This window comes from Xenorhabdus cabanillasii, from assembly GCF_003386665.1.
Lineage (GTDB): Bacteria > Pseudomonadota > Gammaproteobacteria > Enterobacterales > Enterobacteriaceae > Xenorhabdus > Xenorhabdus cabanillasii.
Genome location: NZ_QTUB01000001.1, coordinates 3,342,636 through 3,457,978 on the forward strand (window position 1 = coordinate 3,342,636; position 115,343 = coordinate 3,457,978).

The window sequence follows — 115,343 nt, forward strand, 5'->3', positions numbered from 1 at the left end:
GTGAATATTGTTGGAGCGGAAAATGATTATATCTCAATGCGTGACTATAAGTTGCACATGTTGATGTTTCGGCATTTAAAAACGCTTTTCCCTGATGTTCATTTATCTCTGCATGCGGGGGAACTGGTTAATGGAATGGTTCCACCAGAGGAGCTGGCAAATCATATTCAATATGCTGTAGATATAGCAGGAGCTGATAGGATCGGTCACGGCGTTGCTATCGCCAGGGAGGAGAACGCATTGAAATTACTCAGCATACTGAAAGAAAAGAAAATACCTATCGAAATAAATCTGACAAGTAATGGCTTTATTCTTGGAGTAAAAGAAAACAAGCACCCGATAAAACTTTATCAACGTTATGGCGTTCCTTTCGTGATATCAACTGATGACCCTGGGGTTCTCCGTAGTGACTTAACTCAGGAATTTGTAACTTTTGCCATAAACTACAAGCCATCATATGCAGATATCAAGAAAACTGTGTTTAACAGCATTCAATACTCTTTTCTGACCCCTGAGGAAAAATCGGCAGAGTTGGAAGATCTACGATCCAGATTTTTAGTTTTCGAATCAGAGATCGCAAAGATAGAAGAATCGCTGCACAAAAATACACATAAGTTAGCTGAGCTGGATTAATCTCAAATCGGTGTTTGCGCATATAAGAGGTCTGTTGCACGATTACACAGCTCTGTAAATATAGCAATTTCGCCTTGAGACATATTAGCAGCCACAATATCAGCCATATTGTGGTTGCTGGATTCGGCTCGCTGTAAAAACATTAATCCCTTCTGGCTTAATTTAGTCACCAATTCACGCTTATCGCTCTCCCCTGCTTCCTGTTCAATGAGTTCTTTATCTTTCAGTGATCGCAGGATCTTAGATGTTTTTGAACGGGTAAAACCTAGCTTTTCGCCAATAATACTGGGTTTTATGGGTTGATACTGTCGAAGTAAATATAAGGTATCATATTGTGCCCAGGAGACACCTTCCGGATTTGTAATGGTTCTTCTTGCGACAAGAACGCACTGGAGTCTGCTTAATGCCTCTTCAAAGGGTGTTATTGCCGCATCATGAGTATTCTGATTATCCGTTTCCATATGACCTTCTTACTTTGGATACAACTTGAAATCCACCGGGTATATATACGGCTAAAAAACAGTAAAAATCAAGGAGGAAAATTATTTCACAGCCACTTACTTATATTCCGGTTCGTGTTTTTTATCCATAAAATAAGCAATCAATTTCGTAAAAGTTCTTACAGTGATATCCGGAAAATCAAATCCACAATTTTTAATCATCTGACGTGTAATTTGGTTGTTATAGGTATTGTTACTAATATTCAAAGTCTGTTCTTTAAAAAGATGAATCAATGAACCTAATGCTACCTCATCGCCATTGACGACCATCTTTTCGAGTTTTTCCAACCAGACTGACTGAGAAACAGTTTTGATGTTATACCCTCTGTATTTAAGTGCCAGATACACAGGGGTAAAGTCAGTGCCTTTAGGGTGAAATAAATGGAAGTTATGGTGACCGGATATGCTATCAGAAACTGACAATGTAACAATGACTTGGCTGACAAAATCAACAGGCAATAGATCTGTATTTAATAATTCTGGGCATAGAGCAATTCCCATTTGGATAAAACTTTTAATCTGACGCCACAGAAAGTCATCTTCCTGACATGCACCAGTGACACTGTCACCGGATATTCGCCCTATTCGGTAAACATTGATATCGACACCTTGAGTTCTGGCTTGTTGTATATATTGTTCAGCTACCCATTTACTTTGGGTATAACCAATAGATAGTGAATCCGGGTGATCCGGAAAACAATCCTCTGTAATGGGTTGCTTAGGATAGTCTGATGCAAATACAGCGATAGTAGAAATGTATTCAAGTTTCTTGCGCTGGTGATGACAACAGAAGTTAATGATTTCTACAATACCATCTACATTTGTCCCTTTAACAGAACTGTATGGGAGAACAAAATTAATATGAGCGGCTGCATGATAGATTTTAGATACCTGCTCTGACAATAACTGATATTCTTCCTCATTTAAGCCAAATCTGGTTTCAGCAATATCCCCTGCCACAATTTCAACACGTGAAAAATCGATGTCATGATCGATACCATAACGATGAGCATTTTTTATTATACGGTTTAAGCCTGCACTGTTATCTGTTGCCCTGACTAAACAAAATACTTTACCAGCCAGTCGCTGAAGTAACGAACGAAGAAGATAAATACCTAAAAAGCCCGTTGCTCCGGTGAGTAATACACCATCATTTTCCGATGAGCTTAGTTGCTGAACAGAAGTCCAATCGTGCTGTATGGATGCGTCGTTAATGAATTTGTTATTCACTTCGTTATTGTTTTTTTGGTCACTATTCATATAGATATCAACAGAAGCGGCCATATCACGTAAAGTGGGAGTGCTGAACAGTAACTTAAGTGGAAAATCGACATTAAATTGTTTGCGTAATAAATACACCAATTGTGTTGCTGACAGTGAATGCCCTCCAATATTGAAGAAGTTATCTCCTGCTTTAATTTGTCGATTTGGCAGAATTTTTTGCCATAGTGATTTTACTTTTTGCTCGATTGGAGTCAGATATTCTTCAAAGATACTATTTTCAAGCTTATCTGCTGAAAAATCTGATAATTGGTTTATTTCAATACCATGTAATGCCTTACGGTCAATTTTTCCACTTGGGGTTGTTGGAAGCTCAGACAAAAATACAAACTCATTTGGGATCATATAATCTGGCAGATGAGTACGTAATTCAGTTAATAGCTCAGCGTGTTCTAATGTCGTAGTTGTGGTCATGGTTGTTGTAGCTACGGTTTTCGCTATGAAAGCCACCAGCATTTTGTTACCTGCGGAGACTTCCTTGCCAATAACAGCAGACACTGTCACACCATCTAATGAATTGAGTACCGCTTCTATTTCCGATGGTTCAATCCTGAATCCACGAATTTTTAACTGATTATCCAGACGCCCAAGATACGTAAATGTATCATCAGATTTTAGCCTTACCAGATCACCCGATTTATAAGCATGCTGGCTAAGTATACCTGGCCAGTTTCCGGTTAGAAACCGCGTTTGGGTTTCATGCTCTTTGTTATGATAACCGGGAGAGAGAAAGTCACTGATAATCCAAAGTTCGCCCGCTACACCCGCAGGAACCATGCGTTTGTGTTCATCAAGCGCGAGCATGGTAAATCCGGGTAGTGGATATCCGATTGATGCGCTATCTCCCCATAAAGATACATCTTTGGGCATGCTATAAGCAGAACAGACATGACTTTCTGACGGGCCATAGAGGTTAATCAGTCTTCGGTCAGCATTAAACATATGCTTAATGTCAGAAGTAAGAACCAGTTGTTCACCAGTTGAATAGACCTCTTTAAGTGTCGGTAATTGGGCTTTGTTCATGACTGTTAATTGAGCCAAATGTTGCAGCGCAATATAGGGAAAATATGCGCGGCGAATTCCATTTAACTCAATGACATTTTGAAGATAATGCAGATCTTTACGCTCCTCTTCATCTGCAATATATAACCTGCCTCCGGTGCACAACGTACCAAATATTTCCTGCACGGAAACATCAAAAGACAGAGACATGTAATGCAGAGTGCAATCACCTTCACTACAGTCGGAGATCCCTTTTTGCCATTCCAGCAGATTAGACAGTGTCTTATTCAGTAAACGTACTCCTTTAGGCTGACCTGTTGAGCCAGATGTATAAATGACATATAACTCATCATCCGGTTTACGTTGTACTGATTGCCAATTAACATTCTGGGCGAATACCATTTCATCTAATATAATTTTGGCGATGGATGCAGATGTTACTGCAACAAGTTCCCTTGTGGTGACGATACAATCCACCGCTGCATCCCGAAGCATGTATTCAATACGTTCCGAAGGATAACCGGGATCAATCGGAACATAGGATGCACCGGTTTTTAAAACGGCCAGTAAAGCAACGATAGAATCTTCATTTCGATTTAACAATAATCCGACCCGTGAACCTACACCGATGGTGTAATTTGTACAGATGAATTCAGCCAGCTGATTGGCCCGATGATCTAACCATCCATAAGACCAATGGTTGTAGCGTGTCATTAACGCAATATTATTCGGATGATTTTTCGCATACACTTCAATCTCCCTGATAACACATTGATTACCTGTGTCAGAAAGTGGCGTACTTGAACGATTAGCTATGTAAAATTGTTCATCTTGTGTCAGTATCTCAATTTCACCCAGAGTCTTTTCCCCCCATTCCCCGATAGATAAAGTGATTTGCCTGTATAGTTTCAGCCAATATTGTATCGTGTTGCCTTCAAATAGTTCGGCATTAAATTCCATCACTAACTGATTGGATGTTTCTGTTTTAATAAAGAGGGTTAAATCATATTTAGCTGCCTGAATATATTGTTCGGAGAGTTTTACTGGAAAAGGAAAATCCCGGAGTGCATCATTGGTAGTGTCGATCATGACAAGCAGTGTCTGAAACACAGGGTTAGCTAAACCAAAGTTCTGCCCCGTATCAGCAACCATGTCAGCAAAGGGTAATTGTTTGTTTAAATGAGCCTGAATAAAACGTTTACTAACTGATGCTGCAAATTGATTCACTGTCATATCTGCATCTAAATACGAGCGGAATGGTAGTGTGTTGACCAAATATCCCACCGTCTCCTCAAAATCAGAGTTATCACGCAACGTAAAGGGAATTCCGATAGTGATATCTTTCTGACCAGACAGGTTATACAGCAAAATCTGCCAACACATGGCCATATACATAAAGGGAGTCATTGCAAGGTTTAGTGCCTGCTGAGATATTTTCAGTACGTCATCATGGCTAAGTTGCAGGTTAAGATAACCCGCCTTAGTTCCTTTGCTTTCTTTTCTGGGATAATCAGTCGGAAGATCTATCATAGGAGGATAAGGAGTAAGCACCTCCTTCCAATAGTTTTTCATGATGGAAGTTTCAGGTCTGGCTAATAGTTCTTGTTGCCATTGAGTAAATTCCAGATAGTCGGCACCGATTTTCAGGTAATGGCATTCTCTGTCTCTAATCGGTTTGGTTTGATAACTGTTTTCAGGCAATTTGTTCTCAAACAATTCGCTTTCAAGTAAATGACAATAATATTTGAGAATATTTTTTACAATAATGCGTACTGAAGGTGCATCGACGATAATATGATGGAAGCAACATATCAGCCAACACTGTTTTGACTCATCGGTTATCAAACAGATATCGAATAACTGTCCTTTTGCCAAATCATATTGTTTAGACGCCATCTGTTGAATAACTGTTTCCGGATGAATGACCTCAGTAAGCGTTTTATGGACAATTTGAATATTACCGGGTTGTTCTATGACTTGATAAAGCTGATTTTGGTTAAATGCAAAGCGTGTGCGTAAAACCGGCGTGATTTCAACAAATTTAGTGACGGCCTTTTCCAGCAAATGGTGGTCTAAATACGCTCCTATTTCTACAAGTAGTGGGACATTGTAACATTCAGGCTGGATCAGTACCTGGTCAAGTAACCATAATCCTTTTTGTCCTTGAGTACTGGGTACATATGTCCTGCTACTCAATTCAGGTGCATAATCGATTAAGTTATCAACCAAATTATCTAGTGAGGAAGAAGAAAGGATAATTTGTGTATTCACCGACAGATCCAAGAATTCAGAGAGTAAATCTGCACATCGGCTGGCATCATTAGCAGAAAGAGTACTCAGGTCGTATTCACGACAATGCCATTTGTTTTCACTATTTCGTTGTAAATGCTGTTGTAAATAGTTATCCAATGTATCCTTAACTGCTTTGTATAAAGTTTCATTTTCCATCTTTTCTCTCCAGCCAATTTTTCCTTAATTGAGTTGCTAATTTTTCGACACTACCCGCTGAAAAAACATCAGCAGGCGAAACATGGACCCCAAGTGTTTTGCTGACAAGAGAGGCTAACTTGATTAGATGAAGGGAGTTCACACCTTGTTCCCAAAATAAAGTTGCTGGATCAAGATCTTTGTAACCCGTAATCTCTTCCCAGATTAAGAGAATCTTTGTTTGTACAGAGTCACGTTCAAAGTCATTTTGCTTGTGCATTCCATCAGCGATAAGCTGAGCCATCTTGAGCCGGTCACGTTTACCATTTTTATTCATCGGTAAAGAGTTAACATGGGTAATTCGTTCTGGAACCATATAAGACGGTAATTTTGCATTCATAAACTCGCGCAGCTGAATATCGGGTAGCGGGCCTGATTTACTCAGATAACAGGCATGTAACAGCGGTTCATTAGATGTTTGCTCTATAGTTACAATGACATCTTCTATTTGAGGATGTGAACGTAGTATATGTTCCACGCCCGTAATTTCGGTTCTAAACCCACGAATTTTACATATGTGGTTGCCACGCCCCAGTAGTGTAATATTGCCGAATTTATCTCTTCTGGCCCGATCGTCAGTGCGGTAATAGCGTTCATAACTGCCATTAAGATCTAACCAGACAAAACGCTCTTTGGTTAACACAGGATCTGAATATCCTTCGGCAAGCCCTGCACCGCTAATACAAAGTTCTCCCGGAATATCCGGCCCACAAATTTCTAAGTTATCATCAAGTACGACCATCTTGACAAGAGGAAATGGACAGCCAATAGGAACAGGGGTATCAGGATCGAGTATTTCAGTTGGTAATACCTCATAAATAGCGGAAATAGATGAATTTTCAGTACATCCCATGCCATTGAATATACGTCCTTTGCCTGCTTTGGCTGCAAATGAAAATAGTCTGGGATTAACAAAATCTCCTGAAACAATCACACAATTAGGCTTATGTAAAGTACCAGGGGAAACTTCTACAAATAACCGGAAGAGCCCGCCGGATAGAAAAAGAATGGAGATATTCCGGTGTTCAATAATGTTATTAATTTCTACTAAATCAGGAATATTTGACGGATAAATAACAAGCGTAGCTCCAGTAAGAAGGCTCATCCAAATTTCACTGGTACTCGCTGCGAATGCGGGTTCCGTAAGCTGTAAATAACGGTCGTTATCTGTATTACCTAATTGGCTGGCAGGAATCGCAAGGCGGGCTAAACCACAATGACGGATAATCACACTCTTGGGTTTACCCGTTGAACCTGATGTCAACAATATCATCACTGGATCTGTCGCAATGAGTGTCTCAAACACTACTGGTATATAACCTAAATCACGAGTTTCCAAAAACAGATTTTCTACAGAGATAAACGGGCAATTTATGAGTGAGCTATTTTCTTTTGATTTGAGCATCTCATCAGTATCTGAGATCAGTAAACTAACATCGGCGGTCCTGATGCAATCTGCCTGATATTGTGCAGGATTACTCTGGCTAAGTGGCACGACAACAGCACCAAGCCGGATCAACGCCACCAACACCAAATATAACTCAAGGCAACGAGTTAACTTGACAGCAATTTTATCGCCCTTTCTAACCCCCATTCTCTGCAAAACAGAGGCTATCTGGGTTGATTGATGCCAAAGTTCACGATATGACAGTACCTCAGAATTAAATATCAATGCTGTTTTATTTGGATATTGATTCACTATCTTAAATAGGAGATCCGGTATAGCATATGACTGCTCGATATTTTTTGTATTCATGCAGAAAACCTCCGCATATTTATACCCTTCATCTTTCTTTGTTGGCTGTTCAGCCTGAAATCCATTGGGTATAATGTAAATTAATTCAGATATACTAAATAATGGGCTCAAAGAGAAATAATCCTGTCAGATATATATTCTCAATAAGATATTGATTTTAATTGTCTAAAAATTTTGATAGAACAAAGTCTACAACGCAACTCTGAAATCAGTCAAATGACTTTAAAAATTAACAATGTGTGGATAAATAAAAGACCATTTATATTATTCAGGCAGGGTAAATTAATCTATTAATATAAAATGTTTAACTCCAGTATTATGAGAAATGGAGTTAAACAATCAGGAAGAGTTTAAATACAATATTTAAGATAAGACTATTTTTTATGGCAGTGCTGGCGTAAATATTCGGCTGTCAATGAGTTACCCTGTTCAAACATCTCCTGTGGTGTGCCGCTGAACATCACTTGTCCACCATCAGTTCCCGCACCTTCACCTAAATCAATGATCCAATCTGCTTCCGCGATAATGTCTATGTTGTGTTCAATGATCAGGACAGAGTTTCCCTGCTCTACAAGACGGCGAAATAACTTAATAAGAACCGCCACATCTGAAGGATGAAGCCCGGTTGTTGGTTCATCAAAGACATACATATCACCTTTATTATTAAGGTAAGATGCAAGTTTCAATCTTTGGCATTCGCCACCGGATAAATGATCAAGAGACTCCCCAAGCCGCATATAACCTAATCCAACATCCTGAATATGTACTAATGTTGGTTGGATCTGACTATCGCCCTCAAAAAAGCTTGTTGCCTGAGCAATACTCATATTCATCAGATCAACTATCGTTTTACCTTTATACTTATAATTTAAGGATTTTTTATTGTATTTCTGCCCCTGACAAGCCTCACAAGGCAAAATAACAGAATCCATAAAAGCCAAATCAGTTTCAATTACGCCTAATCCGTTACATTCCAGACATGCACCTCTGGCATTGGGTGAAAACCATGATTTGGTCACATTATTAGCCAGCGCAAAGTGCTCCCGAATGTGATCAAAAATTCCGCTCCATGACGCAATATGAGAGCGCTTAGAGGTATGGAGAGGTTTTTGGTCAATAACAACAGCATTTATACATTCAGGAACAACCTCCCCCATAATCAGGGAACTTTTACCTGAGCCAGCCACACCACTGACGGCAAGCATGACCCCCATCGGTATATCAATAGAAATTTCCTTTAGATTATGCAATGTTGCATTTCTGATGGGGAGATAGCTAACGGGTTCTTTTGGGGTTCGGTTAAGATGGGTTATTTGGGACAAATATTTTCCGGTTAATGTCCCGGAGATACGTAAGCCATTAAGATCACCTTGGTAAGTAACGGCTCCACCGTTGTCCCCTGCGCCGGGACCTAAGTCAATCACATGATCTGCAATTTTAATGACATCGGGATCATGCTCGACCATTAAAATAGTATTACCTTTATCACGTAGTTGCTGAATCAGTACATTAAGCTTTGTAATATCAGCCGGATGCAAACCAGTACTGGGTTCGTCAATGATATAAGTCATTCCGGTGAGACTACTGCCTAAATGACGCACCATCTTTAAACGCTGAGATTCTCCTCCTGATAATGTCGTTGTTGAGCGATTAAGATTTAAATAGCCAAGGCCAACAGAGTACATTGACGCCAAACGTACTTTTAACGCATTGAGCAGTGTATTTACTGAAGGATCATTTAATGTTGCTATAAATTGCCTCAGCTCTACAATCGGCATATTTACACAATCACCGATACTCTTACCCTGAATTAAACATGAACGGATACGTTTATTGAGTCGCTGCCCGTGGCAGACAGGACACTGTTTCATTGAAACAATGTCCTGAAATTCTTCGCTTTTGTGCTCTTTGCTATCCTTAACCAGATAACTGCGCGTAAATCGGGTAATAACGCCTTCAAATCGGGCAGATTTAGGCCAGTCAGGGGAAGGCGCTACCGGTACGACGTTATCTGCATAAAGTAAAAGTCGGCGTTCTTCTGTCGTGTAATCAGCAATTTTCTTGTCATTATCAAACAAACCAGAATGAACATATCGGCGCCACCGCCAAGTACCCGGCGCGAATGTGGGATATTGAATTGCCCCTTCATTTAATGACTTATTTTCATTTACCAGTCTTTCAATATCTATGGTGCTGGCAATACCCAGTCCTTCACAGTTTGGACACATACCTGATGGGTGATTGAACGAGAAGATATTGGAATAACCAACAAAGGGTTTACCGATCCTGGAAAACAAAAGTCGCAGCAAAGTATAAATATCTGACGCTGTACCAACCGTAGAACGTACATTTTCACCAATACGTTTTTGGTTAATGATAATCGCAGTAGTGAGGTTATTTATCTCATCCACATCCGGCTGACCATAGTATGGCAACCGATGCCGGATATAAGGCGGGAAAGTATCATTAAGCTGTCTTTGAGATTCCGCAGCAATTGTACCGAACACAAGGGAGCTTTTACCTGAACCTGAAACACCTGTGAATACAGTGATAACGTTTTTAGGAATGTGCAGATCAATTCCTTTAAGGTTATTTTGTCTCGCACCGCGAATTTCAATTGTGTTTTGTTCATGATTTCTCATTTAATTCACCTTTCACGCGTGACTCATACCAACACCGGGGGAGAAAACACACATTTATTCTGTCAGGTGGCTGACTATAGCACTGCAATACATGATTTCCAAATGGAAATCATATTTTGTGTTTGTTAGAAAATTTACGGGGAATATAAAAATAAACTAATGATTATAGTTTCCATAAGGAAACTATATTTCTAAGATTTTTACAGCAGGAAGTGGACTCATGTCAGGAAAGAGAGAAGAAAAAAACTTTTTCGGTTTATGAGAATAGGCCTTCGTCCTCATCCTCTTCATCACCGAATATTTCCTCTAATATTTCTAATAATTCGTCTTCATCTAACCAACCATTCCCGCTCATACTTCCAGTCATTTCTTTTTCAAAAAGCTTACATATCTTGTCTGCTGCTATTTTGGAATCTTCATTCAGCTCAATCAGGGCTTCGATCTTCTTACGTAATTTCATTTTCGCCTCAGTTAATTTTCCAGGTTTAAAATGGAGAATACATTCAATGAACTACATATACGCACGAAAGATAATAATAGTTAAAATTTATTTTAAGTTTGAGATCTTCATCAGGCTTTATGCAGGGATTCACAAATACAAAAATAGATTACCAACGTTCATTTTTCCATCTCAGGGAAAGATATGGGCGGAATCTGAGCAGTATCTTACTGCTCAGATTGGATGAATACCTGGGAAGGAGAACTGAGCCGCATCACAGCACCCGTTGCAGGATTAAATACCGCTGAAGTTCTGCCACCAGCAATGGTCATTTCACCATTAATGAGATGCGTAATTGTCGACTTCCTTTACTTAATCCGATGTAAAACATCACCCACTGCATTGAACAAGCGGTCAAGGTCATCGGGTTTAGCATTAAACATCGGACCAAATTGCAGAGTATCACCACTAAAGCGGACATAAAAACCTGCTTTCCATAGCGCAATACCCGCTTCAAAAGGACGAACATTGCTATCATCGTCACGTGGCGCGACTTGAATTGCCCCAATCAAACCACAGTTACGAATATCAACAACATTTGGACAATGTTCGAGTCCGTGTAGTGCTTGTTCAAAATGAGGGACTAATGCAGCGGCTTGTTGGATCAGGTTTTCTTTTTCCAATATTTCTAAAGTAGCCAAACCAGCAGCACAGGCAACGGGATGAGCTGAATAAGTATAGCCGTGGTTGAATTCGATCATGTGTTCAGGAAGTGGTTGTGACATGAAAACATCATAGATGTCACTGGAAACAGTGACTCCGCCAAGAGGGATAGCCCCGTTAGTAACCTGTTTGGCGAAATTGAGGATATCCGGTGTGACACCGAAATAATCTGCGGCCGTCCAACATCCCATACGACCAAAACCAGTAATAACTTCATCAAAGATTAACAAGATATTGTGTTGGGTACATATTTCCCGCAAACGCTGTAAATAACCTTGTGGCGGGATAATCGCACCAGCAGAGCCGGCAACAGGCTCAACGATAACGGCCGCGATATTACTGGCATCATGTAGTTCTATAAGATTCAATAACTCATCGGCCAATTCAGGACCACCCGTTGATGGAATCCCTCTGGTGAATGCCATATCACTCTGCAAAGTGTGTGGCAGATGATCAACATCCATCATTTGGCCAAACATTTTGCGATTCCCACCAATACCGCCAAGACTTGTTCCACCGACGTTAACACCATGATAGCTACGCATCCTGCCAATCAATTTGGTTTTTGTTGCTTGTCCTTTTATACGCCAGTAGGCACACGCTATCTTTAACGCTGTATCAGCAGTCTCTGAACCTGAATTGGTAAAAAAGACATGGTTTAAATTACCGGGCATCCGTTGAGCGATTTTATCTGCCAATCTGAATGACAGAGGATGGGCATATTGGAAACCTGGAGAATAATCTAACGTGCCGAGTTGTTCTGAAGCAGCCTGACGGATTTCCGAACGTGAGTGACCCGCTCCACAAGTCCATAATGCTGATAAACTGTCATAAATGCGACGACCTTTATCATCCATTAGCCACTGCCCATCCGCAGAGACAATCAGCCGTGGATCTTGTTGAAATTGACGATTAGCACTAAACGGCATCCAATGTGCTTTCAGGTTCAGGTCTTGGAAAGGTTCAGCATGAAAGGAATGAGTTTGAATGGTATTGCTATCTGACATTTTTTAACTCCTCGTACTAGAAATGTAACAAAAAGTTGTAACGACAAGTTTGCAACAAAATGATATTCAAGTTAAATCTCATTTATCGAATCATTAGTTATGAATTTACTCACGCAAATGAAAATAATAAATTTTAGACAATTAACTGATTTTGATTTGAAACTATTGTGGTATGGAAGAAATTGTTCCCAGCTACCGTATAATTCCAGAAACCATGAATCACCATAAACTGCTGAACAGTCCGGCAACGGTGTCTTCATGATTCTAAAATCTCAATAGTGACTCGTAAAGGAAAACGGATTAATGCGATAATGTTTTTCAGGGATCGAAGATAATTAATAATATATACCACAAAAAAATATATAAGTATGATAGGGTAATAAATTCCTTTTCATAATAATGAGACAATTAACCCATTACGATTCCTGACACCTGACGATACAAGGTGTCAGGAAATGCTCTGCAATTTTGAATATTATTATTTATGCAAGACTCATTAAGATAAAATGTATTAAATAATAAAAATAAACACATCTGGAGATATCAGAATTGAATTAATTTAAATTAAACGGATTAAACATTATGAACGAAAAAATTTACTTAAAATACTTATCCTTAATGTTATTTATTGGTTTGTTTTTATTTTTTTCTAAAAGTCCTTATATTTTTGCTAGTGAAGAAATTAAACACAGAGCCAAAACAACACAACTAGGTGAAGATCGTAATTATAATCCTGTAGAAGCTTATGGAGGAAGCATTATTTACGCGATTCCGCCTGGAGGAGCGATAGCTCATGTTGAGTTTGATCAGGCAACTCATAGAATTGATTATACAGACCAAATTGATTCAGCTGTAGATTTTTGGAGAGCATTTATCCGTAATGTATATCCTCAGTTAAGCATCAGGCGTGTCCGTTTAGGAGAACAAGCAAACTTTTTTATTGGACATTCTTCATCCTTAAATATGATAGCCGGGAGAGCGGGTATTGAACCTGCAATATCCTATATTCCACAAACTAATTATTTAAATACCATAGCGTTACGTAGTAATAACCTTGTTAATCGATACGGTATATATATTGATAATTTTATCGTGGAAATGAATGAAAACAGAATGGAGTTTATAATGAGAACATTTAGTGATGTTCATAACCGCGGAGAGGCAGTGAAAAGATATATGTATATCCTGTTAGTTAGGCATTTGGGATATGCACTTGGTTTTGTTCCTAATGATTCAAATATTAGTTTATTTGGTAATATCATACCTTGGTACTCCCCGGAAATTTATTATATATCATTAAATGATAGTGCAACACCTCGTCTTATGTATAGAAATAATACATTTGATTATATTGAAGATTTGGTGAGATTTAATAGTGAAGAAGATGCATTTACTATAAATGATATACGTATTTCGCCTCAAGAGGAAATAGTGGCTAGAATGTGCCTGTATACTGGTGAGCTTGCAGAAAAATCTGAAAAGGATAGCAAATTATATCAGTTATGTAATACAAGAATAATGACATATCCATTAATTGCAAGAATGATTTTAACCATCAATAAAAAATAACATTTCAACACGGCAGATTAATTCTTTACTCCTCGCGCCGCGAGGAGTAAAGAATCTTCAAAATTTGAGTGTATCACTATTATGAAAACCTATTTATACAAAAACAATTAATTTAATTATAAAAATAGTACCCCATAAGGAGTTATGAAATGATAAAAAGCTCACGCACAATAACTATAATTTACTTAATGTTGTTAGTGTTTCTGTTTATTAATCCAACAGTACATGCATGGACGCGGGACGATCTTAAATGCAAAACTGCTGGCACTTACACGGGATATATCACTGGAGTATCTATAGGTTACTATCATGATACTGACAAGGATGATCATATTGCATTGGTGTTTAGGCCAGAAAATGCAAAAAATTCGAAAGGAAGGATTGTTCTTATGGATGTAAGATATTCTGAGGCTGCTGGCCCTGCTTTCTTCTCTCTGGCACAAACAGCTATGCTTACCGGTCAAAAAGTAGATATGTGGTGCAATGGAAGTTGGATTAATGGAATATGGCTTGGGGAAGGAGCCGGAGGAACTCTTCCATATGGTTTACCATAGAATATAAAATTTTTAGGTATGATCCATTCCGAATAATTTTCAGCCTATAACTCCAACGCAATCGATTATTACGTTGGAGTTATAATTTCTAAATATACTGATACTGGCGTACTATCAAAAGTCCCAAAATTTTTTAACAAAACCGGTAAAAATGCAGTAAGATTGGCGTCAAATCTTCAGTATTGAGCTGGATCATTAGTTTGTTATCACTTTTTCATCTATCACAACGCAGAACACCAGCGTTAATTGCCCTATTGGCGATTATGATGTTGTTCATCGCTCCGGTGGTATCAAAAACACTGGAGCACAGCCGTGGTATAAAAAGTGGAGCATGTCATGGTATGTCAATGCCTGATATGCAAAACAGTAATCATCATCAGGCATCCTTTTTATCAGATAGCATGAATCATCATGGCGTCGATCATATCCATATGGGATTGATGGACGATATTGCCTGTGGTTATTGCCAGCTACTGATTAATCTGCCGTTATTGTCGGGAACATTCGCTCCTTTTCTCCTGCTGACATTGACGATTTCCCGTGCACCACCAGCACCATGTTTTTCTGGCCCAGCGATCCGGTTGTTCTACGGCGAGTCACAACCACGTGCTCCACCCCTTAATTAATCTGCTTACTTGAAATAATTCATTTATTTTCCTTGCCTTTAGTCATTTTTCATAAGGCAGATTGGTATTGCTTTAAACAAATTCAAAAACAGGATTTGTTACTTATTAATTAAGGGATATTTTTTATGTCTAGTACACAATTATTTCGCATCTCTCCACTGGCCACAGCTTTAGCAATTGCATTCTTTATGCCGACCAGCAGCTTAGCTGTCACGAAAGATCAGATTGAAGAGACGAAAGACTCACACACCATTCATGAGAATGAATCAGTAATAACCGTAACCGCTCCGGCTGTTTCACCACTTAGTGTTTTCTCCTCACTTAAAACACCTCGTCAGCCTGTGCCTGCCAGCGACGGTTCGGATTACCTGAAAACTATCCCCGGATTTTCCCAGATCCGTAACGGTGGAACTAATGGTGACCCTGTATTTCGCGGCATGTTTGGTTCCCGCCTGCGCATGCTGATTGACGATGGTGAAGTCCTGGGCTCTTGTCCATCAAGAATGGATGCTCCAAGTTCTTACATTTCACCGGAAAGTTATGATGTACTGAGTCTGGTCAAAGGGCCACAAACTGTTCTTTGGGGACCGGGAAATTCAGCGGGAACTATCCGCTTCGAACGCTCCCGCCCGCAATTTGAAGAGCCAGGTGCTAAAGGCAATGCCAGCACAGTTGTTGGTTCTAATGGGCGCTGGGACGGTAACGCAGATCTGAGTTTCGGTAATCAGCATGGTTATATGCGTTTTATTGGTAATAAATCTCGCTCTAATGATTATAAAGATGGTGACGGATACCGTGTTCCTTCCCACTGGAATAAATGGAATACCGATGTCGCATTGGGATGGACGCCTGATGAAGACACGTTGCTGGAATTAAGCGCGGGACAAGGTGATGGAAAAGCACGTTATGCCGGACGCATGATGGATGGTTCCAAATTTAAACGTGAAAGTTTGGGAGTACGCTTTGAAAAATCCAATATCGGCGATGTGTTTGATAAGTTTGAAACCAACTTTTATTACAACTCTACCCGCCATGTGATGGATAATTTATCCCGACCTTCTCTTCCAGCAATGGATATGGGGCACGGTGATAGTCATATGAAACATGGTAATCACCATATGGCACATGGAGGACATGGTGGTGGTCATGGTATGAATATGAAAATGGCCCATCAACTGGATCGCCGTACTTTCGGCGGCCGTATGATGGGAACATGGCTCTGGGAAGATTTCAAATTACAGAGTGGTGCGGACATGCAGACTAATACCCACCGCAACCAATCACAAAAAGATGCACGATTCCGTGATTATGGTGTTTTCGGCGAGCTAACCTGGGATGCAACTGAACAAAGTAAAGTCATCGGTGGTGCACGTTTGGATAGGGTTTTAGTCGATAAATACACTCAAGACACTCAGGAAGCACGAACAGATACTTTACCAGCAGGTTTTGTCCGATTTGAACATAACCTGAAAGCGATCCCGGTTATGTTTTATGCCGGCGTAGGTTATACCGAACGTTTCCCTGATTATTGGGAACTATTCCGTTCTAAAGGTAATGCGTTCAAGAAACTGCAAACAGAAAAAACAACGCAGTTAGATATTGGTGCACATTATAACGATCATAACCTGAAAGGCTGGATTTCAGCTTATGTTGGTAAGATTGATGACTTTATTCTATTTCACTATGCGGACAATAAAGTCAGTAAGGTAAGTAACGTGGATGCCACTATTTGGGGTGGAGAAATGGGGGTTGCTTACCATCTGAATGATGACTGGAAAACAGATGCAAGTCTGGCTTATTCCTGGGCACAAAATACTTCCAATCATCGTCCATTGCCCCAAACTCCGCCATTGGAAGCACGCTTGGGTTTGACCTGGGAACACGGTGACTGGACAAGCAGCGGTTTGCTGCGTTTAGTCAGCAGTCAGAACCGGGTTGCAATCAATGAAGGTAACGTTGTCGGGAAAGATTTTAACCGTAGTGCTGGTTTTGCCGTTTTCTCTGCGAATACTGCTTATAAGGTGACTAAAAATATCCAGATTAGTGCCGGTGTTGACAATATCTTTAACAGAACTTACAGCGAACATCTCAATCTGGCAGGAAATAGTGGCTTTGGTTATTCGGCCAATACGTCAGTAAATGAACCTGGTCGTACTTATTGGGCCAGATTTAACGTGAAATTCTAACACATTAGCCTCCGAGACTTTGCCCTGAATCATATCGGGGCAAAGTCTTCACCATTTCTTAATGAACTTTTTTATTAAAGTTATTTTTACATAGCATTAAGAAATATCTTCTTGAAAAGATACTTTCATGTAACGGTAATTATCAGAGGAATCCTAATTATCGGACTCATTCGTCAACAGCCAATGACGCAATAACATAGCAAGTTGTTCTTGTTGTTCACTGGATAATGCTCCAAGAATTTCTCTCTCATTTTCCAGGTGACTTTCAACCACTTTATCTATGAGTTCTCTTCCCTCCGCAGTCAAAGAGACTTTGCAACTGCGCCGATCTTTAGCATTTGCAACACGCTCAACCAGCCCTCTTTGTACCATATGCTCAATGCGGGTACTCATTGCCCCCGAAGTCAGCATAACGGACTGATACATCTCAGTTGGTGTAATTGGTGTGCCATAACGGCGTAGTGTCGCAAGAATATCAAACTCAATCGCGCTCAAGTCGTATGCCTTGAAGATAGGCTGTAATCGCTGTTCGATAATTTTATTTGCACGGTATAAACGCCCGATCACACCCATTGGTGAAGGATCAAGATCTGGACGTTGCTGCTCCCATTGTATGATTAAACGGTCAATGTGATCGTACTTCATGTCTTTTTCCCTATTCATTTATTTTTGAGAAAAGATACTTGATAAAATTTATATAGGCTATTATTTTAATTTATCTTTACATAAAGATACATTCTATAATGAATTTTACATCAGTTATTCTGGGTATTATCGGAATTACGTTACTTGTGATGGGGTTTAAATTGGCAAGGGATTATTTTTTCTGTTCCAATTTATCAGAGCCTGCATCATTATTATTGCTGTTTGGCTTTCTATTCTTCGAAATCGGATGCCAAACAGTCATATAATCTTATATAACCCAGGAGCATTACAGATAAAATTGACTTTGATATCTGGCAGCCAACGTCAAAATTCCAGCAGCCCGCTATTTGCAAAAACTCAGTAATGAATATGGATTTACTGATACTAATTACCTTGAATTGTGCAATGCAGAACTTCCTCTGCATGACGGCTATACCACAGACATATCAGCAAAGTTATACACTGAAACTTCTAAAATCTTATGCAGAAGCTCTGAAACATGTACGTGAAGTTATTGGAGAAGAAAATAAAAAGTATCAATCAAAGCATTAAAAACCTAAGCTCGGCTCAATGATATGAGTCGAGTATAAAAGATCGGTAATCCGATCTTTTATATGAATTAATACAGGTTGTCCTTAAGGCGCTGAGGTAATTCAGCATCGTAGCCAACATCATCAAACTCATTTTTACTGAGTTCTTTGAGAATACGCCCTGGGCTGGGTAAAGCACTGCGTTCAATCTGGGTTGAAGCATCCCATAAACCTGAACGTATAATGGCACGACTACATTGGAAGAAAACAGCATCTACGGTGATCCGTAATACAGAGTTTGGCAAAACGTTACGGTACGCAAAACGCTCCAGTATTTCCGGAGTAATTAATATTTCTGCCCGACCGTTGATGCGTAATGTTTCACCAATACCAGGAATAAGTAGTAACAGAGCAACACGGTTATCGTGCAGAATATTACGCAGACTATCGATTCGGTTATTCCCTCTTCTGTCTGGCAAAATCAACGTTTTTTCATCTTCGATATGAATAAAGCCAGGTTGGTCTCCACGTGGAGAAACATCCATCCCTTCTTTACCCGTTGTTGCCAATGCTGCAAATGGTGCTGATTCGATAAAAGGACGATAAATAGGATGAATATGATCCGTTTCCTTAAACACAGAGGGTGCCGCGGGTTTTCCGTAAATTTGCTCAAGTGTGGTGATATCAGTTACAACGTTATCCATTATGAGATTTCTCCTTCATAATCAATTCGTAGTCTGACATGTTCTATGATGATATTGAGTTAGTCATAGAACAACGCGGTTTTATTTGACATTACTTATTCAGTGATGAAAACGCATAACATACTCCAGATGCCCTGTTACCTCGTCTTTCCCTTCTTTAGTAACATAAAATCCTTGTGATAAGTAGAAATTATAACTTCTTTTGTTTTCTTGGTAGACTGCCAAGGTAAGCTCCGTTCTACGATTTTTGGCATCGGCAATCAATTCGCTACCAACTCCCTGCCCCTGGCTATTCGGTAATACAAAAATTGCTGCCAATACATCGTCATGTAGTGCGTAAAAACCGATGATTTTTCCGTTTTGGACATAAACATATACTTCAGAAGCCGGAATATAGAGGTTTCTCATATTTTCGACCTGAGACTTCCAAAAATCAGCAGCGACAAAATGGTGAGTTTTAATAGATGCCTCCAGCCAAATTGTCAGAACGTCGTCCATATCTGCTTCTGTGAATTTCCTGATCATTTCTGTGGGCCTGATAATTCTTCCTCTTTTTTGAAGACAGATATTATAAATGGAGGCTTAAAATTTGGAACATGAGGAATTAATCTCTGGTGAAGGGAAAACCCTGCTTCTTCTGCACATTCTATCTGCTTTTCCAATGACCAGTACGTATCATTAAAAGAGAACGGCTTACCCGTTTTAGTCCACAAAGTCGTTAACAATGTATCTCCGTCACGATAAGTTTTTCCTGCTTCTCCTGTTTTGAATGGGCCAAAATCTATGCCGAAAGCATCCAAATTAAGATCAAGAGTTATGTAGTAACCATGTTTAACTAAATGGCTATTTACCTGTCGAAAAATAGCTCTGAACGAATCTTCTGTTTTTAGTGTGCAGAGCACAAAAGAGCTGACTACCGTATCAAAAGGGATGTCATTCGTATAGTGATGAAGCTCAGTTGGATAAATGAATATAGCCCCACTATCTTGATATTTTTCTTTTGCTAATTCAATAGCATATTTTGAAATATCCGCCCCGATTACTTGAGGAATAATCGACGTAAGAAAAGGAATTAATGCTCCTGAGCCACAACCAAGATCAAGAGCTTTTTTTATGGAATTATGTTGCTTAATAAAATCACAAATAGTTGTGAAAGCATATTTCTTTTCAAGAATATCATTGTATTGTGAAAAAAGTTCAGAAAGTTCTTTCTCTTCCCATTTACTCATATATTCACCTCTTATTGTTTTTATAAAGCCGTAAAAGAAATTAATAATCAGGTTAATTTAATATTATAATTTCTTTAATGATCCATTTTGTTGAGAATTCATAATTTTAATCCGTTTAAAGAATAAAGCTATTTTATAAATTTTATATATAGTATAAATTATTATACGAATAATAGTTTATAAAAATCTTGTCATCTCCTTTATTTTTTATATTAACCATACTTATTTTATTACCCTGATAAATACGCATTTAATAAATAAAAGATTGCTTAATTAAAGCGCAGAGAAGTATTTTTTTTATTTTTTACTTAACAATAAATAACTGTATATCAGTGTAAAATAACTAAAATTTAAATTTATCTACATGAATTCAAATGAAAAATAAAATTAAATTATTGTAAATCAAATGTTATCAGTGGGTTAAATAAATTCTTGCATTTGATGTTTAGTTATCATTTCATAGAAACTTGCTGGCGAGTTATAGATATTTTTTTCGATATCTTAATTAATTATTTAAAGATTATTCTGCAACATCCATCTGTTTTGGGAATAACTTAATGCTGCCAGTTATATAAACTCAATTGACCTGTTAATTATAAATATTTTCTGAAGAGTTATTTATTAAATAGCGAATCGGAAGACTTCATTATATAAAAGAATGGACCTACTCTTATGAAAAAAAACAATACAGTAAAACCTATATTTTTGTGGGTGACATTATTTTGTGGACTATTACCTATTAATGCTTCAGTGGCCGATACTGGATATCAGGAACAGGGGCAAAAAAACTTACCTGATAGTTGGCTATCAGAGGAATTCAAGCGTCAATGGGGATTAACCGCAATTGGTGCGCACTATGCTTATGCACGTGGTTATACCGGAAAAGGGGTTAATGTCGGTGTGCTGGATGAGGCTGTTACTCAGCATTCTGAATTTGCAGGAAAACTTAAGATATTAAGTCCTGAGGATACTTGGAACTATGGTGAAAAGAAAAATGGAACGATCATCTTCGGTGCTCACGGTAACCATGTGTCAGGAACTATTGCCGCAAACAGAGACGGTAAAGGAATGCACGGCGTAGCATTTGATTCTGGCTTAATTACTGCAAAATATTTGCAAAATGAGTTCAATCGTACAGAAGCCATGATTCAGAGTAATGTTCGGGTTATCAATAATAGTTGGGGTGTTCGCCCCAGGTATGCTACTGATAGCAATGGTAATCCTATAAGATTTCCAAATGGAACAGTAAAATATGATAAAGTTACATTAGACGATGTGATTAAATATGCTACCCCGATTAAAGAAATGTTGGATAAGTTAAGTAAATCTCCAATCCCGGAGGATGATTTCTATCCATTATTTGGAACAATCAGATCAGCATCCTTATTACGTGCAGCACGTCAAGACAAATTAGTTGTTTTTGCTGCGGGAAATGCCAACAACTATAACGTTACCTGGTTACATGCAGGAATGCCGTTTTTCTTCCCTGATGTATTAAAAAATTACCTCAGCGTAGCCAACCTGGCCAGAGACAATCAAATTAACGTCTCATCAACCAGTTGCGGATATACCGCTAGCTACTGTTTGTCCGCACCAGGCACTAGAATTTACAGTAGCACGGGTGATTTTGTCTCGAAAAATAATGGAAAAATAGACGAAGAAGCTTTAAGTAAAGATGAACTGGAGATTAATCCTACTTATGAGGCTTACACTGGCACATCTATGGCATCCCCGCATGTAGTTGGAGCTGCGGCTGTCTTGATGCAGCGTTTTCCTTATATGACAGCGGAGCAAATCTCTGATGTTCTCAAAACAACTGCTACTGATCTGGGGGAAAAAGGTATTGACCGGCTTTATGGTTGGGGAATGCTGAACCTGAAAGATGCCATTGATGGTCCTAAGATGTTTATCACTAAGAAAGATATTCCTGCTGAATTCTATATTCCCGGTTCATATACGGAAACTCAGTTTGTCGCAAATATCCCCGGAATGGGGGAAATAGTAGAAAAAGGTACTACTGTAGAACGGGTATGCGATAGCATTGAGTGTGCTTATGACTATTGGAGTAATGATATCGCAGGTCATGGTGGATTGACTAAAACCGGTAAAGGAACGCTTGAACTTGCTGGTAAAAATAGCACTTATAAAGGGCCAACCTGGGTAGAACAAGGCCAGCTGCAAATTAGTGGCTCTATAACTTCTGATGTCACTGTGCAAAATGATGCAACACTGAGTGGAAGCGGTACTGTTGGCTCACTTATGGTCAATACCAATGCCAATATTGCACCAGGCAATTTAAATTCAATCGGAATACTGAATGTTGATCGTAATGTTACTTTCCAGGAAGGTTCACGCTATCTGGTTGAAGTTGCACCAAATACTCAAGGACGTAGTGATCGCATTTCCAGCAATGGTTCAGCGATATTGAAAGGTGGAGCTGTACAGGTCACGTTAGAAAACAACAGCAACTTACTCTCAAAGCATGAGGTTCGTAGCCTGCTTGGTCAGCAATACAATATTTTACAGGCAAACCGTGGTATCAATGGTCAATTCACTACCGTAGCGCCTAACTATTTGTTCGTTGGTACTCATCTTGACTATCAACCTAATAGGGTGATGTTAGATATAAAACGTAATTCCACTACATTCGCCAGCATGGGTAAAACCGCTAATGAACGTGCAATAGCCGATGCTGCTGATAAGCTGAATCTCGGTCATCCGGTTTATGAGAGTATCTTAATGTCTGATACGCCGGCTCAGGCTCGCCAGGCATTCCAACAGTTGTCTTCTGGACAGATCCATGCTGATATCGCTGCGGCACAAATCAATAGCAGCCGTTATCTGCGCGACACATTGAATACACGCTTACGTCAGGCAGATGGTGGAACCATTAATCAGGATATCAAAGCAGATAAAAATGGTGTTTGGGCGCAAATCACCAGTAACTGGCAACGTGCCGATAATACCAGTGAAGTCAACGGCTATCGTATGTCTAATTATGGTGTGTTACTGGGCGCAGACAAAGAGCTGACCAATGATTGGCGTATCGGTATGGCTACTGGTTATACTCGCTCTTCTCTGCGTGGTGGCTATAATACTTCAGCCGATAGTAACAATTTCCATCTGGCATTATATGGTAGCAAACAGTTTAATGCTCTGGCATTACGTACTGGTATGGCCTATAGCTGGCATCGTTTTGATACAAAACGTTCAGTTGCTTTTGGCAGTCAGTCCGACAATCTGAAAGCCAAATATGGTGCACAAACCGGGCAGATATTTACGGAAGCAGCTTATCGTATTAATGCTCCCTGGTTGAATCTGGAACCATTTGCCAACTTGTCTCACGTTAATTTCCGTAATGGTGGTATTAATGAGCAAGGTGGTGGTGCAGCATTAACTGGCGAAAAACAATCAAAAAATGCAACTCTCTCTATATTAGGTTTACGCGTTGACCAAAAATGGCAGACGCAGAATCAAATTACTGTAGGTATGTATGGTGAATTGGGTTGGCAACATCAATTTGGCAATGTTGATCGTGGCAGTAAATTAAGTTTCAGCAACAGCAATGCAGCATTTACTGTCAGCAGTGTCTCAGCCGCGCGTGACGCCGCTGTCATCAAAGCAGGTACGGCATTGAGCATTAATGAAAATGCTAAATTATCTCTGGGATATAACGGTGTCTTATCGGGCAATCACAAAGATAACGGTGTATTCTTCAATGCCAACTGGAAATTCTGAACAATAAAAACCCTATAAAAAAACAAACTCATTGCTGGCAATAGCTGGCAGTGAGTTTTTATTTTCTTCTCCATTTGATGGCTTTGTATCCACGGCAACACAAAACAGTTAAATAGAGCTTATGCATTATGAGCCGGATAATAACTATCGAGTCATCTACATAACCTAAAGGAGGAACATTATGACTTATCGTAAGGCTCTGTTAGTCAGTTTGTTTTCTATCACAGCAAGTTCAAATGTTTTAGCTTTAAGTAATACATCTATTGATTTTGCTGAATCTAATGATAATGGTGCTCCATTAATGAAATCAACCGATCCTGGTGCCGATAAATTCAGAACTGTCGGTAAATTTTTTGGGGGAGCAAGCTGTACTGCAACCCTGATTGCTGGTGAAAATGAACCAAGCCCAGAGACTCCGGCCTTGATACTAACAGCAGGACACTGTGTTAATAGCAATGTAGGAACAAATGAAGTGATTGTTGATCGGCCAGTAAAAATGGAGTATTGGCAATATACTCCGAATTATTTTATTGACAAAAAAGACAATCTTTCACCAATAAAAATTGATCGTATTCTGTATTCAACGATGAAACACCAAGATATCGCAGTCTTACAATTGAAGACCACTTATGGTGATCTGGCTAAAAAAGGCTATCATCCTTTGAAGCTGAAGAAAAACTTAGAAATGAAACATCAGCCTATCGTGTTGACTCATATTCCTGTTGATAATGTTGATTACGATTTTGCTTACCTCAGAAAGTCTGAATGTGATATTACCGGAAAATCACCATTATTGTATGAAGGTTCCGCGCCATGGATTTGGTCTCCTGTCTTCTCTGTGAATTGTGCTGGTGTAGCCGGCGGAACATCTGGCTCCCCTGTTTTTGAAAAAGGTAAAACAGACGTTATTGGTGTTCTTAATACAACCACAACACCAGGCATGACAGGTTGTGGGTTCGGCAGACCTTGTACTGTCGAAAACAATAAAGGTGTTTCAGAAGAAGGAGCCAGTTATTTCATTCCTGTAGATACCATTGCTAATGCAATAACTAAGGACAACAAACTGGATCTATCTAAACTGGAAAATAATAGCGGTAACATTTTAGAAAGAAGTAAGCTGTGGTCCCCCTGGGTTACTCAAAGTGTTGTTGACGGAGAGAAAGCGAAATGGGATGTCATTATCAAAGAAGGTGCTGATGTCAAAAATATCCGCTATAAAGCAGGGTTGATCAGCGAAGTGGATTGTACAAATGAAGCAGGATATAGCGCTCCAGTTTCTGCCAGCAATAAGCCATTGGAAAACATATTACTGCCTGAAAAAGACGGCATCTATAAACTCTGTGTTATCCATCAGAACAATGATGGTCAATGGCAAAAAACAAAAGATGCCTCTGTGATGTTGCGAGAAATTGATAATGTTCCACCATCAATCAAACCAATTATCCATAAAAATGACCATGGAAGTGACAACTGGTATATAACTGTTAAAGCTCAACAATATGAACTCATGGGTGTACAAGTAAAATATGGGCCTAAAACAACAACTAACTGTGACGATAAATCAGGTTACGGTTTTGCCTGGAGACCTATAGTTCTGGCGAAATCTGAATCTCCATGGCGTGTATGTGCATATGGTCAAGATATGGCAAAAAATGATAGCCAAATTAGTGTACTTGATATTGAAGCAACTGCTGCTAAATAAATAAACAACCTCACTGCCAGTAATCGCTGGCAGTGAATTTCGTTATCGAAACCGCAAAATTAGGCTAATACACTACTAAGAATTTTTCCCCGTACCACTATTACCTTCACTCCCCTATTTTTAACCCAACACACGATGTAGTAGCTAAAGACAGCTAAAAATTTCATCAATTTTGTTTATTTCTACCCAATCCTATATTTTCATCTGAGGAGGCTTGAATATGCCATCACGTATTATTTTGCCTATAGTTTCACCACTAATTTTACCGATATTCTCATTTGCTGTATTTTTCATCGGTGCAACAGAGTTTATGCTATCTCCCATGCTCAAACCATTGGCTGAAGCATTTGAAACAACAACAGATAAAGCGACCTGGCTGGTATCCAGTTATGCCCTCGCTTACGCACTTGCAGCACCGATTTTTGGTTGGTTATCTGATCGGATAAGTCGATATAAATTGTTACTGGCATCTTTGCTGTTTCTTTCACTTGATGGGTTGGCATTGGCCATAGCCCCCAATTTAGAAATTGCCATCGGATTGCGTATTTTCGGAGGTATTGCTTCGGCAGCTCTGATCCCAACTATTTTTGCATTGGTTGCAGATATTTTCCCTCCCGATAAACAAACCTCAGCAATGGGAATCGTTATGCTTGGCATGACTGTGGGTATTGCAGCCGGCCCTGTTTTCGCAGGCGTGTTAACAGCAGTTTTTAACTGGCGGATACCATTTTTAATAAGTGCAATCGGATGTATTTTGCTTTTTATTTTAAGCAGAAATGTTTTAAGCCGAAAACTGCCTTTAAACCTGAAAAGAAATTTCTCCCAAAATCATCGAATAGGAAAAACAGAAATCACATTTCAATGGATATACCAGGGGCATTTAATCCGCCCTCTTATCGCAAAAGGGTTTTGGAATGGTGCGGCAGTATCTGCTTTTATATTGACCGGAGAAGTATTAAGACGACATTATGATTTAGAAACAGACGCAGTTGGTATCTCCGTTTCTGCATTTGGCATCGGGCTTGGTTTGGGGAATCTATCTGTAAATTTTGTGAGGCGTTTACATATCCGGGATGAAGGCATACTACTGTTGGCTTTAATAACACTTTTCGCAACCAGTTCTGTATTTATGCTATTGCCGTTGTCCTTGTTCTTTAGTCTTGGCAGCCTGATGTTATGGGGTTGTGCACTCGGCCTTGCAGCCCCTGTCAGCACTTCTGTTCTGGCAAATCGAGCAAAACAGAATAAAGGCCAAATATTGGCAGTATCTGAAAGCCTGAATAATCTGGCGATTCTATTTTTACTCCCTATTACGACCAGGCAACTCACTCAGCACGGTATCGAGACCGCAATGATAATACTGGGAAGCTGCTTGATAATAGCTATTGGGCTGATATTGAGAGATTATTTAGTGACACTGTCACTAAATAAAGGCCAATAAACGTAACAAAATATATTGATATGGCCTTCTGTCAGTTAGCCAAACAGACTATATTGTGTGAAATGTAGGAAAATCTCTTCCCTCTCTGACAAATATCATCGAAAAAGATTACTGGACAATTTGGACAGGTATCAAATAATTCATTAGAAGGCTTTGGAATTCACCAAAGCCTTTTGACAATGATAAGGAGTTAATGAACTTATCCAACTTCAGGTAATATTCCGGTCACAATGCCTATTTGAATAGAAATTACTGCGATCCCACAAAGAAATACCAAAATCAATGCAGGCGTTCCGCCGAAGACACGATATTGGCATATATTTTTTTGGCGAACCTTAAAAATCAAAATACCAGGTAATAACAGAGCAAGGATTGATAACGCAATAGCAGCATATCCCAACGCCATGACGAATCCTTTTGGATAAAACAGAGCAAACACTAATGGAGGTGCAAATGTCAGCAATCCGGTTTGTAAGCGCCCTGCTACATTATCCTGACGTTTGAAAAGATCTGCCAGAAAATCAAATAACCCAAGAGTGACACCCAAAAAAGAAGTTGCCAATGCCAGATTGGCGAATATTTGCACTGAAAATTCTGTTTTTGGTGATGCAACTACATCACGAATCGAGTGGAGCAATCCATCTAATCCAGATTTTTCAGCCAGAATTCCCAATAATGTTGTTGAATCAAGACTTCCTAATGTAGCTAACTGCCAAAGGATATAAGCCATCAGAGGAATTGCACTGCCGATAATAAATATCCATCGTAATTTGCGGATATCACCTTTCATATATCGTACAATGCTCGGTATGCTGCCATGAAAACCAAATGAAGTGAAAACAACAGGAATAGCAGATAAAATAAGACCTTGTTCAATAGGCATAGATAATAAATTTACATGCTGAACGTACGGAAGCATCAAACCGAGCATCAATACCAGAAAGATAATCTTGGCGCTAAACAACATCCTGTTTATAAAATCGACAGAACTAGTGCCAATACAGACAATCCCACCACCAATCAAGGTGAATAGAAGTACGCCTACAGCACCATGAAATGAAGCACCTGACCATTTATTAATGCTGGCAGTAAGCAAATCACCTGCCCCACTGATATAAGCCGCAGTTAAGGCGTACAACAGAAACATCATGCTGAAACCAGTAATGACTTTTCCATATTTTCCAAGATAACGATAAGCCAGTGTCCCTAAACCGGTATCGAATGATTCATACTGATAAGCTTCAACCAGCAATAATGCGGTATAACTCATCAAAATCCATATCCCAACCAGCATAATAAAACTAACACTAAAACCTATACCAGATGCAGCAAGTGGCATTGCCAGCATACCTGCTCCGATCGTTGTCCCAGCGACAATAAAAATACTTCCCAGGGTACGATTTTTCATATCTATATCCCTTTAGTATCAACTGAGAAATGAAGTATCAAAATCTAATCTTTGATGTAATTTCTTTTCTTTTTCATCAACAATTTGAGTCAGTTTTCTAACAAAAATAGATTTTAATTGCTCCCAATATTCTTCGAAGTGTTCTTCATTACGCAGACAATGTGTCATTACGGCTGCCCGCAATACATATATATGATGCACTTCTTTCCATTCACTATAACTAAAACCACATTGTTCAGCGTAATACCCAGGGATATCACCATACTCTTTGTAATCCAGTATTGTTGATGATGTGAGAAGATCGTTGACATAAGCACGTCCGGTGGAATATGAACATAGTTCATAGATCCGTTTGTTGAGAGCGTTGTGGTTCAGCAGGCTGGTATTTCCGACTTCTTTGAAAGAAAAATTAATCATATGAAAGTCAGGTGTTGGCATGATATGCATTTCAAATTGATATTTTTCAACCTTTATTGGCTGCATATTGGTTATTTTATCCAATAATCGATTGGCAGTGACGATCCCGGCAGCGATCACTTTGCCATACCCATTAATGTTCAGAGGTAATAATCTATGCGCTGCCCACAAAGCTGCGGCAGTTGCTCCTGCCTTTGAACCTTCCATTATAGAGGCACCCAATATTCCTCGATTACTGGTTGGTGAATCACTGTGAACACCACTACTTTCAAAGATATAAGCAGCATGGGAAGAAATTAAATCTAGAATTCGCTTATCCTTTATACAGATAGCACCAGCCGAATATTGAATGAATCCCATCTTATGGGGATCAACAGTAATCGAATCGACGTGTTTCAGTGCCTTGAAACTCTGATAGATTTCCGGTTTAGGCCAGTTAATATTTTCAGGGATCAGACCAAGTTCATGATGATGCTTAACTAATTCATCATATTCCATAAATTTTCCCTGCTCATTCAGGAGTAAAGAACAGGCATAACCTGCATAGGCAGCATCAGCATGAATGTAAAATGATGCTCCATAACGTTCTTCACATTCCTGCCTTAGCTTTATCACTTCATCAATGCGATCAATTGCACCTACTTCCGTTGTACCCACTACAGCAATCATTGCCAAAATAGCTTCTCCTTTCTCAATAAGAGAAAGAGTGATTTCACGCATCTTAGCAATATCAGTCTGATAATGTTCATTAACGGGCAATGGAATAATATTTTCTTGTCCAATACCAAAAATATCGGCCGCTTTTATCCAAGAGTAATGCTTAGACTGTGGTACAAGTAGCTTGCCTAAAAATTCCGGTTTAACGCCTATGCCACGACATGTCATATCGCGTATTTCATTAAATACTCCCTGCTTTTTTAACTCACTAATTAAATCAACGGCTTCTGTTGTTGAAATATTCATTAATTGTTTTTGAGACTTGTGACTGAGCAGGTTTTTAGTTTCGGGATGCTGGGAGATGGCTAAAGGTAGTGTTTTTAAGTTTCTGGCAACCCAAAGGCCCTCATAGTTAGCCACTGTTCCTCCTGAGGTAATATGTCCCCAGGCTTGTTGTGGGTCATAGCCAAACATTCGGCAGAGATCCAACCCGGATTCAAGCTCAAGATCTGTTGTGGTTGGTGATGCTTCATAAGAACAGTTATTCGGGTTGTACATCATTGCCATGACATAGGCGAGATTAGACACCATTAAAGTGTCACCATTGATGTGTCCAAGATAACGGGGAGAAAAGAAAGGAATGGAGGTGTCTTTTAGTTTTGCCGATAACTGATTTAATATTCCTTCTGTCCGATACAATGTTTCTCTGTAGTTTTGCTCATAGCGATCAATTGACGTAACCAGAGCGGAATCTTCAGGATGAAAACCTGAACGCCAATACATATGTTCACTGACCGCATAATCCATCATTTCCCTGAAAAACACAGCATTTTCTGACTTTGGACCTAAAAATAGGGCATCTACATTTAAGTTAGAATTAAGTGGCTTAGTCATAAGCGCAATATCCTCAATTGTTCATTATTCTTTGTTAGCTATTTATTCATTAACTAAGTCAAGCTATGAACACAGATATAAAACATATGATTTGAAATATTAATAACAAGTTAATAAATACTTTAAATTTGTGCGCCAGAACAAAAAAATGGTAAAAAAAGATGTGATCCAGTAGTGTTTTAAGGATGATTTATAAATTCAAGACCATGAATATATTGTGGTTTTCTGCACATAAAATCAGTGACGGTACCACATTTTTTATTGTGCAGATTCAAATAAATGGAGTATATATATTTATGATGATATTAATAATTAAATGTTGCACATGATAAAGAAAATATACTGATTAATGATTTCAGCAATAAACATAATAATTGTACCCGACAGAATAGGATAACCTGTTCGAATGCGTGTTCTGTTTCGCCCTTTCCATAATGTATATGCCCAGATAGCCATAGCAATAATGTATAAACACCATGTTATCATTCTGAAACCGAATGCACTTTTGAAGTTAAGTTCTGGTTGATGGGGAAAAATGGTGTTTTTTCCTTCACTTTCCGGTGCTGTCTCTACTAACCATCCCATGTATGCTGGTTGTTCAATCAATCGCATTGTCACACTAATAAAAACAATAATCAGCGCTGACATAATAAGTTTGGTAGGAATTTTTTCTCGCATAAGTTTTCTGCCCGACTGACTAATAAATGACAAAGCCAGTGCTGGCCCCAACGTAAATACTGCACCATAGAACAAAAAATAAGTATTAATGTTTGTCCAGGTGAGCATGGCACTGTGCAAATAAATACTGACCATATAGTGAATATCAGCTAAGCCAATAATACCGATCCCCGCCATAACATATACATGTCCCCGTTTGGTGACCAAAACAAAAAGTGTATATAAACTCAACGTACCAAAGTAGATGGCAGCGAATGTTGTTTCTATATTTATCCACTCCCGCCGGTGTATTATGTTATGCAATTGTAATAAATGATACACACCGAATGGATATCCCATAATATCTAAAGAAGATAGCAACCCTATTCCAGACAGTATGCTACTGATTACTAAAGCTATGCGGACAGGGACAACCGTTGATTGTTGCCCTGTGTTTGTTTTCTGATTAAAACAATAAATATAAAGTGCACTCATCAGTACCAGGCCAATAGAACTTTGCACTATCATTGTAAATGCAATTAAGTTAATCAGATAAATTATCTGCATTACTGTTACAATCGATAACACGATAACCTGATTCTCTGCCTGTTCTTATGAAATCGAAGATAATACTTTCTGAGCCTGAACGAATCACATTGCAACAACTTGCTTTGAATCATCCACATCGGGACATTCGTACGCGAGGAACGGGTTTGCTCATGCTTGCCAGAGGGATCAAGCCGTCCCAGATCACCGCTGAAATCGGATGCAGTCTCCGGGTTATCTATAATTGGGTTCACATGTGGCACAATTCAGGGATAGCGGGATTATTAGGTGGTCATGCCGGAGGCCGGTATCTCGCCATGACGCCTGACATGATTGCCACTGCGGTCGAAGCGGCCAGCGCAGAGTCCCTGACACTCGCCCGGATAGCTCAGTGCGTTGAGGCAAAGCATGGTGCCCTGCCTTGTACGCTTGAAACGCTGGCAAATACCCTGAAAAAGCAGGGGCTCACCTATAAACGAACCCGACTGTCGCTTAAAAAAAGCGTAACGAAACGGAGTTTGCTAAAAAATCCGCCTTGCTGAATAAAATTAAGGCTGGAGCACAGTTAGGCCATTACCGTCTGCTCTATTTCGATGAGGCGGGTTTTGCCGCGTCTCCTCCGGTGCAATATGGATGGAGTCCACGGGGTAAGCCCCATAAAACTGAGCCTCGAGAGCATGACAGACGGTCAGTTCTGGGGGCGTTAAATTACACGGATAACACGCTGTTTTACCAGACAACGTCAGGCAGTATCACGCGCGATGACGTGATTGATTTTTTAGAGCAGGTCGCCAAACAAGGGGACAACCGCCTGACATTTTTAGTGTTGGATAATGCGCGTATCCATCACGGGATCGAAGAACAAATCAGAAATGGCTGGTTACGAGAACACAACATGTTTTTATTCTATCTTCCCGCTTACAGCCCAGAGCTGAATTTGATTGAGATCGTCTGGAAACAGGCCAAATACCATTGGCGACGTTTTATCACTTGGACTCAGAATACAATGGAGCATGAATTAAATACTTTATTGAAAGGTTATGGCGACCAATTTGCAATTAACTTTTCTTGAGTACTTAACAGCCATTCACTCATGCTAATCCATCCATTTATCTGTAAACCCACCTCTATCGTCAATACACTACCAGCAACATAACATTATATTATTAACATAATTTCAGTTTTATTGGTGTGTTATATCGAGTGTGCAGAATTTTACGCAAGTTAAGCCTTAATCACAGCAAAATTTCATTTTTTTCTTCGTCAATAACAAAGATAATGACTAATAAAAAATCAGGCTCTTATCAGAGCCACCTAAATATGTTAAATTGACGAACATCAATCATTTCTAACGAGCACTTCCTATGGTTCCGGAAAAAACGCATTATTAGACGGATTCAATCAGGTGGTTGTGCAATCCACTGTCAGGATTGCAGCATTAACCAACTATGCATTCCTTTCACTTTAAACGAACATGAACTCGATCAGCTTGATAATATCATTGAGCGTAAGAAACCCATCCAAAAAGGGCAAACTCTTTTTAAAGCTGGTGATGTATTAAAATCGCTTTATGCTATCCGTTCTGGAACTATCAAAAGCTATACAATCACCGAAGAAGGTGATGAGCAAATCACAGGCTTCCATCTTGCCGGAGATTTAGTCGGGTTTGATGCCATAATCAACACAGAGCATCCTAGTTTTGCTCAGGCATTGGAAACTTCAATGGTATGCGAAATTCCATTTGAAACATTGGATGATCTTTCCGGAAAAATGCCAAATCTCCGCCAGCAGATGATGCGTTTGATGAGTGGTGAAATTAAAGGTGATCAGGAAATGATCCTCTTATTATCCAAAAAGAATGCAGAAGAAAGGCTGGCGGCATTTGTTTATAATTTGTCCCGCCGTTTTTCGCAACGCGGTTTTTCCCCCCGTGAATTCCGTCTGACTATGACACGTGGTGATATCGGTAATTATCTCGGTTTGACAGTTGAAACCATCAGCCGTCTGCTTGGACGTTTTCAGAAAAATGGAATTTTAAGTGTTAAAGGAAAGTATATCACTGTAGAAAACATGGAAAAATTAACTGAACTGGCAGGTAAAGCCCACGTAAATGTGACATAAAGTTATTCCAAAATTTAAGCCAGATCACTATATTTTGCTGATCTGGTACTCTCCTACCCTGTTATAGTTGTCTATATTAGTTTATCTTTCTGCCTGAAAGGCACATCCAGCCTCTGCGAGGTATTAATATATGGCAAACTACCAAAACCTCTTAGTTGCAATTGATCCGGATCAGGATGATCAGCCAGCATTAAGACGTGCGGTATATATCGTGCAACGTAATGGTGGCCGGATTAAGGCTTTCTTGCCCATTTATGATCTTTCATATGATATGACTACGTTACTTTCTCCCGAAGAAAGAAACGCTATGCGTAAAGGTGTTATTGGTCAACGGGTCGCTTGGATAAAACAACAAGCACACTACTACCTTGAATCAGGAATTGATATTGAAATCAAAGTGGTTTGGCATAATCGTTTTTATGAAGCGATCATTCAGGAGGTTATTTCTGGAGAACATGATTTGCTATTGAAGATGGCACATCAGCATTCTCTATTGGAGTCTATGATTTTTACACCGCTCGACTGGCACTTATTGCGTAAATGCCCTTGTCCTGTCTGGATGGTAAAAGACCAGATATGGCCAGAAAAAGGATCGGCAGTTGTTGCGGTGAATTTATCAAACGAAGAATCCTATCATAATGAACTCAATCTAAAATTAGTGCGTGAAACACAAGAACTTGCTAACAGAATTGTAAAAGAACCTCTTATTCACCTTGTCAGTGCCTACCCCGCTGCTCCTTTAAACATTGCAACAGAACTGCCTGATTTTGATCCCAATGTATATAATCAGGCATTACGCGGTCAGCACTTGGTCGCAATGAAAGAACTACGACAAAAATTTTGTATCAGTGAAGAGCAAACGCATGTTCAGGAAGGTTTGCCGGAAAAAGTCATTCCTGAAATTTGCGAGGAGATTAATGCTGGTGTGGTTGTTTTAGGCATTCTTGGACGTACTGGTTTATCTGCTGCATTTCTTGGTAATACTGCAGAACATGTTATCGATCGGTTAAAATGCGATCTACTGGCAATTAAACCTGATGGTTTCGTTTGTCCGATTGATGTGGATGAATAATAATCGACAATGATTCAATAGTTTGCCTGAAACTTGAATAAATCCTATTTCAGGCAAACTATGATTACCAAATCAAAAATTCAAATTTCTGGCCGCATTTCTCAGACGTTCATCTCCACGCCGATCATATTTTTGGGTTGTCGTAATACTTGAGTGTCCCATTGCATCTTTAACAGTCACAATATCTTCGCCATTATCCAACATAGCTGAGGCAAAGGTTCTACGCAGATCGTGAGGAGCAAATTTTTCTATTCCGCTTTCAATCCTGCGAGTTTCCAATATGTGATAAATAGCCTGATCGGAAAGGCGGTTTTCTGTTACATCATCATGCCGTCGGATACGAGTAAATAATGGCCCGGCATGATCTCCCCGAACTTCATCGACCCAACGATTCAATCGCCTCCATGTTCCTTCCGGCATATATGACAAACGTTCTTTGTTTCCTTTCCCCATCACTCTTAATGCTTGTTCACGATAAATGATATGTTTCAGATCTAATGAGACAATTTCTGAACGGCGCAGACCACAACCTACCAAAATGCCAATAATGGCTGCATCGCGTAAGCCTTTTGTACTGAGATCGTTTTCACAAGTATAAAATAAAGTCTTAATTTCATAACGCTCAAGCGCCCGCCCTTTGGGTAAGCGACTTCCTCTGACAGAACGTACTTGTTTAATGTGTTGAAAACTATCTGTGTCAAGCTGTTTCATTGTCCAGGCTTCTAATGCAACTCCCTTCAATGCAGAAAGATAAGTATTGATCGTTGCAGGTGCTTTGCCTGAATCAGAGAGCAATTCCATAATAGCCTGAATATGATGGCGTCGTAGATTACTCCATAAACAGTCCTGAACATTTTGGTAACTCAGCATTTTTGCCACAATATTAAGAAATGACTTCATAGTTTGGCGACTTCGCTTTGAACCAAGACTGACAAGATATGCAATGGCAGGATTGTCATATACTTGATGACCAAGTGCCGACAATGGCATAACCATGCCCTGATTTTGATAGTCGCTAGAATTATGTTGCTCATCAGAAGGCACAATCAGTGAGTTTTTCTCCTCTTTATTTTTATCGTTCTTCTCATCTTTATAGTGCATAACTGCCCTCTGACTCTAATGTCTATTGATTGCGCTACGTAAAAATTGGGACTTATGACTCACACGATATTATTGTGAAAATCTTACTTTTTCAAATGTATATTTTAATAAGTAGAGAAAATATGGTAGGAAGCCCGTAGTGTTTAGTTGTTGAATATAGACAATAAAGTTTGTACATAAGGGATAGCTACTGATGCATAACCTATTGATACGGAGTCTGACATTCAGTGACGTTTATTGTTTGAAAAAGAAGAAACCGTCACTAAATTTTTCTGGTTGGAAGAAAATGAATTAGTGACGGCATAAACAGCATTCAAGTTATATTAATATCATACTGACTCAGTATCGCTGCTGATTAACAACATTCTCCACGCCCGCCTGCCAGCTGCGGATCTGCCAGACACCGTTATCTGTGCGTATTACCATCCAAGTAGATCACCCAATAATTACCTGATCTCTTTCATGGTAATACGCACATACCACCGTGCCACTTTTCACCCCCATCGCCGTTCCCGCCTCATCTCCCAATGTCTGCGGGACAAAACTTTGCCCGAATACCACCACTGGCTGCCCTGCCCGTACTGATGAGACCGGTGCAGAGGAATCTTCCAGTTTAGCGATTACGGGATAAGGAATCGGAGGAGTGGCCGGTCCCAGTGGGGTTTTGCAAACATCGGGAACCAGACTGATAATCAACCATTGAGTATCTTTACGGGCAACATAGTTATCCGCCATGATCCTGCTCTTGTTCAGGTGCAAATGTGATTAAGGGGCTTTGGGGTTTATTTCAAACCGGGCTTCCGCCGCTTTGACGATGCCCCGGTAATTGGGTTTAACAGACTGATATCTTCACTTCCCTCCAATAAGCTCACATCAGACGGAATATTATGCTTAAATTTCAAGTTATTTTTTATTTGAAAGATTTTTATATTAATAATTTAAAAATAAAATCCATAGTAAAAGGAATGCTTCTTTACTTTAAAGGAGTAAAGGCAAGAATCTGCATTATGATTTTCAATTGTATTTGTTATGAAGTTACATAACATTAAAGACCAGTAAAATAACAAATAGAAACATATTATTAACAATCATTGTAATCGTTAAGTTATTTTACTTTATCCCTGCTAACTATCTAACGGGATATAAGTTATGGTATTGATTATTTTGTTATTTTTAGTGTTATTTTTAGTGTTGTTGAGAAGATGATTTGGTTAAAGGTTGATTGCCACCATTGGCTGATCCTGCACGGGCGTTATACCTGTATTGCCCGTAAACCGCGTTGTGGATCTTGTATTATTGAAGATCTGTGTGAGTTTGGGGATAAGACGGGGTAATATTATCCAGAATGCCGGTATCAATGCCCAGTGAAACGCGCCACATCGACAACCCGCTGCTGATGAAGAACCAGATGAAGAACCACTTGCTGAATAGCTTCAAGTTTAAATTCAGTGGAATATTGCCGTCTAGATGATTCCAGTTTTATACTGATACCTCACTTTCACGTTAATAAAATATTAGCAGGCTTGTGAGGTGTCGGGAATTGTTATACCACTACAGATTTTACTCATAAGCTCTTGCAGCCATTAAAATATCAGCAATAAATGCCCAATTAATATTTTCTGGAACAGGTAATTTTTGATTTAAATAATATCCATCCATATCCTCTATCCAAAATGACATAGCTTCAAGATATGAGGGCCGATCTTTATTTCTCCACTCATTCAAATTATTTCTGGCGTTTGAAGACAAAAACTCAAGAAGTTCAATGAGATCTTCTCTGGTCTTTATTTCTTTAGTATTCATAAAATATCACTCCAATGTTCTCGGTCTCCCAGCGCCCAAAAGTGTGATTCTTTTACCAGATAATCTTGTTGTCATTTTCCAATAATTCCAATTCATATCATCCACTGTCGCCCATCTAAACGGAACACGACGAAGCCCCGCTAACTTGAATGCGGCTAATCTACGATGATCTAGAGTCCATCTGTTACCCTCTGTATCTTTCCATATCCTAATTGGTCGTAAATCAGAAGGCCTCAAAGTACCATCACGCAAATCTCTTGCATTATTTAAAACAGTATAATATCTTCCTCTTCCTGTGCTATTGCTTATAGAACTTTGCATATATCGAACTTTTCTTGGATTAATTTCCCCGTCTGCGTCTGGCCTTCTACATGTTAGACCCAGTGGATCGATCCAGCTTAATGGATTAGGTGCATACTGATAAAGATTCAGTCCCCCCAACAGCCCTATCGGGTCAGGCGTAATATACTGCCCTGTGCCACAATCATAATACCGAAACCGATTATAATATAACCCACTTTCCTCGTCTTCATACTGCCCGGCAAACCGCAGGTTGCAGCTCACATGGTAATCTTCATCATTTGCCGCCAATAGCGGCATCCGTTCAGATTTACCCCACGTGGTCAGCCGACTTGCCCAGACCAGCTTACCGGATTCACTCAGTATTTCCCGCGGTGTGCCATGATGATCACTGACAATATAATGCAGTTTGCCTTTTTCATAACGCGCTGACGGGACTAATGCGCCCGGCTGATACAGCCAGCAAATACTGTGGTCATAGGCCGGGGTGCCATCTGCATACAGCGGGGTTTCTTCCACCAACTGGTTACCACTCCACAGGTAGTCATACCCCATAATGGCACCGGGTTTTGCGGTTAAATCCGGTTTACCTTCCAGCCAGCGTTGTAAATTTGCCGCAGCCAGTTTGCCATCGTGCACTTTCAGCTTGCGGATACGCCGGCCAAAGGCATCATAGCGATAGTGCCAGCGGGAACCATCCGGTGTTTCGCAGTGGGTTAGCTGATTTTGCGTATCCCAACGATAACGCCATATTTGTGGGCGAAAACCGTCACGGTGTTCGGTTTTTTCCACCTGCCGGCCATTGTCATCATAGTGGTAAGTCACGTTGCCGCGTTTAATAACCCGACCTGCCTGCTGATGCTGTTCAATCTGCTCAATCGCCCCTTTTGCATCCACCAACACATGCAAGTTCACATTGCCATTGGGGTCATAACGAAACTGCTCTTCATAGGGCAATCGGCCATTGAATTCGGCGCTAACAATCTGGTCATTCTGGTTATAGCGGTAACGGGTCTGCCCCCAAATACCGTCATCGATCATTCTGACACTGTATGCGCGGTCATACTGCCAGCTACGGTTAACCGCGGTGGCTTGCGGTGGAAAATGGGGATCGTTCTGCGCCAACGTTTCACGGAACAACACGGTAGCCCGCCCGGCGGACTGGTGTGCCAATAACCCGGTAGCAGTATACCGGCTGGCCAGAATAAACCCTTCCGCGCTTTCCCTGACCGTTTCCCGCCCTAACGTATCATGGGTAAAGCTCAACGGCGTATGCTGGTTAAACTGAAAATGGTTCACAGCCCCCATGATGTTATAACCCCAGTTCAGGGTATGCTCACCGCGGGTTTCCGCCGTTAATTGCCCGGTCAGGCTGTTCCACTCACGGGTGATTTCACGCCCATTAATGCGTTCACAAACAGGTAAACCAACCGCATCATATTCGTATTCCACTACAGCATCGTCATTGGTTGCCCTGATAAGCTGGCGACGCACGTTATATTCGTAAGTGGTGGTGGATTTCAGTTCGTACCTGTCTTCCTGCTGATGCCCGCTTTCCTGTCGGGTCAATAATCCTGCCGACGAGTAATGCCAACGCAAGACGTGGTTATCCGGATAGCGGGCCTGAATACGACGCCCCAGCGCATCATACTGATAGTCGATGGTACGGCCGGTAAAGTCGATTTCACGGATAACCTGACCCGCGGCATCCCGTTCATAGCGATACGTTTCCCCTGTCGAGGCGGTGACGGAACAAAAGCGCGTAAGGCGGTCATAACCAAAATGCAATGTCGTGCCATCCGGACGGGTCATGTGGGTCAGCAGGTCAAACGCCCCATAGCGGTAACGCGTCGTGCGGCCTTCCCCGTCAGTTACCGCGACCACACGCCGTTCGCTGTCATATTCAAGCTGTTGAGTCACCCCATCCGGCCATTCAATTTCAGTCAGGCTGCCATTATCGAGACTGGCATGAACAGCACTGTAGCGATAGCGGGTTTCCTGCTTAAGCGCATCGGTAGTACGGCGCAGACGCCCCAGTTCATCCAGTTCCAGACCGGTTGTCTGACCATCCGGTGTCATCATCGCGGCCAGCCGCTGATGCTCATCATAGGCGTAGTGCCACTGCCGGCCATCCGGCAAAAGCCGTTGCCGCAACTCGCCATGAATACCGTACTGATATGCTTCTGTATGCCCTTGTGGGTCAGTGACTGCGGTCAGATTGCCTTGCTCATCATGCTGGAAGCGCCAGATATCCCCCGGGGGTAAAATCGCTTCAATAAGCTGACCGTGTTCATTATAGTCATAATAAAAAGCGTCCCCCGTGGGCAGTATAATTTCGGTCAGTGCCCCGTCATGGTTGTAATCAAACGTGGTGTAACCGCCCAGCGGATCAATTTCCCACACTTTCTGGTTATAACGCCACTGCGTCCGGGTTTCGCGCCCTAACGGATCAACCTCACGGATCACCTGATTATTCTGGTTGTAATAGGAAAGGGTTTTTCCGCCTTCGGCATCCAGATAAGTGGTTACACGGGCCTCATCGTCATAGATAAAACGATCTGCCCAATAACCTTCGGAGGAATGGGTGGAAACGACCCGTCCACGTTCATCATAGTGAATATAAAAATCGGTCTTATCCGTATCGTGCCAGCGGGTCATAAACCCTTGTGCAGTGTATTCATGCCACAGATGATTTTGCTGAAAGGCATCACATTCGGCCAGATAGCCGTATTGGTCATAATGGCAGGTGAGTAACCGTTGCTGGATCTGCTGGAAATGGTAATCCATTGTCCGGAGCTGATGATCCTGATAGTGAAGGGCTAAGCGGAAACCATCATTGCGCACCACTTCAATCAACTGATGCTGATCGTTATAGATAAACTGAATATGATTCTGATGGCGATCTGTGATGGCAGACAGCCGACGCCGGTTACCCTCAATCTGGTTAAAATGGAGAGTTTGCTGGTTTTGTTTATTCACCAAACGCAATTCACCATTGAGTTCACCTGTCAGCAAACAATGACGCAGATGGCGATTACGTGCCAGCACCTGATTTTCCGGTGTCGAAAAAGCATAAACCTGCCCGTCAGCATCGGTAAAATGGATTTCTTTGCCATTTACTACTAATTGACGTGACCAGTCATCGGCCCATTTAGGTCCCAATAATCCATTTAGGGAAGCGGTAGAGCGATAGGTTCGGTTTAAAGTAATCGGCAACAGACCGGGAATGGCAATAATTGAGAATGTTTGTAGGTAATCGCCTGAGGTGATATCGACAGGTTCGCCTTTTCCACAGCAACCCCCTGTACAGTTAGGATGTTCTTGATCAGATTGGTGAGCAGGATCTTCTTTATTGTTTTTTTTATTTGGTTTATTGGAAGTAGGTTTTTTTGCCTGATTATTAACTTTACAACCTCCTTCTTTTTTCTGTGGGTGCTGTTTAGGTTTTTTGTCTGATGAAAATATCTTTTTCTCTACTTTTTTAATTACTTTTTTAATTACTTTTTTCCCTACTGATTTAATTATTTTTTCCCCTACTTCTTTAATTTCTTCTTCCCCTACTTCTTTAATTTCTTTTTCCTCTACTTCTTTAATTTCTTTTTCCTCTACTTCTTTAATTTCTTTTTCCTCTACTTCTTTAGAACGACCTCTCGTAAATGGTATAATAGAAGCAAATGGTGTAGCAACAGTTCTGAACCATTCACCTAATTGGCGCCATCTACCGAATCTATCTTGTAGTGATTCCGACTTAACAGGCGGATTGGCTTCTTTCGGACTTCTTTTTGCCTGTGGTGCCTGCCCCACAATAGTCCCCACCGTATTCCCTGTTCCCGTTGGGCTATCATTTTTTGTGCCTTTTGCCATATATCCTCCCTTATGCCCCATTCATCCAGAATTTATCTGTATGGCGCAATATCAATTTGCCATCAGCCCTCACGGTTTGCGTATGTTCTTCCGGGTGACACTTTCCCCCTACTGTGCCACTTTTCACCCCTGTAGCTGTCCCCGCCTCATCCCCCAATGTCTGCGGGACAAAACTTTGCCCGAATACCACCACCGGCTGCCCGTTTGCCCGTACCGATGTGACTGGTGCAGAGGCATCTTCCAGCTTTGCTATTACGGGATAAGGAATCGGAGGAGTGGCCGGTCCTATCGGAGTTTTGCAGACATCGGGAACCAGACTGATAATCAACCATTGAGTATCTTTACGGGCAACATAGTTATCCGCCATGATCCGGCTCCTGTTCAGGTGCAAATGTGATTAAGGGGGCTTTGGGGTTTATTTCAAACCGTGCTTCGGTCACTCTGATGGGGAAGTCAATGCTGAAATGCAGACGAAAAGTCAGCTCCAATGTCATTGCATCGGTATCAACGATCAGTGTGTCAAGGTTCATCAGAACCGGGAATAGAACGCCATCCTCCATGCGGAACAGGATAAAAGGACGATGTCCCGGCAGTTCGGTTTGTAAGGAGCCATCCGGTGTCAGATTAGTCAGTTGCAGCGTGATATCGGTGGACGGCCAGTCAATCTGCTGATCCTGCGGGGCGCTATTCCAGTAACCGAAATCAAAATCCTGTGGCAGGTAAGGATGGCGCTCGTCCAGCCACGTCTGGTCATAAGTGCCGGCCAGTGTTCGCCGTGGCAGCCACGCCCGCCCGATAACGCCCATACCCTGCGGTTGACAGGCTGGCTCCATGGCTGAGAAACGGCCTGCCAGCATATCAATAAAATGGTGTGCAGTTATCGGTGCATTCGGATGGATAATGCGCGGTGCCGGATAACGAAGCAGATCTTTCGCCTTCGCATACCACGGCAAAACAAACCCCGTACCAATGGGATTGTATTCATAAACTGCATGAGCTATGGGAGCCTTTGCGCCATCAGGGTGCTGGCGGCGTTGTTCAGGAGAGAGCTTGTCTTCCTCTGTTAATGCCTTCGCCGCTTTATCATCCTCGGCTTCAATCCGGCATCCCCCGCCAAAGGCATCACAATAATCAAGAGGTAAATGGTTAAATGGTTTGGGATCAGAAAGCTGCCATTGCCCGTTATCGGTGCGGAAAAATTCCCGTTCACCTGTAATATGCAGTGTCTTATCCAGCAACATGTCGCCATTGGCATCCATGACTGACAAACGAACAGGAAAAGATGAGCAGGGCTTACCTTCCGGTGCATAGGCAGTGCCATTGACAATTACGTCACACTTGGGCTTAAACGGCGCCAGATCACTTTCCTGCAATACCTGTGAGATGTTCAATGCGCCCCGGTATTGATCCTGTACACATAAGGACATAACCGGCAGCAGTTCAGCCAGATATTCACCCTTCCCTGCGGGCAATAGCTGATAACCCACTTTCATGGCAATCACATCGTATTCCTGATCTTCTGTATCCAGCATCCGGTAGTTCATCACCGAAAAGGGGGTGTGATTCCTGAATTCCATCGCCCTGTCTCCTTAATTCAAATCAATGTCTTTGCCGTGGATTTGCACAGGGCCGCTGGCTTCGAACAGGAACTCTTCCCCTTTGATGGTAATTTTGCCGTCTTTGTCCATACGCAATGTGCTGTTACCGCATTTCAATTCAATCACCTTACCTGCCGAAATAAACAGGGTTTGTCCCACAGATACTTTTTTCTGCATACCGACCGATTCATTTTGACTTATGGAAACCGTGGTATTCATACTGGCGCCAACGTTAATGGTATAAGCCTGTCCCACTGTCAGAGTCTTGGCCAGCCCGACCACTTTGGTGCTGGTCTGTTGCACAACTTCCTGTTTGTTTTTTTTCACAATGACGGCCTGATTATCATCAACCGTTTCAGTGTGATTACCCAGCACTTGGGTGGTACGGTTATTCAACACTTTGGTATTCATATCCTTCTGGGCATGAATGAAGACTTCTTCACTGCCTTTGGCATCTTCAAACCGCAGTTCGTTGAACCCTTCACCTTTGTGGGTATGCGTTTTGAACGTGGTGCGGGTTTTCTCGGCAGGTAAATTAAGAGGCGGTCGGTTACGGCCGTTATAAGTACCGCCCGTCACGATGGGACGATCAATATCGCCATTAAGATAAGAGACAATTACCTCCTGACCAATGCGGGGGATCGCCATAAAGCCAAATCCATTACCGTTCCAGCCCTGTGCTACACGTACCCAGCATGATGAGCCATCTCCCGCTGGATCATGACGATTCCAGTGAAAATGCACTTTAATGGCACCATGTTTATTGACAAAAATTTCTTCACCAGGTGGTCCAACAACCGTCGCCAGTTCATCACCATCCGCCAGCGGCTTATAACGGTACGGCGGGCGCCAGTCATTTTTCCCCGGAATAAACGTAATATTATTCGTTAATGTTGTCCCTTCACCGGCAATGCCTGCGGCTTGTGGCTGAGAACCATAATGATTCACCGTGACAATCTGCCAACGATTATTCATGGTCGCAATGGGATGGGATTGCAGGGTAAAAATTTTACCGGGACGTAACTGGATACAATTGGTTTGTGCCGAACCCGATTTACTTTCGTTATTCAGTTGATTAAGGCGCACATCGCCCAAGGGTTTGCCTTCTTTGCTCCACGGAAAACGGCCATAACTTTCAAATACCGCATGACGCCCGCCCTGCGGTAACGTGGCCTGTGTCTGCAACGGCAGGGAAGGCCGCAGGTAATTGTAGTCTTTGTGAATATACTCATCCGGACAGAGGTATTCTGCGTACTGCCACTGCCAGGCGGTGGTATCTTTGTCATCGGTACTGGGCTGGACGTTGTAAGTCAGATTAAGATCCGCCGTCATCCCCAAATGGGAATCACTGAAAAACAGTTGTTCTTCTTCAAACCAGAAAGCAATCCCCTCTTCTGCCGCCAGCCGACACCAGAAGTCATAGGCAGATTCGCGTTTTTGCGTCGTGTATTCCCGTACCGGATGAAGCTGACTGTCTTCATAAAATTTGTTATCCGATTTAACACGGTGCTCTTTTAATAACTGTTTAAGAATATCCGGCACAGATTGGCGCTGAAACAGGCGGCTATCCTGATGAAGCGTCATTCGCCACATTTCAGGCCGGATAGTAAAAGAATAGTAAGTTTGCCTTCCGTCGGTATTACCCTGCGAAGCCCCTGCCACGATACCTTTAACGGTACGTTCTGCCTTACCGTTACGGGTTACCGTCAGAGAGGCATAGGTGCCAAGTTGATCGTTGAGTACCACATTATCAAGCTGACTGACTACCGTCAGAGACAAATGATAAAGCTGTGATAATCCTTCCTGTAAGTTGAAATTGACTACCTGAAAAGTTGTGCTCGATAACGCACCGATTTGACACGTAAAGACTAATCCATCCATTTTGCAGCTCCTCACATAATGGGACGATACCCTTGAAGCGGACAAGGCGATAAACGCCAGCGGAGATTGGAAGTATTCCCGATGACGGTCATTCGCATACGCATATCTTCGGTAAGACAGAACGGCAAAAACTGGTACAAGGCATTGGCAAACCGGAACAGTTCGCCCTGACCGGTATAAACAGATTCATCCAGTGTCAGTTCAATATGTACACAACGGTGAGGAATGCCACGGATAAGCCAATCACCCGGCTCAGATTGAATGGCTAAAATACCCGCAGCCATTCGCTTGATATCACGGTGGATATGGCGGTCAAGGTCAGCGTAAAAATCGTAATCGAGTAATAGCTGCTTTAGTGAAGAGACTGAATTCAACCAGAAACCATTTGCACCATAATGAGACAATAATTGCCAATATCGTGAAGAATCGGTCACGGGTGGGTAACTGGGGGCAGTAGGCGTAAGATTTCTGGCTTGCAAACTATCAGGAATATCCTCACTGGTATAACAGATGTCACCTTTCGCCAATGTCGGCAGTTCTGTTGCAAATGCGACAAAATGGCAGGTAAATTCCTGTTCCGGCGCTTTTTCCATCGGTCGGGCATAACGATCATAAAAAATCAGGGCATATTCCAAACGCTCCAGTAAATCGCGGGTGATATCCAACGCATAAAACCAGATTTCTTCATCAGCATGACGAAAAAAATGCGTGAATTCACTCATAGGATAAAACTGACATCGTTTACCACGTTCTTTACCCGGCTCATCTTTTAATGCAAGGTCAGTGATATGCAGTATTCCTTGCTGTGGTGGCAAAGGCAGCGGGTAACGGGCTGTATCTGGCGCAAAAGCGAGTGTCAGTTGTGACTCAGGTTCAAGATTCACCGCAGGAACACAATGGAGATGGAAAGCATCGGATAATTGTGCTTCAGACAAAGAAAGCACGTGATTCAATTTCAATATAACGCTGAACTGCCGGCTTTCCGTCATGGATAAACGGTGACACATGACGGTTGGTAAATTCAGCGTCAGGAAATGGTGTACATGAGGCAAATAAAGCGATTCCATCAATATTTGGGGTGCCCAGTTACCTTCTGCTGAAGTGGGTGATGGTGAGATTAAACGTGACGTGCCTGACATGGGTTCAAACCAGAGCGGTTCGGCAGGGTAAGTCAGCCCGTTTTGATGTAACTCCGCACCGATCAGAGTCTGGCACAATGCCTGCATCAAATTATCCGCAATGGCTGCGTCAGAGCTGAGAAACAGACTGATAGGACGTATAAGCCAGTGATCATCCCGGCCGGTATATTGAAAAGTCAGGGTAATACAACTGGTTTCTGCCTGATAAGTGATATTCCGTGCAACCAATATCAGAGGCTCAATATCACACGCCCGGCTTGTCAAAAATTTTGTGCCCGTACTACTTGATGAGACTTCTGAATACTTAGGCAAAGTAACAGTAATATCATCCCCTTCCGCTGCATTAAATTGAACGATACTTGTTGCAGGAATACCTTTGACAGGCAGCGCATTCAATCGTTGCAGTAAAGGCAGAGTCAGCTCAGGAAAGGCATCATCCACTTTTTGATGCACGCGAGCCATTAATGCTGAAAAGCCCTGATTGACTCTTTCGATATCAGGATCATATTCCCCTAAGATTTTGGCTAAATGAGGTTTTTCTTCACCAGATAATTTTCCAAGTTGCTTCAGGTAGTCCAATTCCCACTGATAATAATATTGAAAAAAATCCATACTTCCCTCCAATAAGCCCACACTAGACGGAATATTATGCTTAAATTTCAAGTTATTTTATTACTAATAAGATTTTTATATTTATTATTTAAATATAATCACTATAATAAGATAAATTATTCTTTTATTTTAAAGGAGTATATGAAGTTACATAGCATTAAAGATCAATAAAACAACAAATATAAACATATTGTTAACATTTATTATAATAGTTAAGTTATTTTACTTTATTCCTGCTATTTATCTGACTGAGTGTAAATTATAGTGCTGATTGTTTTGTTATTTTGAATGTTGTTGAAAAGGTGATTTGGTTAATGGTGATCCAGATTTTGGCCGCAGTTGCTGAAGCAGAGCGTGAGCGTATTCTTGAACGTACCCATGAAGGCCACCAATTTGCGAAAGAGGCAGGCGTCAAGTTTGGCCGTAAACCGCACAAAAGCACAGCCGAAGCCAATAAAATGATAGCCCAGAAAATTTCGATGAAAGAAGTCATGAAAAAGACGGGGATATCCAGAGCGACCTACTTTAGGCTGAAAGAAATGATTTAATTTTGCACAGTGAACTTCCCGAGGGAATGGGCAGTGCGCTGGGGAAAAGCTGCACTATTCTTGCGGGTGAAAGTCCCGCCGTAGAAGGATACCCATTATGAAGATAATTCCGGTGACTTTTATGTTAACGTTAAAGTAGAGTCACGTTATTCTCCTCTCCAGGAAATAAAATAAATAATCTCTATACCTAACCCGCAACTTTCTGCGGGTTTATCATTTCCATTAATAATAACCCATAAATACCGTTTTAATTCGTAATGACATTTTTTATTGCATCCTGTGTGAATTCGTTACGCTGTTATCTCACTGATTAGGGAATTTCTGATCAAAATATTAGCAGGAATGGTAATATATTTGTCGCTATGTTCTATTGAAATCAATTAACACTACCGAGGATTTTCAGGTAGTTCAAAATGAAAAAAACAGGCAAGTTTGCAGAGTTTTAACCCATGATAATTTAGATATCATTAGTACATTAGCCTCCAAGCCATCAACGGATCCGGCGTGGACTGATGTTCAATCAAACAATAAATGTAAGCGTCTCCTTGGGTTGTCCCAACCGAGTACAATACATCACTGTGCAACTGACGTAACTGCCGGTCAACAAAACTCCCGGGCTCCAGTTTCAGGGTGGTTAAATCACACAATGACCGGATCTCTTCGGGCAAATAAAGGGATAAAAACTCTCTGGCGGTGTCAGGCTGCGTTAAGAAATGTTTGAATAACGCGTCATGATGAGGCTTCTTTACTTTCTTTTTCTTTGCCACACTCCGTCTCTCTGTTTTGTCGGTTGTTTATTGCCAATGCTATATTTTCTCTGGAAAATCGGCAATCAATGGACCGTCTATTATACCCGCATCCGGCTAATCTGATGCACAACCTATTGAAGTGGCAGAAACTCTGGTCACACTGGGGATAGGCATTGAAGGAGGAACTATGAACAATAACGTACAAAGCAGACCGGACAATGACCAAGTCGTCATTGGTGTTGATGTCGGTACAGGCAGTGCCCGTGCCGGTATTTTTGATATGAACGGTAAAATGCTGGCATCAGCCAAACACGATATAACACTTTATCGTAATGGTACTAATAATGGTGCTGGTTTTGTCGAGCAATCCAGTCGTGAAATCTGGGATGCGGTCTGTTATTGCGTCAGAGAGGTGATGTCGCGTTCTGAAAGCACACCGCAACAAGTTGCCGGTATCGGTTTTGATGCCACCTGTTCATTGGTTGTGTTAGGTAAAGATATGGAACCGATTTCTGTCAGCCTGAGTGAAGATCCGAACCGCAATATTATCGTCTGGATGGATCACCGGGCGACAGCACAGGCAGAACGCATCAACGCATCAGGTCATTCAGTGCTTAACTATGTCGGCGGTAAAATTTCCCCTGAAATGGAAACACCGAAAATTCTCTGGCTGAAAGAAAATCGCCGCAAAGCTTTTGATGATGCATGGCAATTCTTTGATCTGGCCGATTTTCTGACCTGGAAATCCACCGGATCTCTTTCCCGCTCTACCTGTACCGTGACCTGTAAATGGACCTACCTTGCGCATGAAAAACGTTGGGATGCGGATTACTTCCGTCAGATCGGTCTGTCTGAACTTGCAGATGAAAACTTTGCCCGTATCGGACAGAGCATTGTCGAACCGGGAACACCTTGTGGTCAGGGACTGACAGAAGACGCAGCACAACAGATGGGTTTATTAGCAGGCACCCCAGTCGCCGCTGGAATGATTGATGCCCACGCAGGTGGTATCGGTACTGTCGGTGTCAACGGTGATGCAACCCATAACATGGCTTATGTGTTCGGCACCTCTTCCTGTACGATGACAACAACTCAGGAACCGGTATTTATACCCGGTGTCTGGGGCCCCTACTTCTCTGCGATGATCCCCGGTATGTGGCTGAATGAAGGTGGGCAAAGCACAGCGGGAGCGGCAATCGACCAACTGTTGTCTTTGCACCCTGCTACCGTGGCAGCTAAAGCAATGGCAAAAGAGAAAAGTATATCTCTGCCGGTTTTTTTAGCTGATATGGCTATGAGAAAAACGCAATCCGCTTCCCAGGCTGTCGAACTGGCAGAAGGTATTCATGTCGTTCCTGAGTTTCTGGGGAACCGCGCTCCTTTTGCCGATCCTCATGCTCGGGCGGTCATTGCCGGATTGGGTATGGAAAACAGCCTCAATAATCTGCTTTCTCTATATATCGCTGGTGTGTGCGGTATCGGTTACGGGCTACGTCAGATTATCGAAGCACAGGCGAAATCTGGGGTAATAATTGAAAATATTGTCATCAGTGGAGGAGCCGGTCAGCATCCTTTCATCCGCCAGTTACTTGCAGATACCTGCGGTGTGACGGTGGTTGCAACCCGAGCCAGTGAACCTGTTCTGCTCGGTTCCGCTATTCTGGGTGCAGTTGCCGGTGGCATTTTTGCGGGTGTCGGACAGGCGATGGCGCATTTTTCTGCCATTGACCGCACATACCAGCCAAATGAGCGCTATCGCGAACGCCATAACATCCGTTTTGCATCATTTCAATGTCTCCAGCAATGTGCCAGAGAGCTTAAAGGTTAAGTCCATAGCTTCGACTAAAAATATTTTTCTAGCTGTATTTGTATTTCGTTTTTATCGTAACTGTATTGCCAGCTTACATTGCTACGATTGTGCAAGTGGCGGAAAGTGACAGAAGGTGTCATCCCCCAGATTTTGCTGGCAGGAAATTTAACGGAAGCGGTATAGATCTGTTCATTATCTTGACGTTTGGCACCCAATAATGCGCTGTAGGCGCCAAAACGTTGCGTTTTCAGTGTGGCAAACAGCGAACCATCAATGCCGGAATAAAGTGGCCCGGCTATCCCCGCAGTAACTCCCCATTGTTGATAGCGAGCTGCCGGTTGTTGATTGTTTCGATAGCTCCAGCCAGTGCCGCCAAACAGAATAAAATCGTTGCCGATAGCATGGGAGAGATTGAAATAAGATGAGGAAAGTTCGCCATTTTTCCAATGATAAAGAGGCTGATAACTGAATCGCTTATGTTCAAATTCAGCGCTGAGGAAGGTTTGATCAGAGATAGCCCATTGCCATTCTATTTTGGCAGCGACAGCATGGTATTCGGTTATTCCGGCTTGTTGTTTATATTCAAACAAAGGAGCAAAGGATAGGTCATTATTCCTGCTTTTAAAATTGTAGCCACTGATCAGCAAAAACGTGTTTTCGTTTCCGTTATGGAAATGAGGATAGATTTCACCATCAATCATTCCGCGACCAAAAATGCCGTGGTGGCCAACAAGCTGGTAACGCCGGCTTAATGTAACATGATAAGCGCTTCCCCATTCTTTGATCGCTTTTGGTATTTCCCGTTCAATTTTACATTCTCCTTTTAAAATAAGCAGACAGTCCGGTTTCATATTTGGAGACATATTTATATTATCGTTATAGATATAACTGAGTGAAAACGAACTGTGCCAGCGGTTTCTTTGGGTGATTGCTTTTATATAACCGTCGATGTTCTTCAAAACGATTGCGGGTAATTGATGCTGTTTACTTAATTCATCCATTAACTGTTTGGCTTCCCGATTTTTATGATCTTCAAAATAGACACGAGCCAATTCCAATTTGATGCGGGTGAAATTCGGTTTTTGACGCAGGATTTTTTGATAGAGGGAAGCTGCGAGAGTTAAATTCCCCTCACGACGTGCCAGCCCACCCAGGGCAAAATTGACCAGCATAACATCATGCCCCGGCAATTTTTGATAAACCGACAAAAAGCGTCTTACATCTGACCATTGCTGATAATTAATGGCAAGGTACAGTGCTTGACCGATATCCTTAAGATTGTTTTTAACCTTAAATTCTTGCCCATGAATCTTTGGTGAAATCTCATTTGATATATCATTGGCGTAGCCTGTTGAAAAAAGGAGTGATGTCAGTAGTGACGCAAGTAATACAGCCACGTTTCTCTTGCCAGTCATAGGGGAAACCCGCTTGCAAAATCCATCTTCTGAGCAGAATTGGCGATAGAAGGCCGTAATAAATAAGGCAGAAGATGAGGAAGAGAAGAAGATAACAGTGTCAAAATGGCACTGTTATCTTTGTGAAATTAGCAGCTACTGTCTGTTACCGCCAAAAGCAGTATCTTTGCTTCTGTCGCTATCAAATTTGGCATATCCCGCTAAAGCGGAGGCAGAATCACCGTAGAATTTCCCATCAGTGACACCATTAATATTTCCATTGGCTGTGGCTTTGCCTGAAAACCCGGCATCCTGATTGATATTGGCATCAATACCTATATTGAGAGAATTATTGCTGAGTGAACCATTTAGTTTTTGGGCATCAAAATCAGCGACTAGCCGACCGGAGAGGAGGTTATGGCCATTATATTGGTTCAGGCCTTTCACATTATAGATTGCAGTACCGCCTTTTGGCATATTGGTTGTAACATCTTTGCCTGTATAAAAAACAGTGTGGGTCTTATCTGATTTATCTGGCGTTTTTTGTGCCCATTCACCGAAGTAAACCTCCTCATTGGGGACTTGAGCAACATCAATATACTGATTCTCAATACCGGGAAGGTTCTCCAGTTTGAAATCATAGATGCCATTATTGTCGCGTTTAGCCAGTCTTTTCAGTTTAGATGCAGTAAAGAGTTTATTTTTTACGATGGGGAGAGAGATACCAATAGCCGGCTCATTATCTTTCTCTCCGAGTATAAGATGTGGTGTAGTTTCTGTTTGGCTTATACCATACCCAACTTTTGCTTGGGCTTGTGTTATCAATCCCAAAACGCCTAATATTGCGATTAATATATTGACCTTTTTCATTAATAACCTCACTGAGTGTACAGAATACGCTGCTATCTATTCATACATGGTATTTTTAGTTTTCCGCTCTGAATAAATTACACTCAGAAAATATCGATGTGAATAAAAAGTGATATTTTGTTAATTATTGGTTAATAATTGTTGGGCATAAACAGGAGCTAATCTGCAATCAAACCTCCCGGCACAATTCAACGCTCAAGTTCAATCAATGTTTGTCGTGTTATGCTTATCCAGCCAGCATTCTGTCCGGGCATTAAACGCTTGCAAAGTAGCAAATCCTGCATAGTTATTGACAACACTGTAAGCTCCCTGCTGGAAGGGAAAAGACCACATAGCAGTGACAGGTAGTTTTAGTAATTTGGTTATCATCACGCCTAAAACCCCTTGATGGGCAATTATTAGTTGATTTTTCCGGGCAGTATCAGAACAAGAAATAGCAGAATGCAGCTCCTCAGTGTATTCCTCTACCCGCGCTGAAAAATGCCGGAATGGCTCTCCCCCGGTTGGACAACCATTTTGCCAATCTGCCAACCAATGTAACCAGGCCTGTGGATCTTCTTCGGCAATATCTGTGTGATGACGCAGTTCCCATGCTCCAAAATCCAACTCATTGAGACGGTACTCACTTTGTATGGTTAATTCAGATGTATTTGATTGCGCAATAATTTGGGCTGTTTGTTGTGCCCTTTGCATTTCACTACAGTGCATAGATTGAAAAGTGATGTTTTTCAGTGCATCAGCGACTTGCTGTCCCTGCTGTATCCCAATTTCAGTTAAAGGTAAGTCGGTTTTGCCACAAAAGACACCATCAATATTGGCTTGTGTCTGCCCATGTCGAACAAGAAACAATCGCATCTGATTATCCTCTCTTTGTTGGCTTTGTTTATTACCGTCAACGTCATGGCATGACTTCACTGGATTTGTGTCCATGCATTAACTGGTAAATCCGCGCGATATCCAGATGCTCACGCATACTGGCAGCCAATATATTAAATTGTTTTTCTTTGTGCTGGCGGTAATTAAAAGCCATATTTTCTAGTGGAGAGTAACCTTTTCTTATGCGCAGTTGATTTAATAACGGGCGGGTAAACGTGTTTTGATCAAATAAACCATGCAGGTAACTTCCCATTACCAGACCATCCTGTGTAACAGCTCCGTCAAACCACGTTTTTTCTTCACCATTGTGTAAATGCATTTTGGCGAAAGGCATTGCCTGCTTACCAAGCCGGGTGGTTCCCATATGGATCTCATAACCCACAATAGGTTGTTCGCTGCATAATTTCAGCATGCCTGATAACACAGGTGACACAACTCCCCTGACCTGTGCGGTCTGTTTTTCGCTACTAAATTCTGTTTCAGTATCCAATAAACCTAAACCTGCCATTTGGGTTAAGCCGGATTCCACTCCATCCACAATCTGTTTACCCAATATTTGATAGCCCCCACAGATCCCGATAATCGGCACGTTTTTCTGCTGTGCTGTGATAATTGCCTGCTCAAAGCCCTGAGTTTTCAACCAGGTCAAATCTCCTAACGTATTCTTGCTACCGGGCAGAATAATGAGATCGGCGCCCTGAAGTTCAGAAGGATCGGAGACATAACGCAAATGCACATCCGGCTGAGCCGCCAGCGCATTGAAATCGGTGAAATTAGCAATATGAGGGTATTGGATGACAACAATATCCAGACAATCTGCGGTTTTTCGCTTCTGTTGGTCATATTTACCCACCTGCAAAGCGACGCTGTCTTCATCTTCCAGATCAAGTTCCAGCCACGGCAATACTCCCAATATTGGTACTTGTGTTAAGGCTTCAATCTGTTCAATTCCTGATTGCAACAAAGATATATCACCGCGAAATTTATTGATGATGACACCCTTGATGCGGACTTTTTCCTCCGGTTTAAGCAAAGCCAATGTGCCGTAGATGGATGCAAATACACCGCCACGATCAATGTCTGCCACCAAAATGACAGGGGCATCCACTAATTCGGCCATGCCCATATTGACGATATCGCGATCACGCAGATTGATCTCTGCCGGACTGCCCGCCCCTTCTAACACGATGATATCCGTTTCCACTGCTAACCCGTTATATGCCATCAAAATCTGCTGAAGCAATCGGGGCTTATGCTCGTGATATTCCACCGCGTTCATGCTGCACATGACTTTCCCCATAAAAATCACCTGAGCCTTGCGATCGCTGGTAGGTTTCAACAATACCGGATTCATACGCACATCCGGCGCAATTCCGGCTGCTTCCGCCTGAAATATCTGCGCTCGTCCCATCTCTTTGCCATCTGCGGTAATCCCGGAATTAAGCGCCATATTCTGGGATTTAAAGGGAGCACAACGATAACCATCCTGTGAAAATATCCGGCAAAATCCTGCTACCAGTACACTTTTGCCTACATCCGATGCCGTGCCCTGAACCATCAGCGATAATGTCATTCTGTTTTCTCCCTTATTCTAAGGTGACTGTTCTACGGTGACTTGTTTCGCGGTAATTTGCTTCGCAATGATAGAGAAAAGTTCCTGCTCGGTCTTGCACAGAGGCAATCCGCCTTCAGTGTGTACTTTCACCAGCCACGGTTGTGCCAATCCCGCTTGTTCAAGCTGTGTTTTTTGTAGTAATACCGTCTCAGGCTTGCCGGAACTTATCATCTTCCCATTTGCCAGCACATATAAACCATCACAAATCTGGTAGATTAAGTCTATGTCGTGACTGGAAATAATGATCCGTTTTCCCTCAGCAGCAATCGTATTGATAATGTCTAACATTTGTTGACGACCAGCGGGATCAAGTCCCGCTGTTGGTTCATCCAGCAATAAGTAATCAAACTCCATGACCAGCGCCCCTGCAATGGCCACTCGTTTTTTCTGACCAAAACTTAGATATTGAATCGGTTTATTGCGAAAAGTATGCGCATCTACTCGTGTCAGCGCATATTCAATCCTGCGCTGTATCTCAGTTTCATCAATACCCAGATTACGTAAACTAAAAGCAAGATCGCTTTCGATATCGGTATAAAAGATTTGCTGGTCAGGGTCCTGAAACACGGTGACAACCCGCTGGCGCAAATCCATCAACCCTTTTTTGCTGTAATCCAAAGGAGCGTTATTCCACCAGACCGCCCCTTTTTGTGGACGTAAGATACCGGAAAGATTCATGAGTAAGGTTGATTTACCACACCCATTCGCTCCGATAATTCCCGTGACTTGATGGCGATTAAAATCAAGCGTCAAACCTTTCAAGATGGGTTCGTCCTGATAACTGAAATACAGTGACCGAGTTTCTAACATATTGTCCTCTCCTGTTTTTTCAATCCATGTTTTCCAACTTCCACCCTATGTTTCTCACCTCTTATATCTTCAATTCATGCCCATCATTCATATAATTCATGCTCATCATTCATAAATGAAAATCACCCTGATATAACTTAAGTTCCAATGCCACACTCATTTGCTGATAACGACTCATCACCCGCGCAAACAACATGCTGATTAACATTGCCAGTGATCGGTAACCTGTTCGCAAAGAGCGATAACCGAATCGCAGTGATTGCGCATGATGAATCGCTACTGCTTCCTCCAAAAAGATAAAAATAAAGCGCCACGTCAGAAGGATTTGTTCAATCAGCAGATGAGGAACGCGGCAAAATTTAAGTAACTTGATCATCTGCTCAAAGGGCATGTTCATCATGAACCAAAATGTTGCAGATAATGCAGCAAGGCTACGCCAGAGAGTTTGGTTAGCTATCTGGACGCCTTGCGGATCAATGCCGAACCAGTACTGTCCAGCCTGGAATCCCCATAGCAGACTCTCCGGCTGAGTGCCTGCGGACAACACAATGGCAACCAAGCCGAATGCCAGAAATCCGACGGGGATTAACAGCCATTTCAGGTAACGCAGCAAACTGATCCGCAGCAGATAGCAAGTCAATAAGGCAAGACCAATCAACAACACAGCTTGCCATAGCGGAGAAAGTACCATTGCCAGGGTCATAAACAGGAGATACAGGGCGAATTTCGCCCTGGGATCTTTATCACACCAACGGCTCTGGTAGCTGAGCTTATCTATTCCGATCATGTTCTTTCCGTTTACGGTGATAATAGCCAAAAATGTAGAAAATCACGGCTGTACCCAAACTTCCCTGTAAGGTAAACAGCAGGCTTTCAATTTCACCACTGGCAGGTTTGTATAAGGATTTAAACCACGGCGTATAATCTGGTGCTATTTCCATGATTTGGGCTTCTGCCTGACCATCTGCCCCTCCGAACTCGCCACCATGTTCAATAAAAAATGGGATGATGCACAATGCCGCAACAAGGGCCAGTAATATCAATGTTTTTTTCATTTTTCACACTCCTGCTCATTGACGGCGTCTAGAAACTGCGAGCCTGAATTAATTGTCTTTTTACGAGTTGGTCATAAATCAGTACCGTCAGTAACCCTTCAGCCACTGCGATAGGAAGTTGGGTCATACAGAAAATGCCCATGAATTTAAGGATTGCCGCTCCCATGCCCAGTTGTGGATCAGGGAAAGCAACACCTAACTGAATGGAAGTGACAGCATAAGTGACAATATCGGCGACAAAGGCACAGAAAAAGACACCGACATCTTTGCGCACTCCCATTTTGCCGGAGAAACGCCATATCAAATATCCTGCTAATGGGCCAATTACCGCCATTGACATACCGTTAGCACCTAACGTGGTGATACCACCGTGCGCCAGCAATAAAGCCTGAAACAGCAGCACAATCGCGCCAAGTACTGCCACAACGGAAGGGCCAAACAAAATCACTGCCAGTGCCACACCGGTTGGATGTGAGCAGCTTCCGGTGACAGAAGGGATTTTTAAGGCAGAAAGAACAAAAATAAATGCGCCACACAGTGCCAGCAAGACTTTCTGGTTGCTCTCCTCCTGTACAATCTGGCGTAACCTTACCAGCCCTGCCGCCAGAAAAGGCAGGAAAGCCAGCCACCATGCCACAGCCCACATTGGAGGTAAAAAACCCTCCATGACATGCATAGCAAAAACTTCTTGCGGTGCCATCACCAAAAACAGTGCGATAATTGCACCAAGTAACGAAAATCTCGTCAGTTTCTGTTGCATAACTCACCTCGATAATTGCCAGTTTTTATTAACAAAAATCGTTGAAAAATAAGATAATTCTTGTCTGCATTCTTTTTCACTGAGAGACAATGTGGTGAGATCGCGCCAACATTGCTCAGTCGGCAAAGTGGCGTCAGCCATCATCAGTGCATGTTCTAAGAGATTGTGACGTTGTAACAGATCACGGATCAGGGGAAAACGCGAATAGACTTTCATCAGGACAAGGCAATCGTGATTGAGCAATGCTTGCTCCAGAACTGCTTCAGAAGCGGTACAGGAAATAACAGCTAATGTTTGATCTTCCATTGCCAGAGGCATCATACTGGCTGCGGCAATGGCAGAAAATGAAGTGATCCCGGGCACGATTTCCAGCCACGAAGCAGGATTTTTTTGCTCCGATACCAGCCGCTGTAAAAGAAATACCCATGTACTGAACAGCATCGGATCGCCCAAAGTGATAAAACCGATTTTTCTGCCATTCGCCACTTCCTCTTTTAAGGCTTGTGCTACTTCGTCCCACACTGCTCTTTTTGCTGCCATATCGGCTTTCATTAGAAAGTGGTAAGTGAAAATTTCGGTTTTCGGCGAAAGGTATTCTTCGATAATGGAATGAGCAACGCTTTTGGCTCCTTTCTTTCCCGTTGGGGTATAAATCACATCCAATTCAGAAAGAATACGTGCTGCCCGTACAGTAATCAGATCACTGGCTCCCGGACCAACACCTATCACAGACAGTTTTCCTGCTTTTTTATCCTTTTTATCCTTTGCTTGTTCATTCATGAGATTTTCTCCCGATCATTCAACGCATCAGCAAGGTGTTCGACAAACATCTGCCGAATCATCGGGTTTTCTCCCAATCCCTGTAGCTTGGGGATTGCGGTTATTCCTGCCCGCTCTAACTGTGATTTCCAGGAATCTTCTTCATCTGAAGCCATATCATTGATGGCATGATCTCCTGCCACCAGCATCAATGGCATCAAATAAACCTTACGGATTTTTTGCGCTTTTAATCCTTTTATGACCAAAGGAAGTTCGGGATAGCTTTCAACCGCGCCTACCCGCGCCGGAAAATGGTAATGGTTCATCAGGTGATCAAGACAGGCATAGGCAGAAAAAGCGTGGTGCGCTGTACCGTGTCCCATAAAGACGACACATTCATTCGTTGCCAGTAAAGGAAGCTGATGGCGCAGTGCCTGCATTAATTGCAGGTAGTCATCAAAATGGCTGAGTAACGGTGTACCCAACACCAGGCGCTTAAAACGAGGGCGAAATTTTTCAACTTCACGCAGTACTTTTTCATACTCATCGCCATTAATGATATGCAGGCATTGAACGGCAACATCGTTATAACCTGCGTGATGCAATCTGGTCAGCGCATCATGGGGAGTATCAATATAAATGCTATCGCGCTGGCGCAATTTTCGAATGATCATGCCAGAAGTAAATGCCCGAAATAGATCCCTGTCTGGAAACACTGATGCCAACTGTTGCTCACAGGCTTCAATGTTGTTTTTCAATGTTTCGGGATAACTGGTTCCGAAACTTATCACCAATAATGCCTTTTTCATTTCGCTTTTCCTTATTGGTTTATTTACACATAGGTCTACTTACATGGGAAAATTCGCCAATAATTGCCCCATCTCTTCCAATCCATTGACCTGCGTGATCCCCTCACCTGCAAATTGCTGCTTTGGACGACAGAGCACAATGCAGGGCAGCCCAAGAGAAAGACATGGCTCCACTTTCTCCATGAAACCACCCTGATCACCAGACTCTTTGGTTATCACAACCTCCGCCTGACAAAATTGGTAAAATGACCGGTTAAAATCAGCACTGAATGGGCCTTTCAGGGCAAAGATCTGATCAACCGATAAGCCACAAGATTCGCACATTGCCAAAACGTCTGCTGTCGGCAAGACACGGGCCAGCACCGTTTTTCCTTTCAGGTGAGACAAATAATCAGCCAATTGTTTACTGCCCGTTGTCAGCAAAATACGCGTTCCCAAATTGACTGCTACTTCACATGCCTGCTCAATAGTTGCCACTTTATAGATGAGAGGATGTTCAACAGCATCAATATCACTAGGGCGGATATAACGAATAAGAGGGAGCTCCAATTTTTGGCAGGCGCTGACAATGTTTTGACTTAATCGTTCGGCGTAAGGATGGGACGCATCAATGACCATTTTTATCCCGCGCTGTTGCAGATACTCAGCCATAACTTCGGTTTCCATCCTGCCGGTAACAATTTCACCACTAATCCCCGTCGCCTGCTGTGCCCCGGCGGGTGTGGCCACCGACAGGCAATAATCTATGCCGGCAGTATCCATCATCAGGCAAATCTGGCGGGCATCGCTTGTGCCGCCAAAAATTTGGATCAGTGGCCGTTTCATAACTTGTACCCTCTCGGCGTGATCATCAGCCCATCACGTATATAAGTTGACTGATTGCCCACTATCACCAGACTGCGCATATCAACACGGGTAAAATCCATTGAACCAAAAGTTGTCAGCCACTTATCTTCATGTTTGCGTCCTGCCGCTTTCACCACACCCACGGGGGTTTCCGCCGATTTCCACGGAGCCATCATAGAAAATGCCCGTGCCAGATGTTCTTCCCGCCCACGGCTGCGCGGATTATAAAAACAGACTACAAAATCAGCTTCTGCCGCAGCCCTTACCCGTTTCTCAATCAATTCCCACGGTGTCAGCAGATCGCTCAGGCTGATATGACAAAAGTCATGCATCAGCGGCGCGCCGAGCAAAGCAGCGCAAGCTGTACTTGCCGTCACGCCTGCTACCAGTCTGACTTCGACATTGCGCTTTTGCTGGCTGACCAACTCCAGAATCAAACCAGCCATGCCATAAATACCCGCATCACCGCTACAAACCACCGCCACATTTTTGCCCTGTTCGGCCAGCTCAATGGCTGTCTGACAGCGTTCAATCTCTTTGCACATGCCAGTTTTGATAATTTCTTTATCGCCTACCAGTGGCTTCACCAAATGGGTGTAGGTTTTGTAACCGACCACGATATCAGCCGCTTTCAATGCAGCAATTGCTTCCTGCGTCATCATGGCTTCGCTGCCGGGACCAATTCCAATGACAGTTAACATAGATGCAATACTCCTAATGTGATGGTGACGCCCTGCTCACGCAGGGTATGACCAACCAGATGCCCCTGGCTCATTAACCAGGCCACAGGTTGGGAGACACAGCCTATGCCCACCGTTTTGCGGACAAACTCAGAAACCGGGAATGCTTGTTCACACTCGGCAAGCTGATTAACAGAGAAGGTCTGGAATGGAATTTGACGCTCCTGGGTCAATTGGATGAGCGCAGGTTCGTTTTTTTTCAGTTCGATACTGCCGACGGCTTTTAACGCCAAAGGTTCAAGGTTATGTTCCAGCAGATGGCGTTCCAATAATTCGGTGAGCCGTTCAGCTTCAACTCCCCGCCGGCAACCCATTCCTGCAACGATACGGCGGGGGATTAATTTAAAAGTGGGGATTGCCAGCGCCAGATTTGTCCGTTCATAACTGACGTATACCAGAGCATCCAGTTCCGGCCGATCTTCCAGAGTGTCAACCGGAATGAACCCGCGTGTGTCATAGCGTTTTTTTTCATTCTGCAAATTCGGATGCCACCAAATTCCTACCCGTTTACCATTGACCAGCATTTGATTAACGGTTTTGACGTTGGCACGGAAATTCTCCATTTTTCCATCAATTTGTTGCGATAACAGATCCAGTGCCGCGACCTGATTGACATCTGTTGCAGTGGTAATCACCGCCTGACCATCAAGAATATCTGCAATCTGTTGCGCCAGTTTATTCGCGCCTCCCATATGCCCCGATAATAAACTGATGGCAAACTGCCCTTTTTCATCCAGCACGACAACTGCCGGATCGGTCATTTTATCCTTGAGTAAGGGAGCGATAACCCGAATAGCGATCCCCGTCGCACCAATCATGATCAACGCTTCATATTGAGTGAAGACTTTGCGTACCGTATTGGCAAAACCGCCGTCAAACGCCATGAATCTGCCATCTGTATTTACCAGTTCAGGGGAAGTGAAACAATCCATTGCTAAATAGGATTGCAGACGACGAGCTAACGCGATGCCACCTTCTGTCAGGCAAAACAAGGCATATTCTTTGTCAGATGACCCGGAGTTAATTGTCATCTTATTAGGCGCTATTACGTCTGCGTCAAATGCTATTGCATTATCTGTCATTGTGTCAGGCGCTACGGTATTCATGGCTGAACCTCGCATCGTACAGTTTCGAATAGTGATACTCTTCTCCAAGAAAAGCCCCCACCAGAATCAAGGCCGTTTTACGAATGCCGGCGCTGCGTACCTGTTCAGCTATTGTCTCCAATGTCCCACGCACAATCTGACAGTCTGGCCAGGTTGCTTTGTAAACCACGGCAACCGGGGTTTCCTGCCCATATCCCCCCTGAATCAATCGCGCAACAACCCTGGTAATGTTCTGTACCGAAAGGAAGATCGCCATTGAAGTCTGATGAGCAGCAAAGGATTCCAGCGTTTCCCGTGGCGGCATCGGGGTTCTGCCTTCCATCCGGGTAATAATCAAACTTTGTGCGACTTCGGGCACGGTGTATTCCACTCCCAATTGGGCAGCAGCGCCAAGAAATGAACTCACGCCAGGCACAGAGACAAAACCAATAGCGTGATTTGCCAGTTCTTCAGCCTGTTCACGGATGGAACCAAACAGCGACAAATCTCCCGTTTGCAGGCGAACCACTAATTTGCCCGCTTTCACACCATTCACCATTAATTCCGTGATTTCCGGTAACGTCAGTTTTGCGCTGTCATGACATTCGGCATCTGCCCGGCAATACTCCAGTAATTCCCGATTGATCAGCGAACCGGCATAAATCACTACGTGAGCCTGACGTAATAATTGATAGCCTTTTAAAGTAATCAGACTCTTATCTCCCGGCCCTGCACCAACAAACCAGACTTTTTCAGTATCAAAACTGACGCTATCCATATTTTCAGGATTGAGGCATTCAGAATTAATGTATTCAGGCATCGTCCTGCTCCTCTTGCACAAAATCTTTCTGACAGGACAACAAATAAGTGGGATTGTTAGGTTTGAAATAATGTCCTTGCCCTAATGCCGTCAGTTCTCCCACCTGAATTTCACGTCCATCTAGCGCTGTTACCCGACAAGATTTCAGATGCGACAATGCTTGCGTGAAGTTTTCCAGCAGGATAAAAGTCATTACCAAACGTCCACCGGAATTCAGGTGCAATAACGCCCAATCAATGATTTCGGTCAGATGACCGCCCGTTCCGCCGATGAAGATAGCATCCGCAGTGTTTTCCAATGGCACAGGAGCAACCCCAGACTGGATGCGGATCCTATGGCAGCCAAAATGCTGAATATTTTCAGCAAGGAGTGACAGTGCATCTTCTTTGCGCTCAATGGCGAGGATATCCAATGCGGGATAACGCAGTGCCGCTTCAATACTGACACTGCCAGTACCCGCACCAACATCGATAAAACGGAAGGCTTTTTCCAGCTCCAGTCGTTCTAACGCCAGCGTTCTAACGACTTCTTTGGTCATTGGGATACGATGACCGCGCAAAAACAGTTCATCTTTCATCAGGATCACCATTCAGAATCACCACGACATTCAGACCATAATTAATGTCGCCGCGTTGCACGACTTCTTCTGCGGCCAGACAAATAATTTGCTCATGTTCATGGGATAAATTTTTACCAATCACCATGCGACGTTGTTGTCCTCGCGCCAGAATTTCTTGTGCAATCTGGCAGGGACCAATAATGTCATCCGTTACCATGGCGATTTTTTCGTGTTGCAGCAGCCAGTCAAAGTCCGGTTTGCGCCCGTGGCTACTGGTGAGATAAATGTCGTTCATATCTAATAAAATCCGGGCGCACAAATATTGGATTGAGCTGATACCAGAGATAATGCGGATATTTTGTCTGCCCGCATTTTGCTCGCCGGTACGTGACCCAGAGAAATGTTCGGTAATTCGCTTACCAATGCCATAAAAGAGCGGATCGCCCGAAGCCAGCACAACAATTTGCCGATGCTGATTCCGTTCAAGCCACTGCATTAATCCATCCACATCAGCATTCACACGGCGGGTTTCCCCATCAAAATATGGAAATTCATCAAGATGGCGTTTTCCTCCGACCAGGATTTCTGCCTGCCTGATGGCATCTAACGCAGCTAACGTTTGGTTTGCAGTGGCACCTGGACCAATACCCACAACAGTAATCATCAGCAACCCTCCATAAAATCTTTCACTATCTCAGCTACAGGCCTGTTGCAGCCCAACACCTGGTTATCAAACGAGAACAGAATGGCGTCGCACTGCGGCTTGCCTTTGGCGAAACGCAACATTTGGTCGATACGCCCGCAGATTTTCCGGGCAATTTGTTGATGCACAGCCTGCCAGCCCTGCTCTGCAATCAGCTCAATAGCTGCTTCGGTGGTATCACATTGATCTACTGCCTGAATCAGTTCGAATGGTGCTCCCATCAAGGCCAGATTAGCGATCAGCGTTTCCATACGGCCATCTGCAATATGGCTGTGGGTATGAAAAATACCGGCGGCAATTTTCACCAACTTGCCGACATGCCCTGCCAGCATCACATGGCGAAACTCCAGGCGCACCGCTTCTTGCAGCATATAACCGACAAAATTGCTCATCGTGACGACATAATTCGCATCAATGCCCAACTGCTGGCTGACAAAACGTTCACCGTGATTTCCCGGCACAAAAATAATGCGATCCAGCCCACTGGCACGTTTGGTCTCTAATTCCAGCGCCAGAGAACGTTTCCAGCTCTCTTCCGACATCGGCATCACAATGCCGGTTGTGCCGATAATCGAGATTCCGCCCTTAATGCCTAATCTGTCGTTATAGGTTTGCTTTGCCCGTTCCTCACCCTCAGGGGCAAAGATGACGATATCCGCCCCGCGGTTCGGCCCGATCGCCTCCCGCACCCCCTCTTCAATGGTATGTCGTGGCGTTTTATTGATAGCCGCCCAACCAATAGGCAAACCCACTCCTGCCCGTGTTACTCTGCCGATACCTTCACCCCCATCCAGCGTGATCACGCCACTGTCATTCAGGGAAACACGGGCAAAAATCAACATGCCGTGGGTTGCATCCACATCATCGCCACCATCTTTGCGGATAGCGGCAACCGCCTGCTGTCCTTCAATCAAAGGCTGCTCGACATTCAAGGCCAATGTGACACCAGAAGGCGTGACAATCGAAATCTGATGAATAATCTGCTGACGCAAAATCATTAACGCAGCGACTCGTGCGGCGGCTGTGGCACAAGATCCCGTGGTGTAGCCCTTGCGATACTGTTTTCCTCTGTGCCAAACCGTTCCGAGGTTATCGGCAGGTTTATCATCGTTCGATTTATCGCTGACTTCATTCATGCCTTACCTCCGGCATCCGGTACAGAATGGCGTTGATAATGGCGGCGGCAATATTACTGCCTCCCTTGCGACCTTTTGCAGCGATGCAATTTAATCCGCTATTGATAAGGGCATTTTTTGATTCTTCCGCGCCAACAAACCCAACGGGCACACCAACAACAGCAATGGGCGTAACTCGATGTTCCATCAACCGAAACAGTGCCGTCGGGGCGTTGCCAAAGACAAAAATTTTCTCCCCCGGTTCTTGCAGGGCCAGATCAACTGCCGCCATTGAACGGGTGATTTGCTGTTCTTTTGCCATTTGAATGGTGCGGGGATCACTGACATAACAACGGCATTCACTACCGTACTGAGCCAGCCGGGCTTTATTGATGCCAGATAACGCCATTGTCGTATCGGTATATAACGTACAGCCACGCAATATACCGTCACGAATAAGACGCAAAATATCGGGAGAAAAATAGAGAATATCCAGCCAGTCAAAATCAGCAGTGGTATGGATTACTCGTTTGATTACAGCTTCCTGATCTGCATCGACAAAGTGATAATCAGGACGCGACTCGACAATAAGCCGGCTGATGATATCAAAGCTATTTCGTTCAATCTGTTGGGGTTGTCGGATGTAATTGTTCATGTTGCTCTCTCCTTATACCGTCACACTGGCTAAACTATGCAGCAGCGCAAACAACAGGAGTGCCATTACTGATGCCACCATCATCATCTGAACAGACTGTGGAATATCGTCAGGAGTGACCTCGCGCCTTGCATCACCAATCCACGGCTTTTCGACAAGCTGATTAAAGTAAACACTCGGCCCGCCAAGACGGATGCCTAATGCCCCTGCCACAGTTGCTTCCGGCCAGCCACTATTGGGACTACTGTGCTGATAACGATCACGCCAACCGATATGCAGTGCCTGCCGGAAATCTAAACCCTGCCATTTCGCAGCCATCGCCAGCAGCAACCAGCCCAAACGGGCGGGCAGCCAATTCGCCACATCATCCATACGTGCCGAAAACATTCCCAGAGCCCGATAACGGGGCGTTTTATAGCCCACCATTGAATCAAGGGTATTGATAGCCTTATAGGCCATAGCAAGTGGAGCTCCGCCGAGCATTAAGAAGAACAATGGTGCAATCACACCGTCCACGCTGTTTTCTGCTACAGTTTCAATCGCAGCACGGCTAATTTGTGGCGGTTGCAATTGGGAAGTGTCCCGGCCGACAATTTTTGCGAGCTGTTCACGGCTGGCACTCAAATTCCCCTGACACAAGGCCCGATAAACGGCATTGGCTGCATCACTCAGGCTGCGTGCTGCCAACACGGTATAAATCAGCCAAATTTCAGCTAACCATCCTAGCCAAAACGTCACACTATAGGCCAACTGCAAAACCCAATAACTCGCCAGCCAGACGCTCCCCACGACTAACAGCCATAACAGTACGCCACCCCATTTCAGGCCGGTTTCTGTCCGGCAAAACCGGCGAATAAATTGCTCAGTCTGATTGATAAGTTGCCCTATCCAGCGCACGGGATGCGGCCAGTGAGGAGGATCACCCAATTTCATATCCAGAATAAAAGCGGCAAACCACAATAAAACTGTCATAACAGCCTCCGTGCCATCATCAGCCAGCGATGGAGCAAATTAGGCCGTTGGGCAAAATGGATATGCAGATAACCCGCCAGTGTATTGCCGTTCTGGTAACCGCCCTGCCAGCTTTTCTGCGCTGCTTTTGATGTCCCTTTGATACATTGAAAAACAGGCGGCTGAGTCGTGATAAAATCCGAGTAATGGAATTCATGCCCTCGCAGCGTTTCTCTCTTTGCTACTAAAGGCGTATCACACATTGCGGTGGCTTCGCAGTAACCAAAACGTTTCAGGTGATCTCCCATCCGGCTTTCACCGGCAATCAAACCCACCATGTCATGCCGTACACCGTCTGTATCAATCAGGGCATCACCGAGATACATCAGACCACCGCATTCCGCATAAATGGGAATGCCTTTTTGATGCGCCTGACGTAATGCGGTATGCATGGCGTAGTTGGAAGATAAAGTGCGGGCATAAATTTCAGGGTATCCTCCACCCAGATAGATCATCTGGCATTCAGGTAACTGGTGATCATGCAGAGGGCTGAAGCGTTTGATAGTCACGCCTGCTTTTTCCAATAACAGCAGGTTATCGGGATAATAGAAGTTGAATGCCTCATCTTCTGCCAGAGCCAGCGTCAAACCTTGTCCCATTGAGGGATCAACCAGAGAATCGATATTTCCTTTCGGCAAGGAAGACAGCCGGGTTAATGCCAGCAACTTATCCAAATCCACCGAGGCTTCAATCTGCTGAGCAAGACGAGACCAGCATTCTTCGTGCTGATTTTTGTCATCACACTGACCGTCTTGTTCTTGTGCAGGGATCAGCCCAAGATGGCGGGAAGGAAGGGTAATCTCTGGCATAACAGGAAGCCGCCCCAAAACAGGAATACCGCAATAACCTTCAATTGCCTGTTTTAATAACTGGAAGTGGCTATCCCGATTGACGCGGTTGATCAGCACTCCCACAATATTGACCGTCGGGTCGAACTGCTGAAACCCCATCACTGTAGCGGCAATTGAGGTAGAAACCGCTTTACCATCCACCAATAAAATCACCGGACAGTTAAGTTGTTTTGCCATCGCCGCACTACTGCAATAATTGGGGTCTGTACCATAGCCATCGTATAACCCCATGACTCCTTCAATAACCGCAACATCTTTATCGGCCATAGCCTGGCTAAACAAACCATTCAGGATAGATTCGGGAAGCATAAAAGCATCAAGATTACGCGAAATGATTCCTGTCACGGCGCGATGCCAGCCACCGTCCAGATAGTCAGGCCCGATTTTGAACGGCTGTACCCGCAGTGAACGGTCCATCAAAGCGCGCATGATGCCCAACGTAACGGTTGTTTTACCACATCCGCTACCTGTACCGGCGATGACAAAAGCATATTTCTGTTGCATGTGCTTACCCCAAAACATTTAAATCCTGTATTGGTGTTAAAACCGGACTTATTTTTAAGTCGGCATCGTTTTTAATGTCGGTATAGCTTTTAAGTTGGTATTGGTTTTAAAATCGCATGAGTATTAGGATCCTCAATTAATATTCTCAATCATTGATATGTATCAAACAAAAGGTTTTTAATTCACTTTTGACAGAACAATTAATATTCTATGAACAGTCTGAAAATCAACAACTCATTCCAATCTGGATAAATAAGCCATGCAATAACGCCATGATTAAAAAACAAGTTTCATGCAACAATACAACAGGAAAATAAATTTATTTTCAAAATACACATTTTTTACCTTTATAAAAACACTCTTTATTACTTTTGTGATCTTGTTCATGAATACTCGTTTTTAAAAACTATTTTTGGTTCAGATAAAATAAAAAATAATACATAACAATAAGTAAAAAGACAAACAAAAGATCATAATATATTGAATTTAATGATATTTATTTTAAATTCAAAAAAATACAATTCATTAATATAATAAAATTATTTTTATATGGGTAAATATTTTCAATAGATAACCAATTTCAACTTGAAAATTATTCATACTTAAAAATAAGAATATTGATATAAATCAAATTTACCTATCTCCTGTTGATATAATAATGATGAAAAAATTAAAACAGACATAGCAAACTTTTTAAGAACAAGAAAAGACCATCAATAAAATAATAAACAAAAAACACAGGTAAGAATAAAGTAACCTTTTTAAAAATATAAAGCACAACCTCACTGTTTTGATGAAAAATATATTTTTTTCTTTGATTATTTAGATTTTAAATTCATAGAGGTAATCCAATGAATAAAGGTTATGTGTGGTTAGTAGGTGCAGGCCCAGGTGATGCAGGTTTAATCACGGTCAAAGGATTACACTGTATTCAATCTGCGGATGTCATTGTTCATGACCGTCTCGTCAATTCTGAACTTATTGCCCTGAGACCAGATCACTGTGAAATTATCAATGTTGGAAAAGAACATGATTATCATCCTATCCCACAGGAAGAAATTAATCAGATTCTGGTAAGACATGCACTGGCTGGAAAGCAGGTTGTCCGTCTGAAAGGTGGCGACCCTTATGTCTTCGGCCGCGGAGGAGAAGAAGCGGAAGTGCTGGCACAACATGGTATTAAGTTTGAAATTGTGCCGGGGATCAGTTCCTCAATTGGTGGATTAGCCTACGCTGGCATCCCTGTCACCCACCGCGATTACGCATCAAGTTTCCATGTTGTGACAGGTCATACATCTCAAGGCAATGAACAACAGAACTGGGAAATACTCGCTCAATTGGAAGGAACATTGATTATTTTAATGGGGATGACCCGCTTGATGGATATCTGCCAGCAATTAATACGATATGGCAAATCCCCTGCCACACCTGCGGCAGTGATCATGTACGCCAGCCATTCCAAACAAAAGAGTGTGACAGGCACACTGGAAACTCTGGCTTCAAAAGTGGAAGCGGAAAAACTGCATGCCCCTGCGCTGATTGTGGTTGGCGATGTCGTCAATTTAGCGGACACACTCTCCTTCTCACCAACTTATCTGACACCCGGTGAGCTATTTCCTGCATTGGAGAATCCCGCAGAGAGAGCAATACCATGAGTGAACATGGAGGCAATATCATTGGCGTTGCCCAACAATATGGCCTGCCAGCCGGTGAGCTGATTGATTTCAGTGCTAATATCAATCCGTTGGGGGCACCTGCACGGGTTAAAGCGTTAATCAAAGATAGTCTTGCCGATATCGAAAAGTACCCGGATGTGGAATATCGCCATTTGCATCAGGCAATCGCAAAGGCCCAACAATGTGATTACACAAAGGTAATAGCCGGTAATGGTGCAACAGAACTGATCTATGCCGTCGCCCGTTATCTCAATCCCAAACGAGCCTTGCTTCTTACTCCGGGATTTGCCGAATACCGACGGGCCTTGCAGCAAATTGGAACAGAGATTATCGATTATCCATTAGCAGCAGAAACCGGATTTCAACCTGATTTACGCCTGTTCAATACGCTTGCGGCGACTAAACCCGATTGCGTTTTTATCGCCACACCCAATAATCCCACCGGATTAATGCCGGATAACCAGTTTATGCAATCGCTGGTAGCATATTGTGAGAGTCAGGGGATCTCGCTGATTGTCGATGAATCCTTTATTGATTTTCTGCCTGATAACCGGGGGTTGATACCTCAATGTGCGGTCACTATTCATCTTTATGTATTGCGTTCAATGACAAAATTTTTTGCCATCCCAGGGTTACGTTTAGGCTATTTAGTCAGCGGAAATGCAGCGGGGATTGCAGAGATGAAAAACCGACGTGAACCGTGGTCAATTAATGCCTTTGCTGCGCGGGTTGGTGAGATTTTGTTTGATGAACATGATTATATTTCTGCAACCCATCAATGGCTGAAATCGCAGCAATATTATCTGTGGAACCAACTTTCAACCTTCCCTGAACTGACGGTCTGGCCGCCAGCGGCTAATTTTCTGTTCTTTCGCTGCAATCAACCCAATGTCGATTTATGGCATGCTTTGCTTAAACATCGGTTATTGATTCGCCATTGTAAAAATTATGCAGGATTAGACGAACGTTACTATCGCATAGCCGTGCGCAGTGAGTGGGAAAATCAGCGCCTGATCGCAGCCATGCAGCAGGTTTTTACCTATGGCTGAAGCCGCTTGTCCTGCCTCCTGTGGAGAACTTATACAAGGGTGGCTGTTTGGCGGAGAAAAGTTAATCTCTTGCCCAATCAATTGGTTCAGTTATGTTTCTGTCAGTGAAGGTATTCCCGTACCACACGAACGGCCACGTATGCGTCAGATGGTAAATTTATTGCTGGATTACTGGCAGGAGCCATCTGAACTGACTTCTGGCTTGCGTATTGAGCACCAATCAACAATTCCAGTCGCTAAAGGCATGGCCAGCAGCACAGCAGATATTGCTGCCACCGCACAGGCCACCGCCAGATTATTAGGCAAGTCACTGACCAGTAAAGAATTAGCGCAACTCTGTGTCAGACTGGAACCCACTGACAGTACGATATTCGAACAATTGACTTTGTTTGATCATCTCACCGCCCAGACTCAGATTCCCTTCGGCTGGCAACCGGATATTGATATTTTGCTACTGGAAAGCTCACAAACTATTTTGACAGAAAAATACCATCAGCAGGATCACGGCGCACAATTGCGGGATAACGCCCCGCTATTCCGGCAGGCATGGTGGCAATTTTGTACAGCGATCCAACGACATGACAATGACTGTCTTGGGGAGGCTTGCACATTAAGCGCCATCGCCAGCCAATCGATACTGCCAAAACCTTGTTTTGATCAACTGCGGGATTTGGTCGAAAAAACCGGGATCTACGGCCTGAACGTTGCTCACAGCGGCAGTGTTGTTGGCCTGTTATTCAATTCACATCACCATGACGCAAATTACCTGCGCTGGTGGCTGCACCAAAAGAGGATCGCTGGATACTATCCGAAAATTCATCAAGTCAAACTGATTGCGGGTGGTGTCCGTTGAGCGGTATGCCAAAACAGTAACCAAAACAACACACACAAGAACAATGGAAATAGAAAAAAGTCAGGAGAGGCTAAATGCCTCTCCTGTTATTTCTCGTACTTACTTCATGTTTTTACTTACTTTATATTACAGCAAGCAAAAGAGGAAACTTACCAGCTTATACCAACACCCGCCCCAAATACCGGACTACCTGAATTATTCCAGCTGGTTGACAATCTAAGGCTTACATTTTCATTCAGTTTATCCTGAATACCTAAAGCGACAGCGCTGCCATTTCTGTATTGGCCTAAGCCTAAACCAAGACTAAATCCGGTATTATTGCTATAAGGAATATTGCTCATTGCTGCTACGCTGGCAACACCAGCATTAGCGCGTTTTTCAATTCGGTCAATTTTATTATCGAGATAATTAACTTTTTGGTCTGTATATGATTGTAATTCGTTGAAACGTTGATCAGTATATCCATTTGCTTTACCTAACGTTTCTATATCTCCTGAAATACGGTTCTGAGATTCAGTGCTCAGTTTTCCATGCACATCAAGTAGCCCTTTGTTCAGCTCACCGCTCAGCTCATCTTTCACATCCTTTTTCACATCCTTCACTACTGATTGTTCTACATTCTTCTTCACATCATCTTTCAGAGCACCTTCCAGATCAGTTTTCACTTTTCCTATTCTCTTATCTGTATCAGTCTTCGTGTACACATCTGCTGCATTTGCCTTCTCACCTAACTTCGTATCTGCATCAGTCTTCGTGTACACATCTGCTGCATTTGCCTTCTCACCTAACTTCGTATCTGCATCAGTCTTCGTGTACACATCTGCTGTATTTGCCTTCTCACCTAACTTCGTATCTGCATCAGCCTTCGTGTACACATCTGCTACATTTGCCTTCTCACCTAACTTCGTATCTGCATCAGTCTTCGTGTACACATCTGCTGCATTTGCCTTCTCACCTAACTTCGTATCTGCATCAGTCTTCGTGTACACATCTGCTGTATTTGCCTTCTCACCTAACTTCGTATCTGCATCAGCCTTCGTGTACACATCTGCTGTATTTGCCTTCTCACCTAACTTCGTATCTACTGTAGTCTTCGTGTACACCTCTTCCTTGCCGCTGCCGCCGGTGTCCGCTCCATCTACAAACGTTGTACCGCTGGCAGTTGCTGCTGCTGCCGTCTCAGATAATAATGCAGAGGAGATCAAAACAGATAAAATTGCTAATTTACGCGGTGTAGTTTTCATATTAAACATATTAAAATTTTCCCATTATTAATGAGTGATTAGTGTGTGGAACTACTAACAAAATGTATTGGCTTACATTTTGTTAATTCTTAAATTCTTTTCTTTAATAAACTTAATCTTTTTTAAATAAATCATCAGGTTTTTTTAATTCCAAATCTTTCCTTCTTTTGTTAATCAATACCAACAGATTTTAGATTAATATCCGTGCATTTATAATTTCGGACAAATAAGTGGCTTTATAATAAAAACTATGTGCCTGTTTCCTGATATTCAAGACAGCTTTTTTGCATACCGTTTTTACTTTGACCTTTATAACGAAATGCCTCAATTAATTTTACAAAAGCCGATGTATGTTGTTTTCGACTCGGATAATAAAGAAAATATCCCGGGAAAGGTTCACACCAATCCTCTAAAACTTTAACTAACTTCCCCTCAGCAACTTCTTTTTCTACAGCGTCTTCAGGAACAATAGATAATCCAAGCCCCAAAGCAGCCGCTTCTATACGCATCTCCAGATTATTAAAAGTCAGCTGACCTTTGACCCGTACCCGCGTTCGCTGCCCGCCCTTAGAAAATTCCCAGGTATATAAACCCCCTAAGGTAGGTCGCCGGATATTGATACAATTGTGATGCTGCAAATCGAGCGGCGTTTCCGGTTTACCGTGAGCAGCAAAATATTCTGGCGCTCCCACTACACACTCTCTCCAGTCCGGGCCAATACGTACAGCCACCATATCTTTAGCTACCAGCGTCCCCAGACGTACTCCCGCATCAAAACGGCCGCTGATAATATCGGTCATACTGTTATCCATAAACAGTTCTACATGAATATCGGGATATTCACGCACAAAAGGCTGTAACAATGGCCACACTGTAGACTGAAGCGCATGTTCTCCCAGAGTAATGCGGATATTACCCGCAATCCGATCCCGCATATCCGTCAGCGTGATGAGATCATTTTCAATTTCATTCAAATGGGGGCTGATATTGTTAATCAGCATTTCTCCCGCTTCAGTGGGCACCACGCTGCGGGTCGTTCTGGCTAGTAGTCGAATATCCAGTCGTTCTTCCAGGCTCCTTATGGCATGGCTTAATGCAGACTGTGAGAGTCCAAGTTTTGCAGCAGCACGAGTGAAACTTCTCTCATGCGCAACGACAATCAGATAAAAAATAGCCGTAAAATTATCCTTCAGCATCTTACTCATACCCCCTCTTTTCCATCAGTGTGATCTGGTTGCAACGTGATCATTTTGATATATATTAATTTCTAACAATGGGCACGAAGGGATGCTATTCAATATAACTGCCATTAATTTTAATAATATAACTGCAATTAACTCTAATAATTATGACTGCCATTAACCCTAATGAAAAAAGACAGTCGTCATGTTGTAGCTAAAGATTAACACCCTAATAAATTTTGATTAATACCGGGAAAATGATAGTGGTTATGAATTTTATTCATTAAACTGGAGTAATTAACCTTATATCCTACTGGTTTTTAGCATTCAGCTATTCAAAATATCCATATAATTATTTGCTTTTAAATGATTTTATTACCCTGCCTTTAGTGATAAAGGTGATGACCATTTGGCTGAAAATGTACAGCGGCCCCGGACAGCGAAAGCTTCCAATGAGGCTGGTGACATTGGCATGGGCGGAAATAAGGAGCGGGCTAACCGGGATCTCCGGGTTTGAATTAAGCAGTTGAACCGAAAAACTCTTTGTTTTTCCAGACCGGAAAAAATGCACAATAAAGACACAGGAACTTTCATTGAGCGTGAAAACTATAAACTATATTTAATATATGTATCTAATTATTTAATATATCACCAACTTGCGCTTGATGGGCTTTTTCAGTTTAATACCCGCTCAGCGCCTGTATTGACCTCTTTACCTGGCTTTGAATGAAATCATATTATTAAATAACATATAAGGAGCCACTTTATGAAAAATGAAAGAAGACTTTTTCTGAAACAGGCGAGTATTACTGGTGCAGTATTTTCATTATTACCTCTGATTCCAGCAGGCGCTCTCGCCTCTTCAAATAGCCAGCCAAAGAAAGAAGATGATATTAATATAGGCGTTTGTGAGATGACCCCAGAGGAAATGTCAGGCCCATATTTTATAAATAACAAACTACTGAGAAGGAATATAACAGAGGATGAACCAGGAATACCTCTTTTATTGACAATGAAAATAATTGATTCTGTAACCTGCAAACCTTTAGATGATGTCTTTATTGATATATGGCATTGTAATGCAATGGGAAAGTATTCAGGTTGGAAATACATAAACCCAGATCTTAAAGCTCCATCTGGTGGTATAGGGACGATTTCAAGAACGGATGAAAGCACATTCCTTCGTGGGGCGCAAAGGACAGATAAAGAAGGCATAGTCAGATTCACCACCATTTTCCCTGGATTCTATGCGGGAAGAGCTTTACATATCCATTTATCAGCAAGGAATGCGAATATACAAAAAAGACAGGAGGATAAATTCTATTTTGTAGGCCAGCTATATTTCCCTGAGGATATATCTAAAGAAGTCATGATTAATGATATGTATTCTCCAAGGGGTATTGACAGGCTTAAAAATGAAGATGATTCCATCTTTTCTGGCTCTAAAAATAGAGCTGCCATTTTGACAGTAAAAAAGATAGGGGATAGTCTATTGGATGGATTACATGGAAAGATAGTCTTATCGATTAATAAAGACAATGTGTCCAAGAAAATAACCCCTAAAGATTTGGCTAAACACACTGTGTAGGTATGATTACCTTAACAAAGCATAAATTCAGGAGAGGCATTTAACCTCTCCTGTTATTTTTCGGATCACGTATTCAACCCGTTGATGGTTGTGTATAATCGCCATTTTTTCGGAGAAATGAAATGGCGATTACACAAAATCATTTTCACTAAGGCAATACCGTTATTTTAAAAGGTATTTGTCAGCGCCCTGAAATAACCTGAAAGTGACCAAGTTATAATTTCATTAATGTTTTATTTTGATTTATTACTTTGTGATATTATTATCTCCAGCCACTTTAGCTCATTAATATCGGTCTATTTATTAGAAAAATTACATAGGCAGATTTGATTGCTGCTCATCACTATTCATCTCATGAATCATGAAGAAACCACCAGTAATTTTAATTACTCATATCAAAAATAAACTAAGTACCCCCCTTTTAGGATGGCAATTTAAAAAATACAGTATCTGTTTTATGAAAAGATTCATTCTTAAATATCTTCAATGGGTAACAACGTCAGGTAACTCACTTTTAATCCAGTAGCCGAATCCATTAGCCTAACTAGCAGGAGTTAAGCAATGTCTAAGTCATGCAGTCGTATTAACAACGAAAATGAAAATTCTTCTGTATCTTCTTGCAAATTTTCACTCAGCTCTACTCAGCAAGTCGTCTGGCTTGACCAGATTCTCCGACCTGATAACCCCTGCTATAATCTTGGTTCAGTTGTTCTCATTGAAGGAAAGTTGGATGAAGCACTGTTAATACGTGCTTTTGAAACCGTTGTTTATCGTCATGACGCATTACGTTTACGACTCATCAATACCCAGGCATTACCACTTCAGGAAATTGCGAAAACTTTACCCGTTGCTGTGAAAATTCACGATTTCTCACAGCATACCGACTCAGAAGCCCAAGCCACGCAGCATATCCGCGCAGCTTTCATGCAATCGTTCGATTTAAATGGCGCTCTGTGGCGTGCTGAACTACTACGGGTGAGCGATACACGCTGGTACTGGCAATTCTGTTGTCATCATTTGATCGGAGATGCTACAAGTTTAGGCCTGATCCCTGAAGACCTTGCCTATATTTATGGTTGTTTAATCAGAGGGGAACAACTATTCGAGCCTGCATCTTCCTATCTTGATTTTGTTACCGAAGATAATGCCTATTTCGACTCACAACGTTATGTGCAAGATCGGCAATTTTGGCTGGAGCGCTATGCGAACTTACCCCCCGCATTGATCCAACCGTTAAATCCAGGGGTTCTACGCCGGAACCTCAGATTTTTCCGGTCGTTGAATTTATCCCCGGTTGAGTAGCTTTATCCCGTCAGCCCGCAATTGACCATCTGGAGAAATATGTCTGTACAGGGTTTGCCGAGTTATTCCCAGTTCCTGGCATAACGTACTGACTTTTGTCTCTGGTCGTCCCATTGATGCCATTGCCAGGCGCAATTTTACAGGTGTCATTTTGTAAGGCCGACCTCCCTTCCTGCCGCGGGCTCTCGCTGATGCCAGACCAGCGGTCGTTCGTTCTGCAATGAGTTCGCGCTCGAACTCGGCCAGTGCGGCAAAAATACCAAATACGAGTTTACCGGCAGCGGTTGTGGTGTCGATGGTCGCACCATGACCAGTCAGTACCTTCAGTCCTATTCCTCTTCCGGTAAGGTCGTGCACAATATTAATGAGATGACGAAGGTCACGACCAAGACGGTCCAACTTCCATACGATCAGTGTGTCTCCTGGTCGTAGTGCCTTCAAACAGGCAGAGAGTCCAGGGCGATCTTCTCGTTTGCCGGATGCCAGGTCCTCATAAAGATGGGCAATATCAACACCAGAGTCGATCAGTGCATCACGCTGTAAATCATTCGTCTGAGAACCATCAGCTTTTGAAACCCGCATATACCCGATTAACATTTCACACCTGTCACATATACGTTCGATTAAGTGACATTCTTGTTTTTGTGTCAGAGTCTGTCAATATTAGTCACACTACCCGTCACTTAAATTATGGCACGCAAAGGGTATTATTTAATAATAATGTGACAATTACGTTTGCATAAGTAAAGGAACATCGGGGATGGCCAATAAAAATAAACTCCTCAGTATTCTTTCAGACGCCGAGCAGGAAGCTCTGTATGCTCTTCCTGATTTCGATGATGCGCAGCGACTTGAGTTTCTGGCTCTGGATGAGTCTGAATTGTCACTGGTGAACAGCCGCAAAGGGCTTCATGCTCAACTCTTTTGCATTCTGCAGATTGCTTACTTTAAAGCCAAACATCTGTTTTTTCGCTTCGGCTGGGATGATGTTCAGGATGACTGCTATTTTATTCTGAACCATTATTTCCCGGGAGAGTCACTTCCGGACAAATTTCCCACTAAGCACGAACGCTATGCTCAGCGTGAAAAAATCTGCACACTGTATGGTTACCGGCCGTGGTCATCTTCACGTCTTCACAACTTGAACAACAGGCTGCCCACATTGTTCAGCGCGATGTGACTCCCGGTTTTATCGCTACTGAACTGATTATCTGGCTAAACGCGCATAAAATCATCCGGTCTGGCTATACCACACTTCAGGAACTGGTGAGTCGGGTTCTTTCTGATGAACGGCAGAGGCTGGGGCGTATGATTACTGAACATCTTGATGATTCCACCGTTGCCCTTCTGGACAAACTGATTGAACGAGATGACACCCTTTCCCGGTTAGCTGTCCTCAGACAGGATGCACGTGACTTTGGCTGGCGACAAATGGTTCACGAACGGGAAAAACGGGCTATGCTGGAACCTCTGCACCACAAAGCCTGTAATATCTTACCTGCGCTGAATATTTCGCAGCAAAACCTGCTGTATTACGCCAGTCTGGCGAATTTCTATACTGTTTACGATCTTCGCAATCTGAAGCCAGAGCAGACCCGCCTTTATCTGTTGTGTTATGCCTGGCTCCGTTATCGCCAGTTCAGCGATAACCTGGTGGATGCGATGTTTTTTCATATGAAGCAGCTTGAGGACGAGAGCCGCCGCGTGGCTAAACAACTTATGGCTGACATACAGGAAAAACACCGACGCGAAACATCTAAAATCGGATGTCTGCTGTCACTTTATGTTGATGACAGCGTTCCAGATCCCACCACCTTTGGTGAAGTCCGTCGTCGAGCCTGGAAAATCATGCCACGGGAGACACTGAAAGCCACTGCACAGCGCATGAGCGTAAAACCCGTAAGTAAACTTGCGCTGCAATGGCAGGCTGTGGACGGTATGACGACATTAATCCGGCGTCACCTGCGCCCATTATTTATGTCTCTTGACCTCACCAACGTGGTTCAGGACAGTCCGTGGGCAGAGGCGCTGAACTGGCTCAGAATGGTATTCAGCAAAAAGCAGACACTCTCACAACGGCCACCTGAAGAATGCCCACCGGGAACATTACCCGGACGGCTGCACCCTTATCTGCTGGAGTACGGTGAAGATGGTGAACCCCTGTGTCTGAATGCCGGGCGCTACGAATTCTGGCTATATCATCAGATAAGAAAGCGTTTTCAGTCGGGTGAGTTCCATCTCAACGCCAGTCTCCGGCACCGTCACCTTTCTGATGAATTGATACAGGCAGGAGAACAGGCTTCAGTACTGGCAGAAATGAAAATTCCCTTTCTGCAGAAACCCATTAAAACGCAGCTAAAAGCATTGTCGTCCGAGTTACACCGCGTTCAACCGAGAGCTTAAGCAGGGGAAGCTGAAACATCTGGAATACGATAAAGAAACACAGAAACTGACCTGGCATAAATCTGTGCTCAGTCACCATAAGGTGCAGGAGAAGCGTTTTTATGAGCAACTGCCATTTTGCGATGTGACTGACGTCTTCCGTTTTGTTAACAGACAGTGCCGGTTCCTCCAGGGGATGAAACCGCTGCAACCCCGTTATGCCAAAAAAGAAGTTGATACAGACAGCCTGATGGCAGTTATCGTTGCTCAGGCGATGAACCATGGTAATCACGTAATGGCGCGAACCAGCTATATTCCGTTCCATATTCTGGAAACCACATACGAACAGTATCTTCGCCAGGCATCACTGCCCACGGCTAATGACTGTATTACCAACGCTATAGAAGCCCTGCCAATTTTTCCGCACTATTCGTTTGATCCTGATACCCTTTATGGTGCTGTTGACGGGCAAAAGTTTGGCGTTGAGCGCCCGACAGTAAAGTCCAGATATTCGCGTAAATACTTTGGTCGTGGCAAAGGCATAGTGGCTTACACGTTGTTGTGTAACCATATTCCGGTCAACGGATATCTGATTGGCACAAACGAATACGAAGGCCACCATGTCTTTGATATCTGGTACCGGAATTCCTCAGAGGTGAAACCCACGGTCATCACCGGTGATATGCACAGTATCAACAAAGCCAACTTTGCAATTCTGCACTGGTTTGGCCTCCGCTTTGAACCGCATTTTACGGATCTGAACAGGCAACTGCAGGAACTGTACTGCACCAGAGAACCATCAACCTACAAAAAATACCTGATTCAACCTGCCGGACAGATTGATCTGAACCTTATCATCCGCGAAAAAGGCAATCTCAAGCGTATTGTTGCCACGCTGGGGCTGAAAGAAATGACACAGGGAACGCTGATCCGCAAACTGTGTACGTATACGACAACGAATCCGACAAGGCAGGCACTATTTGAATATGACCGACTGGTCCGTAGCATTTACACGCTGAAGTATCTGCGCGACCCGCAACAGGAACGTAATATCCGCCGCTCTCAGAACCGGATTGAGTCTTATCACCAGCTGCGTGCCGCAGTGGCCAAAGTCGGCGGGAAGAAGGAGTTAACAGGAAAAAAAGTAAAACCCGATTGCCACTTGGCTTTAAGTAACACACTGACTTTCTTATTCATGCTGATAACTACAAAATCAAAATGATAGACGCGCTCCAACGCGCGTCTTCAGAACTGCCGCTTGAACTGAAAACTCACATGCTTACAAAAAGAAATAAAACATATACGTTATAATCATGTGTATTAAAATATTCATAAAATTGCAATATTTCAAATTGAAACAAATATTATAAGTTATAATTTGAAAAATAAAATTGTCTAAAGCGTTCAAAAATCACACTATATATCGTTAAAAACTATCAAATATATTAATTTACATCGTGAGTGTCGATTAAATTAAAAAACCAAAGAATTTTATTCTGTCAATTAGTTAGAAATGATTATTCATAAATATTTTTAATTAATTTGGTGGGGATATTGTTAAGCGTTACTGTTGTTCTACGTCTGTTAAAGATCACATTTTGGTGAAAATGGGGATGGGATACAGCTCTATTATCGGCAGATAAAATCCACCAACTTAATGCTGGGAAAACCGTTGAGTAAGATTTTGAAGCTACCAGAAACTCGTCAACTGCCAAAAATGATGTTTGAAATTTTCTATGAATAAAAAACAAACCCTATCTTTTCAATAGGGTTTGTCAACTGTCTGAGATATCAATTTGCTATCGATACCTTTCTTTGCAGGTTATTATCACCGACTAAAATGCCACCAGCGAAAAGCAAGGCATCTTCAGGTAATAATTGACTTTTATCATCTGTTTTTTCTAACACGAAATTATACACGTTTAATGGATCTGTGTTTCTCAATTTAACTGAGCTAAGGGTAGTTTGACCACCACGTGTATATATTGTATCACCGATCTTAAGTTCATCGGCTTTTACTATTCCTCGTAATGTTGCAACAGGATGCGTTGGAGTCAGTGAAACTTTTTCACCGTTATTATAAATTAAATCAACAAATTCGGTATCGTGACCTACAATACGGCTTTTCACTTGTAATACACCACCTTGCTTTGTTAGGACTTTATCACCTAGACGTATATCTTCAACCTTCTTCTTAGAACCATCAGCCATATCTATTAATGTACCTTCAGCAATACAACCATATTGGATACTAATGGGTGGATAAATGTATTGTAAAGCAGACCGAGTACTTCCGGGATGATTAGTATAAGTGAATTGAATAGGATATGCTTGCTTATCAGACTTATCAGGAGTTGTGAGAATAGTAACCTGTAAATCCAATACATACTTCTCGTTATTTTTCCAGCATATTGACCCAAAATTAGCGTAGCCTGAGTCTTTGGAGAAATCCCATGTCAATTTTTTACCGCTTTCATCAACCGTTACATGTTCCCAAAATATATTTTCATCAATTGCTCTTACCTTACATCCACCACCAGTATCAAGGCCAACCAACGTCAAATCTGCGTGTATTGGTAATCTCTTGGTTCCCTTAGGCTTTCTATTCTCATCAATCAGAATATAGTCATGGAATTCAACACTGCCAATGATTTCCATATTGATATATGTCTTCTTATTTGGCAACTTTGGCGTCATTGGACCATAATCGCAAGCAGCAGGAGTATTAGGCTCAGGGTTTGCTCTATTTAGACAAACGATTATCGGTTGATCTAGATCCATGTTTTTTACACGAGTCGGTGCCGTATTATCCATCTTTTCTGGAGCATAGTCGAAAGCAAGTATATTTGATTTCATGAGAATTGGCCCGTCACTGATACTTATCCCATTTATTTTTCCCTGATATGTTGAAACAGCGATAACAGAAGATTGATTAGGATTATTAATACCATTAGGTATATCTTCTTCAGAAACGGCTTCCGTTGTATGGCTCCGTACTTCCTTACCCTCTATACTGCTTGAACCTGATGCGATTACCTGTCTAGATTTTTTATCTTTATCAAGTGCAAAAACCACAAGTGTGTCTTGGAACGATGAAGGAAGGGAAGGATCAGGATAGTAAAGAGAATTAAAAACTGTAGCTGAAATTGATTTATAATCTTTAGAAGGTACTATTACAGCCTGTCCGAAAAAATTTTCAGGATCTTTATTCGAGCGATGTATTTCAAGCGATTTCCCACTCTTAATCAGTGCATGTTGCTTTGCTTTTATCGTCTCAATATCCTTAAAAACATCAGGATACTTCTGTTCAGTAATACCACTGTAGCGTAACAGAGCTATATACCCCTTTTTATGAGATGGAATAGTTAGATTTATTACTTTAGGTTTATTATTTACCTTAATGCTATCTAAAAGTTCAGATACGGCCTTATAATCATCTATAGATAATGTATCAAGTTTCGTATCAGCAAGGCATGAGATTATAGGGGTGAGCAGTATGATAAAAAAAACAAATATTCTTTTGTATAGAGCCATAATTTTTCCTATGAAATAATAAAGATTTCTTAAGTCAAAAACATTACACAAACTTTATTTACAAATCGCTATTTGTTGAACTTTAAACTGATAGGTAGTATATACCTAATAAACTTCAATTTGCACAGTGAAAACACGAATAAGCCTTATTCCTCCTCGCCTTGTGAGAAAGAATAAAAGCATCTTGAAGTACGATGGTTATATTAATTAATAATCTCATCTTGAAATTATTAATTAAAGGGAAAACATATTGAAACTAAAATCATATATATAATTAATGGTCATTTGTAATAAAACGTCAAGTTTTTTATATTCTCCTGCCTTATGAAAAAATTTTCGCACAACTATCTACTGGGCTGTGTACTCAAAACATTGGATGAGTTTTATTAACTTTAAGCACAGCAGATATCCCAATATAAGTTTATTCCAGATAATTAACTTATCATGAACTCCTTCCTTCATAGTGAAATAAAAAATTCACAGACATTTAATATCACCCACCGTTTTCAATAATCAGACTTAATTATTAAAAATTGGAATAATGAAAAATTTGCTATGAACATATAAAAATGTCGGTTATATAACATTATTAAAAAACTTATCTTGAATCACTTTGTTAATTAATGATAGGAATAAAATAGAGATTATTTTCATAAATCACAAAATAAGTATCCCTCATAAATTCTAATCTTTAGAAATAAAGTTATTGCGGTAGCTATACCCATAGTTCAATACTAGTAAAACAAAGCGATAGAGCTTTTATTAGATTTTAAACATCAATAAACAATAAAGGAAAAATCATGGCCATAACTCCAGAAAAAATCGCTGTTGAATATCCCATTCCTACTTATCGATTTGTTGTTTCAGTTGGTGACGAGCAAATCCCATTTAACAATGTTTCCGGGCTTGATGTTCATTATGATGTCATCGAATATAAAGATGGCACCGGTAATTACTATAAAATGCCGGGCCAACGTCAATCGATCAATATTACCCTGCGTAAGGGAGTCTTCCCTGGCGACACTAAACTGTTTGATTGGATTAATTCTATTCAACTTAATCAGGTTGAGAAGAAAGATATTGCAATTAGCCTGACCAATGAAGCCGGCACCGAAATTTTAATGACCTGGAACGTAGCGAATGCCTTCCCGACCTCATACACCTCCCCTAATTTTGATGCCACCAGCAATGAAATCGCTGTTCAGGAAATAGCCCTGACAGCAGATCGTGTAACCATTCAAGCGGCTTAATAACGGAGAGATTTTATGACCACATCAACGACCTACCCCGGTGTTTATATTGAAGAAGACGCTTCGCTGTCACTCTCCATTAGTTCCAGTGCAACGGCAGTGCCTGTTTTTGCTGTCGCAGATAGCGATAGCAATACATTAATATCAGATAAGCCCTATATTCGCATTAGTAACTGGCTGGAATATCTGACACTCAAAGGTAAACAATTTGATCCTGCCAATACACTTGATATTGCACTACGTGCCTATTTTATTAACGGCGGGGGATATGGCTACCTTATCAAAACTCAAGATTTAGAAAAGCAGGTCCCAGTACTTGACGATGTGACATTACTGGTTGCCGCCGGAGAAACCATCAACAATGCCGTCAGCGCACTTTGCCAACCGGGCAAAGGCTTATTTGCCATTTTTGATGGCCCAACGACCACGCTAAAATCTGATGGCACATCTCGAGATAATTATGCTCAAAACCCATTTGCTGCCGTTTATTATCCCTGGCTAACGGCAGATTGGGCAGCCGATACCCCCATTCCCCCAAGCGCCGCCATTGCCGGCATCTATTGCTCGGTTGACCGCTCCCGTGGAGTTTGGAAAACACCCGCGAATGTCGTGTTACAAGGTGGGATGAAACCGATATTTAAAGTTACCGATGATTTGCAAGGCATCTATAACACCGGCAAAGCCATTAATATCATCCGCGAATTTCCGAATACGGGTGCCACAGTCTGGGGTGCTCGAACACTTGAGGACAGCGATAACTGGCGTTATATCCCGGTTCGCCGCCTGTTTAACAGCGCGGAGCAGGATATTAAAAATGCCATGAGCTTCGCGGTGTTTGAACCCAACAGCCAACCGACTTGGGAACGAGTACGCAGTGCCATCAGTAACTATCTGTACAGTCTGTGGCAGCAAGGTGGTTTAGCGGGAAATAAACCAGATGAAGCTTACTTTGTTCAAATTGGCAAAGATATCACCATGACCGATGACGATATCAAACAGGGAAAAATGATCATCAAAATCGGTATGGCAGCGGTTCGTCCAGCAGAGTTCATTATCTTGCAGTTTACACAGAACACCGCTCAATAATTGGAGGCAACATGCCAACAATACCAACTTATCCTGGTGTCTATATTGAAGAAGATGCGTCATTAAACCTTTCTGTTAGTCGGGGGAACACGGCAATACCCGTTTTTATTGGCGTTTTTTCACCCAAAAAAACCAACCTAATATCACAAGTAACACGCGTTAATAGCTGGCTAGATTTTACTAATCTGTTCAATGCGGGTTGTATTACATCAATCGCAATTAAATCAACAAAATTGGCTTCAACGCCTGCCCCAACTCTTTTCGAGAGCGTTAAAAGCGATACAGCAGTTGTTGCTACTCCCAATATCTCTGTTAATGCAGACAATAAAGATCCCGCTTACACTTACGCGGTGGAAACAGATAACTACTACACGACCAGTAGTGATGCCCTAAAACTTTATTTCCAAAATGGTGGCGGGCCTTGTTATATCCTGCCACGACCAAGTCATTTAACAGAAGGATTTCTGGACTCAATCCCTGAATTAATTGAACAGGCTTTAGAAATTACACTGATAGTCTGCCTTAAAGAAAGTGATTATAACCAGGAGGCGATATATAGCAGCCTAACCTCTTTATTAGAGGCCGGCTATTTCCTTATCGCTGACAGCTACACTAAAACCAGCATGCCTGACGTTAATGTGCAATCACAAACCGCAACGTATTATCCGGCGGTTAAAGTCTCACAACTTATTCAAGCAGAAGATAGCCAGATAGCAGTATCAGGTTATGAAGATGCAAAAACAAAACCCGATGAAGTCAAAAACCTGGCGCAACTCAAAGAAAAAAACCTCACTGTCTACCAACAAGCTGTTGAAGCAATACAGGACACAATAGCTTCCAACGGCAACACCATTCCCGCCAGTGCTGTCATGGCTGGCATATATTGTGCCACTGATGCCAGCCGTGGTGTCTGGAAAGCACCAGCGAATGTTGTGCTTAACGGGATTAGTGATGTCACTGAACGGCTCACTGACGATGAGCAAGGTACCATGAATCAAAAAGGTATCAATGCTATCCGTTATTTCAGTGGGCGTGGCTTTGTTGTATGGGGCGCACGGACTCTACAAAACGATGATAACTGGCGCTACATTCCAGTTCGGCGTCTATTTAATGCGGCAGAACGGGACATCAAGCAAGCAATGCGATTTGCCGTCTTTGAACCCAACAGCAAACCCACTTGGGAACGAGTCCGGGCCGCCATTGACAACTATCTCCATCAACTCTGGCAACAAGGAGCATTAGCGGGAAATAAACCACAAGAGGCCTATTTTGTTCAGATTGGTAAAGGTATCACCATGTCTGACGACGATATTAAACAAGGAAAAATGATTGTCAAAGTGGGTATGGCCGCAGTACGACCAGCTGAATTTATCGTTCTGCAATTTACGCAGGATGTCGCTCAGTAATCTCCATGATTAAACACAGGCACTGTATTGACAGTGCCTATCTAACCACTTTGGAGGAGATGATGATGGAAAGAATTCAACCGGGCGTGACCTTAACAGAAAGTATCATTACCACAGGCCAGCAAGAGATACCCAGCGCAGTGCCCGTATTTATTGGCTATACCGCCCATAATCCACAACAACTAAAACTACAGCAAGCAGAAACCGCAGTGCGTATCGACAATCTGGCGGAATATAACCAGCTATTTGGTGACAATCATCTGATGGCGTTGGCCGTCAGGCATTATTTCAATAATGGCGGGCAACCGGCTTTTGTTTTACCGCTGCCAGGCAATATGCCCTCAGCAAATATCACCCAAGCGGAAGCTGAAACCCTGATGACAGTATTAGGCTCTGATGCGGTAACAGAGGCCATTGGCGGTGAAACACAAATTACCCTGATTTTGGCACCGGATATCGCCCGGCTGAATGACAGTGTGATTAAGGATCAAAACACCTTAGTCAATCTGTGGTCTGAAGGTTGGATGACCCTGCTGCAACTGAGCCAGATCCGTTCCAACCTTTTTGTGCTGCTGGATGCGCCGGATGAAGTTGAACAAGCTCAACAATGTTTGAATGGTTTCTCATCAGCGTATCGCCAATGGGGAGCGGCCTATTGGCCTCGTCTGGAAACCACTTATCAGGACGTACCCAGCAAAGATATAGCCAACAAAGAAGGTATCGTACTCTCCCCCACCGCCGCCATCGCAGCACTTATTCAGCGCACAGATAGCGAAGTCGGTGTGTGGAAGGCGCCGGCCAATATTGCCCTGTCTCAGGTTATCCGGCCGGTTAAATCCTATCTTCAAGGGAATGTGCTGTTTAACGCCAATGGCGCTTCGCTCAATGTGATCCGCAGTTTCCCCGGCAAAGGCATACGCATATGGGGATGCCGCACGCTGGAAAACACCGATAATACGCCATGGCGTTACCTGCAAACCCGCCGTCTGGTTTCTTATGTCACCGTGCATCTGGCGCAATTGGCCCGTATGTACATCTTTGAACCCAATAACGAACTGACATGGATGAAATGCAAGGGACAAAGTTACAACTGGTTACGGCAATTGTGGTTACAGGGCGGCTTGTACGGATCACGGGAAGATGAGGCATTTACTGTGCTGTTAGGAGTAAATGAGACGATGACCGAAGAGGATATCCGTGCCGGGAAAATGGTCATGAAAGTCGCCCTGGCCGTATTGTCTCCCGCTGAATTTATTGAGATCAGTTTGGTCTTTGATACCCAAACGGGAGCGCTTTTGTCTTAAGAAGGAAAGAGCACAATGAACGATTATTACACCCCCGTGGTATCCCACCGTTTTATGGCGAGTTTTATTTTTAATGGCATTCCCGATCCGCTGGATATCCGCTTTCAGCGCATTTCCGGCCTGAGTCGGGAGCTTCAGGTGACCCAGCACAGTCAAGGCGGCGAAAACGCCCGCAATAACTATCTGGCCGAGAAGATCCAACACGGCACATTAACGCTGGAACGTGGCGTGATGACGGTTTCTCCTTTGACCTGGATGTTTGACCGCGTATTGCGCGGAGAAAAAATCGCCTATGCAGATGTGGTGATTATGCTGTTAAACGAAAATTTATTGCCCGTATCCAGTTGGACACTGAGCAATGCCTTGCCGGTACGCTGGCAAACCGGCGACTTTGACGCGAACAGCAACGCCATTTTGGTGAATACCCTTGAACTACGCTATCAGGATATGTGCTGGTTGGGAGTCAAAGTATGACAGTAGAAATCAGAGAATTAATCATTCAGGCAAAAGTGGTGTCATCAGCGCCAATACGACCAACGCAAGCGACTGAATCAGACCGGCAAGGCCATTCGTTGATTCAGGAAAGCCTGGATGAAGCAATCCTGATTGAAAAAATTAAACGCGAAGTGTTGGCCGCATTACGCGATGAGGAAGGGTGGCGTCCATGAGTCTGATTGAACGTGGTTTAGCAAAGCTGACCATTAATGCTTATAAAGACAGGGAAGGGAAAATACGGGCAGGCACCGTGCAAGCCATGTATAACCCCGATTCCCTGCAACTGGATTACCAAACGGATTATCAACAATCTCAGGCTATTAATAGTGAGAAACAACACAGTACTTATGTACAGGCCAGGCCCGCAGGGTTATCCCTTGAGTTGATTTTTGATGCCACGATGCCGGGTAACAAAACCCCCGTTGAAGCTCAGCTAATGCAGCTGAAACAACTGTGCAGTGTGGATGCCACCAGTAATGAAACGCGATTCCTGCAAATTAAATGGGGGAAAATGCGTTGGGAAAACCGCGGTTATTTTTCTGGCAGGGCGGAAGGTCTGTCTGTGAATTACACCTTGTTTGATCGTGATGCCACTCCCTTGCGGGCGCGGGTCATTCTGACACTGGTGGCGGATGAAAGTCTGGTCTTGCAGGAGACAGAACAGAACCTGAAATCGCCGGCAAAAATCGCCTTACGGGTACAAGATGGCGCATCGCTGGCGCTGATGGCAGCGAGTACGGCATCAACTCTGTCCGGCGGCGTCGATTATTTGACACTGGCCTGGCAAAACGGTCTGGATAACCTCAATGGGTTTGTACCGGGTGAAATATTACAGGCCACCAAAGGAGAAGACGCACCATGAACCATCAACTGAAAATTATTGCAGATGGCAAGGTATTGTCTCTTTTGGCCGCCGTCGATGTGGAGACCTATTACCGCGTTAACAGCATCCCTTCGGCAACGCTGAAATTCAGCCTGCCGGACAGGCCACTTTCCTCTTTCAGCCAGACAGATGTACAGGCAGAACTGGCCCATTGTCAAGTAGGCAAAACCCTGCGTCTGGAAGTGACTGATGGCGGCCGGAAATCGGTGTTGTTTAACGGCCTGATTACCCGTAACACGTTGAAGATCCAAAATAAGCAATTATTGCTCACGTTGCTCGTCAAACATCGCTTGCAACTGATGGTGGATACCCAACATTCACAACTGTTTAAAGACAGCAATGAAAAATCAGTCTTAAACACCCTATTGAATCAGGCTGGCATCAAGGCTCACTTTGAACAGATAGCCGCGTTAGATCAAAAGCATGAGCAGATGGTGCAATTTCGCTGTTCAGACTGGCGTTTTCTGCTGTGTCGGCTATCAGCCACTGGCGTATGGCTGTTACCCACGACAGAAGGCACCCGGCTTGTCCAACCTGAATCCCTGAAATCTAACTCAACCTATACCCTGAAAAACCGGGGGGATGAGAAAAAAGATATCGTCGTCAAAGATGCAAGCTGGCAGTTTGACAATCATCTTAACCCCGCTTCACTGGAAGTCAGTGGCTGGGATATCAGTAAACAACAGGAGTTGTCAGGCGGCCGCTACGGCAGTGTTGCCGTGGGGAAAGAGGCACTCTCCCCTGATAGGCTGGCGTCTTTGAATAAAACAAGTTGGGACATTCGCTACAGCAGTCCGTTAACCACCCAAGAAAGCGGCTATCTGGCACAGGGACTATTGCTGAATCAGCGTGTTTCTGGCGTCACAGGCGAATTCCTGCTTAAAGGCGATGGGCGTTATCAGTTAGGGGATAACATTCAATTAACGGGATTTGGTTCACAATTGGATGGCACAGCCAGCATTACGGCGGTTCGCCATCGTTTTAACCGACGAATTGATTGGGAAACCACCCTGAGCATGGGCTTACAACAGGAATATCTGTCCGTGTTGCCCGATGCCCCCGAACTGCATATTGCGACAGTAGCGAAGTATCAGCAGGACAAGGCAGCCTTGAACCGCATTCCGATTATTTTGCCGGTGTTGAATCGCCCAAATGAATTTCTGTGGGCAAGATTAGGGAAGCCTTACGCCAGTCACGAAAGCGGTTTCTGTTTTTACCCGGAACCCGGTGACGAAGTGATTGTCGGATTCTTTGAAAGTGATCCACGTTATCCGGTGATTCTGGGGGCAATGCACAATCCGAAAAATAAAGCGCCTTTAGAACCTACCCAAGATAATCAGGAAAAAGTTTTGGTGATTAAACAAGGTGAAAACCAACAACAAATTGTCATCAATGGCAAAGAAAAAATTATCCGAATCAATGCGGGAGATAATCAAATCACGCTCCAACAGGATAAAGATATTTCTCTGTCAACGAAAAAAGAATTAACACTGAAAGCGCAGACAATGAATGCCCAAATGGATAAATCGCTCAATCTGTCCGGCAAAAACAGTGTTGAAATCAAAGGTGCCAAAATTAATCTTACCCAGTGAAAGGTGAACAATGGAAAACCAAATACTGACACAACTCTATGGTCGTGGTTGGGCGTTCCCTCCCGCGTTTTCCCTTGAAAAGGGGGTGGAAATGGCTGAGGGGGCGGAAGATGTGCGCCAGAGTTTGCACATTCTGTTCAGCACTGAGCCGGGGGAGCGCCTGATGCGCGAAAATTATGGCTGCGGATTAAATGATTTTATGTTTGAAAATATCCGCAACGAATTGTTTGCTGAAATTGAATCCCATATCCATGACAGCGTATTGCGTTATGAATCACGGGCGGATATTACGGATATCCAAGTTCTTCAATCACCAAACAGCAAGAATACCCTGCAAGTGCAGGTCATGTACCGCCTGCGGGGAAGCGATATCAATCAGCAAATTCAGGGAACACTGGCACTGAGTGAAGGTCGGGTAATGGAGGTGGTATGAGTGAGTCCATTGTGACAGACGGTGACATACTCCAGTTTGATCCCAACTTTGGAAATCGACAGGTGACGGTTTCCAGCCCGGGTAAGATCAGCGGTAAAGGACATGCGCAGGTAAACGGCAAGAAAGTCTGCATTCTGGGGGATGAGAAACAAGTCAGGGTTTCTGCAACCTATATCACAGCAATGCATACAACACCGGGAACCGGCACCATTACCATCAGTGCGTTGGATGCCAGCCAGCAAGCCCTTCAATGTACCAGTGGCGCGGCCTTAATTATCAAGGGGCAGAAGTTTACAGCCATGTTTACGCCTCAATCACCCGCCATCAATAATACCGTGAACCCGCCGCAACCGGATGTTACAACGCCTTCATCGGGCACAGGAAGTTTTATCACTCAACAAAATTTTGCCACCGTGAATTAAGGCATTGGCTGAAACAAATCGAAATTAAACAGTGTGAATAATCCTTTATTCACAGAGGAATCTCTGTGCCACACAGGTGATATTATGGAATTAACTGAGTTAAATAATACATTGTCAGACTTGGTGCCGACGAACGGTTTTAAATTAGATAATCGAACCAGTTTGCAATTACTCCAATATATTGAAAAGTACACAAAAATAATTCCCTTCAATCAGGGCGATAACCATTGGAATGACTTTTTCTTTATGGCGAATAATACGCCAGAGAAACTGGCTGAATTATATCAAGGGGAAATCGAAGCCAATGGGGAATTATTACCTCATCAAGCTTTTCTATTAGCGGTATTACGATTATTGGAAACACCAATCTCCTTATTGAATACCTTACCTGCGGCTCATCGCAATCTCTATTATCGGGCGCTTTTGGGGCTGTCCCCCCGCCCGGCACAACCCGATCAGGTTGCCTTGTCGGTGGAACTGAATTCAACAGTCACAGAGCAACTGCTCACTAAAGGCACCTTGTTTGAAGCGGGACAAGATGAACAAGGCAATGCCCTGCAATATGCGCTGGATGCCAATTTGCTGGCGAACCGAGGCTATATTAGTGACTTGTACTGGTTACGGAATAAAGAACAGCAGCAATGGGTTATCGCGACCCCCTGGGATTTACAGGCACAGATAGCATTGCCATCTGATGGGATACGATTATTCAGTAAAACGGATCAGGATAAATCTGTGCTGGGCGGAGTGTTAATCACTTCCGCACAGTTGGCGATGGAAGAAGGGACCAGAAAGATAACTGTTACCTTTGAGAAAGACATGGATAGCAAAAGTTTGCTGGCACAAATCAGCAGTGGCAACCAATGGCTGGCCTTAACGTTAACTGACGGGGGAAATAAAAAAGAAGTCATCCTGACGCTTTCGGATAAAGAGCCGGCAATCAGTGCGCCAGAGGATCTGGATAACCTGGTTTTCACCCAGCCAGTACTCCGGCTACAGGGAGAAGACAGCCAGGCACTGCCCACAGTGACCGAACTCAAAGTGCAAGAGGCCGTAGATAAAGCCTCGTTCGAAACGTATCACATTACCCCCTTTGGTTATAGTCCCAAAATTGAGCCATTGGAAGCAAACCCCACGTTATATCTCGGTATCACTGACGTCGAGCCGGGACAAACTTTATCGCTCTATTGGAAATTAAAATCACCGCAGCAACCCGAAAAAGTTTCCTGGTATTACCTGAATCAAAAAAATCAATGGGCTGCATTGGATGCGTGGGTCAATGATGAAACCAAACATTTGTATCAGGATGGCACCTGGCAGGTTGTACTGCCCGCTGGTGCCTCCAATCAGGAAACAAAGATGCCAGCGGGACGCTATTGGTTAAAGGCAATCGTGGTTATCCCCACACATAACGACTCATGGGGAAAAAGCCCTTGGTTATACGGCCTGATCTATAACACCCTGACTGCAACATTGGTGAATGCCGATAACATCAGTCACAGCCATTTCTTAACGCCATTACCGGCAGGCACTATTCAGCGTCCGGTTGAACCCATCATTGTCGTGGCTTCAATCAGCCAGCCTTGGGCGTCATGGAATGGACGTGTACCAGAAACCGACAGCGCTTTTTTTGAACGGGGAGCTCAACACCTGTCCCACCGTAACCGAGCCTTAACCTGGGGCAATATGGCGACACTGTTAAAAGAGCGTTATGTCAGCATCTTTGATGTTAAGTACCCAGACAATGATGAACTCACCAGAGTACCAACATTGGAGGAACAGAAACTGATAATCATTCCTGCCAACCGATACAACGACAGCGATGACCCTTTGCGTCCGGTACTAAACCCGGCACGTCTGCAAGAAATGGCCGAGTGGTTACAGCAAAAAGCCTCTCCCTGGGCTGAGATTAAGATCAACAATCCCCAATATGTTGATGTGAACATTAATTACACGGTGGTTTTTAAGCCGGATGTTAACAACGATTTTGGCTATCGCCAGCTACGGCAGCAACTCAGTGAGGCGTATATGCCCTGGAGCGTCGATGAGCAGCGACCCGTTATGTTGAATAACAGCATTAACTATTACCAGTTACTGGCGACCATTCAACAGCAGCCGCTGGTTGAGCGGGTCACCTGTCTGACGCTGTGTCGGGCGGATGCGGCTAAAGGCAGTGATATCACCGTATCGGTGGAAGCCAAAGATAATGAGGTGCTGATTTTAGTCTGGAACGCAGACGATAAGCTGCAATGCCGAGGAAATAACGATGAATAATCAAGATGCACTGTTTCATAAAGTGAAAGACGGTATTCACTTTGATACCTTGCTGGAACAGGCTCATCAGGTGGTTGAGCAACAGGCCGGAAAACAGTGGAGCGACACAGCGGAACACGATCCCGGTATCACCTTTCTGGAAGGACTCAGTTACGGTGTGTCAGATTTGGCTTACCGTCACACCCTTCCCCTGGCAGATTTACTGACTCCTGCCCCAGATAACCAGATCCAGCAAGACGGAATTTTTCCCGCTGAATTTGGCCCTCATAAGACGCTGACTTGTGGGCCAATCACTACCGATGATTATCGGAGAGCGTTGCTGGACCTGCATAGCAGCGACTGGGCAGGGGAAACTACTCTACAGAATAAAGAAGATTTTCTGTTCCGTAATGTGCAACTGATACGTGAACCGGAAAATCTGGGGTATACCTATTGGTATAATCCGGACACAAGGGAATATAGTTTCCAAAAGGGTGATAGTGAAAATGTGAAAGAGTTTGTATTGCGGGGAAATTACTGGCTTTATCTGGAACCCAGCCGTTATACAGAAAAGAACAAAGCCACCGCCACCCAACAATTGAAGGATTTTTTAACCGATAACCGCAATATCGGGGAGTCAGTCAGTCAGATTATCTGGTCACAACCGGTTGATTTTCCGCTATTACTGGATATCGAACTGGGTGATGATGTACAGGATGTCGCCGGTATTTTCGCGGCCGTCTATAGCACCGCAGAGCAGTATCTGATGCCTGAGGCACAGCGTTACCGCACTGAAACACTGCAAGATGCCGGAATGTACAATGATGAAATCTTTGAAGGGCCACAGTTGCAACATGGCTGGATCCCTGAATTGCCGACAGCCCGTGACTATACGCAACGGATCATACTCAATCTTAGCCGGCTGGTTAATAAACTGCTTGAGATTAAGGGTATTCAGAATGTCAATCGCCTTCAGTTGGATAAAAGTGTTGATACAAACCTGATTGAGTCGGTTACAGGGGATGCTTGGTCGTGGTCAATTAAAGAAGGCTATTACCCTCGCCTGTGGGGTCAAGATCCGCTCCATCAATTGGCACAACATGATGGCCCACTAAGAGTGATCGCCAAAGGCGGGATCAGCGTTACGGTGAGTGAACAACAGATTCGGGGCAGCTTACCTAATCCTTCCCTGATCCAGAATACACCTGTGGTATTGGCTTATGGACGGCATCGCGATGTGGGCCGTTATTATCCCGTCAGCGATACATTGCCCGCTTGCTACGAATTACAGCAGCCCTTATCTGAAATTGAAAATGAACATGCCCAACGTTTGTTGTCACTTCATCAATTTATGCTGCCATTTGAACAGTTGTTGGCTTGCGGCTGTCAGCAAATTGCCATGCTACCGAAATTACTGGCTTTTCAGCGCGAGGGATATGAAGTCTGGGGTGATCAGTGGCCGTTTAAGCCGGGTTCTGTCAATGATGAAGCCCATCAGGATTACGCCACTGAATTAAAGGAACAGTTAAAAAAGATCGCGCTCGATAGCGATCACGAATTGGATATCGTCAATTACCTGCTCGGCTATTTTGGCACTGAACGGGCACCAAATACCTTTATCACCCCCATCGATGATTTTCGCGCTGTGCAACAGGGCTATCTGGCTCAACAACCGACATTAACTTATCACCGTGCCAACATTCGAATTGATCAGGTTTCTTCGCTGCAAAAACGCATTGCTGCCCGTATAGGGTTAGGCGGTGAGCTGTTTAAACCGGAATCGGAGCTTGTCCTAAGCCAACTGCCTTTTTATCTGGTGGAACACCGAGCATTGCTGCCAATCAAGCCCAATAGCCAGTTTGATACAAAGCAGAAGCCGGACTGTGTATATAAGGAAGAGAAAGAGGAAGAGAAAGAGGAAGAGAGCCAGACCAAACCGCCTTATCTGGTGATTAAGCAAGACAGTATTAATGGCAAGCTGAGACAGGGGCAAGTGATCAATTTAATCCTCTGTGAAGGCGAACAGGGCAACACCCAATTTACAGTGCGTGGTCAGATGATAGTCAAAGCCGAGGAAGATCGGTTTTGGCTGGACGTGGGTAATAGTACGCAACTGGAATACAATCTGGAACGGATAATGACCGCCGCCAAAGCAAAAAAACTGTTCTGGCAAAACAGCGTGGTCTGGATGGAAGATATGAACTACCGTCTGGCCTACGATAGTGACCAATCCCAGAATGGCAAGCCATTGCCTGATAACCAGCGGCGTCTGACCCGCACAGCACAAACCCCCTTCCCGTCCCTAATTGCGGTAGGTAATGAAATTACCCTGACCAAACATTTAGGGATAGTCGGTGTCACACAGGAATATCCTGATGACTCAGAAAAACTGTATGCCAAAGTCGTCAGCTTTGATCGTATCAAGGGTACTTTGATTATTGAAAATCAGGATAGTTCGACATTGACGTTCCCTGCTCCGGAAGAAGCCTGGCGATACAGTTGGTATTTTTCAGGTGAGGAGTATGGAAAAACCGATCGTTTCTCATTTGTTATCAGCGTAGTAGTAAACAGTAAGTTAATTAACGACAAGCCCGGTGTTGATCCCTATAAACTAGAAGAATGGGTTAAAGAAACCATTTTTACCGAGTTCCCTGCCCATATTTCTATGATTATTCACTGGATGGACCCGGAAGCATTTTTAAATTTCGGCATGACTTATCAACGTTGGCAAAATAATGGTGCACCTTTGGGTGATTCTGCCTATTCGATTCTGGAAAGCCTGACATTAGGTACATTACCTTCTGCTTTAAAAGGCATAGGAACAATGCGAATTGCTACACCGCACCAAAGAGAGGAAGTTGTCGGTGAAAACAACGATGAGTGGAATACCAAAAAGATAATCCAGAATGAATTGTTCTATGTTCCGAAAGAGAACGAATAAGTAAAAATATCTACTAATCACAATTTTAAATTAAATATAGTTTATGGAGTTAGCCATGAAAGAAATTCGTTATTCTGTAAAAACACAAGAGCAACAAACATTAACTGACTCAAAAGGTATTGGGCCTGAGACTGATAAATTAAAAGATAAATTTAAAGACGGCAGTATTCCTTTACAAACCGATTTCAATCAATTAATTGATATTGCCGACATTGGTCGTAGAGCGACTGGACAAGCTCCCGGACAATCAGGAGAACCGGGTAACGGTTTGAGTTTGACAGATGATGGAACTTTACAGACCGTTGTGAATTCAACCGGCGGACTGCATTTTGATAAAAAAGCATTAGCAATTAAACCTTACTATGGGATTAACGTTGATAATAATGGTGTTTCAGTTAAAGCCGGTGATGGCATAAAAGTGGACAATAACGGTGTCAGTATTGATTCCAATAAAATACTCCCCAACGGAATGATTGTGATGTTCTCTGGTAATAGTGCTCCTGCTGGATGGGCTTTTTGTGATGGTAATAATGGAACGCCAGATTTAAGAAGTCGCTTTGTCATGTGTGGTGAAACTATTTCTGAGACAGGAAAAAGCAGCAGTAAAGCCACTGGTAGCGGCAGTGGAAAAAACTACTCCAGAAATACAACATCAACTCAAGTTTCTGTCACTGTTAATGTGCAATATACAATGTTAACAGAATCACAAATACCTAGTCATCGACACATTGGGGGGATGGCTTATTATATGAATAGTGGGATGCAATATGGAAACTCTTTCGGTCCAGGGACATCGACAGACGTAATAAACAACAACCCTTACTCCGTAGGAATGACTAAAGCCACTTCACCTCGTTACGCATACACATCAAACACAGGCGAAGGGCAAGGACATAATCACCAAGCAACAGCCTTATCCCCTTCACATAGCCATAGCGTTAATGTAGTTCCGCCCTATTATTTATTAGCCTTTATTATGAAACTTTAATTCTATTTCACAAATACAGTTTTAAATTACCTATTATTTACTCATTACCAAGGATATATTGATATGAATTCGGAGCCAAATCTGTTAAACCGGATTACCATTACTATTGAGGCTAATAATCAACAGGTGGCTAAAAAAGTATTACATGGCTCCCTGCTTAATCAAACCAGTATAAATAAATTACTCAATTCATACTTTTATGAATATAACATTCATCAGGATATCTCTTTAGAAACATTAACCCTCAATCTTGGTGAAATAAATTTTCATGATTTTAATTCACTGTTTCCTGCTCGCCTCAAGATGGAACTAAATAAAGCATTCAGCCAATATCAGATAAACAACCATAAGGAAGAAATTCTACTAAATAAAACAATATCAAATCAAATCACCGATAAGCCTTCTATATCTGGCGATAACAATTTAATTAATGCAGAGAATTTCATTCACTCTTTATATCAAAAACATTCCCCATTAAACCTAACGGAGTCAATAGAAGATAATAGAAATAACGACATCAAAAAATTAATAAATCAATTAACACAAATAGAAAACAAATCCGCGTTATTATTAGCAAAAAGCTGTTTGTCTGAACAGAGTTTAAAACGACTCCTGGCTATCAGACAACCCGCTTTATTAAGCGCCATCAATCGCAGATTATCGGAAAACACCAACGAACCACAATATCAGGAGGAACCAGTCTCACCCGGGCAACTGATACTCAATGCATTGAGATATATACAACGGCATAATACACAGAATATTCCCAAACCTGATACAAAAGTGATATCTCATATCACAGCCGAGCTAAATAAAAGTTCACAACATGATGAACCTATTATGACATTATTTCGTCAAGCTGTAACTCACCACTCCCCGTTAAATAAGTGGCTAAAACAGCTCTGGCAAACAATTCCTATTTCACAACTCTGTAAAAAACATCTATCAGTTCAAGAATACCAATATCTATCGGAACACTTTATTTCAAATAAAGCAGATGAAAATAGATCCAATTCAGAATCAGCACCGGATATATCCGTTACAGGAGTCAATAACCGAAACCAACTTCGAACTATCAACAAGTCACATTCTAAATCCGTTTTATTGCCTGAAAAAACCACCCTATATCAAGTCAGTAACACCGGAATATTAATTTTATGGCCGATGCTACCAGCACTATTTAATCAGCTTGGTTTACTTGAGGAACAAAAATTTATCCATCGTCAGGCCCAATTTAGTGCCGTCAATTTCCTTGACTACCTGATTTGGGAAACCGAAGAAACACCAACAGAACGAAAAATGCTGAATAACGTTCTATGTGGGTTAATGGCTGATGAAAATAGTGAATCAATCTCTATTGAACCAGAAAAACAATTAATAACCACACAATGGCTGGATGCTATTATCACCCAACTTCCTGCCTGGAAAAAACTAAGCCGTAATGATGTCCGCCAATTATTCTTACAACGTCCGGGTGAATTGCGAATCAATGAACAGGAAATCAATATTACAATACAACAACAACCATTCGACGCATTATTGGCCGATTGGCTGTGGCCATTAAATATCGCCAAACTTCCCTGGCTGGATCGCCCTTTACGAATTGACTGGCAAAACATTTAAAAGGTTTATATGGACTACCTACTGACAAATAACCACGGTGAACTTCAACCGATAACCCCTGAATTACGCTGGCTTTATTCTCATCTGGAACGTATTGACCTGCGATTGCAGCACTATTATTACCAGAAAAGAGACAGGTACGATTCATTACCGGAAAGTTTTTTACTTACCGAAGATGAAGTAGAACAACGTCTGGCAGAACCATTCGGTGTTCCTCATTGGCTACCTAAAGCAGATAATATTATTCACTGCTCAGAAACAACCGAGGAAAACCCTGCCTTTGATCCATTATCACTCTTGGTTGAACGTTTTGAACTGACTGAATTTGAACGTGTTGCTTTACTGTTAGGTTTATTACCCCATTTTGACAGTCGTTATCATGCGTTATTTGCCGCTCTAAATGGTAACAGTAAAAAACAGTGGCCTAGTTTTGCTTTAGCAATTGAATTATTTAGCCAGCGTCAAAGTGATTGGCAATTACTGCAAAACAGCTTGTTACCACAAACACCATTAATTAGCAGCCACCTATTACAGCTCAATAACCACCAAGAATCTGTCTGGTTACAAACGCAATTTTTAACCCACAATGCTGTCTGGCATTTTCTATCAGGCCAGCGGGTTATTTTACCTCCTCTAACAACCTGCGCTTATTGGAGTATCCCTGTCTCACAAAATTGGTATCCACAAACTGTTTTTCATTCACTTGGAAAAATCTTATTGAATAAAACCGACGAGATTCTTCCACTGGTAATACTTAGAGGAAAACAGGACAGTGCCAGAGAATTAGCAGTAAGCAATATTATGGCTTCTCATGATATCAATACGTTAACTCTTGATTTAGCCCGTCTGCCAGATGATGAAAACCCAACTGAAATAGCTAACTTGCTGGCAAATGCAATACGGGAAGCCCGTCTACACGATGCCTGTTTATTAATCAGCAACTTCTCTTTATTGATACAAGAAAAGAAAACATGGCATAACGAATTATCCACCCTACTCAATCAGCCTAAATTACGCATAATTTGCCTGGCAGAACCACAAGATTCATTAGTATGGATTAAACACCTGCCGATGGTACAAATTAATATGCCAGCACTTACTCTGGCGGATAAAAAAAACATGTTACAAGCAAACTTACCGAATACTGTTGCTCAGAAAATAAATATGACTCAATTATGTCAACGTTTTTCATTTACAGCAGAAACATTACCGTTCATTCTTAAAGAAGCATATCAATACCAAATACTCCGACAACCGGAAGGTCAATTGGAAGAAACCGATCTACGTAAGGCATTAAACTTTCGCGCTCAACAAAATTTCGGTAAATTAGCCCAACGAATCACCCCAAAACGCAATTTTAATGATTTAGTGATTTCAGATACATTGGCGCAACAGTTAAAAGAAATCATTGCGGCCATTCATTACCGTGACCAAATTCTAAGCGCTGGATTTCAGGAAAAAATCAGCTACGGCACCGGTATTAGTGCATTATTTTACGGTGAATCAGGTACCGGCAAAACAATGGCCGCAGAAGTGATTGCCGGGTATCTTGGCGTCGATTTAATTAAAGTAGATCTCTCAACCGTAGTGAACAAATATATTGGCGAAACGGAAAAAAATATCTCACGCATTTTCGATTTAGCCGAGGCGGATTCCGGGGTACTATTTTTCGACGAAGCCGATGCCCTATTTGGCAAACGCAGTGAAACCAAAGATGCCCAAGACAGACACGCTAATATTGAAGTTTCTTATTTATTACAACGGCTGGAGGATTATCCAGGGTTAGTCATTTTAGCCACCAATAACCGCAGCCATTTGGACAGCGCGTTTAATCGCCGTTTTACCTTTATCACCCGTTTTACTTATCCCGATGAAACATTACGTGAAAAAATGTGGCAAAAAATTTGGCCCGAACAACTGATATTATCCAATGAAATTGATTTTGAACATCTGGCTAAACGGTCTGATTTAACCGGAGCAAACATTAGAAATATTGCCTTATTATCATCGATATTAGCCGCGGATGATAACAATGGACAAATCGCAAATAGGCACATAGAGCGAGCAGTGATACTTGAATTAAATAAAACCGGCCGATTGGCTTTCTAAATACTCAGTGGGATTGGAATCAACATGACAACTATAATTGCTTCTGACAATATCATTATTGAAGTGAATAAAGCATTAAATGCCATTTTATCGCAATACTTACAGATGCCAGGTTCACAAATTAATATTCGCTTTGATCTACCGGAAATTAATTCAACCCAATCGGAACCGACGGTGAGTGTATTTCTGTATGATATACACGAAGAGCTACAATTACGCACTGCTGAACCAAGGCGTTATAATCCTGCAACCAGCACATTATTACCAGGATGGGTTAATATCAATTGTAACTATTTAATCACCTACTGGGATGCTAATAAACCCTCAAGTGACAGCTCCAGCCCAGATAGCCAACCGGATAATCAGGCGGCACAAGTGATGACACGGGTTTTGAATGCATTAATAAATAATCGCCAATTAACTGGTATTCCCGGTGCCTATACGCGCGTTATTCCACAACAGGAGAATTTAAACAGCCTGGGTAATTTTTGGCAGGCTCTGGGTAATCGCCCGCGCATCTCCTTGCTCTATTCAATTACTGTGCCAATGAAGCTGAAAAATATTGAAAATAATATCATATCTATTAGCCAAATATCCGCTACTGTAGATCAAAAATCTAGCCTGGACAGTTCACAAATAAATCAAGCCCTGACAGATAAATTATGTGCCGACTTAGGTGGTACAGAAGATGTCCGCCTTGCCCTTAATAAAGTGAATATGACAACCGAGCCTGATACAGAAAACAATCAAAACCTGGAAAATCAAAATGTTATTGTTGAAGTTTCCGGTATTACCGGTGCAACTTATTTATCACAAATAAAAGATATACTTAAAAAATGGAAAAACAACCAACAGGCTATTATAAAGATAAATGGTGTTGGTATTATTGTTTCTAAAGAAAATGCTGATAAGTTAATTGGAATTTAAAATTAATTCTTATATTAAAATAACCACCAATCATTCACCTAACAAATAATTATTCATTAAAAATAATTATTTTTAATATATTTATTTGAGATTTCCGTGTTATAAAACTATTAACTTAATCCACATGTTATTCATTGTCATTCTTCAAACTCTTCTATAGGTGAAATAATGCTAAACGAAAATGTTAAAGATCATGGTAAAAAAACAAAAAATAATGCAGAAGATCCCCAAAATAGGGAGATAAATAGCAATTCTTTAGAAATTTCCTGCACCACCGCACCACCAGCACCACCAGCACCACCAGCACTGAAATTATTTTCCAACCTTCCTAATAAAAGGTCACTAAATAATGTAGGAAATAATAATCCGTTCAAACCAAAAGATGAAAATGTACTTTTCACTGAAAGCGGAACAGTAGAATCTGAAGATTGGGAAATATCAGAACAGATAAAAAATTATCTAGGAGAAGGCGGTTTCTCTACAATTTCTAAAGCAATCAAAGAAGTATTGAAAAAAGAAGACATAAAACCATTGAACCCCATAGGCGTTACTATGAAAGGAATAATCGAGGAAATGAAAAAAGCTGATGAAAAATATAGGCAATATGAATACAACGATGAAGATATAACGGATAACCCTATAGCTTGGACGAATCCTGATAATGGAAAAATTTATATAGGAATAAATTCTCCAGAATACTCGCATTTGAATAATAGAGGAGAATCTGAGCTCAATTTGGCAAAAATAATATCTACAATAATTCATGAAGGCCTTCATGCGTCATCACATCAGCATAAAGGCTTACAGCCTCAAACTAATAAAGAAGAAGGCAACCTAGACTATGATGAATATGTGACAGACTATTTTGCAAGAGAAGTTTATAATAAAATATTACCCGGTAAAGACTATGTTACCAATTATTTTACTAAGGGATTAGGCGGTAAAAATAAAATGTGGGGAGGAAATATTGTTGAATTTATGATTCAATCAAAACATTCTTCTTTGGAAGAAATAAGACAAGCTTATGCAGAAGGTAAACCATTTAATGAACTAGATGGTAAATTACTAGAGGATTGGAAAACATATGCAAAATTGGGGAAAATACCTGACCTACCCAATCAAAATTAATGGGTGAAGTTATCTCAGTCAGATCAATTATAGAGCCTTAATAAATAAAAAAACAATCTCTCATATGAATATTGAAGTACAAAATATCCAGTAAGTTATTTAAAAGAATACCAATCTATTTATTTGCATAGTCATGCATGTTGCACTTACCATGCTAAATATTGCAATATAAATAAGGTTTCATAATAGTGCTACACCCATTTTTTGTCTTCCTGGTTCTTGCTGTGATGAAAACGATTTCAAAAAGGCATCAACATAATTAAGCAACTGCCACATAAATTGACAACAATGATTTCGCGTTACTGTCTCATGGAGCGATTGCCATAACCGTTCTATTTTATTTAGCCACGGGGAATAGACCGGTAAAAACAACAGGGTAAATTTGGGATGCAGGGCCAACCAATCCTTTACCTTTTGACTTTTATGAATACAGTAATTATCTAAGATTAATGTGAGGGTTTCCGCATGGGGATATTGATGATTCAGTTCATCTAACATTTTGATAAATAAATTAGAGTTCTTTTTTATTCCCTTAACATAGGTGACTTGTTCTGTTTGGGCATTCAGGCAGCCCGCAAGGTAATATTTTTCATTTTTTCCCGGGGTGATAACCCGTTTTTGTTGCCCTTTGAAACACCAGTCGGCACCGATTTTCGGGTTGAAATCAATATCCACTTCATCTTCATAGAAAACAGGATGTTTTTCTGAGATATTCGCTCTAGCTTCCGTGATCTTTGCCATTTTTTCATCATATTCAGGATCGGGTTGTTTTACCGTTGGCGCTGCTCTGCGCCAGACAATCCCCGCCTGAACAAAGTAGCGATAGAGGACACTTTGTGTCAGAGAGGTGTTGAATAATTCATTGAGGGTATGAGTCATCAGCTCAAGGCTCCAGCGAGAACGGAGATAGCCTAACTCTTGGGGGGATTGCTGTAATAAGAAAAGCAAGAGGTTATAGAGCGGGGAGAGATCCCAGACAGGAGGTCGGCCAGCCGGTAAACTTTTGAGCCCTTCCAGCCCATATAATGTAAACCATTCAACCCAACGATTGACGGAAGAGCGTGCGGCATGGAGGGTTTTGGCGACATAAGTCACTGTTAATCCTTCATTGAGCATCAATAACGCCGTTAATCGACGGGAATAGTTCTTATCATGGGTTTTATGGATAAGTTTTCTCATTTTCTGGCATTCATCTTGAGGTATAGGTGCTATGATAGGCATCACTCAGTCCGTGTTGAGATTTGGGATTTTTCGCAATTGATCAGATCGCAAAAATCGGACTGAGTTCCCTCCAAGTGATCTATTATTTTGAAAAGTTATTTATTTATTAAAATAATCATAAGGTGATAACATGTTCAGCACATATTATAATAAAAATGATAACCAAAAAAGAAATAAAATAAACACAGAAGAAAAACATGAAAACACAGAAACCGATAACCACTTGGAAATAAACTTAGATCATACAGGGAAAAGTAAACCGGATATAGAACCAAAAGATGTCACTACAGGTACCATTAAGGCATATACTCTTCTATATAAAACGACCGCTATCCCAAATTTTTTAGACAACGCAGAAAACCTAGGTTTAGCAGAATATAAGAAACGACATGAAGATATACAAGATTACTTAAACCTAGGTAAATTTGAAGATGCTGAAAAACTCAAAAAAAATTCACAGTGGGCAGGGCAATATTTCGCCTTAGAAAAAAGTTCTGATGAATATGCAGATGAAGCACCAGATAGCTACAACAGACTACTGGAATACGCAGGAAAGGACCCGCTGAAAAAAGTAGAAGTTTTCTTGTACACGTTTAAAGTAACAAAAGATATCAAAGTTCTCAAACCACACAACAATTCTAATTCTTACTACGTAGGCAATGCAGAAGGTTGGGAGAAAGCAAAAGAGATAATGAATGATGTTCAATCTCAATCCGAAAAGAATGACAACCCATTTTCCGAGTTAAAAAACCTAGAAGACAAAAACTTTCTCCTAGAAGCACTTGGAGAAAAAGGATATGCATGGAAGGGGCCACTTCATCCAAAAGAAGGAACTGAATTTTCTTATGAGCTCGCAATCAGCCCCAACCTATTACGCCAGCATCTCACTTTGGAATCAGAAGAATTACTTGGTACCTATATCAAGACCTATATATACATAGACAACAATAAGAAATATGCTTGCTGGAAAAAGAAGTGAGATTTTTAACTTCGCAAAAGAGTTTAACTCATTTATCCATGCCTGTTCTTTAAAAATTTATTTAAGATAGTCAATCTCATGCATTCCCATATTCACCCGATTTCAGATTCGTTGTCGCCGGATATAACGGAGAAAAATTGACTACCGATCAGATAATATCAGATAAACCATGGAAAGGTAAAAACCGAAATTTTGGCTGAATTCCCTGCTCATCTTTCCATGATTATTCACTGGCTGTTACCGGAGCATTTTAAAGACTTTGCCAGCACCTATCAGCTCTGGCAAACAATTCCTATTTCACAACTCTGTAAAAAACATCTATCAGTTCAAGAATACCAATATCTATCGGAACACTTTATTTCAAATAAAGCAGATAAAAATAGATCCAATTCAGAATCAGCACCGGATATATCCGTTACAGGAGTCAATAACCGAAGCCAACTTCGAACTATCAACAAGTCACATTCTAAATCCGTTTTATTGCCTGAAAAAACCACCCTATATCAAGTCAGTAACACCGGAATATTAATTTTATGGCCGATGCTACCAGCACTATTTAATCAGCTTGGTTTACTTGAGGAACAAAAATTTATCCATCGTCAGGCCCAATTTAGTGCCGTCAATTTCCTTGACTACCTGATTTGGGAAACCGAAGAAACACCAACAGAACGAAAAATGCTGAATAACGTTCTATGTGGATTAATGGCTGATGAAAATAGTGAATCAATCTCTATTGAACCAGAAAAACAATTAATAACCACACAATGGCTGGATGCTATTATCACCCAACTTCCTGCCTGGAAAAAACTAAGCCGTAATGATGTCCGCCAATTATTCTTACAACGTCCGGGTGAATTGCGAATCAATGAACAGGAAATCAATATTACAATACAACAACAACCATTCGACGCATTATTGGCCGATTGGCTGTGGCCATTAAATATCGCCAAACTTCCCTGGCTGGATCGCCCTTTACGAATTGACTGGCAAAACATTTAAAAGGTTTATATGGACTATCTACTGACAAATAATCACGGTGAACTTCAACCGATAACCCCTGAATTACGCTGGCTTTATTCCCATCTGGAACGTATTGACCTGCGATTGCAGCACTATTATTACCAGAAAAGTGACAGGTACGATTCATTACCGGAAAGTTTTTTACTTACCGAAGATGAAGTAGAACAACGTCTGGCAGAACCATTCGGTGTTCCTCATTGGCTACCTAAAGCAGATAATATTATTCACTGCTCAGAAACAACCGAGGAAAACCCTGCCTTTGATCCATTATCACTCTTGGTTGAACGTTTTGAACTGACTGAATTTGAACGTGTTGCTTTACTGTTAGGTTTATTACCCCATTTTGACAGTCGTTATCATGCGTTATTTGCCGCTCTAGCTGGTAACAGTAAAAAACAGTGGCCTAGTTTTGCTTTAGCAATTGAATTATTTAGCCAGCGTCAAAGTGATTGGCAATTACTGCAAAACAGCTTGTTACCACAAACACCATTAATTAGCAGCCACCTATTACAGCTCAATAACCACCAAGAATCTGTCTGGTTACAAACGCAATTTTTAACCCACAGTGCTGTCTGGCATTTTTTATCAGGCCAGCGGGTTATTTTACCTCCTCTAACAACCTGCGCTTATTGGAGTATCCCTGTCTCACAAAATTGGTATCCACAAACTCTTTTTCATTCACTTGGAAAAATCTTATTGAATAAAACCGACGAGATTCTTCCACTGGTAATACTTAGAGGAAAACAGGACAGTGCCAGAGAATTAGCAGTAAGCAATATTATGGCTTCTCATGATATCAATACGTTAACTCTTGATTTAGCCCGTCTGCCAGATGATGAAAACCCAACTGAAATAGCTAACTTGCTGGCAAATGCAATACGGGAAGCCCGTCTACACGATGCCTGTTTATTAATCCGCAACTTCTCTTTATTGATACAAGAAAAGAAAACATGGCATAACGAATTATCCACCCTACTCAATCAGCCTAAATTACGCATAATTTGCCTGGCAGAACCACAAGACTCATTAGTATGGATTAAACACCTGCTGATGGTACAAATTAATATGCCAGCACTTACTCTGGCGGATAGAAAAAACATGTTACAAGCGAACTTACCGAATACTGTTGCTCAGAAAATAAATATGACTCAATTATGTCAACGTTTTTCATTTACAGCAGAAACATTACCGTTCATGCTTAAAGAAGCATATCAATACCAAATACTCCGACAACCGGAAGGTCAATTGGAAGAAACCGATCTACGTAAGGCATTAAACTTTCGCGCTCAACAAAATTTCGGTAAATTAGCCCAACGAATCACCCCAAAACGCAATTTTAATGATTTAGTGATTTCAGATACATTGGCACAACAGTTAAAAGAAATCATTGCGGCCATTCATTACCGTGACCAAATTCTAAGCGCTGGATTTCAGGAAAAAATCAGCTACGGCACCGGTATTAGTGCATTATTTTACGGTGAATCAGGTACCGGCAAAACAATGGCCGCAGAAGTGATTACCGGGTATCTTGGCGTCGATTTAATTAAAGTAGATCTCTCAACCGTAGTGAACAAATATATTGGCGAAACGGAAAAAAATATCTCACGCATTTTCGATTTAGCCGAGGCGGATTCCGGGGTACTATTTTTCGACGAAGCCGATGCCCTATTTGGCAAACGCAGTGAAACCAAAGATGCCCAAGACAGACACGCTAATATTGAAGTTTCTTATTTATTACAACGGCTGGAGGATTATCCAGGATTAGTCATTTTAGCCACCAATAACCGCAGCCATTTGGACAGCGCGTTTAATCGCCGTTTTACCTTTATCACCCGTTTTACTTATCCCGATGAAGCATTACGTGAAAAAATGTGGCAAAAAATTTGGCCCGAACAACTGATATTATCCAATGAAATTGATTTTGAACATCTGGCTAAACGGTCTGATTTAACCGGAGCAAACATTAGAAATATTGCCTTATTATCATCGATATTAGCCACGGATGATAACAATGGACAAATCGCAAATAGGCACATAGAGCGAGCAGTGATACTTGAATTAAATAAAACCGGCCGATTGGCTTTCTAAATACTCAGTGGGATTGGAATCAACATGACAACTATAATTGCTTCTGACAATATCATTATTGAAGTGAATAAAGCATTAAATGCCATTTTATCGCAATACTTACAGATACCAGGTTCACAAATTGATATTCGCTTTGATCTACCGGAAATTAATTCAACCCAATCGGAACCGACGGTGAGTGTATTTCTGTATGATATACACGAAGATCTACAATTACGCACTGCTGAACCAAGGCGTTATAATCCTGCAACCAGCACATTATTACCAGGATGGGTTAATATCAATTGTAACTATTTAATCACCTACTGGGATGCTAATAAACCCTCAAGTGACAGCTCCAGCCCAGATAGCCAACCAGATAATCAGGCGGCACAAGTGATGACACGGGTTTTGAATGCATTAATAAATAATCGCCAATTAACTGGTATTCCCGGTGCCTATACGCGCGTTATTCCACAACAGGAGAATTTAAACAGCCTGGGTAATTTTTGGCAGGCTCTCGGTAATCGTCCACGACTCTCATTATTATATTCCATTACCGTCCCGATGAAACTTGGAGATATTGGAAACAACGTAATACCAGTCAGCAAAACATCTGCTTCTATAGATCAAAAACCCAACCTGGATAATTCACAAATCACTCAAGCTTTGGAAAATAAATTATGCGTCGATTTAGGTGGCTCAGAAGATATTCGTCTTGCTTTGGCTAAAGTCAATCTAACCACTGAACCTGCCACAGATAATAATAGTCAGGAAAATGAAAATATTATTCTTGAGATTTCAGGTATTACCTACTCAACTTACTTACCTAAAATAAAAGAGATTCTTTTATCATGGGAAAATAGTCATCAAGCCGTTATTAAGGTGAATGGGGTAGGTATTATTGTTACTAAGCAGAATTCTGATAAGTTAATTGGAGTTTAAAAATTACCATTAGAATAAATCATCCATATGAAAATAACAATTTATAGAAAGTAATGATATCTTTATTAATTGATAATTTCATATAAAAACACTTTTTGTTAATCATTGAGGAATAATTATGCCTAAATATACAATGGATGAAACTAATAAGAAATTACAAAAGACAATTCACAAGTACTTTTAGCTTATAATCAACTACCTGAGGATGATGATAATTATGATTCAGATGGAGATGAGGATGGTCCATTACCAGATGAGATAACTTCTGGTCAATTTAAAACATTAGCATAACGATAGTTCCATCAAGAAACCGCCATTCCGTATCAGTAATTTTAGATAACCCTTTGAAAATAAGCTGTAAAACACCTTTCTTCGACCAAGCAAACGCTGAAAAACGCTATTCCAATTACCGAATTCTGGCGGTAAATCCCGCCAGGGAATGCTCGTTCTCATCCGGTAAAGAATACCTTCCAAGGTCAAACGGTGTTCAGGTTTGTCATAAATCCATCCGGTGTGTTGCATCAATGCAGATAGCTTATTCCAATGGAGATCTGTTAACATAGCTCGCGGCATGATGGTGAGGTTTGGTTGTTTTTTGGCGAAAGTAATTATACCAAATTATCATGCTGCCTAATAATCCTTCGCAAAACGTCAACACGCCCTAGGCGAATCCAAATAACTTCATTAAAAACATTAAGGAATAATTATGCACGAATATAAAGAAAATAATATCCCTTCATCTACCTCAACTAATCATCAATCGACTAAGCAAGCAACAACAACACTCCTCACCAATGAATCTCAACAAGTCCCCTATGTCAATCATAGTGATTTACCTGATGAGACCAAATTATCTGAGATAGCCATGCTGGGTAGCCATGATGCGGGAACTTATGCTTATAGTAAAAAAAGAAATGGACTCAGTAGCACAGGATCAAAAATGCCTAGAGCGTTTAAAACCCAAAATAAGGACTTGGTAACACAAGCAAAAGCAGGAGCCAGATATTTTGACATTCGAATAGCTCAAAATAAAAATGGCACAAATGGCACATTTGGTTTCTTCCATAGCTTCAGCGTTGCAGGTGATAGTGCTGTTTCGGATGTGGAAAATCTCTTGAAATATGCAGCAGAAGATAAAAATAATTTTTATTTAATAAAATTCGCATTTAAAGGGGAAACAGGGAAAACTTCTGCAACAGCGGCTTCAGATATATTTTTAAAACGTATTCTCGAAAATTATCGTGAGTCTCTTATTATGGATAATTTAAGTAAAGTAACAGTTAATTCACTGAATCAAGGAAAAAACATATGGATCATGGTTGATAAAAAGAAATATGATGGAAAAGATAAAGATCTATATCCAGATTACGACAAAAATTCTTATACAGAATGGGCTGATAAACCGAACGCAGAAAAGACAGCTAATTCCCTTCTTAATTTCCATAAGAGTCCAATAGCTGATAAACTCAATATTATACAGACGAATATGCCCGTTGCTTCCCGTTCACCTTTTGAATTGAGTTGGGGAGTAAAAGATAATTTATTTAAAAATAAGAAGATATTGGTTATAGCAATTCTTGATATTCTTATAAAGCGGCGTATAGGTGGGATAGTCAGCGCTGATTATGTCGGCGATGCTAATAGTGCAGTTCCAGATTTCATGGAAATAATTAACGTTCATAATCAATTACTTAAAAAATAATCAAGACGATAAAAATCCTGCCAAATGGAGATTAATGATAGGGCGTGTTGACGTTTTGCGAAGGATTATTAGGCAGCATGATAATTTGGTATAATTACTTTCGCCAAAAAACAACCAAACCTCACCATCATGCCGCGAGCTATGTTAACAGATCTCCATTGGAATAAGCTATCTGCATTGATGCAACGAGAGCATAAAAAACCTTGGGGCACTCCGTTAAGCTGGTGATAGGATGAACGAATTGGCAGGTTTTTAGCAGGCAGCTCACCATGAAAGCCTATATCGTTAAAGTGGCTCTTCGCGGTGTCAGCCCTATGGTCTGGTGCCGATTTCGGCTATCAGGCGAGACATCTTTAGCCGCTTTTCATTATATTATTCAGATCGCGCAGGGATGGCAGGATGAACACCTGCATCAATTCCGTATTTATGGTAAAAATTACGGCATTTCCTATTCTGGCGGAATTGCGTTTTCTGATAACCCTTACAAAATCACGCTCGATGACTTTGAGTTTGATGCCGGAGATCGATTTACTTACGAATACAACTTTTTCGAGAACTGGCTTCACGATATCCGTATTGAGACCATTCTTGACAATGCTAACCTGAAATTTCCCTTTTGTTTGGCCGGAAATAGAATGCCGGGGGCAACGTTAGCTGATGAATGTGAGAAAACACTGGCGTTACTGGAAGCCATCGTTAATGCCGATGAAACAGCAACGATCGGAGATATCCGTCCATTAATTGATGAACTTGATGCCGTCAGATTTAACCGCAAAAAGGTTAACCGCCAATTGAGTCGGCTCAACCTTGATTCACCGGAACTGGAACCTATTGTGATAGGGCTGTAGTGGATAGCGATGATCGGTATCCATAAAGGTATACCTTTTCATCCATGCTAAAAACGAGGAAATAATCCTCTATAAACCTCGGGAAAGTCAATTTTATAGAGTATTCTACAAATCTTTATCAGGTTTAAAGACTTTTGAGGGTGATATGCATTATGCCTACATTCGGGTCAGTTCGGTTGACCAGCATGTTGATCGCCAGAAAGAGGCACTGTCTGCGTCCGGTATTAAAATTGACAAAATCTATATCGAACAGGCCAGTGCGAAAAACATCAACCGGCCACAGTTTCGGGATATGCTTCAACAGGTCAGAACCGGCGACACGATAGTTGTTCACTCCCTCGATCGGTTATGCCGCATTAAGAGAGAAAGGTATCAAGTTAAAGCTGGCCTGCTATAACGTAGGATTAGGTGTTTCTACGTATTATAAATTGCGTCACCAGCTAAAAAACGGGGGTATACAGTAGCCATAACCCCGGGAGGACAGCATCATGCAATTCATAATCCAACTAGCGGTGGTCGATAAATCAGGCCATCACCATACGGAGAAACTATTCACGATAGAAAAACAGTCCGACGCCCCCAATGACCCTGGACTCTCCCTGTCTGAATCTAAATTACTTTTGAACACTATCCAGCAATCAGTGATCCAGAAACAGGCAGCTGAATATTTGGATGAACATCGTGCTTGTCCTTGCTGTCAACGAAATCGCCGGATAAAAGGCAAGCAAACCATCCAGTACCGAACCTTGTTTGGCATTATCCCGGTAGAGGGATTTCGGGTTTACCGGTGTGCGTGTGAGAAACATTCAGCCCAAACCGCTAGCTTGCTCAATCACTGGTGTGATTCGCATACTCACCCGGAACTCAGGTATATAGAAACCCGGTGGGCGTCACTGATGTCTTATGGATTGACCGCCAATCTGCTCAAAGATATTCTGCCGGTGGGGAACGCTGTAATGCCTCCACAGTCAGAAATCATCTCTGTCAGATCGCCCAAAGACAAGAGGCCGAATTAGACGGATTGCCGGATTTTCTCCCTGGCGATCCCAGAGAATGGGAAAAATTACCCAAACCGGGAAAACCGATGACGGTGGGTATTGATGGAGGCTACGTCAGAAACCGGGACGACAGAAAACACCATTTTGAAATCATCGTCGGAAAATCATTCGCGGCTAATGCTCCAACCAAACGCTTTGGTTTTGTGCAATGTCTTGAAAATCACCCCAGAAGAAAACTCATCGCCCAGTTATCTTCACAAGGTATGCAGGCGAATCAACAAATTACTTTCTTATCGGATGGTGCCGATAATCTCAGGGATCTGCAATTTAACTTGTACCCCGAATCGCAGCACGTACTGGATTGGTTTCATATCACGATGCGTCTGACAGTACTAAAACAATATGCCAGAGGGGTATCGAAAAACACCCCTGAACTCGGTGCAGAATTATTGGACGCTTTAACCAGTACAAAATGGTATCTCTGGCATGGCAATGTGATTAAGGCATTAGAACAGCCAGAGGATTGTGCTGAGATGTGTGATGAGGACATCTCGCATTATGATAATAAGAAATCCTTATCAAAACATATCGATGAAATGTACACCTACATTGAAAATAACAGCATGATGATCCCGAATTACGGTGAAATGTACCGCTATGGTGAACCCATTTCCTCTTCATTTGTTGAATCGACGATCAATGAAGTGATTGCCAAACGGATGGTGAAAAAGCAGCAGATGCAATGGAGCCAGCAAGGTGCGCATTACTTACTCCAGACCCGCACAGCCGTACTTAATGATGATTTGAAAACCCAATTTGAGCATTGGTATCCGGGCATAAAATTAGGTGACGAAACGGAGCATTCTTGGACAGAAAAGATTGCTGCATAAGTGCCCCACAGATTTTTATGGTCTCCAGGAGATTTGCCTCCATTGTTCCTGATACACGAAACTTCCGGCGATCCATTGGTCTATTCACCACTGGCTGCCTTACTACCGCCAGAACTTCCTGTTTATGCACTACAGGCTCTTGGTATCCACATGCTTGAGCATCCCCCAATATCACTTGAAGCACTCGCGGCCTGCCATATTCAGGCGATTCGCCGCGTTCAACCACAAGGGCCCTATCGCCTTGCAGGATGGTCTATTGGTGGCTTGATCGCCTATGAAATGGCTCATCAACTGATAAACGACGGTGAGACAGTAGAATATCTCGGTATGATCGATTCTTATAACAATGCTAATAATAACAATTCCAATATAAATAAGAACGAACAACAAAATTCTCCTGCCCATGCTGTGGATACAGAGACAAAACGCATTGAGCTAATTATTGACTCACTGCGTACTCAAGTGGACGTTAATGATGAGCAGATATTGGAGGAATTGGAAAAACTTCAACAGCTCAGCAAGGCGGAACAGGTTCTTGATCGCTGCATTGAACAACAATGGTTACCTGCCGGTATCACACGTGATGATATCCTCCTTCGCCTGTATGCTTCCGAGA

At 42.2% G+C, this 115,343-nt stretch carries 89 protein-coding genes and 6 pseudogenes (2 of these 95 cut by a window edge); 47 read left to right on the forward strand and 48 right to left on the reverse strand.

Annotation, left to right across the window (positions count from 1 at the left end):
* Positions 1-633, forward strand: partial view of an amidohydrolase family protein gene (locus BDD26_RS15165; RefSeq protein ID WP_051502391.1) — the final stretch only. It extends 903 nt beyond the left edge of the window; the window shows 633 of its 1,536 coding nt (coding positions 904-1,536); the start codon falls outside the window, past its left edge; its stop codon occupies positions 631-633.
* A 2-nt stretch (positions 634-635) separates the two neighbouring features.
* Here BDD26_RS15165 and BDD26_RS15170 read toward each other — a convergent pair whose 3' ends face one another.
* The 6 genes from BDD26_RS15170 to aptA form a co-directional block, all read right to left on the reverse strand.
* Positions 636-1,094, reverse strand: a complete 459-nt coding sequence (locus BDD26_RS15170) for a MarR family winged helix-turn-helix transcriptional regulator (RefSeq protein WP_038265086.1) — start codon at positions 1,092-1,094, stop codon at positions 636-638.
* A gap of 96 nt (positions 1,095-1,190) precedes the next feature.
* Entirely contained in the window at positions 1,191-5,864 is a 4,674-nt protein-coding gene (locus BDD26_RS15175; protein WP_115827009.1) for a non-ribosomal peptide synthetase family protein, read from the reverse strand.
* Entirely contained in the window at positions 5,854-7,659 is a 1,806-nt protein-coding gene (locus BDD26_RS15180; RefSeq protein WP_147299024.1) for a non-ribosomal peptide synthetase, read from the reverse strand. Before BDD26_RS15180 ends, BDD26_RS15175 begins: the two co-directional genes overlap by 11 nt.
* 374 nt (positions 7,660-8,033) lie before the next feature.
* Positions 8,034-10,301, reverse strand: coding sequence for an ATP-binding cassette domain-containing protein (locus BDD26_RS15185; RefSeq protein ID WP_115827011.1), 2,268 nt, complete (start codon positions 10,299-10,301; stop codon positions 8,034-8,036).
* 256 nt (positions 10,302-10,557) lie between these two features.
* Positions 10,558-10,761 carry a hypothetical protein gene (locus BDD26_RS15190; RefSeq protein WP_038265080.1) on the reverse strand — a complete coding sequence of 68 codons (204 nt, stop codon included), beginning with the start codon at positions 10,759-10,761 and terminating at the stop codon, positions 10,558-10,560.
* Positions 10,762-11,108: 347 nt separating this feature from the next.
* On the reverse strand, positions 11,109-12,470 hold the full coding sequence (gene aptA, locus BDD26_RS15200) for an omega-aminotransferase AptA (protein ID WP_115827013.1): 1,362 nt from the start codon (positions 12,468-12,470) through the stop codon (positions 11,109-11,111).
* Positions 12,471-13,052: 582 nt separating this feature from the next.
* On the opposite strand from aptA, the gene BDD26_RS15205 reads away from it, so the two are divergent.
* The 4 genes from BDD26_RS15205 to BDD26_RS15220 all read left to right on the forward strand — a co-directional run bounded on the left by BDD26_RS15205 (position 13,053) and on the right by BDD26_RS15220 (position 17,405).
* Positions 13,053-14,039, forward strand: coding sequence for a hypothetical protein (locus tag BDD26_RS15205; protein ID WP_115827014.1), 987 nt, complete (start codon positions 13,053-13,055; stop codon positions 14,037-14,039).
* Positions 14,040-14,188: 149 nt separating this feature from the next.
* The gene (locus tag BDD26_RS15210; protein ID WP_038265075.1) at positions 14,189-14,593 is read left to right on the forward strand and encodes a hypothetical protein; all 405 of its coding nucleotides are present in this window, start codon (positions 14,189-14,191) and stop codon (positions 14,591-14,593) included.
* 200 nt (positions 14,594-14,793) lie between these two features.
* A complete protein-coding gene (locus BDD26_RS15215) occupies positions 14,794-15,219 on the forward strand; it encodes a DUF2946 domain-containing protein (protein WP_244922749.1) in 426 nt (141 codons plus the stop codon).
* A 125-nt stretch (positions 15,220-15,344) separates the two neighbouring features.
* Positions 15,345-17,405 carry a TonB-dependent receptor domain-containing protein gene (locus BDD26_RS15220; RefSeq protein WP_038265068.1) on the forward strand — a complete coding sequence of 687 codons (2,061 nt, stop codon included), beginning with the start codon at positions 15,345-15,347 and terminating at the stop codon, positions 17,403-17,405.
* A 153-nt stretch (positions 17,406-17,558) separates the two neighbouring features.
* On the opposite strand, the gene BDD26_RS15225 is transcribed toward BDD26_RS15220, so the two are convergent.
* From BDD26_RS15225 to BDD26_RS15245, 4 genes are all read right to left on the reverse strand, one after another.
* A complete protein-coding gene (locus BDD26_RS15225) occupies positions 17,559-18,050 on the reverse strand; it encodes a MarR family winged helix-turn-helix transcriptional regulator (protein WP_038265065.1) in 492 nt (163 codons plus the stop codon).
* A 619-nt stretch (positions 18,051-18,669) separates the two neighbouring features.
* Complete coding sequence (locus BDD26_RS15235; RefSeq protein ID WP_425330427.1) at positions 18,670-19,284, reverse strand: pyridoxamine 5'-phosphate oxidase family protein; 615 nt, start codon at positions 19,282-19,284, stop codon at positions 18,670-18,672.
* Positions 19,285-19,383: 99 nt separating this feature from the next.
* Positions 19,384-19,782, reverse strand: coding sequence for a GNAT family N-acetyltransferase (locus BDD26_RS15240; protein WP_244922750.1), 399 nt, complete (start codon positions 19,780-19,782; stop codon positions 19,384-19,386).
* A gap of 23 nt (positions 19,783-19,805) precedes the next feature.
* A complete protein-coding gene (locus BDD26_RS15245) occupies positions 19,806-20,513 on the reverse strand; it encodes a class I SAM-dependent methyltransferase (RefSeq protein ID WP_038265054.1) in 708 nt (235 codons plus the stop codon).
* Positions 20,514-21,185: 672 nt separating this feature from the next.
* On the opposite strand from BDD26_RS15245, the gene BDD26_RS15250 reads away from it, so the two are divergent.
* The 3 genes from BDD26_RS15250 (at position 21,186) to BDD26_RS15260 (ending at position 27,394) form a co-directional block, all read left to right on the forward strand.
* Positions 21,186-24,251, forward strand: coding sequence for an autotransporter domain-containing protein (locus BDD26_RS15250; protein WP_115827018.1), 3,066 nt, complete (start codon positions 21,186-21,188; stop codon positions 24,249-24,251).
* Positions 24,252-24,432: 181 nt separating this feature from the next.
* Entirely contained in the window at positions 24,433-25,953 is a 1,521-nt protein-coding gene (locus BDD26_RS15255; RefSeq protein ID WP_115827019.1) for a trypsin-like serine peptidase, read from the forward strand.
* Positions 25,954-26,173: 220 nt separating this feature from the next.
* Positions 26,174-27,394, forward strand: coding sequence for an MFS transporter (locus BDD26_RS15260; protein ID WP_115827020.1), 1,221 nt, complete (start codon positions 26,174-26,176; stop codon positions 27,392-27,394).
* A 199-nt stretch (positions 27,395-27,593) separates the two neighbouring features.
* Here BDD26_RS15260 and tyrP read toward each other — a convergent pair whose 3' ends face one another.
* The 3 genes from tyrP to BDD26_RS15275 all read right to left on the reverse strand — a co-directional run bounded on the left by tyrP (position 27,594) and on the right by BDD26_RS15275 (position 32,015).
* Positions 27,594-28,802 carry a tyrosine transporter TyrP gene (gene tyrP / locus BDD26_RS15265; RefSeq protein WP_115827021.1) on the reverse strand — a complete coding sequence of 403 codons (1,209 nt, stop codon included), beginning with the start codon at positions 28,800-28,802 and terminating at the stop codon, positions 27,594-27,596.
* An 18-nt stretch (positions 28,803-28,820) separates the two neighbouring features.
* Positions 28,821-30,770 (reverse strand): pyridoxal phosphate-dependent decarboxylase family protein, encoded by a 1,950-nt coding sequence (locus BDD26_RS15270; RefSeq protein WP_115827022.1) that lies wholly within the window; start codon positions 30,768-30,770, stop codon positions 28,821-28,823.
* 312 nt (positions 30,771-31,082) lie between these two features.
* Positions 31,083-32,015, reverse strand: a complete 933-nt coding sequence (locus tag BDD26_RS15275) for a DmsC/YnfH family molybdoenzyme membrane anchor subunit (protein WP_147299025.1) — start codon at positions 32,013-32,015, stop codon at positions 31,083-31,085.
* A gap of 26 nt (positions 32,016-32,041) precedes the next feature.
* Between BDD26_RS15275 and BDD26_RS15280 the strand changes: the two genes are divergently transcribed.
* From BDD26_RS15280 to uspE, 4 genes are all read left to right on the forward strand, one after another.
* The gene (locus tag BDD26_RS15280; RefSeq protein ID WP_051502334.1) at positions 32,042-32,515 is read left to right on the forward strand and encodes a helix-turn-helix domain-containing protein; all 474 of its coding nucleotides are present in this window, start codon (positions 32,042-32,044) and stop codon (positions 32,513-32,515) included.
* Positions 32,509-33,045 (forward strand): IS630 family transposase, encoded by a 537-nt coding sequence (locus tag BDD26_RS15285; protein ID WP_084766466.1) that lies wholly within the window; start codon positions 32,509-32,511, stop codon positions 33,043-33,045. The genes BDD26_RS15280 and BDD26_RS15285 overlap by 7 nt, the downstream gene beginning before the upstream one ends.
* Positions 33,046-33,317: 272 nt before the next feature.
* Positions 33,318-34,094, forward strand: coding sequence for a fumarate/nitrate reduction transcriptional regulator Fnr (locus BDD26_RS15290; RefSeq protein ID WP_115827024.1), 777 nt, complete (start codon positions 33,318-33,320; stop codon positions 34,092-34,094).
* Between the two features lie 130 nt (positions 34,095-34,224).
* On the forward strand, positions 34,225-35,166 hold the full coding sequence (gene uspE / locus BDD26_RS15295; RefSeq protein WP_115827025.1) for a universal stress protein UspE: 942 nt from the start codon (positions 34,225-34,227) through the stop codon (positions 35,164-35,166).
* A gap of 72 nt (positions 35,167-35,238) precedes the next feature.
* Here the strand turns inward: uspE and BDD26_RS15300 are convergent, their stop codons facing one another.
* Positions 35,239-36,156, reverse strand: a complete 918-nt coding sequence (locus tag BDD26_RS15300; protein ID WP_425330446.1) for a tyrosine-type recombinase/integrase — start codon at positions 36,154-36,156, stop codon at positions 35,239-35,241.
* A gap of 546 nt (positions 36,157-36,702) precedes the next feature.
* On the reverse strand, positions 36,703-37,002 hold the full coding sequence (locus BDD26_RS15305; RefSeq protein ID WP_115827027.1) for a DUF4150 domain-containing protein: 300 nt from the start codon (positions 37,000-37,002) through the stop codon (positions 36,703-36,705).
* Between the two features lie 479 nt (positions 37,003-37,481).
* On the opposite strand from BDD26_RS15305, the pseudogene BDD26_RS15310 reads away from it, so the two are divergent.
* Positions 37,482-37,601 (forward strand): annotated as a pseudogene (locus tag BDD26_RS15310) (endonuclease III); the annotation flags it as partial.
* Positions 37,602-37,827: 226 nt separating this feature from the next.
* Here the strand turns inward: BDD26_RS15310 and BDD26_RS15315 are convergent.
* From BDD26_RS15315 to BDD26_RS20320, 6 genes are read right to left on the reverse strand one after another with little or no spacing between them, the layout of a single operon-like run.
* Entirely contained in the window at positions 37,828-38,070 is a 243-nt protein-coding gene (locus tag BDD26_RS15315) for a DUF7660 family protein (RefSeq protein ID WP_115827029.1), read from the reverse strand.
* Between the two features lie 6 nt (positions 38,071-38,076).
* Complete coding sequence (locus tag BDD26_RS15320) at positions 38,077-42,234, reverse strand: RHS repeat-associated core domain-containing protein (protein ID WP_244922751.1); 4,158 nt, start codon at positions 42,232-42,234, stop codon at positions 38,077-38,079.
* 10 nt (positions 42,235-42,244) lie between these two features.
* A complete protein-coding gene (locus tag BDD26_RS15325) occupies positions 42,245-42,601 on the reverse strand; it encodes a DUF4150 domain-containing protein (protein ID WP_038265909.1) in 357 nt (118 codons plus the stop codon).
* Positions 42,591-43,811: a DUF2169 family type VI secretion system accessory protein gene (locus BDD26_RS15330; protein WP_115827030.1), complete on the reverse strand. Its 1,221-nt coding sequence runs from the start codon at positions 43,809-43,811 to the stop codon at positions 42,591-42,593. The genes BDD26_RS15325 and BDD26_RS15330 overlap by 11 nt, the downstream gene beginning before the upstream one ends.
* 12 nt (positions 43,812-43,823) lie before the next feature.
* A complete protein-coding gene (tssI, locus tag BDD26_RS15335; protein ID WP_115827031.1) occupies positions 43,824-45,713 on the reverse strand; it encodes a type VI secretion system tip protein TssI/VgrG in 1,890 nt (629 codons plus the stop codon).
* A gap of 11 nt (positions 45,714-45,724) precedes the next feature.
* Positions 45,725-47,464 (reverse strand): type VI secretion system baseplate subunit TssF, encoded by a 1,740-nt coding sequence (locus BDD26_RS20320; protein ID WP_115827032.1) that lies wholly within the window; start codon positions 47,462-47,464, stop codon positions 45,725-45,727.
* 314 nt (positions 47,465-47,778) lie between these two features.
* Between BDD26_RS20320 and BDD26_RS15345 the strand changes: the two genes are divergently transcribed.
* Entirely contained in the window at positions 47,779-48,012 is a 234-nt protein-coding gene (locus BDD26_RS15345; protein ID WP_211305482.1) for a recombinase family protein, read from the forward strand.
* A gap of 470 nt (positions 48,013-48,482) precedes the next feature.
* On the opposite strand, the pseudogene BDD26_RS15355 reads toward BDD26_RS15345, so the two are convergent.
* Positions 48,483-48,779: pseudogene (locus BDD26_RS15355) on the reverse strand (Rpn family recombination-promoting nuclease/putative transposase); the annotation flags it as partial.
* 169 nt (positions 48,780-48,948) lie between these two features.
* On the opposite strand from BDD26_RS15355, the gene BDD26_RS15360 reads away from it, so the two are divergent.
* Positions 48,949-50,589, forward strand: coding sequence for an FGGY-family carbohydrate kinase (locus BDD26_RS15360; protein WP_115827033.1), 1,641 nt, complete (start codon positions 48,949-48,951; stop codon positions 50,587-50,589).
* Positions 50,590-50,603: 14 nt separating this feature from the next.
* Here the strand turns inward: BDD26_RS15360 and BDD26_RS15365 are convergent, their stop codons facing one another.
* The 20 genes from BDD26_RS15365 to BDD26_RS15460 all read right to left on the reverse strand — a co-directional run bounded on the left by BDD26_RS15365 (position 50,604) and on the right by BDD26_RS15460 (position 68,408).
* Positions 50,604-51,986, reverse strand: coding sequence for a surface lipoprotein assembly modifier (locus tag BDD26_RS15365; RefSeq protein WP_115827034.1), 1,383 nt, complete (start codon positions 51,984-51,986; stop codon positions 50,604-50,606).
* Between the two features lie 135 nt (positions 51,987-52,121).
* Positions 52,122-52,835: a Slam-dependent surface lipoprotein gene (locus BDD26_RS15370; RefSeq protein ID WP_038268454.1), complete on the reverse strand. Its 714-nt coding sequence runs from the start codon at positions 52,833-52,835 to the stop codon at positions 52,122-52,124.
* A gap of 201 nt (positions 52,836-53,036) precedes the next feature.
* A complete protein-coding gene (locus BDD26_RS15375; RefSeq protein ID WP_038268452.1) occupies positions 53,037-53,690 on the reverse strand; it encodes an adenosylcobalamin/alpha-ribazole phosphatase in 654 nt (217 codons plus the stop codon).
* 43 nt (positions 53,691-53,733) lie between these two features.
* Positions 53,734-55,284 carry a cobyric acid synthase gene (locus BDD26_RS15380; protein WP_115827035.1) on the reverse strand — a complete coding sequence of 517 codons (1,551 nt, stop codon included), beginning with the start codon at positions 55,282-55,284 and terminating at the stop codon, positions 53,734-53,736.
* Positions 55,285-55,302: 18 nt separating this feature from the next.
* Complete coding sequence (locus tag BDD26_RS15385) at positions 55,303-56,136, reverse strand: ATP-binding cassette domain-containing protein (protein WP_038268448.1); 834 nt, start codon at positions 56,134-56,136, stop codon at positions 55,303-55,305.
* A gap of 109 nt (positions 56,137-56,245) precedes the next feature.
* Positions 56,246-56,923: an energy-coupling factor ABC transporter transmembrane protein gene (locus tag BDD26_RS15390; RefSeq protein WP_038268446.1), complete on the reverse strand. Its 678-nt coding sequence runs from the start codon at positions 56,921-56,923 to the stop codon at positions 56,246-56,248.
* Complete coding sequence (locus tag BDD26_RS15395; RefSeq protein WP_038268444.1) at positions 56,907-57,191, reverse strand: energy-coupling factor ABC transporter substrate-binding protein; 285 nt, start codon at positions 57,189-57,191, stop codon at positions 56,907-56,909. The genes BDD26_RS15390 and BDD26_RS15395 overlap by 17 nt, the downstream gene beginning before the upstream one ends.
* A 28-nt stretch (positions 57,192-57,219) precedes the next feature.
* Positions 57,220-57,951: an energy-coupling factor ABC transporter permease gene (locus BDD26_RS15400; RefSeq protein ID WP_115827036.1), complete on the reverse strand. Its 732-nt coding sequence runs from the start codon at positions 57,949-57,951 to the stop codon at positions 57,220-57,222.
* A 3-nt stretch (positions 57,952-57,954) separates the two neighbouring features.
* Positions 57,955-58,731, reverse strand: a complete 777-nt coding sequence (locus BDD26_RS15405) for a cobalt-factor II C(20)-methyltransferase (RefSeq protein ID WP_115827037.1) — start codon at positions 58,729-58,731, stop codon at positions 57,955-57,957.
* Positions 58,728-59,519 carry a sirohydrochlorin cobaltochelatase gene (gene cbiK, locus BDD26_RS15410; protein ID WP_115827038.1) on the reverse strand — a complete coding sequence of 264 codons (792 nt, stop codon included), beginning with the start codon at positions 59,517-59,519 and terminating at the stop codon, positions 58,728-58,730. Before cbiK ends, BDD26_RS15405 begins: the two co-directional genes overlap by 4 nt.
* A gap of 39 nt (positions 59,520-59,558) precedes the next feature.
* Positions 59,559-60,344: a cobalt-precorrin-6A reductase gene (locus BDD26_RS15415; protein WP_115827039.1), complete on the reverse strand. Its 786-nt coding sequence runs from the start codon at positions 60,342-60,344 to the stop codon at positions 59,559-59,561.
* Positions 60,341-61,066, reverse strand: a complete 726-nt coding sequence (locus tag BDD26_RS15420) for a precorrin-3B C(17)-methyltransferase (protein WP_038268434.1) — start codon at positions 61,064-61,066, stop codon at positions 60,341-60,343. The genes BDD26_RS15415 and BDD26_RS15420 overlap by 4 nt, the downstream gene beginning before the upstream one ends.
* Positions 61,060-62,136 (reverse strand): cobalt-precorrin 5A hydrolase, encoded by a 1,077-nt coding sequence (gene cbiG, locus BDD26_RS15425; RefSeq protein WP_115827573.1) that lies wholly within the window; start codon positions 62,134-62,136, stop codon positions 61,060-61,062. Before cbiG ends, BDD26_RS15420 begins: the two co-directional genes overlap by 7 nt.
* A gap of 55 nt (positions 62,137-62,191) precedes the next feature.
* The gene (locus BDD26_RS15430; RefSeq protein WP_038268486.1) at positions 62,192-62,968 is read right to left on the reverse strand and encodes a cobalt-precorrin-4 methyltransferase; all 777 of its coding nucleotides are present in this window, start codon (positions 62,966-62,968) and stop codon (positions 62,192-62,194) included.
* Between the two features lie 34 nt (positions 62,969-63,002).
* Positions 63,003-63,587 carry a decarboxylating cobalt-precorrin-6B (C(15))-methyltransferase gene (locus BDD26_RS15435; RefSeq protein WP_115827040.1) on the reverse strand — a complete coding sequence of 195 codons (585 nt, stop codon included), beginning with the start codon at positions 63,585-63,587 and terminating at the stop codon, positions 63,003-63,005.
* The gene (locus BDD26_RS15440; RefSeq protein WP_115827041.1) at positions 63,577-64,233 is read right to left on the reverse strand and encodes a cobalt-precorrin-7 (C(5))-methyltransferase; all 657 of its coding nucleotides are present in this window, start codon (positions 64,231-64,233) and stop codon (positions 63,577-63,579) included. Before BDD26_RS15440 ends, BDD26_RS15435 begins: the two co-directional genes overlap by 11 nt.
* Positions 64,233-65,408: a cobalt-precorrin-5B (C(1))-methyltransferase CbiD gene (gene cbiD / locus BDD26_RS15445; protein WP_115827042.1), complete on the reverse strand. Its 1,176-nt coding sequence runs from the start codon at positions 65,406-65,408 to the stop codon at positions 64,233-64,235. Before cbiD ends, BDD26_RS15440 begins: the two co-directional genes overlap by 1 nt.
* Positions 65,401-66,042, reverse strand: coding sequence for a cobalt-precorrin-8 methylmutase (locus BDD26_RS15450; protein ID WP_115827043.1), 642 nt, complete (start codon positions 66,040-66,042; stop codon positions 65,401-65,403). Before BDD26_RS15450 ends, cbiD begins: the two co-directional genes overlap by 8 nt.
* Before the next feature lie 12 nt (positions 66,043-66,054).
* A complete protein-coding gene (gene cbiB, locus BDD26_RS15455) occupies positions 66,055-67,014 on the reverse strand; it encodes an adenosylcobinamide-phosphate synthase CbiB (RefSeq protein ID WP_115827044.1) in 960 nt (319 codons plus the stop codon).
* On the reverse strand, positions 67,011-68,408 hold the full coding sequence (locus BDD26_RS15460; protein ID WP_038268485.1) for a cobyrinic acid a,c-diamide synthase CobB: 1,398 nt from the start codon (positions 68,406-68,408) through the stop codon (positions 67,011-67,013). The genes cbiB and BDD26_RS15460 overlap by 4 nt, the downstream gene beginning before the upstream one ends.
* An 851-nt stretch (positions 68,409-69,259) precedes the next feature.
* Here BDD26_RS15460 and cobA point away from each other — a divergent pair.
* The 3 genes from cobA to BDD26_RS15475 are packed head-to-tail and all read left to right on the forward strand — an operon-like array spanning position 69,260 to position 71,986.
* Positions 69,260-70,063, forward strand: coding sequence for a uroporphyrinogen-III C-methyltransferase (cobA, locus tag BDD26_RS15465; protein WP_038268419.1), 804 nt, complete (start codon positions 69,260-69,262; stop codon positions 70,061-70,063).
* Positions 70,060-71,133: a threonine-phosphate decarboxylase CobD gene (cobD, locus tag BDD26_RS15470; protein ID WP_115827045.1), complete on the forward strand. Its 1,074-nt coding sequence runs from the start codon at positions 70,060-70,062 to the stop codon at positions 71,131-71,133. The genes cobA and cobD overlap by 4 nt, the downstream gene beginning before the upstream one ends.
* Entirely contained in the window at positions 71,126-71,986 is an 861-nt protein-coding gene (locus tag BDD26_RS15475; RefSeq protein ID WP_115827046.1) for a GHMP family kinase ATP-binding protein, read from the forward strand. Before cobD ends, BDD26_RS15475 begins: the two co-directional genes overlap by 8 nt.
* Before the next feature lie 149 nt (positions 71,987-72,135).
* On the opposite strand, the gene BDD26_RS15480 is transcribed toward BDD26_RS15475, so the two are convergent.
* Together BDD26_RS15480 and BDD26_RS15485 are read right to left on the reverse strand one after the other, a co-directional pair.
* Positions 72,136-73,239, reverse strand: coding sequence for a YadA-like family protein (locus BDD26_RS15480; protein ID WP_115827047.1), 1,104 nt, complete (start codon positions 73,237-73,239; stop codon positions 72,136-72,138).
* Between the two features lie 239 nt (positions 73,240-73,478).
* Complete coding sequence (locus BDD26_RS15485) at positions 73,479-74,426, reverse strand: LysR family transcriptional regulator (RefSeq protein WP_115827048.1); 948 nt, start codon at positions 74,424-74,426, stop codon at positions 73,479-73,481.
* 751 nt (positions 74,427-75,177) lie between these two features.
* On the opposite strand from BDD26_RS15485, the gene BDD26_RS15495 reads away from it, so the two are divergent.
* Complete coding sequence (locus BDD26_RS15495; RefSeq protein WP_038268410.1) at positions 75,178-75,999, forward strand: intradiol ring-cleavage dioxygenase; 822 nt, start codon at positions 75,178-75,180, stop codon at positions 75,997-75,999.
* Positions 76,000-76,560: 561 nt separating this feature from the next.
* The gene (locus BDD26_RS15500; protein ID WP_115827050.1) at positions 76,561-77,301 is read left to right on the forward strand and encodes a condensation domain-containing protein; all 741 of its coding nucleotides are present in this window, start codon (positions 76,561-76,563) and stop codon (positions 77,299-77,301) included.
* On the opposite strand, the gene BDD26_RS15505 is transcribed toward BDD26_RS15500, so the two are convergent.
* Positions 77,284-77,898: a recombinase family protein gene (locus BDD26_RS15505; RefSeq protein WP_038266159.1), complete on the reverse strand. Its 615-nt coding sequence runs from the start codon at positions 77,896-77,898 to the stop codon at positions 77,284-77,286. The two genes, BDD26_RS15500 and BDD26_RS15505, sit on opposite strands and share 18 nt — an antisense overlap.
* Positions 77,899-78,061: 163 nt before the next feature.
* Between BDD26_RS15505 and BDD26_RS15510 the strand changes: the two are divergent.
* A pseudogene (locus tag BDD26_RS15510) lies at positions 78,062-80,872 on the forward strand (Tn3 family transposase); the annotation flags it as partial.
* A 602-nt stretch (positions 80,873-81,474) separates the two neighbouring features.
* Here BDD26_RS15510 and BDD26_RS15515 read toward each other — a convergent pair.
* Complete coding sequence (locus tag BDD26_RS15515; RefSeq protein ID WP_115827051.1) at positions 81,475-83,217, reverse strand: Hint domain-containing protein; 1,743 nt, start codon at positions 83,215-83,217, stop codon at positions 81,475-81,477.
* Between the two features lie 800 nt (positions 83,218-84,017).
* Between BDD26_RS15515 and BDD26_RS15520 the strand changes: the two genes are divergently transcribed.
* The 17 genes from BDD26_RS15520 to BDD26_RS15600 all read left to right on the forward strand — a co-directional run bounded on the left by BDD26_RS15520 (position 84,018) and on the right by BDD26_RS15600 (position 104,057).
* Complete coding sequence (locus tag BDD26_RS15520; protein WP_115827052.1) at positions 84,018-84,467, forward strand: phage tail protein; 450 nt, start codon at positions 84,018-84,020, stop codon at positions 84,465-84,467.
* A 15-nt stretch (positions 84,468-84,482) separates the two neighbouring features.
* A complete protein-coding gene (locus BDD26_RS15525) occupies positions 84,483-85,553 on the forward strand; it encodes a phage tail sheath family protein (RefSeq protein WP_115827053.1) in 1,071 nt (356 codons plus the stop codon).
* Positions 85,554-85,564: 11 nt separating this feature from the next.
* Entirely contained in the window at positions 85,565-86,959 is a 1,395-nt protein-coding gene (locus BDD26_RS15530) for a phage tail sheath family protein (protein ID WP_115827054.1), read from the forward strand.
* 65 nt (positions 86,960-87,024) lie between these two features.
* Entirely contained in the window at positions 87,025-88,263 is a 1,239-nt protein-coding gene (locus BDD26_RS15535; RefSeq protein WP_170140416.1) for a phage tail sheath family protein, read from the forward strand.
* A 15-nt stretch (positions 88,264-88,278) separates the two neighbouring features.
* Positions 88,279-88,737, forward strand: coding sequence for a phage tail protein (locus BDD26_RS15540; protein WP_036848766.1), 459 nt, complete (start codon positions 88,279-88,281; stop codon positions 88,735-88,737).
* Positions 88,734-88,931, forward strand: a complete 198-nt coding sequence (locus BDD26_RS15545) for a DUF5908 family protein (RefSeq protein ID WP_115827056.1) — start codon at positions 88,734-88,736, stop codon at positions 88,929-88,931. The genes BDD26_RS15540 and BDD26_RS15545 overlap by 4 nt, the downstream gene beginning before the upstream one ends.
* Complete coding sequence (locus tag BDD26_RS15550; RefSeq protein WP_115827057.1) at positions 88,928-89,620, forward strand: CIS tube protein; 693 nt, start codon at positions 88,928-88,930, stop codon at positions 89,618-89,620. The genes BDD26_RS15545 and BDD26_RS15550 overlap by 4 nt, the downstream gene beginning before the upstream one ends.
* Positions 89,617-91,233 (forward strand): phage baseplate assembly protein V, encoded by a 1,617-nt coding sequence (locus BDD26_RS15555; RefSeq protein ID WP_115827058.1) that lies wholly within the window; start codon positions 89,617-89,619, stop codon positions 91,231-91,233. The genes BDD26_RS15550 and BDD26_RS15555 overlap by 4 nt, the downstream gene beginning before the upstream one ends.
* Positions 91,234-91,243: 10 nt before the next feature.
* Complete coding sequence (locus tag BDD26_RS15560) at positions 91,244-91,666, forward strand: GPW/gp25 family protein (RefSeq protein ID WP_115827059.1); 423 nt, start codon at positions 91,244-91,246, stop codon at positions 91,664-91,666.
* On the forward strand, positions 91,663-92,088 hold the full coding sequence (locus BDD26_RS15565) for a hypothetical protein (protein ID WP_115827060.1): 426 nt from the start codon (positions 91,663-91,665) through the stop codon (positions 92,086-92,088). The genes BDD26_RS15560 and BDD26_RS15565 overlap by 4 nt, the downstream gene beginning before the upstream one ends.
* Positions 92,089-92,172: 84 nt before the next feature.
* The gene (locus BDD26_RS15570; protein WP_115827061.1) at positions 92,173-94,362 is read left to right on the forward strand and encodes a baseplate J/gp47 family protein; all 2,190 of its coding nucleotides are present in this window, start codon (positions 92,173-92,175) and stop codon (positions 94,360-94,362) included.
* On the forward strand, positions 94,355-97,282 hold the full coding sequence (locus tag BDD26_RS15575; protein ID WP_115827062.1) for a hypothetical protein: 2,928 nt from the start codon (positions 94,355-94,357) through the stop codon (positions 97,280-97,282). Before BDD26_RS15570 ends, BDD26_RS15575 begins: the two co-directional genes overlap by 8 nt.
* A 55-nt stretch (positions 97,283-97,337) precedes the next feature.
* Positions 97,338-98,270, forward strand: coding sequence for a tail fiber protein (locus BDD26_RS15580; protein ID WP_115827063.1), 933 nt, complete (start codon positions 97,338-97,340; stop codon positions 98,268-98,270).
* Positions 98,271-98,333: 63 nt separating this feature from the next.
* Positions 98,334-99,893, forward strand: coding sequence for a contractile injection system tape measure protein (locus BDD26_RS15585; RefSeq protein WP_115827064.1), 1,560 nt, complete (start codon positions 98,334-98,336; stop codon positions 99,891-99,893).
* Between the two features lie 9 nt (positions 99,894-99,902).
* Entirely contained in the window at positions 99,903-102,002 is a 2,100-nt protein-coding gene (locus BDD26_RS15590) for an ATP-binding protein (RefSeq protein ID WP_115827065.1), read from the forward strand.
* Between the two features lie 24 nt (positions 102,003-102,026).
* The gene (locus BDD26_RS15595; protein ID WP_115827066.1) at positions 102,027-102,929 is read left to right on the forward strand and encodes a Pvc16 family protein; all 903 of its coding nucleotides are present in this window, start codon (positions 102,027-102,029) and stop codon (positions 102,927-102,929) included.
* Positions 102,930-103,097: 168 nt separating this feature from the next.
* Positions 103,098-104,057, forward strand: a complete 960-nt coding sequence (locus tag BDD26_RS15600; protein WP_115827067.1) for a hypothetical protein — start codon at positions 103,098-103,100, stop codon at positions 104,055-104,057.
* Between the two features lie 180 nt (positions 104,058-104,237).
* Here BDD26_RS15600 and BDD26_RS15605 read toward each other — a convergent pair whose 3' ends face one another.
* Positions 104,238-105,278, reverse strand: coding sequence for an IS630 family transposase (locus tag BDD26_RS15605; protein WP_115827068.1), 1,041 nt, complete (start codon positions 105,276-105,278; stop codon positions 104,238-104,240).
* Positions 105,279-105,408: 130 nt separating this feature from the next.
* On the opposite strand from BDD26_RS15605, the gene BDD26_RS15610 reads away from it, so the two are divergent.
* From BDD26_RS15610 to BDD26_RS15625, 4 genes and pseudogenes are all read left to right on the forward strand, one after another.
* The gene (locus tag BDD26_RS15610; protein ID WP_115827069.1) at positions 105,409-106,257 is read left to right on the forward strand and encodes a hypothetical protein; all 849 of its coding nucleotides are present in this window, start codon (positions 105,409-105,411) and stop codon (positions 106,255-106,257) included.
* A gap of 177 nt (positions 106,258-106,434) precedes the next feature.
* Positions 106,435-107,256: pseudogene (locus BDD26_RS15615) on the forward strand (contractile injection system tape measure protein); the annotation flags it as partial.
* A 9-nt stretch (positions 107,257-107,265) separates the two neighbouring features.
* On the forward strand, positions 107,266-109,365 hold the full coding sequence (locus BDD26_RS15620; RefSeq protein ID WP_115827070.1) for an ATP-binding protein: 2,100 nt from the start codon (positions 107,266-107,268) through the stop codon (positions 109,363-109,365).
* A 24-nt stretch (positions 109,366-109,389) separates the two neighbouring features.
* Positions 109,390-110,289 (forward strand): Pvc16 family protein, encoded by a 900-nt coding sequence (locus tag BDD26_RS15625; RefSeq protein ID WP_115827071.1) that lies wholly within the window; start codon positions 109,390-109,392, stop codon positions 110,287-110,289.
* A 289-nt stretch (positions 110,290-110,578) separates the two neighbouring features.
* Here BDD26_RS15625 and BDD26_RS15630 read toward each other — a convergent pair.
* Positions 110,579-110,862 (reverse strand): annotated as a pseudogene (locus tag BDD26_RS15630) (transposase); the annotation flags it as partial.
* A 133-nt stretch (positions 110,863-110,995) separates the two neighbouring features.
* On the opposite strand from BDD26_RS15630, the gene BDD26_RS15635 reads away from it, so the two are divergent.
* The 5 genes and pseudogenes from BDD26_RS15635 to BDD26_RS15655 form a co-directional block, all read left to right on the forward strand.
* Positions 110,996-111,991, forward strand: coding sequence for a phosphatidylinositol-specific phospholipase C domain-containing protein (locus BDD26_RS15635; protein WP_115827072.1), 996 nt, complete (start codon positions 110,996-110,998; stop codon positions 111,989-111,991).
* A 269-nt stretch (positions 111,992-112,260) separates the two neighbouring features.
* Entirely contained in the window at positions 112,261-112,839 is a 579-nt protein-coding gene (locus BDD26_RS15640; protein WP_115827073.1) for a plasmid pRiA4b ORF-3 family protein, read from the forward strand.
* A gap of 145 nt (positions 112,840-112,984) precedes the next feature.
* The gene (locus BDD26_RS15645) at positions 112,985-113,236 is read left to right on the forward strand and encodes a recombinase family protein (protein WP_244922752.1); all 252 of its coding nucleotides are present in this window, start codon (positions 112,985-112,987) and stop codon (positions 113,234-113,236) included.
* Positions 113,237-113,327: 91 nt separating this feature from the next.
* Positions 113,328-114,727, forward strand: a pseudogene (locus BDD26_RS15650) (ISKra4 family transposase).
* Positions 114,728-114,769: 42 nt separating this feature from the next.
* A protein-coding gene (locus BDD26_RS15655) for a thioesterase domain-containing protein (protein ID WP_170140417.1) crosses the window boundary here: on the forward strand, positions 114,770-115,343 show its beginning. 1,076 nt of this gene lie beyond the right edge of the window; only the first 574 of its 1,650 coding nucleotides appear in the window; the start codon lies at positions 114,770-114,772; the stop codon falls past the right edge of the window.

Excerpts from the sequence above, each read along its gene's own strand:
- BDD26_RS15170 (WP_038265086.1), bottom strand. The coding sequence starts at position 1,094 with ATGGAAACGGATAATCAGAATACTCATGATGCGGCAATAACACCCTTT.
- BDD26_RS15175 (WP_115827009.1), bottom strand. The coding sequence starts at position 5,864 with ATGGAAAATGAAACTTTATACAAAGCAGTTAAGGATACATTGGATAAC.
- BDD26_RS15180 (WP_147299024.1), bottom strand. The coding sequence starts at position 7,659 with ATGAATACAAAAAATATCGAGCAGTCATATGCTATACCGGATCTCCTA.
- BDD26_RS15185 (WP_115827011.1), bottom strand. The coding sequence starts at position 10,301 with ATGAGAAATCATGAACAAAACACAATTGAAATTCGCGGTGCGAGACAA.
- BDD26_RS15190 (WP_038265080.1), bottom strand. The coding sequence starts at position 10,761 with ATGAAATTACGTAAGAAGATCGAAGCCCTGATTGAGCTGAATGAAGAT.
- aptA (WP_115827013.1), bottom strand. The coding sequence starts at position 12,470 with ATGTCAGATAGCAATACCATTCAAACTCATTCCTTTCATGCTGAACCT.
- BDD26_RS15205 (WP_115827014.1), top strand. The coding sequence starts at position 13,053 with ATGAACGAAAAAATTTACTTAAAATACTTATCCTTAATGTTATTTATT.
- BDD26_RS15210 (WP_038265075.1), top strand. The coding sequence starts at position 14,189 with ATGATAAAAAGCTCACGCACAATAACTATAATTTACTTAATGTTGTTA.
- BDD26_RS15220 (WP_038265068.1), top strand. The coding sequence starts at position 15,345 with ATGTCTAGTACACAATTATTTCGCATCTCTCCACTGGCCACAGCTTTA.
- BDD26_RS15225 (WP_038265065.1), bottom strand. The coding sequence starts at position 18,050 with ATGAAGTACGATCACATTGACCGTTTAATCATACAATGGGAGCAGCAA.
- BDD26_RS15235 (WP_425330427.1), bottom strand. The coding sequence starts at position 19,284 with ATGGATAACGTTGTAACTGATATCACCACACTTGAGCAAATTTACGGA.
- BDD26_RS15240 (WP_244922750.1), bottom strand. The coding sequence starts at position 19,782 with ATGGACGACGTTCTGACAATTTGGCTGGAGGCATCTATTAAAACTCAC.
- BDD26_RS15245 (WP_038265054.1), bottom strand. The coding sequence starts at position 20,513 with ATGAGTAAATGGGAAGAGAAAGAACTTTCTGAACTTTTTTCACAATAC.
- BDD26_RS15250 (WP_115827018.1), top strand. The coding sequence starts at position 21,186 with ATGAAAAAAAACAATACAGTAAAACCTATATTTTTGTGGGTGACATTA.
- BDD26_RS15255 (WP_115827019.1), top strand. The coding sequence starts at position 24,433 with ATGACTTATCGTAAGGCTCTGTTAGTCAGTTTGTTTTCTATCACAGCA.
- BDD26_RS15260 (WP_115827020.1), top strand. The coding sequence starts at position 26,174 with ATGCCATCACGTATTATTTTGCCTATAGTTTCACCACTAATTTTACCG.
- tyrP (WP_115827021.1), bottom strand. The coding sequence starts at position 28,802 with ATGAAAAATCGTACCCTGGGAAGTATTTTTATTGTCGCTGGGACAACG.
- BDD26_RS15270 (WP_115827022.1), bottom strand. The coding sequence starts at position 30,770 with ATGACTAAGCCACTTAATTCTAACTTAAATGTAGATGCCCTATTTTTA.
- BDD26_RS15280 (WP_051502334.1), top strand. The coding sequence starts at position 32,042 with ATGAAATCGAAGATAATACTTTCTGAGCCTGAACGAATCACATTGCAA.
- uspE (WP_115827025.1), top strand. The coding sequence starts at position 34,225 with ATGGCAAACTACCAAAACCTCTTAGTTGCAATTGATCCGGATCAGGAT.
- BDD26_RS15300 (WP_425330446.1), bottom strand. The coding sequence starts at position 36,156 with ATGCCATTGTCGGCACTTGGTCATCAAGTATATGACAATCCTGCCATT.
- BDD26_RS15305 (WP_115827027.1), bottom strand. The coding sequence starts at position 37,002 with ATGGCGGATAACTATGTTGCCCGTAAAGATACTCAATGGTTGATTATC.
- BDD26_RS15315 (WP_115827029.1), bottom strand. The coding sequence starts at position 38,070 with ATGAATACTAAAGAAATAAAGACCAGAGAAGATCTCATTGAACTTCTT.
- BDD26_RS15320 (WP_244922751.1), bottom strand. The coding sequence starts at position 42,234 with ATGGCAAAAGGCACAAAAAATGATAGCCCAACGGGAACAGGGAATACG.
- BDD26_RS15325 (WP_038265909.1), bottom strand. The coding sequence starts at position 42,601 with ATGGCGGATAACTATGTTGCCCGTAAAGATACTCAATGGTTGATTATC.
- BDD26_RS15330 (WP_115827030.1), bottom strand. The coding sequence starts at position 43,811 with ATGGAATTCAGGAATCACACCCCCTTTTCGGTGATGAACTACCGGATG.
- tssI (WP_115827031.1), bottom strand. The coding sequence starts at position 45,713 with ATGGATGGATTAGTCTTTACGTGTCAAATCGGTGCGTTATCGAGCACA.
- BDD26_RS20320 (WP_115827032.1), bottom strand. The coding sequence starts at position 47,464 with ATGGATTTTTTTCAATATTATTATCAGTGGGAATTGGACTACCTGAAG.
- BDD26_RS15345 (WP_211305482.1), top strand. The coding sequence starts at position 47,779 with ATGGTGATCCAGATTTTGGCCGCAGTTGCTGAAGCAGAGCGTGAGCGT.
- BDD26_RS15360 (WP_115827033.1), top strand. The coding sequence starts at position 48,949 with ATGAACAATAACGTACAAAGCAGACCGGACAATGACCAAGTCGTCATT.
- BDD26_RS15365 (WP_115827034.1), bottom strand. The coding sequence starts at position 51,986 with ATGACTGGCAAGAGAAACGTGGCTGTATTACTTGCGTCACTACTGACA.
- BDD26_RS15370 (WP_038268454.1), bottom strand. The coding sequence starts at position 52,835 with ATGAAAAAGGTCAATATATTAATCGCAATATTAGGCGTTTTGGGATTG.
- BDD26_RS15375 (WP_038268452.1), bottom strand. The coding sequence starts at position 53,690 with ATGCGATTGTTTCTTGTTCGACATGGGCAGACACAAGCCAATATTGAT.
- BDD26_RS15380 (WP_115827035.1), bottom strand. The coding sequence starts at position 55,284 with ATGACATTATCGCTGATGGTTCAGGGCACGGCATCGGATGTAGGCAAA.
- BDD26_RS15385 (WP_038268448.1), bottom strand. The coding sequence starts at position 56,136 with ATGTTAGAAACTCGGTCACTGTATTTCAGTTATCAGGACGAACCCATC.
- BDD26_RS15390 (WP_038268446.1), bottom strand. The coding sequence starts at position 56,923 with ATGATCGGAATAGATAAGCTCAGCTACCAGAGCCGTTGGTGTGATAAA.
- BDD26_RS15395 (WP_038268444.1), bottom strand. The coding sequence starts at position 57,191 with ATGAAAAAAACATTGATATTACTGGCCCTTGTTGCGGCATTGTGCATC.
- BDD26_RS15400 (WP_115827036.1), bottom strand. The coding sequence starts at position 57,951 with ATGCAACAGAAACTGACGAGATTTTCGTTACTTGGTGCAATTATCGCA.
- BDD26_RS15405 (WP_115827037.1), bottom strand. The coding sequence starts at position 58,731 with ATGAATGAACAAGCAAAGGATAAAAAGGATAAAAAAGCAGGAAAACTG.
- cbiK (WP_115827038.1), bottom strand. The coding sequence starts at position 59,519 with ATGAAAAAGGCATTATTGGTGATAAGTTTCGGAACCAGTTATCCCGAA.
- BDD26_RS15415 (WP_115827039.1), bottom strand. The coding sequence starts at position 60,344 with ATGAAACGGCCACTGATCCAAATTTTTGGCGGCACAAGCGATGCCCGC.
- BDD26_RS15420 (WP_038268434.1), bottom strand. The coding sequence starts at position 61,066 with ATGTTAACTGTCATTGGAATTGGTCCCGGCAGCGAAGCCATGATGACG.
- cbiG (WP_115827573.1), bottom strand. The coding sequence starts at position 62,136 with ATGACAATTAACTCCGGGTCATCTGACAAAGAATATGCCTTGTTTTGC.
- BDD26_RS15430 (WP_038268486.1), bottom strand. The coding sequence starts at position 62,968 with ATGGATAGCGTCAGTTTTGATACTGAAAAAGTCTGGTTTGTTGGTGCA.
- BDD26_RS15435 (WP_115827040.1), bottom strand. The coding sequence starts at position 63,587 with ATGAAAGATGAACTGTTTTTGCGCGGTCATCGTATCCCAATGACCAAA.
- BDD26_RS15440 (WP_115827041.1), bottom strand. The coding sequence starts at position 64,233 with ATGATTACTGTTGTGGGTATTGGTCCAGGTGCCACTGCAAACCAAACG.
- cbiD (WP_115827042.1), bottom strand. The coding sequence starts at position 65,408 with ATGAATGAAGTCAGCGATAAATCGAACGATGATAAACCTGCCGATAAC.
- BDD26_RS15450 (WP_115827043.1), bottom strand. The coding sequence starts at position 66,042 with ATGAACAATTACATCCGACAACCCCAACAGATTGAACGAAATAGCTTT.
- cbiB (WP_115827044.1), bottom strand. The coding sequence starts at position 67,014 with ATGACAGTTTTATTGTGGTTTGCCGCTTTTATTCTGGATATGAAATTG.
- BDD26_RS15460 (WP_038268485.1), bottom strand. The coding sequence starts at position 68,408 with ATGCAACAGAAATATGCTTTTGTCATCGCCGGTACAGGTAGCGGATGT.
- cobA (WP_038268419.1), top strand. The coding sequence starts at position 69,260 with ATGAATAAAGGTTATGTGTGGTTAGTAGGTGCAGGCCCAGGTGATGCA.
- cobD (WP_115827045.1), top strand. The coding sequence starts at position 70,060 with ATGAGTGAACATGGAGGCAATATCATTGGCGTTGCCCAACAATATGGC.
- BDD26_RS15475 (WP_115827046.1), top strand. The coding sequence starts at position 71,126 with ATGGCTGAAGCCGCTTGTCCTGCCTCCTGTGGAGAACTTATACAAGGG.
- BDD26_RS15480 (WP_115827047.1), bottom strand. The coding sequence starts at position 73,239 with ATGTTTAATATGAAAACTACACCGCGTAAATTAGCAATTTTATCTGTT.
- BDD26_RS15485 (WP_115827048.1), bottom strand. The coding sequence starts at position 74,426 with ATGCTGAAGGATAATTTTACGGCTATTTTTTATCTGATTGTCGTTGCG.
- BDD26_RS15495 (WP_038268410.1), top strand. The coding sequence starts at position 75,178 with ATGAAAAATGAAAGAAGACTTTTTCTGAAACAGGCGAGTATTACTGGT.
- BDD26_RS15500 (WP_115827050.1), top strand. The coding sequence starts at position 76,561 with ATGTCTAAGTCATGCAGTCGTATTAACAACGAAAATGAAAATTCTTCT.
- BDD26_RS15505 (WP_038266159.1), bottom strand. The coding sequence starts at position 77,898 with ATGTTAATCGGGTATATGCGGGTTTCAAAAGCTGATGGTTCTCAGACG.
- BDD26_RS15515 (WP_115827051.1), bottom strand. The coding sequence starts at position 83,217 with ATGGCTCTATACAAAAGAATATTTGTTTTTTTTATCATACTGCTCACC.
- BDD26_RS15520 (WP_115827052.1), top strand. The coding sequence starts at position 84,018 with ATGGCCATAACTCCAGAAAAAATCGCTGTTGAATATCCCATTCCTACT.
- BDD26_RS15525 (WP_115827053.1), top strand. The coding sequence starts at position 84,483 with ATGACCACATCAACGACCTACCCCGGTGTTTATATTGAAGAAGACGCT.
- BDD26_RS15530 (WP_115827054.1), top strand. The coding sequence starts at position 85,565 with ATGCCAACAATACCAACTTATCCTGGTGTCTATATTGAAGAAGATGCG.
- BDD26_RS15535 (WP_170140416.1), top strand. The coding sequence starts at position 87,025 with ATGGAAAGAATTCAACCGGGCGTGACCTTAACAGAAAGTATCATTACC.
- BDD26_RS15540 (WP_036848766.1), top strand. The coding sequence starts at position 88,279 with ATGAACGATTATTACACCCCCGTGGTATCCCACCGTTTTATGGCGAGT.
- BDD26_RS15545 (WP_115827056.1), top strand. The coding sequence starts at position 88,734 with ATGACAGTAGAAATCAGAGAATTAATCATTCAGGCAAAAGTGGTGTCA.
- BDD26_RS15550 (WP_115827057.1), top strand. The coding sequence starts at position 88,928 with ATGAGTCTGATTGAACGTGGTTTAGCAAAGCTGACCATTAATGCTTAT.
- BDD26_RS15555 (WP_115827058.1), top strand. The coding sequence starts at position 89,617 with ATGAACCATCAACTGAAAATTATTGCAGATGGCAAGGTATTGTCTCTT.
- BDD26_RS15560 (WP_115827059.1), top strand. The coding sequence starts at position 91,244 with ATGGAAAACCAAATACTGACACAACTCTATGGTCGTGGTTGGGCGTTC.
- BDD26_RS15565 (WP_115827060.1), top strand. The coding sequence starts at position 91,663 with ATGAGTGAGTCCATTGTGACAGACGGTGACATACTCCAGTTTGATCCC.
- BDD26_RS15570 (WP_115827061.1), top strand. The coding sequence starts at position 92,173 with ATGGAATTAACTGAGTTAAATAATACATTGTCAGACTTGGTGCCGACG.
- BDD26_RS15575 (WP_115827062.1), top strand. The coding sequence starts at position 94,355 with ATGAATAATCAAGATGCACTGTTTCATAAAGTGAAAGACGGTATTCAC.
- BDD26_RS15580 (WP_115827063.1), top strand. The coding sequence starts at position 97,338 with ATGAAAGAAATTCGTTATTCTGTAAAAACACAAGAGCAACAAACATTA.
- BDD26_RS15585 (WP_115827064.1), top strand. The coding sequence starts at position 98,334 with ATGAATTCGGAGCCAAATCTGTTAAACCGGATTACCATTACTATTGAG.
- BDD26_RS15590 (WP_115827065.1), top strand. The coding sequence starts at position 99,903 with ATGGACTACCTACTGACAAATAACCACGGTGAACTTCAACCGATAACC.
- BDD26_RS15595 (WP_115827066.1), top strand. The coding sequence starts at position 102,027 with ATGACAACTATAATTGCTTCTGACAATATCATTATTGAAGTGAATAAA.
- BDD26_RS15600 (WP_115827067.1), top strand. The coding sequence starts at position 103,098 with ATGCTAAACGAAAATGTTAAAGATCATGGTAAAAAAACAAAAAATAAT.
- BDD26_RS15605 (WP_115827068.1), bottom strand. The coding sequence starts at position 105,278 with ATGCCTATCATAGCACCTATACCTCAAGATGAATGCCAGAAAATGAGA.
- BDD26_RS15610 (WP_115827069.1), top strand. The coding sequence starts at position 105,409 with ATGTTCAGCACATATTATAATAAAAATGATAACCAAAAAAGAAATAAA.
- BDD26_RS15620 (WP_115827070.1), top strand. The coding sequence starts at position 107,266 with ATGGACTATCTACTGACAAATAATCACGGTGAACTTCAACCGATAACC.
- BDD26_RS15625 (WP_115827071.1), top strand. The coding sequence starts at position 109,390 with ATGACAACTATAATTGCTTCTGACAATATCATTATTGAAGTGAATAAA.
- BDD26_RS15635 (WP_115827072.1), top strand. The coding sequence starts at position 110,996 with ATGCACGAATATAAAGAAAATAATATCCCTTCATCTACCTCAACTAAT.
- BDD26_RS15640 (WP_115827073.1), top strand. The coding sequence starts at position 112,261 with ATGAAAGCCTATATCGTTAAAGTGGCTCTTCGCGGTGTCAGCCCTATG.
- BDD26_RS15645 (WP_244922752.1), top strand. The coding sequence starts at position 112,985 with ATGCATTATGCCTACATTCGGGTCAGTTCGGTTGACCAGCATGTTGAT.